The organism is Agrococcus versicolor (assembly GCF_039531815.1).
In the GTDB taxonomy this organism is placed as follows: domain Bacteria; phylum Actinomycetota; class Actinomycetes; order Actinomycetales; family Microbacteriaceae; genus Agrococcus; species Agrococcus versicolor.
This window is the reverse complement of record NZ_BAAAQT010000006.1, coordinates 479,521-593,512: the sequence shown is the minus strand read 5'-3', so window position 1 is coordinate 593,512 and position 113,992 is coordinate 479,521. Positions and strand designations below refer to the sequence as shown.

Here is a 113,992-nt window from a genome sequence, read left to right as displayed (position 1 = left end):
GTCGCGGCGACGACGATGAACTCGCTCGCCTCGTCGAGCATCCCGTCGCCCTCGAGCGTCGACAGGTATGCGATGAACGCGTTCGTCACCTCGCCGAGCGCGATCTCGGTCACGTCGAGCCTGCGGTTGCCGATGAGCGTCAGCAGCAGGTCGAACGGGCCGTCGAAGTGCTCCTGATGGATGCGGAAGCCGGCCTCGACCTGCTCGGTCGCGACGTCGACGGCCGCTGGGGCCTGCTCGACCGACTCGGCCGACGCGGTCGGCTCGGTCCGATGCTCCGACACGACGTCGATCAGGCGACGGCGCCGCGCGCGATGAGCTCGCGTGCGACCTGGCGGTACGCCTCCGACGCGGAGTGGTCGGGTGCGTACTGCGTGATGGGCGTGCCCGCGACCGATGCGTCGGGGAACTTCACCGTGCGGCGGATGACGGTCTCGAGCACCGACGGGCCGAACGCCTCGACGACGCGCTGCAGGACCTCGCGCGAGTGCAGGGTGCGCGAGTCGTACATCGTCGCGAGGATGCCGTCGAGGCGCAGCGCCGGGTTCAGGCGGTCCTGCACCTTGTCGATGGTCTCCTTGAGCAGCGCGACGCCGCGCAGCGCGAAGTACTCGCACTCGAGCGGCACGAGCACGCCGTGCGCCGCCGTGAGCGCGTTGACGGTGAGGAGGCCGAGCGAGGGCTGGCAGTCGACGAGGATGAGGTCGTAGTCGTCGGAGACCTGGCGCAGCACGCGGGCGAGGATCTGCTCGCGCGCGACCTCGCTCACGAGGTGCACCTCGGCGGCCGAGAGGTCGATGTTCGCCGGGATGACGTCGAGGCCCTCGACGGTCGAGTGCTGGATGGCCTCGCGCGCATCGCGCTTCGACGACAGCAGGAGGTCGTAGATCGTCGTGGCGTCGTGATTGTCGATGCCGAGGCCGGCGGAGAGCGCGCCCTGCGGGTCGAAGTCGACCGCGAGCACGCGTCGGCCGTACTCGGCGAGCGTCGCGCCGAGGTTGATGGTCGTCGTCGTCTTGCCGACGCCGCCCTTCTGGTTGCACATCGCGATGATGCGCGCGGGGCCGTGCGACGTGAGGGGCGCCGGCACGGGGAACTCGCGCAGGAGGCGGCCCGTCGGACCCATCACGGGTGCGTCGAGGCCCGGCAGCGCTGCCGTCTGCTTCGTCCCACCGCTCATGGATCCGAGTCTAGGTCCGCGCTCGACGCGAGCCCGGCAGGGCGCCGCGGTGTGTATCTCAACCACGACTCGAAGGTTCGCAAGGCCTGGCGGCGGTGGCGCGCATCCGCGATCGTCGCAGCATGACGGACGACGCGGAGCTCGAGCGCACGATGCTGCGCCTCGTCGACGAACGGGCCCCGGATCGCACGATCTGCCCGAGCGACGTCGCGCGCGCCGTCGGCGACGCGGACACGTGGCGCGACCTCATGGATGCGACGCGCGCCGTCGCGGCGCGGCTCGCCGATGCCGGCGAGGTCGAGGTCACGCAGCGCGGCTCGGTCGTCGACGTGCGCACGGCCCGCGGGCCAGTCCGCATCCGCCGCCCCCGCTGACCCGCTCCCCGAGGCCCGTGGCCCGAGCACCCTCGCTCCCCGAGACCCGAGCACCCTCGCTCCCCAAGGTCCGAGCACCCTCGCTCCCCAAGGTCCGAGCACCCTCGCTCCCCAAGGTCCGAGCACCCTCGCTCCCCAAGGTCCGAGCACCCTCGCTACCCGAGGTGCGAGCCACCCCCGCTCCCTGAGGTGCGAGCGAAGCGAGCCTCGAAGGGTCAGCCCCGCCCCGTCAGCCGCAGGAACCCCGACAGCTCCGCACACCCTCGCTCCCTGAGGTGCGAGCCACCCCCGCTCCCTGAGGTGCGAGCGAAGCGAGCCTCGAAGGGTCAGCCCCGCCCCACCAGCCGCGCGAACCCCGACAGCTCCGAGCACCCCCGCTCCCTGAGGTGCGAGCCACCCCCGCTCCCTGAGGTGCGAGCGAAGCGAGCCTCGAAGGGTCAGCCCCGCCCCGTCAGCCGCAGGAACCCCGACAGCTGCGCGAGCCCGTCGGCCCGGTACGGCAGCGCATCGGCGATGCGCGGCGAGTGCACGACGTACGCCGACCACTGCGCGCGCGAGATGGCGACGTTGATGCGATTGCGCTGCAGCACGAACTCGATGCCGCGCGGGGCGTCGTCGGCGCTCGACGCCGTGAGCGACACGATCGCGACGACCGCCTCCTGCCCCTGGAACCGGTCGGCGGTGCCCACGCGGGCGTCGCCGAGCCCGGCCGCGTCGAGCGTGCGCCGCAGCAGGTCGACCTGCGCGTTGTAGGGCGCCACGACGATGACGTCGGCGGCGGTGAGCGGCCGTGGCTCGTCGGAGACCGAGGGATCGAGCCACGCGCGCCCGAGCTGGTCGCGCACGAGGCGGACGACCTCGGCCGCCTCCTGGGGCGACTCCACCGAGGCGCCCTCGTGGTCGACGTGCACCGCGTGCACGCCGGGCGCGCCCGCGAGCATCCTGCGCGCGGCGATGGGCGCCGAGGTGAGCTCGCCCCGGTACGAGAGCGTCGACACCGCCGCGCACAGCACGGGATGCATGCGCCACGACCGCTCGAGGAAGACGCCGAGCTGCGGCGGCAGCACGTCGCTGTCGCGCGAGAGCCAGCCGAGCGCCGACGCGTCGATGGGCTCGGGATGCGTGCCCTGGCTCACCTGCGGCAGCTGCTGCGGATCGCCGAGCAGCAGCAGCCGGTCGGCCGCGACGGCGCACGCGATCGTGTTCGCGAGCGAGAACTGCCCGGCCTCGTCGACGACGAGCAGGTCGAGCGACCGACGCGGCACCTGGTCGGCGTTCGAGAACGTCCACGCCGTGCCGCCGAGGATGCACCCGCCCTCGCGAGCGACGAACGACGCAATGTCGCGCGTGTCGAGCGGCGTGCCCGGCACGGTCGTCGCCCCGCTCCTCGGCCGCTTGCCGACGCGCTCGGTCGGCACGCCGAGGTCGATCGCCTTCTGCAGCAGATGCTCGACGACGTCGTGCGACTGCGCGACGACGCCGATGCGCCAGCCGCGCGCGACGAGCTCGCGCAGCACCGACGCGCCCACGTGCGTCTTGCCGGTGCCGGGCGGGCCCTGCACGGCGAGGTAGGAGCGGTCCATGCCCTCGAGCGCGGCGCGGATGCGCTCGGCGGGCGAGCCGTGCTCTGGCCCGGGCACGCCGCCGCGGATGCGCGGCGGCTCGCGGCGCAGCACGTCGAGCGCGGGATCGGCGATGGGATCGGCGTTCGCGGCGACGCGCTCGCCCCACTCGAGGATCGCCGAGCGCTGCGTCGTCGTCGGGATGGGACGCCCGGGCGCGAGCGCGATGGGCAGCTGCGCCCATCCGTCGCCGGCGACGTCGCGCTCGTCGAGCACGACCGTCCACGTGCCGGCGTCCTCGCTCGCCTCGACGACCCGGACGGCGTCGTGGGCGCGGTAGGTGTCGGCGACGTCGGGATCGCCGATGGGGGCGGGCGTCGCGTAGACGGCGTAGGGCCGGTCGCCGGGGCCGAGCCGCGACCCGGCGGCCATCGCCCCGACGAGCCGCAGCGTCCTGCGCGGCTGCCTCGCACGCGCAGGCGTGTGCCACGGCTGAACGACCTCGATCGCGACGTCGACGGGCACGAGGACGTCGCGCTGCTCCTGCCAGAGGTCGACGTGGCCGCCGAGCCGCGCGAAGTGCTCGACCCAGTGGGCGGTGTCCTCGCGCCGGTGGTACTCGACCGCGGCCGCCGCGAGCGCGACGGCGAGCTGCTCGTCGGTGCGCTCGTCGGCGGGCACGCCCGCGATGCGCGCACGCAGCCTGGCGTCGACGGCCTCCTCGCGGGCCTCGAGCCGCGCCGAGGCGTCCGGCGGCACCTCGACGGCGCGACGCCTCCCGATGCCCTCGGCGTCGGCGAGGCCGACGAGCCAGTCGCGCAGCCCGAGCGTCGCCGCGCAGTCGTACCGGTTGTAGTCGGCGATCTCGGCGAGCAGCGACTCGGCGGCCGCGACGTCGCCGTCGCCGCGCAGCCGTCCGACCTCCTGGTAGGCGACGATCGAGGCGCCGCCGTCCTTGACGGCGCTGTCGCGCAGCCGCTCGCCCATGAAGAGCGGCTCGAGCCGCTTGAGCGAGTACGACGACTCGGAGATGCGCACCGCGCCGCGCACGATCGGGTAGAGGTCGACGAGCACGTCGGCGGCGAGGAGGTCGGCGACCTCGTCCTCGCGGACGCCGTGCCGCGCGGCGATCGCCGCGAGATGCGTGCGCTCGTAGGGCGCGTAGTGGTAGACGTGCAGGCTCGGCCAGCGGGCGCGACGCGCGGCGAGCCAGTCGAGGAAGGCCGCGAGCGCGACGCCCTCCGCCGTGAAGTCGTGCGCCCAGAACGGCGTGAAGACCTCGCCGCCCTCGTCGTACGTCGTCGCGCCGAAGAGGTAGTCGATGCCCCAGTGCTCGCCGTCCCACCAGAGCGGATCGCCCTCGAAGTCGAAGAAGACGTCGCCGGGGCTCGGCTCGGGGAGCCGCCCGAGCGGCGCGCGGTCGAAGACCTCGTGCAGCACGCCCGATGCGGGGGCGGCGAGCTGCAGCCTCGCCTGCGTGCGCAGCGAGGCGAGGGTGGCGTCGCCGATGCCGACGATGCCGCCGGTGGATGCCGCGAGCGCGTCGATCGTCGCGACGCCGGCGGCGCGCATGCGGTCTCGCTGCGTGCGGCGCAGCCCGGCGACGAGCAGGACGTCGCGCGTGCGCTCGACCTCCACCGCGCACGTGGCGCAGCGGCCGCACTGCCGGATGCCCGGGGTGTCCCACGCGATCGGGGCGTCGTCGGCGCGCCGCTCGGCGAGCAGCCCGCGCATGCGGCCCATCGCGCGCTCGAACACGGGCACGACGTCGGCGAGCAGATGGTCGGTGTGGACGCCGGTGCCGAGGATGAGGTGCACGGTCTCGTCGACCGGGATGCCCTCGCGCCGCAGCTCGAGCGCGTAGGCGGCGAGCTGCAGCAGCGCCGTGGTCTTCGCGCTGCGCGCGAGCTTCGCGTCGTACACGGCGTACGCGGGCGCCGCGGCTGCGCCGTCGACGCGCACGAGGAAGTCGGCGAAGCCCATGAAGCCCGTCGACTCGTCGAGGAAGGTCGCCTGGAACACGACGTCGGCGCCGTCGCGCATCGCGGCGAGCGACGCCTCGCGCGCGTCGCGCAGCCCGTCGAGCGTCATGGGCGACGGCCGGGCGATCTCGACGACGCGGTAGCCGGGCTCGCGCGCCGCGCGGTCGCGGTAGGCCTGGAGGATGCGCTCCTCGTGCGCGTCGCCCAGGCGACCGGCGCGCTGCAGCATCGGGTCGTCGGGCTCGTCGACCGCGGCGAGGCGGCCGAGCCGCGCGTCGAGCGCGCGCAGCATCGCGAACTCGCAGTCGCTCGCGGCCCGCAGGTCGCTCGCGCTGTGGAGGAGGAGGCCGTCGCGCAGGAACACGACTCCGACGCTAGCGGCGACCACCCACGCGCTCGACGCCGGCCACCGGATGGCGACGCGTCGTCCACCGCCGCGTCACCCCACGCGCGTACCGTGTGCCGCAGGAGGCCCATGGATGCCATCGTCGACGTCGTCGTGCTGCTCGCGGCGTCGCCGTGGGCGCTCGTCGTCGTCGCGGTCCTGTGCCTCGTCGACAGCATCGTCCCCCCGCTGCCGAGCGAGGCCGTGGTCGTCGCGCTCGTGACGCTCGGCGCGACGGGCCATGCGCCGCATCCGCTCGCCATCGGCGCGACGATCGCGCTCGCCGCGACCGCGGGCGACACCCTCGCCTACCTGCTGGGTCGCGCGATCCCGAGCCGCCGCCTGCTGCGTGCCCGTCGCGTCCGGCCCCTCGCCCGCAGGGCCGCTGCGCTGCTGCGCGCGCGAGGCGCGTCCACCGTCGTCGCCGCCCGCTTCGTCCCCGGGCTGCGCATCGCGGTGAACGCGACCGCCGGCGCGCTGCGCATGCCCGTCGGGCGCTTCGTGGCGCTCGTCGCGACGGGCGCGACGCTGTGGGCGACCCTCACGGTGGCCATAGGGGTCTCTGCTGCGCGGCTGCTGGGCGACGCTCCGCTGCTCTCCGCCGCCGTGGGCGCCCTCGCCGGCCTCGCCGTCGGGCTGTGCATCGACGCCGTCCTGCGACGCCGAGGCGCCGTCCGATCCCCTCGCGCCTGAGTCCGTCTCGCCGTCGGAGCGCCCGCGCCCCGTCAGCGCCGCGCGCGCGGATGCGCCGTCGTGTACATGTCGCGCAGGGTGTCCGCCGTCACGCGCGTGTAGATCTGCGTCGTCGCGACGCTCGCATGCCCGAGCAGCTCCTGCACGACGCGCACGTCGGCGCCGCCCTCGAGCAGGTGCGTCGCGAACGAGTGCCGGAAGGTGTGGGGCGAGACGTGCTCGACCTCCGCCTCCTCGGCGACGCGCTGGATGATCGACCACGCCGTCTGGCGCGAGAGCCTGCCGCCGCGCGCGCCGAGCAGCAGCGCGGGCCCTCCCCTGCCGCGCACGGCGAGCAGCGGCCGCGCCCGCACGAGGTAGGCGTCGAGCGCGTCGCGCGCGTACGACCCCACGGGCACGAGCCGCTGCTTGCCGCCCTTGCCCGTGAGCCGCAGCAGCTCCTCGTGCGCGTCGTCGACGTCGAGGTCGCACACCTCCGAGATGCGCGCGCCCGTGGCGTACAGCAGCTCGAGCAGCGCCCGATCGCGCAGCCCGGCGGGGTCGTCGCCGCCGGCGTGGTCGAGGATGCGCTGCATCTGCGCGATCGTCACGGCCTTCGGCAGCGGCATGGCCTGCTTCGGCGGCCGGTGGTCGTGGGCGACGTCGCGATCGACGAGCCCCTCGTCGACGAGGAATCGGTGCAGCCCGCGCACCGCGGACAGCTGCCTGGCGACGCTCGACGGCGCGAGGCCGCGATCGGCGAGCGCGGCGTGGAAGGCCTGCACGTCCGCCGCCTCGATGGTCGCGACGGCGTCGCGACCGCGCTCGGCGAGCACGGCGAGGTAGCCGTCGAGGTCGCGGCGGTAGGCGGCGAGCGTGTGCCGTGAGAGGCCGCGCTCGATCGTCAGCTGCCGCAGATGGCGCGCGACGGCATCCGCGGGTCGCACGCGCGGCTCAGCGCTCGGGGCGCGGCGGCCGGTGCCAGTCGAACGGCACGTCGGCGGGCTGCGCCTCGCCGCCGCGCGCTCGGATCGCCTCGTACGCCAGCACGGCCGTGAGCATCGTCGCGTTGTGCAGGCGCATCGACAGCGCGGCCTCGACGACCTCGGCGCGCGGCACCCAGCGCGCCTCCATGCCCGCCTCCTCGTCGGTGCGCGCGAAGACCTCCGCGGCGTCCGACACGTCGGTCGCGAGGTAGATGCGCAGCATCTCGGTCGAGCCGCCGCCGGAGGTCGAGATGTCGCACAGCACGCCCCACGTGGCCGCGACCGTGTCGGTCTCCTCGGCGAGCTCGCGCTGCGCGCCGACGAGCGGATCCTCGCCCTCGACGTCGAGCAGGCCCGCGGGCAGCTCCCACATCGTCGCGCCCACGGGATGCCGGTACTGGTGCACGAGCAGCACCTCGTCGCGCTCGTTCACCGCGAGGACCGCGACGGCGCCCGGGTGGTCGAGCAGGTCGCGCACGATCGTGCCCGTCTCGAGCTCGACCGTGTGGCGCTCGACGTCCCACACCTTGCCGTGGAAGACCGTCTCGCGATGCGCGACGGGGAGGCTGCCGAGCGTGTCCTCGATCATGCGCTCGCCGCGTCCCGCTGGTCGTCGGAGTCGACGTCGAAGAGCTTCGACGCGCGCTGCCGCTCGAGCGACGCCTCGACGAGGCCGCGGAAGAGGGGATGCGCGTGGTTCGGACGGCTGCGCAGCTCGGGGTGCGCCTGCGTGGCGATGTAGTACGGGTGGCCCGGCACCTCGACGTACTCGACGAGGTGGCCGTCGGGCGACGTGCCCGAGAACGCGAGGCCCGCGGCCGACAGCGCGTCGCGGTAGCGGTTGTTGACCTCGTAGCGGTGGCGGTGGCGCTCGTGCGACACGGGTGCGCCGTAGACGCGCTCGGCGAGCGAGCCGGGTGCGAGCGCGGCCTCGTAGAGGCCCAGGCGCATCGTGCCGCCGAGGTTGCCGCCGTGGATGTGCTCCTGCTGCTCGGCCATCGTCGCGATCACGGGGTTCGGCGTGTCCTCGTCGAACTCGCTCGACGACGCGCCCTCGATGCCCGCGACGTTGCGCGCGTACTCGATGACCATGCACTGCAGGCCGAGGCACAGCCCGAGCGTGGGGATGTCGTTCTCGCGGGCGAAGCGCAGCGCGCCGAGCTTGCCCTCGATGCCGCGCACGCCGAAGCCGCCGGGCACGCAGATGCCGTCGACGTCCGACAGCTGCTGCGCCGCACCCTCGGGGGTCTCGCACAGGTCGGAGGCCACCCAGCGGATCGTCACGGCCGTCTGGTTCGCGAAGCCGCCCGCCTTGAGCGCCTCGGTGACCGAGAGATACGCGTCGGGCAGGTCGATGTACTTGCCGACGAGCCCGATCGTCACCGCGTGGCGCGGGTGGTGCACGGCGTCGAGCACGGGCTGCCAGCGGCGCCAGTCGACCTCGCCGGCGTCGAGGCCCAGCTGCTCGATGATGTAGCCGTCGAGACCCTGCTCGGTGAGCATCGTCGGGATGTCGTAGATGGAGGCCGCGTCGGTCGCGTTGACGACCGCGCGCTCCTCGACGTCGCACATGAGCGCGATCTTCGTGCGGTTCGACTCGCTCACGGGGCGGTCGGAGCGCAGCACGAGCGCGTCGGGCTGGATGCCGATCGAGCGCAGCGTGGCGACGGAGTGCTGCGTGGGCTTCGTCTTCTGCTCGCCGGACGCGCCGAGGTAGGGCACGAGCGACACGTGGACGAAGAACACGTTCTTGCGGCCGAGCTCGTGGCGCACCTGCCGCGCGGCCTCGATGAACGGCTGGGATTCGATGTCGCCGACGGTGCCGCCGATCTCGGTGATGATGACGTCCGGCTGCGGGTCGTCCTCCGACTGCAGCCGCATGCGGCGCTTGATCTCGTCCGAGATGTGCGGGATGACCTGCACGGTGTCGCCGAGGTACTCGCCGCGCCGCTCGCGCTCGATGACGCGCGAGTAGATCTGCCCCGTCGTCACGTTCGCGGCCTGCGACAGCTCGATGTCGAGGAATCGCTCGTAGTGGCCGATGTCGAGGTCCGTCTCCGCGCCGTCGTCGGTCACGAAGACCTCGCCGTGCTGGAACGGGTTCATCGTCCCCGGATCGACGTTGAGGTACGGATCCAGCTTCTGCATGACGACGTGGAGCCCACGCGCCGTCAGCAGGTTGCCGAGCGAAGCGGCCGTGAGGCCCTTGCCCAGGGACGAGACGACGCCGCCCGTCACGAAGATCTGCTTGGTCACACGGGTTTCGTTCGCCACGGACTCCTACGCTATCCGACGCGGGGCCCGCTGCGGTCAGCGGCCTCGCTGCGGCGTGGCGTGGGCGTCGGCGAGCAGCTCGGCGGCATGCGCGAGCGCCGTCTCCGAGGCGGTGCCGGCGAGCATGCGCGCGAGCTCCTCGACGCGGGCGTCGTCGCGCACCGTGTGCACGCTCGACGCCGTCACGGAGCCGTCGGTGGCCTTCACGACCGTGATGTGGCGGTCTGCGAACGCCGCGACCTGGGCCAGGTGGGTGACGACGATGACCTGCGCGTGCTGCGCGAGCGCCGCGAGGCGCCTGCCGATCTCGATCGCCGAGGCACCGCCGACGCCGGCGTCGACCTCGTCGAACACGAACGTCGGCACGTCGTCGGCGGCGAGGGCGACCTCGAGCGCGAGCATGACGCGCGAGAGCTCGCCGCCCGACGCCGCCTTGGCGACGGGTCGGGGCTCGGCGCCCGGATGCGGTGCGAGCAGGATCGCGACGTCGTCGCGCCCGTGGTCGTGGTGCTCGTCGCCGGGGGTGACGGCGATGCGGAGGCGGGCGTCGGGCATCGCGAGCGCACGCAGCTCGGCCTGCACGCGCAGCTCGAGGTCGGCGGCGGCGGCGGTGCGCAGCGTCGTCAGCCGCTCGGCGAGCGCGTCGGCGCCTGCGCGTCCCTCGGCGATGCGCGCCTCGAGCTCGACGGTGCGCTCGTCGTCGGCGTCGAGCTCGACGAGCCGCAGCGCCCCGAGCCGGCCGTGCTCGAGCGCGGCCTCGATGCCGCCGAAGCGCCGCACGATGGGTGCGAGCGCGGCGCGCCGCTCCTGGATCTCGTCGATGGGGCGCTCGGGCGCCTCGAGCGTGTCGGCGTAGCGCGAGAGCTCGGTCGCGGCCTCCTGCACGGCTGCCTCGGCGTCGGCGAGCAGCGCGAGCGTCGGCGCGAGCGCCGCGTCGTCGCGCTCCCCGCGCTCGACGAGCCGACGGGCGGCGCCCACGAGCGTCGAGGCGTCGACGCCGTCGTCGCCCGTGAGGGCCGTGTGCGCCTCGGCGACGAGGGCGCGCAGCGACTCGACGTGCTCGAGGCGATGCGCGAGGGCGTCGAGCTCGGCGTCCTCCCCCGGCTGCGGATCGATGGCCTCGAGCGCCTCGAGGTCGGCCCGCAGCTCCTCGGCCTCGCGGCGACGAGCGTCGCGCTCGGTGACGATCTCGTCGAGCTCGCGCTCCGCCTCGCGCCAGGTGCGCAGCTGCGCGCGGTACTGCGCGAGGAGCGCGACGAGCTCGTCGCCCGCGGCGCGGTCGAGCGCCGTGAGCTGCGCGTGCATGCCGCGCAGCCGCTGCTGGTCGGACTGCCCGTGGACGGCGACGAGCGCGTCGGAGAGCGCCTGCAGCGACGCCGCGGGCACGTTCGCCCCGCCGATCTGCGCGCGGCTGCGCCCCTCGCGGGACACGGAGCGCGCGACGAGCAGCTCGCCCTCCTCGACGACGCCGCCCGCGTCGTCGACGAGCTCGCGGTCGGTCGCGTCGTCGAGCATCCACACGCCCTGCACCGCGGCGCGGTCGTCGCCGGCGCGGATGAGGCCGGCGTCGGCGCGCTGGCCGCGCAGGAGCGCGAGCGCCTGCACGACCATCGTCTTGCCTGCGCCCGTCTCGCCCGTGATGGCCGTGAACCCGGGGGCGAGCTCGAGCACGGCGTCCTCGATGACGCCGAGGCTGCGGATCGAGAGCTCCTCGAGTCGCGTGCGCGTCACGAGCCGTTCCTCGCGGCGTCGCGCCAGCCCTGCACGGGCAGCTCGAACTTCGCGACGAGCCGGTCGGCGAACGGTGCGGGGCTGAGGCGCGCGAGCCGCAGCGGCGTCTCGGAGCGGCGCGCCTCGACGCGCGCGCCCTGCGGCAGCTCGACCGAGCGGCGCGAGTCGCACCACAGCACGGCCTCGCTGCGCGAGTAGGGCGAGATCGTCACGGCCATCGTCGACTCGGGCGCGACGACGAGGGGCCGCGTGAAGAGCGCGTGGGCGCCGAGGGGCACCATGAGCATCGCCTGCGCCGTCGGCCACACGATGGGGCCGCCGGCCGAGAAGGAGTAGGCCGTCGAGCCCGTGGGGGTCGCGAGCAGCACGGCATCGGTGCCGAAGGACGAGATGGGCCGGTCGTCGACCTCCAGCAGCACCTCGATCATGCGGCCGGCGCCGTGCTTCTCGATCGCCGCCTCGTTGACCGCCCACGTGCGCGCGACCTCCGCGCCCTCGATGAGCACGCGCACGTCGAGCGTCAGCCGCGACTCGACGTCGTAGTCGCCGGCGACGGCGCGGTCGACGACGGCCTGCACGTCGGCGACCTCCGCCTCGGCGAGGAAGCCCACGTGGCCCATGTTGATGCCGAGCAGCGGTGCTCCGGTCGTGCGCTGCAGCTCGGCGGCGCGCAGGATCGTGCCGTCGCCGCCGAAGGTGACGACGAGCTCGATGTCGTCGGACGATGCCGGGTCGTGCTCGCGCACGACGTCGGCCTCGGGAGCGTGGGCGATGAGCGCGGCGCGCTCGGCGGGCAGCACGACGGGCGTGACGCCGGCCTCGACGAGCCGCCTGCACACGCTGGACGCCGTCCGCAGCGTCTCCTCGCGATCGGGGTGGAACACGACGAGGAACCTGCGCTCGCCCATGTGCCCTCCGTCCGCTGCAGCCTGCATCGCCATTCTGTCGGATGCGCCGGTCATGCGTCGCCGGTTGCGCTGCGAGCGAGGATGCGCGCCTCGTGGGCGAGGTGTGCGGGATCGGGTGCGCCCGCCCGCAGGTGCGCGAGGAACTCGCGGTTGCCGTGCGTGCCGACGACGGGGCTCGCCGCGATGCCGGCCGTCCCGAGCCCGAGGCTCCATGCGGCGGCGAGGACCTGGTCGATGGCATCGGCGCGCGCCTCCGCGTCGTCGACGATCCCGCCGCGCACGCGTCCGCGGCCGACCTCGAACTGCGGCTTCACGAGCACGAGCCAGTCGGCGTCGTCGGTCGCGACGGCCCGCACGGGCGGGAGGACGTGCACGAGGGAGATGAACGAGACGTCGGCGACGATGAGCGACGGCATCGGATGCAGCGGGGGCGTCAGGTCGCGCACGTTGACGCCCTCGAGCAGCGTGATGCGGTCGTCGAGCGGCACGCGGAACTGGCCGTGGCCGACGTCGAGGGCGGTGACGTGTCGCGCGCCGCGGGCGAGCAGCACCTGGGTGAAGCCGCCCGTCGAGGCGCCGACGTCGAGCGCGTCGCGCCCGGCCGGATCGACGCCGAAGGCGTCGAGCGCAGCGAGCAGCTTGCCCGCCGCGCGCGAGACCCAGCCGTCGTCGTCGACCTCGAGGAGCGCCTCCGCCTCGACGGCCGCGGACGGCTTCGTGGCGACGCGGCCGTCGACGCGCACGGCGCCGGCGGCGACGAGCCGCTGCGCGTGCGTGCGGCTGCGTGCGAGGCCTCGCGCGGCGAGGGCCTGGTCGAGCCGGTCGCTCACGAGCCCGACAGCGCCGCCTCGAGCCGATCGTGCAGCGCGGCGAAGGCCGCCGCACGACGCTCGAGCGGCTGCTCCTCGATGAGCTCGAGCTCGTCGAGGAGGTCGGCGCTGGTGTCGTCGGTCACGGCTCGAGCGTATCGGCGCGGCAGCGCCCGGCGCGGGAGGACCGCGCCGGCGTCGCCCGGGTCGGTCGAGCTCGCGGAACCCGGGCATCGTCGTCCCCCCACCCGCTCCCTGAGGAGGCAGCGAGCGCAGCGAGCCGCCGTCTCGAAGGGCGCTCGGCCTCACGCGCAAGTGGGGCACCCTTCGAGGCTCGCTGCGCTCGCACCTCAGGGAGCGGGAGGAGAGGCTCGCTGCGCTCGCACCTCAGGGAGCGGGAGGAGAGGCTCGCTGCGCTCGCACCTCAGGGAGCGGGAGGAGAAGCGACCCCAAGCCTTCGAGGCTCGCTCCGCGGAACCTGACGGAGCGGAGTCCGGACATCGTCGTCCCCCCACCCGCTCCCTGAGGAGGCAGCGAGCGCAGCGAGCCGCCGTCTCGAAGGGTGCCCGGCACACGCGGGTGGCGGCACCTTCGAGGCTCGCTGCGCTCGCACCTCAGGGAGCGGGAGGAGAGGCTCGCTGCGCTCGCACCTCAGGGAGCGGGAGAGAGGCTCGCTGCGCTCGCACCTCAGGGAGCGGGGGGAGAGGGTCCCTCCGCTCGCACCTCGGAGAGCGGGAAGAGAGGCTCGCTCCGCGCTGGCTCCCCTGCGTCAGTTGAGCTCGCGGAACCCGGGCAGGTCGCCGTGCGCGAGCGCCGTCTCGGCGAGCTCCTGCAGCGCGGTGAGCGCGACGCGCTGCGAGATGGGTCCGAACGAGACGCGTGCGACGCCGAGCTCCTGCAGCTCGTCGAACGACGGCGTGCCGGGCAGGGCGATCGTCGTGAGCCGCTGCGGGCCGAACGCGTCGACGAGCGTGCGCACCTCGTCGCTCGTGAGCGGTCCGGGCACGAACACGACGGGAGCGCCGGCGTCGAGGTAGGCGCGCCCGCGCTCGAGCGCGTCGGCGATGACGACGTCGCGGTCGCGGCCTCCGCCGACGGGGAAGGCGTCGGTGCGCGCGTTGAGCACGAAGTCCGGCACGCCGGCCTCGCGGGCGACGCGCATGATCGCCTCGACCTGGGCAGCAGCCTCGTCGAGGGGCTTCAGCTGGTCCTCGACGTTCGCGCCGACGACGCCGATCTCGATCGCCCTGCGCACCGTCTCGGCAGCGTCGCCGTAGCCGCCCTCGAGGTCCGCCGAGACGGGGAGGTCGGTGACGGCGACGATGCGTCGCACCATGTCGAGCATCTCGTCGACCGGGATGCGCTCGCCGTCCTCGTAGCCGAGGGTCGCGGCGATCGAGTGGCTCGCGGTCGCGAGCGCGACGGTGCCCGTCGCGCCGGCGACCGCGGAGGTCGAGATCGGGTCCCACACGTTGACGACCTTGAGCAGCGCGGGCTCGCGGTGGAGGCGCAGCAGCTCGGAGGCGCGGGCGGCGGTGTCGGTCATGGTGACTCCTGTCGATCGGACGCGTCGGATGCGTCGCGGGGCGTTCGTGCGGGATCGGTCGATCGGATGGGTTCGGTCGCGTCCGCGAGGGTGGGGGCCTCGGCGCGTCCACGTGCGATCGCGGCGAGCACCGCGACCTCGTCGGCGCGGGCGATGCCGTTCGCGCGTGCGCGGTCGAGGCCGCGGTCGCGCTCGTCGGCGACGACGTCGCGCACGGTCTCGGCCGTCGGTCGCAGACGGATGCCGTCGGCGAGCAGCGCCGCGTTCGAGCGCGCACCGTGGCCCTCGTGGCCGACGGGCAGCCACAGCGCGAGCGCCCGCGGGCCTCCCCACGGCTGCACGTCGTGCTGCGCGAGCTCGTCGTCGCTGGCGAGCACGATCGGCCCGGCATGCGCGGCTGCGGCACGCACCTCGTCGACGAGGGCGTGGAGCGTCGTCACGGTGCCGACGGCGTCGCGCACGCCGATGACGCCGCGCGTGCCGAGGGCCACGATGGCGTCGACGAGGTCGCGCACGTCGACGACCTGCGCGGCGACGTCGCGCTCGGGCACGAGCAGCGGCTCGTCCCCGGCGAGCGCGGCGCGGGCCGCCCACGAGCCGAAGCGGTCGCTGGGATCGCCGGGGCCGACGATGAGGCCGGGGCGCAGCACGAGCAGGCGGTCGCCGAGCGCGGCGTGCATGGTCTGCTCGACGTGCACCTTGGCGCGGCCGTAGTCGTCGGGGTCGGCGGACGGCTCGAGCAGCGCGGCCCGCTCGTCCGCGCCCGGCCGGTCGACGTCGGCGTAGACGGACACGGTCGACACGAGCGTCCAGTGCCGCGCCCGGCCCGCGAGGGCCTGCGCCGCGGCGGTCGCGTGCGCGGGGATGCGCGTCACGTCCACGACCTCGTCCCACTCCCCCGCGAGCGTCGGATCCGAGGCGAGGGCGTCTGCGCCGTCGTCGCGGTCGAGGCGCACGAGCGTCGCGCCGGCGGGCACGTCGGTGCCGCGTGCGACGCACGTCACGTCGTTGCCGGCGGCGACGTGGGCTGCCGCGACCGCGTGCCCGAGCCAGGCCGTGCCGCCGAGGACGAGGATGCGCATGGTGCGAGCATGGCACCGGCGAGCGCGGGCGCGCACGGGCTTCGCGCCAGGCGAACGTGCCTGCACGGGCATCGCCGCGCGGCCGCTACCGTCGCAGCATGCCTCTCGCGAGCGCTCCCCCGCCCGGCACGCCTGTTCCGGGCTCCGTGCGCGTCCTCGCCGACGGCCGGCCGACACGGCTGCTGTGGCGCAATGAGCGCGGCGGCCTCACGGTCGCGATCGACGGCGACGCGCCCGTCGTGGCGAAGTGGAGCCCGCCGGGCGGCCCCGATCTTCGCGCCGAGGCGTCGCGCCTGCGCTGGCTCGCCGAGCGGCATCCCGCACCGCGCGTGCGCGCCTGGCGGGCCGTCGCCGACGGTGAGCTGCTCGTCATGGACGCGCTGTCCGGCGAGAGCGCCGTCGCGCAGCGGTGGCGCGAGGCGCCGGAGGTCGCGGTGCGCGCCATCGCCGAGGGGCTTCGGCGACTGCACGCGCTGCCGATCGACGACTGCCCCTGGTCGTGGCTGCCCGCCGATCGCATCCGCGCTGCTCGCGCGCTCGGGGTGGCCGTGCCGAGCGGCCTCGAGGCGGCGGCGGACGTCGACCACCTGGTCGTGGGCCACGGCGACGCGTGCGCGCCGAACACCATGGTCGACGCGGACGGCCGCTTCCTCGCGACGGTCGACGTGGGCAGGCTCGGGCTCGCCGACCGCTGGTCGGATCTCGCGGTCGCCTCGATGTCGCTGGCCTGGAACCACGGCGAGGGGTTCGAGCCCCTCTTCTGGGACGCCTACGGCATCGAGCCCGACGCGGAGCGCATCGCGCGGTACCGCACGCTGTGGGACGCGGTCGACTGAGGCGTCCGCCGCCGCGCGTCAGCCCAGGAGGGCGGGATCGATGCGCAGCGCCGAGGCGCCGCGGTCGGCCGTGAACACCGCATGCGCCGCCGCGCGCAGGGTGTCGGCACCCTCGCCCGCTCGCACGAGGGTCACGTCGGCGCCGAGCCTGCGCACGGCTGCGCGGCCCACCTCCGCGTACGTCGCACCCGTGGAGCGCTCGAACGTCTCGCGCGTCTCGGGGTAGTCGGCGTGCAGCTCGCGCAGGTCGGCGATGATGTGCGTCGGCCGGTCCTCGGGGATCGCGAGGAGGACGGTGCGCGCCTGGTCGATGCCCGTGAGCACGAGCACGCTCGGGATGCCGGCGCGGTTCGCGCCGCGGATGTCGGTGTCGAGGCGATCGCCGACCATGATCGCCGAGCTCGCTCCGACGCGTTCGATCGCGGCGGCGAAGATCGGCGTCTCGGGCTTGCCCGCCACCTCCGGCATCCGCCCGACCGCGGTGTGCACGGCCGAGACGAGCGTGCCGTTGCCAGGCGCGATGCCCCCGGCCTGCGGGATGGTCCAGTCCATGTTCGTCGCGATCCACGGGATGCCGCGGTGCAGCGCGAAGGCCGCCTCGGCGAGATCCTTCCACCCGACGTGCGGGGCGAACCCCTGCACGACGGCGACCGGATCCTCGGCGGCCGTCCGCACGACGCGGTAGCCGCGCGCCTCGAGCTCGACGGTGATGCCGTCGCCGCCGACGACGAGGATCGCGTCGCCGGCCGTCGCGTGGCGCGCGAGCAGCGGCATCGCCGCCTGCGGGCTCGTGACGACCTGCTCGGCGGTGGTCTCGAGCCCGAGCTCGGACAGGTGGCTCGCCACCTGCGCGTCGGTCCGCGAGGCGTTGTTCGTCAGGTACAGGACGGGCTGCGCGATCGCTCGGATCGCCTCGACGGCGTGCGGCACCGCCGTCGGCCCCGCGTACACGACGCCGTCGAGGTCGAAGAGCACGGCGTCCACGCCGTCGAGCAGCGTCATGCGCGCGGCTCGCCGCTCGTGTCGCCCGATGCCTCCGCCTCAGGTGCGGGCGCGTCGGCCTCGTGGTCCGGCGCATCCGGCTCGTGGTCCGTCGCATCCGCCTCGTGCGCGGGGGCGTCCGGCATCGGCACCGCCTCGGCGGCGGGCTCGGCGGCGACGCGCGCCGGCTCCCCCGCGTCCTCGGGGTCGATCGCGAAGAGCGCGACGTCGGCCTCCGCGGCAGGTGCGGACGTCGCAGCCGGGGTCGACTCGACGTCCGACTCCGTGGCGTCGGCGGGCTCCTCCTCGCGGAGCAGCTCCTCGACCTCGGCCTCGATCGCCTCGACCGAGGTGTCGACGGTCTCCTCCGCGGTGCCCGCCTCGGACTCGGCGGCCTGCGCTGCGCCGTCGTCGCTCGGGTCGGCGTCGGGAGCGTCGGTCGCGGCATCCGCGTCAGCGTCAGCCGCATCGGCGTCCACGTCGGCCACATCCGCGTCCACGTCCGCGTCAGCCACATCGGCGTCCACGTCAACGTTCGCCCTGTCAGCGTCAGCCACGTCAGCGCCAGCCACGTCAGCGCCAGCCATGTCAGCGTCGGCCACGTGCTCCGACGCAGCGTCCACCGGCTCGTCCTCGAGGGCGTCGTCGGCGCGGTCGTCGGCGTCCTCGTCCGTCACGTCGTCAGCCGAGCGCTCGCGCGTCTCGTCGACGTCGTGGTGGTAGGCCTCGCCCTCGATGTCGATCCACTCCTCCGCGACCTGCACGGTCTCGGTCTCGCCGGGATCGGCGGCCGCCTCGAGCGCGTCGATGGCGCGATCGGCGAGGGCGTGCCATTCGGCTGCCTCGTCGGCCTTCCCGAGATCCTCGAGCACGTTCGCGTATGCGGCGAACAGCGCGGGGCTGTACGAGTGGGCGACGTCGCGCTGCAGCTCGGGGATGCGCAGCTCGTCGAGGGCCGACTGCGTCTGGCCGAGGTCGAGGCGTGCACCCGAGCGGGCGATCGCGAGCTCGACGCGTACGGGCGTCGGCAGCGTCGAGGCGTCGACGCTGCGCGACAGCTCGAGGGCCTTCTCGGGCCGGCCGAGGCCGCGCTCGCAGTCGACCATGAGGGGCAGCTGCTCGTCGCTGCCCGTGATGCGTCGGAACGTGCGGAGCTCGCGCAGCGCGAGCCCGAAGTCCTCGAGCTGGTAGGCGGTGATCGCGAGCGTCTCGCGCACGACGCCGATGCGTCCGGCGCGACGGGACGCGGCGAGCGCGTGCTCGTGCGCGGCCTTGGGGTCGTCGTCGATGAGGCGGGCGACCATCGCGAGGTGGCGCGCGACGTCGTCGGCGTTGTCCTTCGCGAGGGTCTTCAGCTGCATGCGTGCCTCGCCGGCGAGGTCGCTCGCCTGCACGTCGGCCGGGATCGCCGGCGCGTCGAAGTCGTCGCGCACCTGCTGGAAGCTCTCCCCCGTGCCGATGCCGCGGTAGCCGTGCTCCTCGCGTCCCGGACGCGCTGCCTCGCGCGGCGGGCGCCGGTCGTCGTCGCGGCGCGGGCCACGGTCGTCACGCTGCTGGAACGGACGCGACCCGCCGTCACGCTGCGGGAAGGGACGCGACCCGCCGTCACGCTGCGCGCCTCGGTCGTCACGCTGCTGGAACGGACGCGACCCGCCGTCACGCTGGGGACCGCGGTCGTCACGCTGCTGGAACGGACGACGCTCGCCATCGCGCGGCGGACGACGATCGTCGTCACGCCGGGGGCCACGGTCGTCGCGCTGCTGGTAGGGACGCGAGCCGCCGTCGCGCTGCGGGCCGCGGTCGTCGCGCTGCTGGTACGGACGACGCTCACCGTCACGCGGGGGACGACGATCGTCGTCACGTCGCGGACCTCGGTCGTCGCGCTGCTGGTAGGGACGCGAGCCCCCGTCACGCTGCGGGCCGCGGTCGTCCCGCTGCTGGTACGGACGACGCTCGCCATCACGCGGCGGACGACGATCGTCGTCACGACGCGGAGCACGGTCATCACGCTGCTGGTACGGACGCGAGCCCCCGTCGCGCTGCTGGTATGGACGCGAGCCGCCGTCACGCTGGGGACCGCGGTCGTCGCGCTGCTGGTAGGGACGACGCTCGCCATCGCGCGGCGGACGACGATCGTCGTCGCGTCGCGGAGCTCGGTCGTCACGCTGCTGGTACGGACGCGAGCCGCCGTCGCGCTGCTGGTACGGACGCGAGCCGCCGTCACGCTGGGGACCGCGATCGTCGCGCTGCTGGAAGGGACGACGCTCACCATCGCGCGGCGGACGACGATCGTCGTCCCGTCGCGGAGCTCGGTCGTCACGCTGCTGGTACGGACGCGAGCCACCGTCGCGCTGCGGGCCACGGTCGTCGCGCTGCTGGAACGGACGACGCTCACCATCACGCGGCGGACGACGATCGTCGTCACGACGCGGAGCACGGTCGTCGCGCTGCTGGAACGGACGACGCTCACCGTCACGCTGCTGGAAGGGACGCGAGCCCCCGTCACGCTGCGGGCCACGGTCGTCACGCTGCTGGAACGGACGACGCTCACCATCACGCGGCGGACGACGATCGTCATCACGACGCGGAGCGCGGTCATCACGCTGCTGATACGGACGCGAGCCGCCGTCGCGCTGCTGGAAGGGACGCGAGCCCCCGTCACGCTGCGGGCCACGGTCGTCCCGCTGCTGGTACGGACGACGCTCACCATCACGCGGCGGACGACGATCGTCGTCACGTCGCGGAGCACGGTCGTCGCGCTGCTGGAACGGACGACGCTCGCCGTCACGCGGCGGGCGACGCTCTCCGTCACGCGGTGCGCCACCTCGAGTGCCACCACTCTCCGACGACCAGCGACGGTCGCCGTCGCGGCGCGGGCCGCCGGGGCGATCCTCGCGCTGACGAGGGCTGCTGTCGTCGCGGCGACCTCCAGAGGGCCGGCCTCCAGTCGGCGATCCATCACGTCGACGGTCGCGGTCCGAGCTGTCAGCCACTGCATTCCTCCTGAGAAAGCAAAAAGGGCCCCAGCATCATGGCTGGGGCCCCTTTCGAAAAAGAAGTCCGGCGGTGTCCTACTCTCCCACAGGGTCCCCCCTGCAGTACCATCGGCGCTGTGAGGCTTAGCTTCCGGGTTCGGAATGTAACCGGGCGTTTCCCTCACGCTATGGCCGCCGAAACACTATTGATGTTTCAGTCGAATCCTAGCGGATTCCTGTTCTCGACCGTCCATCGAGAACCACAAAGTGGACGCAAGCATCGCTCATGCGATGAGTTATCAAGTCATCGGCCTATTAGTACCGGTCAGCTCCACGGGTCGTTAGTCCCCGCTTCCACATCCGGCCTATCAACCCAGTCGTCTGGCTGGGGGCCTCTCGCCCGAAGGCATGGAAGTCTCATCTTGAGGCCGGCTTCCCGCTTAGATGCTTTCAGCGGTTATCCATCCCGAACGTAGCTAATCAGCGGTGCTCCTGGCGGAACAACTGACACACCAGAGGTTCGTCCAACCCGGTCCTCTCGTACTAGGGTCAGATCCTCTCAAACTTCCTACGCGCACAGAGGATAGGGACCGAACTGTCTCACGACGTTCTAAACCCAGCTCGCGTGCCGCTTTAATGGGCGAACAGCCCAACCCTTGGGACCTACTCCAGCCCCAGGATGCGACGAGCCGACATCGAGGTGCCAAACCATGCCGTCGATATGGACTCTTGGGCAAGATCAGCCTGTTATCCCCGAGGTACCTTTTATCCGTTGAGCGACAGCGCTTCCACAAGCCACTGCCGGATCACTAGTCCCGACTTTCGTCCCTGCTCCAGTTGTCACTGTCACAGTCAAGCTCCCTTGTGCACTTACACTCGACACCTGATTGCCAACCAGGTTGAGGGAACCTTTGGGCGCCTCCGTTACTTTTTGGGAGGCAACCGCCCCAGTTAAACTACCCACCAGGCACTGTCCCTGAACCGGATCACGGTTCGAAGTTAGATGTCTAGAGTGACCAGAGTGGTATTTCAACGATGACTCCACCTGAACTAGCGTCCAAGCTTCACAGTCTCCCACCTATCCTACACAAGTCACGCCAAACACCAATACCAAGCTGTAGTAAAGGTCACGGGGTCTTTCCGTCCTTCTGCGCGTAACGAGCATCTTTACTCGTAGTGCAATTTCGCCGAGTTCGCGGTTGAGACAGCTGGGAAGTCGTTACGCCATTCGTGCAGGTCGGAACTTACCCGACAAGGAATTTCGCTACCTTAGGATGGTTATAGTTACCACCGCCGTTTACTGGGGCTTAAATTCAGAGCTTCGCTTGCGCTAACCCCTCCTCTTAACCTTCCAGCACCGGGCAGGCGTCAGTCCGTATACATCGTCTTGCGACTTAGCACGGACCTGTGTTTTTAGTAAACAGTCGCTTCCCACTGGTCTCTGCGGCCGTCAAACGCTCAGGAAGCAAGTTCCATCACGCCTCAGGCCCCCCTTCTCCCGAAGTTACGGGGGCATTTTGCCGAGTTCCTTAACCACGATTCTCTCGATCTCCTTAGTATTCTCTACCTGACCACCTGAGTCGGTTTGGGGTACGGGTGACTTGAACCTCGCGTCGATGCTTTTCTAGGCAGCATAGGATCGTCGACTTCCCTCTAGGGTTCGGCATCGGCTCTCGGGGAATGTAGAAGACGGATTTGCCTATCTTCACCCCTACGACCTTGCCCGGACTCAACCATCGGCCCGGTTCGACTACCTTCCTGCGTCACACCTGTTAATACGCTAGCCGCACCAGCATAGGGTCGAGTGCTAGCCCAAGGACTTCACCCCGAAGGGATCGGTTCCGAGGATTCGGACTCTTAGCATCACTGGATTGACTTGGGCGGTTCTTCGCCAGCGCAGGAATATCAACCTGCTGTCCATCGACTACGCCTGTCGGCCTCGCCTTAGGTCCCGGCTTACCCAGGGAAGATTAGCTTGACCCTGGAACCCTTGGTCTTTCGGAGGACATGTTTCTCACATGTCTTTCGCTACTCATGCCTGCATTCTCACTCGTGCAGCATCCACGGCTGGTTTCCACCGCCGCTTCGCTCGCTGCACGACGCTCTCCTACCGATCCGCACGCCTGGACAGCCATCAAGTGGCTGCCGAGCTGTTGCGCGAATCCCATAACTTCGGTGGTGTGCTTGAGCCCCGTTACATTGTCGGCGCCGAATCACTTGACCAGTGAGCTATTACGCACTCTTTCAAGGGTGGCTGCTTCTAAGCCAACCTCCTGGTTGTCTAAGCAACTCGACATCCTTTTCCACTTAGCACACGCTTAGGGACCTTAGTTGATGGTCTGGGTTGTTTCCCTCTCGACTATGAAGCTTATCCCCCACAGTCTCACTGCTGCGCTCTCACTTACCGGCATTCGGAGTTTGGCTGACGTCAGTAACCTTTTAGGGCCCATCGGCCATCCAGTAGCTCTACCTCCGGCAAGAAACACACAACGCTGCACCTAAATGCATTTCGGAGAGAACCAGCTATCACGAAGTTTGATTGGCCTTTCACCCCTATCCACAGCTCATCCCCTCAGTTTTCAACCTAAGTGGGTTCGGTCCTCCACGAGGTCTTACCCTCGCTTCAACCTGGCCATGGATAGATCACTTCGCTTCGGGTCTAGGACATGCGACTGAATCGCCCTATTCAGACTCGCTTTCGCTACGGCTACCCCACTCGGGTTAACCTCGCCACATATCGCTAACTCGCAGGCTCATTCTTCAAAAGGCACGCCGTCACAGCTACTAGGGCTGCTCCGACGGTTTGTAAGCAAACGGTTTCAGGTACTATTTCACTCCCCTCCCGGGGTACTTTTCACCTTTCCCTCACGGTACTTGTCCGCTATCGGTCATCTGGGAGTATTTAGGCTTACCAGGTGGTCCTGGCAGATTCACACGGGATTTCTCGGGCCCCGTGCTACTTGGGATCCCCCTCGCGCCATAACAGCATTTCGACTACAGGACTGTCACCCTCTATGGTGAGCCTTTCCAAGCTCTTCGTCTATACTGCGCTGTAACGCTTGTCGGTCGGCAGACCAACGTGAAGGGTCCCGCAACCCCGACCATGCAACGCCTGCCGGCTATCACACATGATCGGTTTGGCCTCTTCCGCTTTCGCTCGCCACTACTAACGGAATCACGGTTGTTTTCTCTTCCTGTGGGTACTGAGATGTTTCACTTCCCCACGTTCCCTCTACCCGCCCTATATATTCAGGCGGGAGTCACTGGGTCGGCACGCCGCCCAGCGGGGTTTCCCCATTCGGAGATCCTCGGATCAGGGCTCGTTTATCAGCTCCCCGAGGCTTATCGCAGATTACTACGTCCTTCATCGGCTCCAGATGCCAAGGCATCCACCGTTTGCTCTTAAAGACTTGATCACAACATGAGTATTGTTGGTTATCGGAAGCACCTGACAAGCAGGTGCACCTAATAATTGATCAGAACATCTGGGCTAGGCCCAGAGCTCTAAGATGCTCGCGTCCACTGTGTAGTTCTCAACATACGGTCGGTACCGACACTCCCACGATCGATGATCGGTTCATGCCGGTCCGAGGGTCTGTCCGAAGTCGCCGAAGCGACTGCGTCCGGTCCCTCAGGACCCAACAGCGTGCATGCGCTCCCTCTGAGCTGCGCCTCTGTTCCTTTCCGGCAAGCCGGACGTACTGGGAAGCAGCAGCGCTCGAGGAGCGCCAATGTCAATGTTCCACCCTTGAGCAACCACCGGTCGACGTGTGCGACCGAAGTGGCCCTGGATCGATTTCTCGACCAGATGCTCCTTAGAAAGGAGGTGATCCAGCCGCACCTTCCGGTACGGCTACCTTGTTACGACTTAGTCCTAATTACCGATCCCACCTTCGACGGCTCCCTCCACAAGGGTTAGGCCACCGGCTTCGGGTGTTACCGACTTTCATGACTTGACGGGCGGTGTGTACAAGGCCCGGGAACGTATTCACCGCAGCGTTGCTGATCTGCGATTACTAGCGACTCCGACTTCATGAGGTCGAGTTGCAGACCTCAATCCGAACTGAGACCGGCTTTTTGGGATTCGCTCCACCTTACGGTATTGCAGCCCTTTGTACCGGCCATTGTAGCATGCGTGAAGCCCAAGACATAAGGGGCATGATGATTTGACCTCATCCCCACCTTCCTCCGAGTTGACCCCGGCAGTATCCCATGAGTTCCCACCATTACGTGCTGGCAACATAGGACGAGGGTTGCGCTCGTTGCGGGACTTAACCCAACATCTCACGACACGAGCTGACGACAACCATGCACCACCTGTTTACGAGTGTCCAAAGAGTTCACTGTCTCCAGTGCGTTCTCGTATATGTCAAGCCTTGGTAAGGTTCTTCGCGTTGCATCGAATTAATCCGCATGCTCCGCCGCTTGTGCGGGCCCCCGTCAATTCCTTTGAGTTTTAGCCTTGCGGCCGTACTCCCCAGGCGGGGAACTTAATGCGTTAGCTACGACACGGAGACCGTGGAATGGTCCCCACATCTAGTTCCCAACGTTTACGGCGTGGACTACCAGGGTATCTAAGCCTGTTTGCTCCCCACGCTTTCGCTCCTCAGCGTCAGTAATGGCCCAGAGATCTGCCTTCGCCATCGGTGTTCCTCCTGATATCTGCGCATTCCACCGCTACACCAGGAATTCCAATCTCCCCTACCACACTCTAGTCTGCCCGTACCCACTGCAAGCCCGAGGTTGAGCCTCGGGTTTTCACAGCAGACGCGACAGACCGCCTACGAGCTCTTTACGCCCAATAATTCCGGATAACGCTCGCACCCTACGTATTACCGCGGCTGCTGGCACGTAGTTAGCCGGTGCTTTTTCTGCAGGTACCGTCACTTTCGCTTCTTCCCTGCTAAAAGAGGTTTACAACCCGAAGGCCTTCGTCCCTCACGCGGCGTTGCTGCATCAGGCTTTCGCCCATTGTGCAATATTCCCCACTGCTGCCTCCCGTAGGAGTCTGGGCCGTGTCTCAGTCCCAGTGTGGCCGGTCACCCTCTCAGGCCGGCTACCCGTCGTAGGCTTGGTGAGCCGTTACCTCACCAACTACCTGATAGGCCGCGAGCTCATCCCTGACCGAAGTTCTTTCCAGCTGCTGAAGATGCCTTCTCAGCTCGTATCCGGTATTAGACGTCGTTTCCAACGCTTATCCCAGAGTCAGGGGCAGATTGCTCACGTGTTACTCACCCGTTCGCCACTGATCCGGAGGAGCAAGCTCCTCCTTCACCGTTCGACTTGCATGTGTTAAGCACGCCGCCAGCGTTCATCCTGAGCCAGGATCAAACTCTCCGTAAAGAATGTTTGCATGTCACCGGCAAGCCGGCGACAGCGAGTTTGAATCTGACAAATGATTGTCACTGACAATCTTGTTTGTCCAAAGGAATCTCTTCGCATCCGAGGATGCGCCGAGGTTATTTGGCATTTGACATTGTGCACGCTGTTGAGTTCTCAAGGATCGGGCGCTCTCGACCGCACCCTTCCGGGATTGCATCGAGGCCCTGCTGGTTGCCACGCGACTCTCCGCGAGATGACAACCTGTAAAGGTTAGCACCTCGGCTCGGCCGGAGCAAATCCGGCCTGCCGCAGTCCAGCGGGCGATGCCTGCTGTCCGTGCGACTCGCTGGAGGCGAGGTGGCAACTTGTAGAAGCTACCATCTCGGCTTCGTCGGAGCAAATCCGGCGTGTCGCGCTTCTTGCGAAGTGCGCCGCGCTCTCGGCTCGAGATGGCAACTTGAGAAAGTTAGCATCTCGACTCGAGCGGATCAAATCCGGCGTGTCGCGCTCCGTCCCGGGTGTGAACCCGGTAGGGACTGCGACCAGCGTCGAGTGGCTCTCCACTGTACGAGCAGCGGCACCGAAGTGCAAGACCTGCTGGCCGGCTCTGCGTGGAGGTGGTCCCTCTTGAGGGCCTGGGCCCTTCCGGGCCCGGCACCTTTGGGGTGACGAGTTAGAACAATACGTTGCCGACCCCGCCCCTCCCCAAATCGAGCCGATCCCGGGCGTGTCGCAGCGCACTCCCAGGTTCGTGATCCGCGCCATCGCTGGGCAGTCGGGCGGACGACGCCATCTCGGCACGATGCACGAAGGGGGCCCCGCACGATGCGGGGCCCCCTGGAGGCGTCGTGGCGAGACGGCGTCGAGCCGCCGTCGGGCACGGATCAGCCGGCGTCGACGCCGGCGAGCGACTTCTTGCCGCGGCGCAGCACGGCGTACCTGCCATGGAGCAGTCGGCCCTCGAGGGTCGCGGCGTCGTCCTCGATCCGCTGGTTGTTGACCGAGACCCCGCCCTGCTGGATCGCACGGCGTCCCTCCGACAGCGTGTCGACGAGGCCGGACTCCTGCAGGAGCTGGAGCACGGGTGCATCGGGCAGCGCCGTCACCGTCTCGAGCGACGCGATCGCCGCCGCGAGCGTGTCGACCCCAAGCGCGGCGAGGTCCCCGGAGCCGAAGAGGGCCGCCGACGCCTCGGCCGCCTGCCGCGTCGCGTCGATCCCGTGCACGTAGGCGGTCACCTCGGTCGCGAGCACCCGCTGCGCCTCGCGCCGGAAGGGCGCGTCGGCCACCGCGATCGCGAGCTCGTCGATGCGCTCGCGCGTCAGGAACGTGAAGGCCTTCAGCAGCTGCACCACGATGGCGTCGTCCTGGTTGAGCCAGAACTGGTACATCGCGTACGGCGTCGTGAGGTTCGCGTCGAGCCAGATCGCGTTGCCCTCGCTCTTGCCGAACTTGCGCCCGTCGGGCTCGGTGATGAGGGGCGTCCCGATCGCGTGCACGTGCGCACCCTCGGCCTTGCGGATGAGCTCGGTCCCCGCCGTCAGGTTGCCCCACTGGTCGGAGCCGCCCGTCTGCAGCGTGCAGCCGTAGGTGCGGAAGAGCTCGAGGTAGTCCATGCCCTGGAGCACCTGGTAGCTGAACTCGGCGTACGAGATCCCGTCGTCCGACTCGAGGCGCGCGGCGACCGCGTCCTTCCGCAGCATCGTGCCGACGCGGAAGTGCTTGCCCACCTCCCGCAGGAAGTCGACCGTCGACAGCGGCGCCGTCCAGTCGAGGTTGTTGACGAGCCGCACGGGGTTCTCGCCCTCGGCGACGAGGAAGCGCGAGACCTGCCGCTGCAGGTACGACACCCACTCGGCGACGGTCTCGCGCGCGTTGAGCTGCCGCTCGCTCGTGGGCTTCGGGTCGCCGATGAGCCCGGTCGATCCGCCGACGAGGCCGAGGGGGTGGTGGCCGGCGAGCTGCAGCCTGCGCATGACGACCAGCTGCGCGAGGTTGCCGAGGTGCAGGCTCGGCGCCGTCGGGTCGAAGCCGCAGTAGAACGTGATGGGCTCGCCCCCGAGCGCGGCGCGCAGCGCGTCGGCATCGGTCGAGACGTGCACGGACCCCCGATACACGAGCTCGTCCCAGACGGTCTCGAAGGACGGATCGAGCTGCGTGGGCGCCGTGTGCACGTGCTCCAGCGTAGCCATCCGGGCGTCGCTCGCGCCGCGCGACGTCAAGCCTCCAGGCTTGTGTGACCTGAATCAAGCCTCTAGGCTTGATGTACCGAGGACCTGTCCTGGAGCTGGAGGTGCCGCATGGACGTGATCGTTCTCACGATCGACCGCCGCGGGTCACGCACGCACGCCGACGACGTCGACCAGACGCGGTCGGCGCTCTCCGCCCGCTGGTCGAGGAGGCTCCGCTCCCCCATCGCGAGGTTCGCCGGCGACGAGCTGCAGCTGGTGACGACCGACGCCGTCGCGTGCGTCGGCATCGCGCTCGAGCTCACGCGATCCGGCGACTGGAGCGTCGGCATCGGCATCGGCGCGGGCGTCGTCGCCGACGACCCCGCGGCCTCGACCGGCCCGGCGTTCTTCGCCGCCCGACGCGCCGTCGACCGCGCGAAGCACGCGCCCACCCGCGTGGCGATCGAGGTCGACGTCCACGACGAGGCGCGCGCCGACGGCGCCGACGACCTCGAGGCCGTGCTCTGGCTGCTCGTCGCGCTCCGCGATCGCCGCACCCGCCAGGGCTGGGAGGTCGCCGACCTGCTCGGCCGCGTGGCGACGCAGCGCGACGTCGCCGAGGAGCTCGGCATCTCGGCGAGCGCCGTCTCCGCGCGCGCCGTCGCCGCGGGCATCCGCGTCGAGTCGGTGGGCGTCGCTACCGTCGAGGGCATGCTCGCGAGGCTCATGGGAGGCGCGGATGCGTGACAGGACGATCGTGTGGCACGCCGTCGCCGCCGTCGCCGGCGTCCTCGCCGTCGGCGCGCTCGCCGCGATGGGCCTCGCGTGGCGCATCGACGCGGCCTGGCTCCAGGTGCTCGTCGTCGCCGGCATGACCGCAGCCGGCACGGCGCACGGCGCGAGCATCGTGCACGTCGTCTTCCGCCTCGCCGATCCGCCGCGGCTCGCGCAGCTCGACTCCCCCGGGTCCCAGCCCCGCACGAAGCCCGACCTCGCACCGCCGCAGGGCACGATGCGGGGCGGCTCGATGATCGGCGTGCTCGAGCGCGCCTCGTCGATCCTCGCCATCGTGGTCGCCGAGCCGACGATCCTCGCCGCGATCGTCGCGATCAAGGCGGTCGGCCGCTTCGGCGAGCTCTCGGGCGACGGCCTCGGGGCCGCGGCGCGCATGCGCGAGCGATTCCTGGTCGGCTCGCTCGCGAGCCTCACGATCGCGGGCGTCTGGGGCGTCGCCGCCTCGCTGCTCGTGCGCTGAGCGCGCGGCGCGCACCGCGGCCCGCCGCGTCAGCCGAGCGCGGCCAGGCGCTCGTGCAGCGTCGCCAGCTGCGCCGCGACCGCGGAGGGCGCCGTGCCGCCGACGCCCGACCGGCTCGCGATCGCGCCGTCGACGTCGAGCACCGCGCGCACGCCTGCGGTGAGGCGCGGGTCGATCGCGGCGTAGTCCTCGTCGCTCGGCTCATGCAGCTCGATGCCCCGCTCCTCGCAGTGCTGCACGAGGGCGCCGGCGATCTCGTGCGCCTCGCGGAAGGGCACGCGCTCGCGCACGAGCCACTCGGCGACGTCGGTCGCGAGCGCGAAGCCCTCGGGGGCGAGCGAGCGCATGCGGGCCTCGTCGAAGGTCAGCGTCGCGACCAGCCCCGCGAAGGCCGGGAGGACGAGGTCGAGCTGGTCGACGATGTCGAAGATCGGCTCCTTGTCCTCCTGCAGGTCGCGGTTGTACGCGAGCGGCAGCGCCTTGAGCGTCGCGAGGAGGCCGGTGAGGTCGCCGAGGATCCTGCCCGCCTTGCCGCGGGCGAGCTCGGCGACGTCCGGGTTCTTCTTCTGCGGCATGATCGACGAGCCCGTCGAGAACGCGTCGTGCAGCCGGACGAAGCCGAACTCGCGCGTCGACCAGAGGATGATCTCCTCCGCGAGGCGAGACACGTTCGTCGCGACGAGGGTGCCGACGAATGCGAGCTCCACGACGACGTCGCGCGCGCTCGTCGCGTCGAGCGAGTTCTCCGTCGGCCCGGACAGGCCGAGCTCGCGGGCGACGAGCGCGGGGTCGAGCCCCAGCGAGGAGCCGGCGAGGGCGCCGGCGCCGTAGGGCGACGCGCTCGCGCGGACGCGCCACTGCGCGAGCCGCTCGAGGTCGCGCACGAGCGGCCATGCATGCGCGAGGAGGTGGTGGGACAGCAGCACGGGCTGCGCGTGCTGCAGGTGGGTGCGGCCGGGCATCGGCGCGTTCGGATGCGCCTGCGCCTGCTCGACGAGTGCAGCGATCACGGCCTTCGTCCCGCGCTCGATGCGCTCGGAGGCCTCGAGCATCCACAGGCGCACGAGCGTCGCGATCTGGTCGTTGCGGCTGCGGCCGGCGCGGATGCGGCCTCCGAGGTCGGGGCCGGCGATCGCGATGAGCCCGCGCTCGAGCGCACCGTGCACGTCCTCGTCGGTGGGCGCCGCGGCGAACCTGCCGTCGGCGACCTGCGCCGACAGCTCGTCGAGCGCCGCGTGCATGTCGGCGAGCTCTTCGCTCGTCAGGTGACCGGCGTCGTGCAGCGCGGTCGCGTGCGCCCTCGAGCCGCGGATGTCGTGCTGGGCCAGCCGCCAGTCGAAGTGCGTCGATCGCGACAGCGCCACGAGCTCCGGGCTCGGTCCGTCGGCGAACCGCCCACCCCACAGCGATCCCTCACGCGTTCCCATGCCTCGAGGCTATCGGCCCGCCACGGCGCGCGACGACACGTCGCTCGCCGCCCTCGACACCGCCGAGAGCACCCATTCGAGCGGCCCCTTCGGCAGCAGCGCCCGCCAGATCGTGCAGCCGATCGCGACGCCGAGCGAGAGCCGGATCCACGACCACGGGTCGGAGGAGAAGCCGTCGACGAGGAGGAAGACGACCGCGTGCGCCGTGTACGCGGTGAGGCTCATCGAGCCGATCGCCGCGATCGGGAAGAGCACCCACCGCGCCCAGCGCTGCACGAGCAGGCAGAGGGCGATGACCACGAGCGCGACGCCTGCCGAGCCGAGGAGGTCGAAGCTCGAGCCCGCGTGACCCTCGGGGTCGAGCAGGCTCGTCACGTCGGTGCCGAGCGACCCGCGCAGGCCGGCGAGCAGGAAGTCGTCGACGGGGGCGAGCGCGAGCGGCACGAGGTTCGCGACCGCGATCGCGACGATGCCGACGCCGAGGATCGTCAGCTGCACGCGCCATCGCTCGATCGCCACGCGCCCGATCGCCATGCCCGCGAGCGTGTAGCCGAACCAGGTGATCGCGGGATAGAACCCGGTGAGGACGAGCTCGACGATCGCCGTGTCGACCATGTGCGCCGAGCGCAGGCCGTCGAGCAGCAGCACCCGCACCTGCGGCATCACGAGGATCCAGCCCACGCCGAGCGCGGCGAGCCCCCACCACGGCATCCGCAGGAAGGGCAGGCTCATCGCGAAGAGCACCGCGTAGAACTCGATGATGACCACGAGCTCGGTGCCGAGCGCGACGATGATGCCGCCGACGACGAAGATCAGCGCTGCGCGCACGAGGATGCGCATGCGCGCCTGGAGCAGCGGCAGCCCGTCCGGGATGCGGGTGCGGCCCGCGACGATGGCGACCGCGACGCCGGCGAGCACCGCGAACGTCGCGGATGCGTTGCCCCAGGCGAGCTCGCTCCACGTGCCCGGCTCGAGCCACGCGAACGTGCCGGCCACGGCGCCCGTGTGGACGGCGAACATGCCGAGCACCGCCAGCCCGCGGGCGATGTCGAGTCCGACGATGCGGCCGCCGTCGCCGACGAGGTCGAGGAGTCGACGCACGATCCACGGCCGCGGCGCGCCGATGCCGGGAGGCTGCGGGCTCGGCGTCGCCGTGCGCGACGCGTCCGTCCGCCGCGCCTCGACGGGGCCGTGCGCGACCGGGCCGGCCGCGCGCGAGGACGCGGTCGGCGTCGCCGCCCGCGCCTCCACGCTCAGTCCTGCTCGAGCAGCCAGGCGAGCAGCGCCTTCTGCGCGTGGAGGCGGTTCTCCGCCTCGTCCCAGATGACGCTCTGCGGACCGTCGATCACGGCGGCCTCGACCTCGAACCCGCGGTCGGCGGGCAGGCAGTGGAGGAAGATCGCGTCGCCGGCGGCGAGCGCCATGAGCTCCCGCGTCACCTGGTAGCCGCTGAACGCCGCGAGTCGCTCGGCCTTCTGGTCCTCGCGACCCATCGAGACCCACGTGTCGGTGACGACGACGTCGACGCCGTCGACCGCCTCGGCGGGATCCGACAGCAGCGTGATCGAGCCGCCCGTCTGCGCGGCGATGCGGATCGCGTCGTCGACGATCGCGCGCCGCGGACCGTACGCGACGGGGTGCGCGACGCGCAGGTGGATGCCCGCCGTCGCGCACGCCAGGAGGTACGAGTGGACCATGTTGTCGCCGCCGTCGCCGACGAACGCGACGCGCAACCCGGCCAGCTCGCCCTTGTGCTCGCGGATCGTGAGCAGGTCGGCGAGCAGCTGGCACGGGTGGAAGTCGTCGCTCAGCGCGTTGACGACGGGCACCGTCGTGCCCGCGGCCATCTCCTCGAGGCCCGACTGCGCGTAGGTCCGCCATGCGATGGCGGCGACCTGGCGCTCGAGCACGCGGGCCGTGTCGCTCGCGGTCTCCTTGCCCCCGAGCTGGCTCGACGCCGTCGAGATGACGAGCGGGACGCCGCCGAGGTCGGCGATGCCGACCGCGAAGGACACGCGCGTGCGCGTCGACGACTTGTCGAAGATGACGGCGACGGTCTGCGGGCCCGCGAGCGGACGCTCGCCGAAGCGATCGACCTTCATGCGCGCGGCGCGGTCGAGGATCGCGGACTGCTCCGCGGGGCTCAGGTCGTCGTCGCGCAGGAGGTGACGGGTCATGCGATGCCTTCCGTGTTCGCGTGGACCTCGGTGCCGGAGCCCGAGTCGGTGAAGATCTCGAGCAGCACGGCGTGCGGCTCGCGGCCGTCGACGATCGCGGCCTTCGCGACGCCGCCCTCGACGGCGTCGACGCATGCCTGCATCTTCGGGATCATGCCGCTCGCGAGGCCGGGCAGCAGGGTCCGCAGCTCGTCCACGTCGATCGAGGACACGAGCGAGTCGGTGTCGGGCCAGTCGCGGTAGAGGCCCGCGACGTCGGTGAGGACGACGAGCTTCTCGGCGCGCAGCGCGACGGCGAGGGCCGCCGCCGCCGCGTCGGCGTTGACGTTGAGCGACTCGCCGGGGCGGTCGCGGTCGGGTGCGACGGACGACACGACGGGGATCACGCCGTCGTCGAGCAGCCGCTGCACGGCGCGCGGCTCGACCTCCACGATGTCGCCCACGTGACCGAGGTCGATCTCGACGCCGTCCACGACGACGCCGCGACGGACGGCCTGGAAGAGCCCCGCGGACTCGCCCGAGAGGCTCACCGCATGCGGGCCGTGCTCGTTGACGAGCGACACGAGCGTCTGCGAGACCTCGCCCGTGAGCACCATGCGCACGACCTTCATCGCCTCGGCGCTCGTGACGCGGTAGCCGCCGGCGAACTCGCTCTCGATGCCGTGGCGCGCGAGCTCCGCGGAGATCTGCGGGCCGCCCCCGTGCACGACGACGGGCTTGATGCCCACGTGGTGCAGGTAGACGACGTCCTGGGCGAAGGAGCGCTGCAGCTCCTCGTTCACCATGGCGTTGCCGCCGTACTTGATGACCATCGTCGCGCCGCGGAACCGCTGCAGCCACGGCAGCGACTCGACGAGGGTCGCGGCCTTCGCCGCGGGCGTCGCGCTCGGTGCGCTCGATGTCGTCATGCTCGTCCGTCAGCTCGCGTAGGCGGAGTTCTCATGCACGTAGTCGTGCGTGAGGTCGTTCGTGCGGATCGTCGCGGCCGCGTCGCCCACGCGCAGGTCGACGACGATGCGCGTCGTGCGCGGCGCGAGGTCGACCTCCTCGCGCGGACGATCGGGACCGCCGGCCGTGCAGACGCGCACCCCGTTGAAGGACACGTCGACGTCGTAGGGGTCGAAGCGCGCATCCGTCGTGCCGATCGCGGCGAGCACGCGCCCCCAGTTGGGGTCGTTGCCGAAGATCGCCGCCTTGAAGAGGTTGCTGCGAGCGATGGAACGGCCGACGACGACGGCCTCGTCCTCGCTCGCCGCTCCGACCACCTCGATGGCGACGTCATGGCTCGCGCCCTCGGCATCCGCCTGCAGGCGCGCGGCGAGCTCGTCGCTCGCGGCCGTGATCGCGGCGGCGAGCTCGCCGGCGTCGGGTGCGATGCCCGAGGCGCCGGAGGCGAGGAGCACGACCGTGTCGTTCGTCGACATGCAGCCGTCGGAGTCGAGCCGGTCGAACGTCACGCGGGTCGCGGCGCGCAGCGCGGCGTCGAGCACGGCGGCGTCGGCCACCGCGTCCGTCGTGAGCACGACGAGCATCGTCGCGAGCCCGGGCGCGAGCATGCCTGCGCCCTTCGCCATGCCGCCGACGCTCCACCCCTCGCGCACGACGTGCACCTGCTTCGCGACCGAGTCGGTCGTCATGATGGCATGCGCGGCGTCCTCGCCGCCGTCGGCCGAGAGCGCGGCGGCGGCGCCGTCCATCCCGCGCAGCACGCCGTCGCGGAAGGTCTGGTCGCCGACGCCGATGAGGCCCGTCGAGCACACGACGACGTCCTGCGCGTCGATGCCCACGAGCTCGGCGACGCGCTCGGCGGTCGCATGCGTCGTCTGGAAGCCGAACGACCCCGTGAAGCAGTTCGCGCCCCCCGAGTTGAGCGCGACGGCGCGCGCCCGGCCGTCGGCGATGGCCTGCTCGCTCCAGAGCACGGGGTTCGCCTTCGCGCGGTTGGCGGTGAAGACCGCGGCGGCCGCGTCGAGCGGGCCGTCGTTCACGACGAGCGCGACGTCGAGCGCGCCCGAGGACTTGAGCCCCGCCGCGACGCCTGCGGCGCGGAAGCCCGCCGGCGCGGTGACGCTCACGGTGCGAGCCCGTCGGTCGTCAGGCCGAGGTGCTCGTCGAGCCCGAGCGCGATGTTCGCCGACTGGATGGCGGCGCCCGCGGTGCCCTTGCCGAGGTTGTCGATCGCGCAGACCACGACGACGCGGCCGGCCCGCTCGTCGACCGTGACGCCCATGACCGCGGAGTTCGACCCGACGACGTCGCTCACGCGCGGCGTCTCGCCGTGCGGCAGCACGTGCACGAAGCGCTCCTCCGCGTACGCGCTGTGCCACGCGGAGAGCACCTCGTCGACGCTCGTGCCCTCGTGCAGCGGCGCCGTCACGGTCGCGAGGATGCCGCGCGCCATGGGCACGAGCACGGGCGTGAAGGAGATGCGCACCTCGTCGGCGCCTGCCGCGCGGAGGTTCTGCTCGATCTCGGGGATGTGGCGATGCGTGCCGCCGACGGCGTACGCCTGCGCGTTGCCGAGGAGCTCCGAGGCCAGCAGGTGCGTCTTGAGCGCACGACCCGCGCCGCTCGGGCCGACGGCGAGCACGGCCACGACGTCGGTCGCATCGACGAGCCCAGCCTGCACGCCCGGCGCGAGCGCGAGCGTCACGGCCGTGACGTTGCAGCCGGGCACCGCGATGCGCCGCACGCCCCGCAGGTTGCGACGCTGCAGCGCGTCCCCGTCGGGCAGCTCGGGCAGCCCGTAGGGCCAGGCGCCGCCCCAGCCGTCGCCGTAGAAGGCGCGCCAGTCGTCCTCCGAGCGCAGCCGGTGATCGGCGCCGCAGTCGACGACGAGGACGTCGTCCGGCAGCTGCGCGGCGATCGCGGCGCTCTGCCCGTGCGGCAGCGCGAGGAAGACGACGTCGTGGCCCTGCAGCTGCGCGGCCGTCGTCTCGACGAACGAGAGCGCCGCGAGCGATCGCAGGTTCGGGTGGACGGCGAGCAGGGGCTGACCGGCGTTCGAGTGCGCCGTGACGGTCGCGACCTCGAGCTCCGGGTGCTGGGTCAGCAGGCGCAGGAGCTCGCCACCGGCGTAGCCACTCGCACCCGCCACGGCGACGGAGACAGACATGCGCCAAGGCTACTGGGGCCGCGATGCAACCCGATCCACGTCGGCGACCGCCGTCCACGGGCGGCGACCGCCCTCACGCCTCGAAGTCGACCCGCACCTCGCTCGTGACCTCGATGTCGCTGCCCTGGAGCTCGATGGACGTGTCGGCTGCCGCTGCCGCGCGCATCCCCATCGCCTTCGGCTGCGGCGGGAAGCGCGGCGCGTCGTCGAGCCCGGCCTCGCGGATGCTCGCGATGCGCGGCTGCGAGAGGCCGGCCGCGGCCGCGAAGTCTGCAGCCTTCCGCTGGGCGTCGGCGATCGCCTCGGCGCGAGCGCGCGAGCCGAGCGCGTGCGTCGTCTCGTCGGCGAGCGACCACTGGATGCCGCCGACCTGGTGCACGGGGCGCGTCGCGACGCTGCCGATCCACGCGCCGAGCGCCTCGAAGTCGCCGAAGGTGACGTGCACGCTCGCGGCGGCGTCGAAGACGAGCTCGCGTCGCTTGCCGTCGCCGATCCACTGCTCGTGATGGCTGACGACGACGCGATCGGCATGCCACCGCTCGGCCTGTCCGCCATCGACGAAGGCGCGCGCGTCGGCGGCGATGGCGGCGTGCGCCTCGCTCACGACGCGGATGGCCTCCTCCGGGTGCTTCGCGCGGTGCTGCGTCTGCACGACGACCGTCGCGCGCTCCGCGGGTGCTCGCTCGACGCCGATGCCGGACACGGTGATGTGGGTCATGGCCCGGATGCTATCCCCGTCGCCCGTGCGGCCGCCGGGATGGCGTCGCGCCGTCGAGCGCTCCCCGCGACCGGTCGACGACGCATCCCGACCGGTCGCGGTCGACTCAGTCGCGGAGGGCCGCGCCCGTGCGCTCGGTCGCGAGCGCGAGGCCCGCGAGCTTCGCCTCCGTGGCCTGCGCGGCCGTGAGGGTGCGCTCGGGATCGCGGAAGCGCAGCGCGAACGTCAGCGACTTCGCGCCGGACAGGTCGGCGCCGCGGTAGTCGTCGACGAGCGCGACGTGCTCGAGCAGCGCGCCGGCACCCTCGCGGACGGCCGCGAGCACGTCGCCCGCGGGCACCGACGCGTCGACGACGACCGAGAGGTCCTGCGTCGCAGCCGGGGTCGCGCCGATCGTGGCGGTGTCGAGGCTCACGCGAGCGAGGCCGACGAGCACGTCGAGGTCGAGCTCGACGACCGCCACCTGCCTCGGCAGGTCGGCGTCCGTCGCGATCGACGGCAGCAGCTCGCCGGCGACGCCGACGACGTGCTCGCCGACGAGCACCTCGGCGGTGCGGCCGGGGTGCAGCCAGTCGCGCTGCGCCTGGCGGACGACGACGTCGAGCCCGAGCGTGCGCGCGACGCGGCGCGCGACGTCGACGGCGTCGGCGACGCCGTACGGCTCGCGCGGCTGACCCGGCTGCTTCGCGAGGCGCGCGCCCAGCAGCAGCGCGCCCACGTGACGCGGCTGCGTCGGCAGCGCGTCGAGCGTCGCGAGGGTGTCGTCGTCGGGGCGCACGGCCCCCGCGGGCACCGCGTCGGTGCCGTGCTCGCCCTCGATTCGGAAGACAGCACCGACCTCGAACAGCGCGAGGTCGGTGAGCCCCCGGCCGACGTTGCGCTGCGCCGTCTCGACGAGGCCCGGCACGAGCGCGGTGCGCAGGAACGGACGGCGCTCGTCGAGCGGGTTCGTGAGCCGCACGGGCTCGTGCCCGACGCGTCGCGCATCCGCCTCGGCCTGGAACGGGGCGACGAGCACCTCGGTGAGGCCGCTCGCGGCCAGCGCGTTCGACACGTTCCGGCGCAGGCGCTGCGGACGCGTGAGGCCGCGGCCCGACGGCGGCGACGGGAGGACGGAGGGGATGCGGTCGTAGCCGACGACGCGGGCCGCCTCCTCGACGAGGTCGACGCGCTCGGCGATGTCGGGCCTCCACGTGGGCGGGGTGACGCGCCACGTGCCGCCGGTGGCGTCGGCGACCGTCGCGCCGATCGCCTCGAGCGCCGCACGCACCTCGTCGTCGCCGTAGACGGCGCCCGTGACGCGGGCGGCGTCCTGCGGCGCGAAGGCGATCGTCGGCGGCGTCGGCACCTGGCCGACGGATGCTCCGAGCTCGTCGACGGTGCCGCCCGCGAGCTCGACGAGCAGGTCGACGACGCGCTGCGCCGCGGCGTCCTGCAGCGCGGGGTCGACCCCGCGCTCGAAGCGCCTCGACGCCTCGCTCCACAGGCGGTGCCGGCGCGCGGTGCGCGCGACCGAGATGCCGTGGAACCACGCCGACTCGACGAGCACGTCGGTCGTCGCGGCCGACATCTCGGTGCGGGCACCGCCCATGACGCCCGCGAGCCCGACGGGACCCTCGTCGTCGCAGATGAGGAGGTCCTCGGCGTCGAGCGTGCGCGTGACGTCGTCGAGCGTGACGAGGGTCTCCCCCGCCGTCGCGCGACGCACCGTGATGCCGCCGCGCAGCAGATCGAGGTCGTACCCGTGGATCGGCTGGCCGAGCTCGAGCATGACGTAGTTCGTGACGTCGACGGCGAGCGAGATGGGTCGCATGCCCGCGAGCGTCAGCCGCTGCTGCATCCAGCGGGGCGTCGCGCGCGTCGCGTCGATGCCGCGCACGACGCGCGCGACGAGGCGGCCGCAGCCCACGACGCCGCGGATCGGGGCGTCGTCGGCGATCGAGACGCGGAAGCCGTCGCCCGATCCCGTCGTCACGTCGGCGGGATCGCGGAACGACCAGCCGGTGGAGAGCGCGAGCTCGCGGGCCATGCCGCGGATCGACAGCACGTAGCCGCGGTCGGGCGTGACGTTGACCTCGATGGCGACGTCGTCGAGGCCGAGGAGCGCGAGCGCGTCGTCCCCGGGCTGCGCGTCGAGGCCCTTGGCGTTCAGGCGGAGGATGCCGTCGTGGTCGTCGCCGAGGCCGAGCTCGCGCTCGGACGCGATCATGCCGTCGGAGACGTGCCCGTAGGTCTTCCGCGCGGAGATCGCGAAGCCGCCGGGCAGCACGGCCCCCGGCAGCGAGACGACGACGAGGTCGTCGACGAGGAAGTTGGCGGCGCCGCACACGATGCCGCGCGGCTCGGCCTCGCCGACGTCGACCTGCACCCAGCGGACCGTCTTGCCGTTCGTGTGCTCCTCGGCGTCGAAGGACAGCACGCGGCCGACGACGAGCGGGCCCGTGACGTCGCCGCCGTGGAGCGCCTCCTCCTCGAGGCCGACGCGGACGAGCGCCGCGTGGACGTCGTCGCCGGTCGTGCCCGCGGGCACCTCGACGAGCTCGCGGAGCCAGGACATGGGAGCGCGCATCAGATCACCATCCCGAACTGCTCGGAGAAGCGCACGTCGCCCTCGATCATGTCGCGCATGTCGTCGAGCTGGTAGCGGAACTGCAGGGTGCGCTCGATGCCCATGCCGAACGCGAAGCCGGAGTAGCGGTCGGGGTCGACGCCCGCCGCGCGCAGCACGTTGGGGTGCACCATGCCGCAGCCGCCCCACTCGACCCAGCGGGGACCTCCGCGCATGCCGGGATGCCAGACGTCCATCTCGGCGCTCGGCTCGGTGAACGGGAAGTGGTTCGGGCGCAGGCGGATCCTCGCCTCCTCGCCGAACATCGCGCGGGCGAGGTGCTCGAGCGTGCCGCGCAGGTGGGCCATCGTGATGCCCTCGTCGACGGCCAGGCCCTCGATCTGCGTGAAGACGGGCAGGTGCGTCGCGTCGATCTCGTCGGTGCGATACGTGCGGCCGGGGGCGACGACGTACACGGGCAGGTCGCGCGTGAGCAGCGACCGGACCTGCACGGGGCTCGTCTGCGTGCGCAGCACGAGGTGCTTCGAGGCGGGCTCGACGTAGAAGGTGTCGGACTCGCCGCGGGCGGGGTGGTCCGGGTCGACGTTCAGCGCGTCGAAGTTGTACCACTCGTGCTCGAGCTCGGGACCCTCCGCGACCTCCCAGCCCATGCCGGTGAAGATGTCGGCCATCTCGTCCATGAGCAGCGTGAGCGGATGCCGCGAGCCGGCGCGCTGCCGCGTCGGCAGCGCCGTGACGTCGACGGCCTCCGCGGCGAGGCGCGCCTGCTCCTCGGCGACGGCAAGCTCGCCCTGACGGGCCTCGATCGCCTGGGAGACCCGACCGCGAGCCTGGCCGATCGCGGCGCCGGCCTCCTTGCGGAGCTCGGGGGCGAGGTCGCGCAGCGAGCCGTTGAGCGAGGCGAGCTCGCTCCCCTGGCCGTTGTGCGCGGACTTGGCGGACTGGAGCTCCGCGACCGTGGTCGCGTTCGCGATGGCCTCGAGCGCCGCCGTCACGGCGGCCTCGAGCCTCGTCGTCAGATCGGGGGTGGACACAGTCGCCCATCGTATCGGCGGCGGGCCGCCGGCCCGGTCACGGGCGCGGCGGCTCCGGCGTCTGCTCGGTCTCGTCGCGCTCGTGCTGCACGCGCAGCGCCTGCGTCGACAGCTGCAGGGGCGCCGTCCTCGTGCCGTCGAGGTTCTTGCCGCCCTTGCGGGGCTTCGACACCTGCCGGGAGACGAACCGGGCGACCCAGGACAGCGTGAGGTTCAGCGCGAGGTAGATCGCGAGCATGACGAAGAACATCGACAGCGCGTACTGGCCCGCGCCGAAGAAGTTGGCCAGGCGGCGGCCGATCGTGATGAGGTCGGCGGAGGAGACGATGTAGCCGAGCGCCGTGTCCTTCAACAGCACGACGAGCTGGGCGATGATGATCGGCAGCATGGTGCGGATCGACTGCGGCAGCTCGATGAGGATCGTCGTCTGGAACGAGCCGAGGCCGAGCGCGAGCCCGCTCTCGCGCTGGCCCCGCGGCAGCGCCGCGATGCCCGATCGGATCGCCTCGCCGATGATCGCGCCGTTGTAGATGCCGAGCGCGATGACGACGGCCCAGAAGGCTCCGGTGTTCGCGACGATGAAGACGAACAGGATCATGAGCAGCACGGGCATGCCGCGGAAGAACTCGAGCACGATCGTGGCCGGGATGCGCACGGCCTGCGACTTCGACGCCCGGGCGAGGGCGAAGGCGAACCCGACCACGAGGGCGAGGAGGCTGCCGAGCACGAAGGCGCTCAGCGTGGTCGTGAGCCCCGCGAGGAGGCCGCCGGCCCCCGTCCACGTGCCCGCCTGCAGGAAGATGTCCCAGCGGTCGGCGTAGAAGGCGCCACCGAGCCACAGCTGGTAGACGCCGAAGCCGAGGAGCGCGGCGAAGACGACGGCGAAGACCACCGAGAGCGTTCGCGAGACCCGCCTGGCCTTCGGGCCCGGGGCGTCGTAGAGCACGGTGCCGCTCATCGCTGCACCCTCCACTTCTTCTCGAGGTAGTCGGCGAGCTGGCCGAGCGGCACGGTGATGATGAGGTACGACAGCGCGATCCCGATGAAGATCTGGAGCGCCTGGTTGCCGTAGTCGTTCGACAGCCGCTGCGCGACCGACGTGAGCACGAAGACGAAGAAGCCCATCGCGACCGACGTGTTCTTCGTGAGCGCGATGATCACGTTGATGAGCGGCGGCACGACCGAGCGGATGGCCTGCGGCAGGATCACGAGGGTCATCGTCTGGCCGAAGCCGAGTCCGACCGATCGGGCGGCCTCCGCCTGGCCCACCGCGACGGAGTTGATGCCCGAGCGCACCGCCTCGGCGAAGAACGCGCTGGTGTAGAACGTCAGCGCCGCGACCGCGCCGACGAGGAAGTCGAGCGTGAGGCCGACGCGAGGGAGCACGAAGGCCATGAAGAAGAACACGAGCGTCAGCGGCGTGTTCCTCGCGACCTCGATGTAGATGGTGCTCGCGACGCGGAAGGCCGCGACCGGGGACACGCGCATGCCCGCGAGGACGGCGCCGAACGGGAGGCCGATGAGCGTCGTGATCGCCACGAGCATGAGCGTGCTGCCCATGCCCTGCAACCAGAGGTCGCCGTTCTCGAAGAGTGCTTGCATGTCCCTCGTCCAAGGATGGTTCGTGGGGCCCGGATGTCCCGGGCCCCACGAATGCGGATCAGCGGATCAGTAGCGGTCGACGGCCGGGGGCTCCGGCGTCGGCAGCACCGTGCCGGCGGTCTGCTCCCAGAGGGAGTCCCACGTGCCGTCCTCGTACGAGGCCTCGAGCACGTCGTTGATCCAGTCGCGGAACTCGGTGTCCTCGAGGGACAGGCCGATGCCGTAGGGCTCCTCGGTGAAGGTCTCGCCCTCGTTCACGAGCTCGAACTCGCCGGCGTTCTGGTCGACGAAGCCCGAGAGGATGACGTTGTCCGTCGTGACCGCGACGACCTGGCCGTTGCGCAGCGGGTCGAGGCAGTTCGAGTAGGTGTCCGTCGCCTGGAGGTCGGCGCCGTACTCGTCGACGATGCGCGCCGCGGGCGTCGAGCCCTCGACGGAGCAGACGGGCTGGCCCTCGAGGTCCTCGGGGCCCTCGATGCCCTCGGGGTTGCCGGCGGCGACCATCAGCGCCTGGCCTGCCTCGTAGTACGGGCCTGCGAAGGAGATGACCTCCTTGCGGGCGTCGTTGATCGTGTACGTCGCGACGACGATGTCGACCGTGCCGTTCTGGATGAACGTCTCGCGGTTCGCCGAGACGGTCTCCTCGAACTCGATGTCGCCGAACTCGATGCCGAGCTCCGCCGCGACGAGTGCGCCGATCGCGACGTCGAAGCCGACGGGCGAGCCGTCGGGGCCGACGAGGCCGAAGAGCGGCTGGTCGAACTTCGTGCCGATGGTGATCGAGCCGGCCTCGGCGAGCTCGGCCATGGTCGAGCCCTCGGGGAACTCGGGGTTCTCCGCGACCTCGAGGCCGTAGGGGTTGTCCGCCGACGTCTCGGCGCCGGCGCCCGACTCCTCCGGGTCGCCCTCGGACGTCGAGCCTGCGGGGCCGCCGCACGCCGTGAGGGCGAGCAGCGCGATCCCGGCGATGCCGAGACCCAGCTTCTTGGGGGTGCGCATGGTGATGCCTCCTGGTAGGGGGTGTGCTTCCTCGAGCCTCAGTGCGTGAGGATCTTGGAGAGGAAGTCCTGGGCGCGCGCGCTCTTGGGCGCCGCGAAGAACTCGTGGGGCGTCGTGTCCTCGACGACGGCGCCCTCTGCCATGAAGATCACGCGATCGGCCGCCTTCTTGGCGAAGCCCATCTCGTGGGTCACGACGATCATCGTCATGCCCTCCTTCGCGAGGCCGACCATGACGTCGAGCACCTCGTTGACCATCTCGGGGTCGAGGGCGCTCGTGGGCTCGTCGAAGAGCATGACCTTGGGCTGCATCGCGAGCGAGCGCGCGATCGCGACGCGCTGCTGCTGACCGCCGGAGAGCTGCGCGGGCATCTTGTTCGCCTGGTTGGCGATGCCGACGCGGTCGAGCAGCGCCATGCCGCGCTCCTCGGCCTCCTTGCGCTTCATCTTGCGCACCTGCATCGGGCCGAGCGTGACGTTGTCGAGGATCGACTTGTGCGCGAAGAGGTTGAACGACTGGAAGACCATGCCGACGTCGGCGCGCAGGCGTGCGAGCTCGCGACCCTCGCTGGGCAGCGGCGTGCCGTCGATCTTGATCGAGCCGTCGTCGATCGTCTCGAGGCGGTTGATCGCGCGGCACAGCGTCGACTTGCCCGAGCCCGACGGCCCGAGCACGACGACGACCTGACCCTTGTCGATCGTGGTGGTGATGTCCTTGAGGACATGGAGCTCGCCATAGTGCTTGTTGACGTGCTCGATCTCGACCATCGGCTGCATGCGCTCAGTCAAGCGCACGCCGTGCGGGGCCCTCGGCGCATCCGGGCGATCGTCACCGAAAGGTTATGGCGCTCGCGGCGCGCGTCGTCAGCCCGTCGCGCGCGCGAAGGCCGACTGGTAGAGGCACACCGAGGCGGCGGTCGCGAGGTTCATCGACTCGGCGCGCCCGTAGATCGGCACGCGCACGGCGACGTCGGCGAGCGCGAGCGTCGCGTCGTCGAGGCCGCGCGCCTCGTTGCCGAAGAGCCAGGCCGTGGGCTCCGCGAGACGGTCGCGGACGGCCGGCGCCGTGAGCTCCTCGCCCGAGACGTCGGCGGCGAGCACCTGCAGCCCGGCCTGGCGCGCCGCATGCACGGCGTCCTCGGTCGCGACGCCGACGGCGTGCGGCACGTGCAGGATCGAGCCGGTCGTCGCCCGCACGACCTTGGGGTTGTAGGGGTCGACGCTCGAGCGCGTCACGACGACCGCGTCGGCGCCCGCGGCGTCGGCGACCCGCAGGATCGTGCCGAGGTTGCCCGGGTCCTGGACCTCGTGGAGGATCGCGACGAGCGAGGCGCCCTCGAGCACCTGCTCGAGCGCGCGCGGCTGCTGCCTGCACACCGCGACGACCCCCTGGTCGCGCACGGTGTCGCTCATCGCGGCCAGCGCACGCTCGCCGGCGGGCTCGAGCGCGTCGCCGAGGGCTCGCGCGAGCTCGGGGTGCCGGTCGAGGAACGCCTGGGTGGCGAAGGCCTCGACGACCGCGTCGGCCGCGATGGCCTCGCGCAGGGCGTTCGGGCCCTCCAACAGGAACAGCCCGGTCTCCGACCGGGCTGCTCGCTGCTGGAGCCTCGACGCCGCACGCACCCGCTGGTGGCGTGGGCTCTCGATCACGCTGTCGCTACTCGGCGCTCTTGGGGGCCGAGGTGTCGGCCGGGAGCGCTGCCTTCGCCGTCGCGACGAGCGAGGCGAAGGTCGCCGGCTCGTGCACGGCGAGCTCGGCGAGGATGCGACGGTCGACCTCGACGCCGGCCAGGTTCAGACCCTGGATGAGGCGGTTGTACGTGAGGCCGTTCTGACGCGACGCGGCGTTGATGCGCTGGATCCAGAGGCGACGGAACTCGCCCTTCTTGGCGCGACGGTCGCGGTATGCGTAGGTGAGGGAGTGGGTGACCTGCTCCTTCGCCTTGCGGTAGAGGCGCGACCGCTGGCCGCGGTAGCCCTCTGCGCGCTCGAGGATGACCCGGCGCTTCTTGTGGGCGTTGACTGCCCGCTTGACACGTGCCATAGCTGTTCTCCTATGTGATCCGGCTCAGCGACCGAGCAGCTTCTTGATGACCTTGGCGTCCGCGGGCGCCAGGACCTTGTCCTTGTTGAGGCGACGCGTCTGGACCGACGACTTCACCTCGAGGTTGTGGCGCATGCCGGCTCCCTGCTTGCGGATCTTGCCGCTGCCGGTGACCTTGAAGCGCTTCTTCGCACCGGAGTGCGTCTTCTGCTTGGGCATGGATGCTCCTACTTCGATGCGGGCTTGGCGGCGGGTGCCGGCTTGGCCGCGGGCTTGACGGCAGCAGTTGCTGCCGGCTTCGCCGCGGGCACTGCGGGCTTCGCAGCGGATGCGGCTGGCTTGGATGCCGATGCGGGCTTCGCAGCGGCGGGCTCGGAGGACTCGGCGGGCTTCGCCGCCGGCTTCGCGCCGGCGATGCGCGCGGCGGCGGACGCCGCGGCGGCCGCACCGGGACGCGCGGCGGGTGCCGGCGTGACGGGCGGTGCCGAGCTCTGACGCGGCGGACGCGCCTCGCGGGACTCCGTGCGCTCGGTGCGCGGCTCGCGCTCCTCGCGATCGCGGCGCGGCGGACGGTCGTCGCGGTCGCGGTCGCGGCCGCCTCGCGACGGACGCGTGGACGCCTGCTGGTTCGCGATGCGCGCGGCGCGCGTCTCGCGGACGGGCTCGACGACGCGCGCGGGACGCGACGCCTCGATGGCGGCCTGACGCGCAGCCTGCTCCTCGGCGGCGATGCGGCGCTTCTCCTGCTCCGACTCGCGGAGCTGCTGGCGCGCGGCGTTCTGCTCCGCCTTCGCGTCGCTCTTCGAGCGCACCGGTCCGACGATCATCGTCATGTTGCGACCGTCCTGCGTGGGACGGTTCTCGACCGAGCCCCACTCGGCGACGTCCTCGGCGAAGCGCTGGAGCAGGCGCACGCCCATCTCCGGGCGCGACTGCTCGCGGCCGCGGAACAGGATCATGGCCTTGACCTTGTCGCCGTCCTGCAGGAAGCCCTCGGCGCGCTTGCGCTTGGTCTCGTAGTCGTGCTCATCGATCTTCAGACGGAAGCGGACCTCCTTGAGGACCGTGTTCGCCTGGTTGCGACGGGCCTCCTTGGCCTTCTGCGCCTGCTCGTACTTGAACTTGCCGAAGTCCATGATCTTCGCGACGGGCGGGCGCGCCTCGGGGGCGACCTCGACGAGATCGAGGTCCGCCTCGCGGGCGAGACGGAGCGCGGCGTCCACGCCGACGATGCCGACCTGCTCGCCGGCGGGGCCGACGAGACGGACTTCGGGGACTCGGATGCGCTCGTTGATGCGGGGATCGCTGATGTGATGCTCCTGGTGCTTCGAGATCGATGGCACGGAGGAGGAGCCTTCGGATCGCGATGCACGATCCGGCTACGGCACCCACGGCCGTCACCGGCGGGGCGCCTGGACCCGGTAGCCTCGAGAGCGGCTGCGGGTGGGAGAGACTCCACTTCCATGAGCCTGGGCGAACCCAGACCAACCCACACCATACCAGACGCCCGGCACGCCGGGCCAGCGCTCACGAGGGAGAACCACCGGTGCAGGACGACGACCTGACGCGCGACATCGCCGAGGTGCCGGCGGTCGAGCTCATCAACACGGTGGCGATCCACCTGCTCAGCGCGGCGGCGGTGAAGCTCGGGCTCGGCGACGGCCCCGACTCCGCGACCGAGGTCGACCTCGACGAGGCGCGCAAGCTCATCAACGCCCTCGCGGGCCTCGTCACGGCGGCCGCACCCGAGATCGGCGGCATCCACGCCACTCCCCTGCGCGACGGGCTGCGCTCGGTGCAGCTCGCCTTCCGCGAGGCGTCGACGATCGCCGACGCGCCCGGCAAGGGCCCCGGCGAGCGCTTCACCGGCCCCGTCACCTGATCGGCGCGGGCGCGGGTCAGCGCGCGCGGTAGACGACGACGTGCTCGCCCGAGGCGATGCGCGTCGGCTGCGCGAGCCACACGATCTCGATCGCGACGTCGACGACGGCGTCCTGCCATGCCTCGCGCCGCGTGCCGATGCCCTGCACCGTCCTCTCGAACGCCGCCTGCGCAGCCGCACGATCGACGCCGGGCGACGCGATCGCACGCACCTCGAGCTCGCGGCCGAGCAGGCGCGCGGTCGGATCGCCGTCGGCGAGCGCCACCGCCTCGACGCCGTCGATCGCGAGCAGCGGTGCCACGAGCTCGGCCTGCACGGTCGGATGCCGGTGCGGCGGGGACCACGGCGAGCCCGTGAGGAGCGCGACGAGGGCGCTGCGACGCAGGACGACCTCGGTCGGCGTGCCCGGGTCGACGACGACGCGACCCGCGTCCTCGAGCGCCGCGGCCGCGCAGCGCTCGATCGAGGCGGGCACGGGGCGCGCATCGGGCCGCCACGCGCGCATGGCGTCGGCGCTGGAGGCCATCGGCAGGATGGGCGCGCCGTCGGGGCCGGCGACGGCCACGATCGACAGCTCCTGGCTCGTGTCGACGGCGCGGCCGCCCACCGTGGTCATCTCGCCCGCCTCGGCGACGAGAGGCACGAGGAGCCGCGCGCCGCGCAGGGAGTCGACGACGGCAGCGAGGTCGCCGTCGCCGGCTCGCAGCGCCGTCGCCGCCGTGACGAAGGCGGGCGGCGCGCTGCCGTCGTCGCCCGCGTAGGCCGTCTCGTGGTGCTGGAAGGTGCGGCCCGCCCAGGGCCGGCCGGCCGAGTCGCCCGGGGTGGTCACTTCCCGGCGACGTCGAGGGCCGCGGCGAGCGTGAAGGCCCCCGCGTAGAGCGCCTTGCCGACGATGGCGCCCTCGACGCCGATCGGCACGAGCTCGCGGAGCGCGGCGATGTCGTCGAGGCTCGAGACGCCGCCCGAGGCCACGATCGGCCGGTCGGTGCGCTCGGCGAGCTGCTCGAGCAGCTCGATGTTCGGCCCCTTCAGCGTGCCGTCCTTCGTGACGTCGGTCACGACGTACCGGCTGCATCCGGCGTCCTCGAGTCGCTCGAGGACCTCCCACAGGTCGCCGGAGTCCTGCGTCCAGCCGCGGGCGGCGAGCGTCGTGCCGCGCACGTCGAGGCCGACGGCGATCTGGTCGCCGTACTCGGCGATCACGTGCGCCGTCCACTCCGGGTTCTCGAGCGCCGCCGTGCCGAGGTTGATGCGCTTCGCGCCCGTCTCGAGCGCCGCCTCGAGCGTGCGGTCGTCGCGGATGCCGCCCGAGAGCTCGATCTGCGCGTCGCCGCGCACGGCCTTGATCACCTTCTTGACGAGGCCGCGGTTCTCGCCGCGACCGAACGCCGCGTCGAGGTCGACGAGGTGGATCCACTCCGCGCCCTGGCGCACCCAGTCGAGGGCCGCGTCGACGGGGCTGCCGAACGACTGCTCGGTGCCCGCCCTGCCCTGCGTCAGGCGGACGGCCTTGCCGCCGGCGACGTCGACGGCGGGGAGCAGCGTCAGATGGGGTGCCTGGGAGAAGTCGGTCATGGCTCGCTTTCGTGTCTCGTGCCGCGGAGGATGCTACTCGCTGCCGAGCGTGCCGACCCAGTTCGTCAACAGGCGGGCGCCTGCCGCCCCCGACTTCTCGGGGTGGAACTGCGTCGCGCAGAGGGGACCGTTCTCGACGGCGGCGAGGAACCGCTCGCCGTGCTCGGCCCACGTCGTGATGGGCTGCCGGATGCGCGGATGCGGATCGATGAGCCACTCGGTCGCCGCGTAGGAGTGCACGAAGTAGAAGCGCTCGTCCTCGATGCCGGCGAAGAGCCGCGACCCCTCCCCCGCCTCGACGGTGTTCCAGCCCATGTGCGGCAGGACGTCGGCCTGCAGGCGTCGCACGGTGCCCGGCCACTCGCCGAGCGCCGTCGTCTCCTCGCGGCCCTCGAGCCCCGTCTCGAACAGCACCTGCATGCCGACGCAGATGCCGAGCACGGGGCGGCCGCCTGCGAGGCGGCGGCCGATGAGCTCGCCCCCGCGCACGGCCTCGATGCCGGCGACGCACGACGCGATCGAGCCGACGCCGGGCACCACGAGGCCGTCGGCCTCCATGATCGTCGCGCGGTCGGCCGTGAGCGTCACGTGCGCGCCCGCCGCCTCGAGCGCCTTCGCCGCCGAGTGCACGTTGCCCATGCCGTAGTCGAGCAGGGCCACCGAGGGGTTCAGAGCGCGCCCTTCGTCGACGGGATGCCCGTGACGCGGGGGTCGGGCTCGACGGCGACGCGCAGCGCGCGCGCGAGCGCCTTGAACTCGGCCTCGGCGACGTGGTGGGGGTCGCGACCTGCCAGCGCCTCGACGTGGAGCGTCATGCGCGCGTTGAAGGCGATGGCCTCGAGGACGTGGCGCACGAGGGATCCCGTGAAGTGCCCGCCGATGCGGTGCAGCTCGAAGCCCGCGGGCTCGCCCGAGTGGACGAGGTACGGCCGGCCGGAGAGGTCGACGACGGCACGCGCGAGCGCCTCGTCGAGCGGCACGGTCGCGTCGCCGTAGCGACGGATGCCCGCCTTGTCGCCCAGGGCCTCGCCGAGCGCGAGGCCGAGGCAGATGGCGGTGTCCTCGACGGTGTGGTGGGCGTCGATGTCGACGTCGCCCGTCGCCCGCACGCGCAGGTCGATGAGCGAGTGCTTCGACAGGGCGGTGAGCAGGTGGTCGTAGAACGGCACGGTGGTCGAGATCTCGCTCGTGCCGGTGCCGTCGAGGTCGAGCTCGAGCTCGATGGAGGACTCGCTCGTCGTGCGGGCGATGCGTGCGGTGCGCATGGATCCGATCCTACGGTCGTGGGGAGGGCGCGAGGCGCGCCACGGAGGCGAGGAAGGCGTCGGTCTCCTCGGGCGTGCCCGCCGTGACGCGCAGCGTGCCGGGGATGCCGACGTCGCGCACGAGCACGCCGTCGGCGAGCATGCCCTCGAAGGCGGCGTGCGGATCGGCGACGCCGCCGAAGAGGACGAAGTTCGCGTCGGACGGAAAGGGCGAGAAGCCCATCCGCCCGAGCTCGGCGACGATGCGGTCGCGCTGCGCCCGCAGCTCGTCGACGCGCGCGAGCATCGTCGGCGCGTGCCGCAGCGCCGCGAGGGCCGCCGCCTGCGTGAGCGCGGACAGGTGGTACGGCAGGCGGACGAGCCGCAGGGCGTCGATGACGGCCGGATCCGCGGCGAGGTAGCCGACGCGCACGCCCGCGTAGGCGAACGCCTTGCTCATCGTGCGCGAGACGAGCAGCCGCTCGTGCCGACCCAGGAGGGAGAGCGCCGTCTGCGACCGGTCGTGTGCGAACTCGGCGTAGGCCTCGTCGACGAGCACCATGCCTCGAGCGGCGTCGCACGCGGCCTCGACGACGTCGAGGCCCATCGCGGTGCCGGTCGGGTTGTTGGGCGCGCAGAGGAAGACGACGTCGGGGTCGTGCTCCTCGATCGCCGCCGTGACGGTCGCCGCGTCGAGCGTGTGGTCCGCGGCGCGCGGTGCGGCGACGTACGCCGAGCCGACGCCCTGCGCGAGCAGCGGGTACATCGAGTAGGTCGGCGAGAACGACAGCAGGGTGCGGCCGGGACCGCCGAACGCCTGCAGGACGTGCTGCAGCACCTCGTTCGAGCCGTTCGCCGCCCAGATGGACGACGCGTCGAGCCCGTGGCCGAGGTAGCCGGCGAACGCCTCGCGCAGCTCGGTGAACTCGCGGTCCGGGTAGCGGTGCACGCCCGCGATCGCCTCGCGGACCGCCGCGACGACGTCGTCGGCGACGACGTCCGCGATGGGGAACGCGTTCTCGTTCACGTTGAGCCGGACGGGGACGTCGAGCTGCGGAGCCCCGTAGGGGGTGCGCCCGACGAGGTCGGCGCGGAGCGGAAGATCGTCGAGCGAGGCCACCCGACAAGCCTAGGCGCGGGCACGACGGCCCGCCGCACCACGACGGAGCGCGGCGCGGCTCAGCGCGTGTACTCGGCGGGGATCGCGAGCTGCTGACCCGGCTGGATCGCGCCGCCCACCCCGTTGATGCGCTGGATGTCGGCGATGACCTCGCGCGGGTCGACGTCGGGAGCCACGACCTCGGCGATCGACCAGAGCGTCTCGCCCGGCTGGACGACGACGGTCTCGTACGAGACGTCGGCCGCCTGCTGGCCGGCGAGGGCCGTCGTCGCCTGCAGCGCACCGAGGGCGCCCAGGGCGAGGATCGGCGCTGCGACGAACGCGGCGAGCGCACGGCGGCCTCGCGGCGTCATGCGCAGCTGGGGTGCCTGGATGGCGATCGCGGTCATGCTGGGCTCCTCTCGGAATCGGATCACGGGTGCGGCGCTCGGCCGGGAGCACCGCACCCGCGCTCCGTCCATTCGAACGTACCTTCGGATCGTCTGTTCGTCAAGGGACCGAATTGCCCCTGATCCTGGACGACACGCTCGAACATGCGTGCCCCTCGGAGGACTCCGTCGGATACGCTTTCGAACGATGCAAGTCAATCGGCGACCACCGACACGGTCGCTCGAGGAGGACGACGGCGATGACCCAGCGGCAGCTCACCGAGAAGCAGGCGTCGATCCTGCAGTGCATCCAGGACTCCGTCCGCCGGCGCGGCTACCCGCCGAGCTACCGCGAGATCGGCGACGCCGTCGGCCTCTCGTCGCTCTCGAGCGTGACGCACCAGCTGGGCCAGCTCGAGCTCGCCGGCGCCATCCGTCGTGACCCGGCGCGTCCGCGCGCGATCGAGGTGCTCGTCGAGGCCGACGACCCCGCGGACGCCGCGAACACCGACGCAGCCGCCTACGTGCCGCTCGTGGGCCGCATCGCGGCCGGCATCCCCATCACGGCCGAGCAGCAGGTCGACGAGGTCTTCCCGCTCCCCCGCTCGCTCGTGGGCAGCGGCGACGACCTCTTCATGCTCAAGGTCGTCGGCGACTCGATGATCGACGCCGCCATCTGCGACGGCGACTGGGTCGTGGTGAAGCAGCAGGCCACGGCCGAGAACGGCGACATCGTGGCCGCGATGCTCGACGAGGAGGCGACGGTCAAGGTCTTCCGGCAGCGCGACGGCCACACGTGGCTCCTGCCGCGCAACACGGCGTTCGAGCCCATCCTCGGCGACGCCGCCGTGGTGCTCGGTCGCGTCGTCGCGGTGCTGCGCTCGCTCTGACGCCCGACGCGCGAAGGCCGGCCCGGGACGCCCGGGCCGGCCTTCGTGCGTGCGTCGCCTGCGGCGCGCCTCATCGGCGGGTGCGGAACTCCTCGAGCCCGTCGACGGCGTCCGAGGTCACGAGCACGTCGAGCCGCGTGCCCTCCTCCTCGTAGGTCTCGCGCTCGACCGTGAAGCGCTCGTGGATGCGCGAGACGACCTCGCCGCGGTCGAAGGGCACGAGCAGCGACATCGGCACGGTCGGTCGCGGCAGCAGCTCGGCGATGCGATCCCGCAGCTCGTCGATGCCCGCACCCGTGCGGGCCGACACCATGACGGCCGTCGGCACGAGGCCGCGCAGCACGAGCAGCTCGTCGGGTGCGACGAGGTCGGCCTTGTTGAACGCGACGATCTCGGGGATCTCGCGCGCGCCCGTCTGCCCGATGACCTCGCGGACCGTCGCGAGCTGCGCCGCGGGATCCGGGTGGCTCGCGTCGACGACGTGGACGATGACGTCGGACTCCGCGACCTCCTCGAGCGTCGAGCGGAAGGCCTCGACGAGCTGGTGCGGGAGGTTGCGCACGAAGCCCACGGTGTCGGCGAGGGTGAAGAGCCGCCCGTCCGGCGTCTCCGTGCGACGCACGGTCGCGTCGAGGGTCGCGAACAGCGAGTTCTCGACGAGCACGCCCGCGTTCGTGAGCCGGTTGAGGAGGCTCGACTTGCCCGCGTTCGTGTAGCCGGCGATCGCGACCGACGGCACCTCGTTGCGGTCGCGATTCGCGCGCTTCGCCTTCCTGGCGGGGGCGAACTCGGTGATCTGCCTGCGGAGCCTCGCCATGCGCGTGCGGATGCGACGGCGGTCGAGCTCGATCTTCGTCTCGCCGGGTCCGCGCGATCCCATGCCCGCACCCTGGCCGCCGACCTGCCCGCCTGCCTGTCGGGACATCGACTCGCCCCAGCCGCGCAGGCGCGGCAGGAGGTACTCGAGCTGCGCGAGCTCGACCTGCGCCTTGCCCTCGCGGCTCTTCGCGTGCTGGCTGAAGATGTCGAGGATCACGGCGGTGCGGTCGATGACCTTGACCTTCACGACGTCCTCAAGCGCGCGGCGCTGGCTCGGCGTCAGCTCGGTGTCGGCGACGACGGTGTCGGCGCCCGTCTCCTGCACGAGCGCGGCGAGCTCGGCCGCCTTGCCCTTGCCGACGTACGTCGCGGCGTCCGGATGGGGCCTGCGCTGCAGCACGCCGTCGAGCACCGTCGCGCCCGCGGTCTCGGCGAGCGCGGCGAGCTCCTGGAGCGAGTGCTCCGCGTCGACGACCGAGCCCGCGTGCACGCCCACGAGCACGACGTTCTCGAGTCGCAGCTCGCGGTACTCGACCTCCGTGACGTCCTCGAGCTCGGTGCGCAGCCCCGCGACGCGACGCAGCGCCGCGCGATCGGCGCGATCGAGCTGGTCGCCGTCGAAGTCGCCGTCGCCGCCGTCCTGCTGCAGCGCCTGCGCCGAGCGCGCGAGGGGTCGCTCGTCGTCCGAGTCGGCCCACTCGAGGATGCGGTCCACGCGCGAGGTGCCCTCAGCCATGCTGTCTCCTCCACTACGGTCGGTGGGTGACCGACCACTACTTCTCCGCCGCCGAGGGCGACGCTCCCACGCGCGAGGTGCACGTGACCCTCGCCGGGGAGGAGCGCTCGCTGCTCACGGCGCCCGGGGTGTTCTCGGGCGACGGCCTCGACGTCGGGACGAGCGTCCTGCTCGACGAGACCCCTGAGCCGCCGCAGACCGGCGATCTGCTCGACCTCGGCGCAGGATGGGGCCCGATCGCCCTCTCGCTCGCGCTCCGTGCCCCTGAGGCGCGGGTGTGGGCGGTGGATGTGAATCCGAGGGCGGTGGACCTCGTCCGGCGCAATGCCGAGCGTGTCAGCGTAGCAAACGTGCTGCCGTCGCTGCCCGGGGTTGCAGCCGACGTTCGCTTCCAGGGGATCTGGTCGAACCCCCCGATCCGCATCGGCAAGCCCGCGCTCCACGCGCTGCTGCTCGAGTGGCTCCCACGCCTCGAGGTCGGGTGCACCGCGTGGCTCGTCGTGCAGAAGCACCTCGGCGCCGACTCGCTGCTGCGCTGGCTCGACGAGCAGGACGGCCTCTCGGCCGAGCGGCACACGTCGAAGCGGACGTTCCGCGTCCTGCGCGTCGATCGCGTGGCGGCGGCCGGCTAGAGGATCGCCGTCTGGCCCCGGAAGACGATCTCCGCCGGGCCCGTGAGCCATGCGTGCTCGCCGTCGGTGCGCTGCTCGACGTCGACGTGCACGACGCCACCGGGCACCTCGACCCGCCAGCGGTCGGGTGCGCCGCCCGCCCAGTGGCGCGTGGCGAACGCCGCCGCGACGGCACCCGTGCCGCACGAGAGCGTCTCCCCCGAGCCGCGCTCGTGGACGCGCATGCGGATGCTGCCCTCCCCGCCGGCGATGCCCTGCGGCACGACGAGCTCGACGTTGACGCCGCCGACGACCGGCGGCTCGACCTCGGGTGCCGCGTGGAGGTCGAGCGCCGCGAGCTCGTCGTCGTCGGCGAGCGCGACGACGACGTGCGGGTTGCCGACGTCGACGTGCTGCCCCGGCCGCGCCACCGCGAGGCCGCCGGCGCGCACGAGCGGCTCGCCCGGACCGAGCCGCACGGCCCCGAGGTCGGCGGAGAACCCGCCGTCGACGGCGCGCACGTGGCGGATGCCCGCCCGCGTGCCCACGACGAGCTCGCGCACGTCGGCGAGCCCCTCCTCCTCGAGGAGGCGCGCGAAGACGCGGATGCCGTTGCCGCACATCTCGGCGATGCTGCCGTCCGCGTTGCGGTAGTCCATGAACCACTCGGCGCCGCCGCCGAGCGCACGCTCGTGCTCGGGCATCGCCGCCGTGCGCGTCGCGACGATGAGCCCGTCGGCACCGATGCCGAAGCGGCGATCGCACAGCGCCGCGACCTGCTCGGGCGTCGGCGAGACCTCGCCCGCGGGGTCGACGAGCAGCACGAAGTCGTTGCCCGTGCCCTGGCCCTTCGCGAACGCCACCATGCCGTCGAGCCTAGGCGCTCGACCATCGGGCGTCAGCGCGCGGCGAGGACGTGCCGTGCGATGGCGTCGGCGCCGACGGGACCGTCGACGTCGATCGCCGGGTATCGCTGGAACCACGACACCTGCCTGCGCGCGTAGCGGCGCGTGAGGCGCTGCGTCTCGGCGATCGCCTCCGGCGTGCCGATGCGGCCGTGGAGCTCGTCGAGCGCCTGCCGGTACCCGATCGCGGCCGTCGCGGTCGAGCCGCGCTCGAGCCCGTCCTCGACGAGGCCGCGGACCTCGTCGAGCATCCCGTGCGCCCACATGCGCTCGACGCGTGCGTCGAGCGCGCGCACGAGCTCGTCCCGCGCTCGGCGCACGTGGACGATCGTCGTGCCGGGCAGCACGTCGGGCAGGCCGACGGGGAAGGGCCGCCCCGTGGTCGTCACGACCTCGAGCGCTCGCACGAGCCTGCGTCCGTTGTGCGGCCCGATCGCCGCGGCCGCCCGCTCGTCGACCTCGGCGAGCCGCGCATGCATCGCCGCGGCGCCGTCGCGCTCGAGATCGGCCTCGAGCGCGGCGCGCAGCGGCTCGTCGGTGCCGGGGAAGTCGAGCGGGCCGAGGACGCTCGAGGCGTAGAGGCCGCTGCCGCCCACGAGGATCGGCACGGCCGACCGTGCCTCGATCGCCGCGACGGCGGCGCGCGCACGGGGCTGGTACCAGGCGACGCTCGCCTCGTCGGTGACGTCGAGGACGTCCATCAGATGGTGCGGCACGCCGCGGCGCTCCGCGAGCGCGAGCTTCGCCGTGCCGACGTCCATGCCGCGATAGAGCTGCATCGCGTCGGCGTTGACGACCTCCGCGGGCACGTCGTGCTCGGCGAGGGCGCCCGCGACGTCGAGGGCGAGCTGCGACTTGCCGGTGCCCGTCGCGCCGACGATCGCGAGCATCACACGCGCAGCGTCGGCATGCCGAGCCGCACGGGCACGGCCTCGCGCGGGGTGCCGGGGCTCACGGGGACGCCGCACGAGTCGGCCTGCGCGAGGTCCCACGCGTCGCCGGCGCGCGTGCGCCGCACGGCGACGGGGCCGGCATCGGCCTCGAGGTGGAAGGTCGACGCGCGCGTGATCTCGACGGTCGCGACGTCGCCGGGTCGCAGCACGTGCTCGCCGGGCACGAGGTGCACGAGGCGATGGTCGGGGGCGCGACCCGAGACGCGATGCGTCTCGGCGTCCCTCCGTCCCTCCGCGCTGCCGACGAGCACCTCGACGGTGCGCCCCACCTGCAGCTCGTTCTCCTCGCGCGTGATGCGGTCCTGCAGCGCGGCGAGCCGCTCGAACCGCTCCTGCACGATCGCCTTCGGCACCTGGTCGGGCATGGTCGCCGCGGGCGTGCCCGGTCGGATCGAGTACTGGAACGTGAACGCGGAGGCGAATCGCGACCGCTCGACGACCCGCAGGGTGTCCTCGAAGTCCTCGTCGGTCTCCCCAGGGAACCCGACGATGACGTCCGTCGTGATCGCGGCGTCGGGGATGCGGTCGCGCACGCGGTCGAGGATGCCGAGGAAGCGCGCCGAGCGGTACGAGCGGCGCATGGCCTTGAGGATGCGGTCGGAGCCCGACTGCAGCGGCATGTGCAGCTGCGGCATGACGGCGGGCGTCTCCGCCATCGCGTCGATGACGTCGTCGGTGAACGCGGCCGGGTGGGGGCTCGTGAAGCGGATGCGCTCGAGGCCCTCGATCTCGCCCGCGGCGCGCAGCAGCTTGCCGAACGCGAGACGATCGCCGAACTCGACGCCGTAGGAGTTCACGTTCTGGCCCAGCAGCGTCACCTCCATGACGCCCTCGGCGGCGAGCGCCTCAAGCTCGGCGAGGATCTCGCCGGGCCGACGGTCGCGCTCCTTGCCGCGCAGCGCCGGCACGATGCAGAACGTGCAGGTGTTGTTGCAGCCGACCGAGATCGACACCCAGCCGGAGTACGTGGACTCCCGCTTGGCCGGCAGGGTCGACGGGAACGTCTCGAGCGACTCGAGGATCTCGACCTGCGCCTCGTCGTTGTGGCGCGCGCGCTCGAGCAGCGTCGGGAGCGAGCCGAGGTTGTGGGTGCCGAAGACGACGTCGACCCATGGCGCCCGGTCGAGGATCGTGCCGCGGTCCTTCTGCGCGAGGCAGCCGCCGACGGCGATCTGGAAGCCGCCGCGCTCGCGCTTGGTCTTCGCGAGCTGGCCGAGCGTGCCGTAGAGGCGCGAGTCGGCGTTCTCGCGCACGGCGCACGTGTTGATGACGATGAGGTCGGGCTCGTCGTCGCTCGCCTCGGCGTAGCCGGCCTCGAGCAGCGAGCCGCGGAGGCGCTCGGAGTCATGGACGTTCATCTGGCAGCCGAAGGTGCGCACCTCGAACGTCCTGGTCATGTCCTCCAGCGTACGACGACGGGGACGGCCATCCGGCCGTCCCCGTCGTGCGCGCGCATGGCGCCGAGCCTCAGCCCTGCGTGAAGCTGGCCGTGTAGCCGGAGGTGCCGACGCCGTCGGTGCCCGTGAGGTCGATGGTCGTGCCGGGCGCGAAGGCACCCGTGAGGTCGATGTACTCGATCTCCTGGATCTGCGAGAGCGTGATGAGGAGCGTGCCGTCCTCGACCGCCCACGTGTCGCTCGGCGAGTCGAAGGGCGTGCCCTCCTCGCCGCTCCACGACGTGATGTAGAGCGTGCCGTCCTCCTCGAAGGTGAACTGCAGGTCGATGCCCACCTCGGGGCCGTTCACGGCACCCGACCACTGCGTGTCGACGAGCTCGGCGCCCTCCTCGGCGGCCGGCTCCGACGGCGGAGCCACCGGCTCGCTCGTCGCGGGCTGCGTCGGGGTCGGCGCCGTCGTGGTGGGTGCCTGGGGCGAGGGGAGCTGGATGCAGCCGGCGAGCGTGAGGATCGCTGCCGCGCCGAGCGCTGCGGAGCCTGCGATGCGAGGGATGTTCATGCCACGAGCCTAGGGCCGGTGGCACCCACCCTCCTGAATGCCGTGTGGGTGTCGCCTGGACCTCCGGTGGACGGGCCGGACGCGACGAGGGGCGGCAGGCTCGCGCCTGCCGCCCCTCGTGCCTCGATGCGGTCGATCAGCCCTCGGTGATCGACAGCGAGTAGGACTCGCCGTCCTCGCCGGTGCCGGAGAGCGACATGCTGCCGGTCGTGGCCTGGCCGGAGTAGGTGATGTCCGTGCCGCTGCCGTCGGCCGACGTCGGCACGCCCGAGATCGTGATCTCGACGTTCGAGCCGTCCATCGACCACGTGTCGGTGGGGACGTCGTACGTCTGCGTGTTGAAGTCCGAGAAGTCGATCGTGCCGTCGTCGGCGAAGGTGAACGTCATCTCGTTGCCGATCGAGTCCGTGCCGGACCAGGTCGTGCCTGCGAGATCCACGGCCGCCTCGCCGCCGCCGCCGCCACCATCGGTGGGAGCGGTCGACGTGCCGGGGTTCGTGGTGGGGGCGCCGGGCAGCTGGAAGCAGCCGGTCATGGTCAGCAGCGCAGCGCCGGCGATGGCCGGGAGCGCGAGGAGGCGCGAGGTCTTCATGCCGTCACCATAGCCCGGCGAGGCCGGACGTTCCTTGGATGCGCGCTGAGTCTGCACTCCGGGTGACCTGGACCGCTACGACCGCGCCTTGACGTCGGCGATCGCTCGACGCGCGATGGTCGACGAGAAGCCGCGGCGGGCGAGCATGCCGGCGACGCGTCGCTCGGCGACGTCGTCGATCGGACCTCGCCTCAGGCGTTGCTCGGCGAGCTGCACGGCGCGCTCGAGCTCGTCGTCCTCCGACGGCTCCTCGACCCGGTCCTCCTGCGCGATGCCTCGGCGTGCGAGCTCCTGCGCCACGACGCGGGCGCCGGCCCTGCGGCGGCTCCGCACGCGTTCGGCGACCGTCTCGGCGAGGGCGCGATCGTCGATCGCGCCCTCCGCCTCGAGCCGGTCGAGCGCCGCATCGCGGTCCTCGGGCTCGACGCCCTGCTCGTCGAGGCGCTTCGCGACCTCGGAGCGGCTGAGGGCACGACGGCCGAGCATGCGGCGCGCGGCGTCGAGCGCCTCCTCCGAGGCGCGCTCCTTCGCGGCGCGCACCTCGGCGAGGTCGACGACCCTCATGCGCCCACGCGCTCCGCACGGCGGTCGGAGAGCGACTCGACGGGCGCTGCCGCTGCAGCCGCCGCGGCGGCCTTGCCGACGCCGAGCTTCGTGAGGATCTTCGTCTCGATCTCGGCGGCCATGTCGGGGTTGGTGCGCAGGAACTCGCGCGCCTTCTCCTTGCCCTGGCCGAGCTGGTCGCCGTCGTAGGTGTACCAGGCGCCGGACTTCTTGACGATGCCGTGGTCGACGCCGAAGTCGATGAGGCTGCCCTCGCGCGAGATGCCGATGCCGTAGAGGATGTCGAACTCGGCCTGCTTGAAGGGCGGGGCCATCTTGTTCTTCACGACCTTGACGCGCGTGCGGTTGCCCACGGCCTCCGTGCCGTCCTTCAGGGTCTCGATGCGACGGATGTCGAGGCGGACCGACGCGTAGAACTTCAGCGCCTTGCCGCCCGCGGTCGTCTCGGGGCTGCCGAAGAACACGCCGATCTTCTCGCGCAGCTGGTTGATGAAGATCATCGTCGTCTGCGTCTGGTTCAGCCCACCCGTGAGCTTGCGCAGCGCCTGCGACATGAGACGGGCCTGGAGGCCGACGTGGCTGTCGCCCATCTCGCCCTCGATCTCGGCGCGCGGCACGAGCGCCGCGACGGAGTCGATGACGACGAGGTCGATCGAGCCGGAGCGCACGAGCATGTCGGCGATCTCGAGCGCCTGCTCGCCCGTGTCGGGCTGGGAGACGAGGAGGGCGTCGATGTCGACGCCGAGCTTCTTCGCGTACTCGGGGTCGAGCGCGTGCTCGGCGTCGATGAACGCGGCGATGCCGCCGTTGCGCTGCGCGTTGGCGATGGCGTGGAGCGTCAGCGTCGTCTTGCCCGAGGACTCCGGGCCGTAGATCTCGATGATGCGGCCGCGCGGGAGCCCGCCGATGCCGAGCGCGACGTCGAGCGCGATCGAGCCGGTCTGGATGACCTCGACGGGTGCACGATCGTCGCTGCCGAGGCGCATGACCGTGCCCTTGCCGAACTGCTTGTCGATCTGGGCGAGCGCCGCCTCCAGCGACTTCTCGCGATCTGCTTGCGTTGGCATCGTCCTACCTCTCGTTCGTTGTCCGCTCGCCCACAGGCAGCCATGTCTGGCCGGGCGCAGCCACCGGGTGACCGGCGGCGTCCTCGACCCGGCTCACGCTAGGCGGGACCGCCGACACGAGGTCGAGGAGGCCTCCTCCTGTGCAGGGCGCCGGGATGTGGAACGCTGCGAGATCAGCGTACGACTCGTTCGAACGAATCTTCGAACACGATCTCGGCGTGTCGCGTCGCGTCGTCAGCGCGTGGCGGCGCGACGACCGGCACCGTGGCGACGCGCCTCGGGCACGTCCTGCGCGTCGCAGAGCGCGAGCCAGACCGTGCGCGGCGCGACGCCGTCGGCGAGCGCCTCGTCGCCCGTGCGGCCGTCGAGGCCGGGGAGCACCTGGTCCGCGAGCAGCACGGCGCCGAGCCGGCCGAACTCGTCGTCGACCGCTCGCTGGAGCTCGCTCGTGCGCATGGTCCCCCACGATATGCGAGAGGGGCCGCGCATGCACGCAGCCCCTCTCGACACGGTCCGGTCGGTCGCCCGTCAGCGTGCGATCGACGACATCTCTCGGACGAGCTCGTCGGGCACCGCGTCCGGGATGCGGTGCAGGACCGGCACGTCGATGCCCTCGAGCACGGCGAGACGCTCCCCCGCCTCTCGCAGGATGCTCGACAGCGGCACGTCGAGCGCCTCCGCCACGGCGGCGAGGATCTCGCTCGACGCCTCCTTCTGCCCGCGCTCCACCTCGGAGAGGTAGCCGAGCGCGACCGAAGCGCGCGACGCGACCTGGCGCAGCGTGCGCCCCTGCTGGAGGCGAACGTCGCGCAGCACGTCGCCCAGCTCCTGTCTCAGCAACACCATGGGATCCCCCTTCACCCTCGGTGGGTCACCAGCCTAGCGCTGGACGTCCACCGAGATCTGACAACGTCAGCATCACATCTCGTATTCCTGTTCGGACCCGGTGGCGTCTGTGGATGGCCTGTGGATGCCGTCGAGCTCGACGAGGAGCTCGGCGAGCGCCGCCTCGACCGTCGCGGCGCGGATGGCGGCGCGGTCGCCCGCGAGCGCGCGCTCCACCGATCGGGTGCCGCGAGTCGTCGCGATGCCGACGTGCACCTCGCCGACCGCATGCCCGCCCTGCTGCTCGGGCCCCGCGACGCCCGTCGTCGACACGCCGATCGTCGCGGGTCCGGCGACGTCGGCGAGCGCCCGCACGCCCGCCGCCATCTGCGCCGCGACGCCGGCGTCGACGGGGCCGCGCTCGGCGAGCATCCCGGCGTCGACGCCGAGCACCGAGGCCTTCATCGCCGTGTCGTACGCGACGACGCCCAGGCGCAGCACGGCCGAGGCGCCCGGCACGTCGACGATGGCGCTCGCGAGCGCACCGCCCGTGAGGGACTCCGCCACCGCGATCGTCGCGCCGAGCGACCGCGCTCGGCGCACGACCTCCTCGGCGACGGTCATCGGCGTCCGGGCCGCACGTGCCAGAGGTACTCGAGCCCCGAGGCGATCGTCAGGAGGATCGCCACGACCATCGTCGTGACGTGGATCACGGCGGCCGGCGTCTCGCCGATCCACGCGGCGAGCGGGAGGAGCGCCGCGGAGAGGGCGACCGCCTGCGCCCAGGTCTTCGCCTTGCCCGGCCACGACGCGGGGATGACGACGTCGTTCGCGATCGCGAGGCGATGCACCGTGATGCCGATCTCGCGCACGAGGACGAGGATCGTGATCCACCACGGCAGCTCGCCGAGGATCGAGAGCACGACGAAGGCCGCACCCGTGATCGCCTTGTCGGCGATGGGGTCGAAGAGCTTGCCGAAGTCGGTGACGAGGTTGCGGCTGCGCGCGATCCAGCCGTCGACGAAGTCGGTGGCGATGAGGACGACGAACAGCACCGCGGCGACGAGCCGCAGCGATCCGAGCTCGCCGTCGTCGGCGAGCACGAGCCAGACGAACACCGGCGTGAGCACGACCCGCACGACCGAGATGACGTTCGGCACGCTCGCGACGGATGCCGGCGTCTCGCCGCGAGCCCAGACGCGGCCCCGCCAGGGGCTCAGGATGCTCATGGGCCCAGGCTACCGGGCGGCCGTGCGGGTCAGTCGCGGCCCGTCAGGCCCCAGGCGTCCTCGGACTCGTCGGCGTCGACGACCTCGAGGCCGCGCTGCTCGCGCTCGGTCGCCTCGGCGACGAGGTCGCGCTGCGGCTGAGGCGCGGCGGCCGGCGCCGTCCCGCGCAGCGTCGCGAGCACGGCCGCGAGCCCGTCCGGCGGCACGAGGACGTCGCGCGCCTTCGACCCCTCCGACGGGCCGACGATCTCGCGGCTCTCCATGAGGTCCATGAGCCTGCCCGCCTTCGCGAACCCGACGCGCAGCTTGCGCTGCAGCATCGACGTCGAGCCGAACTGCGTCGTGATGACGAGCTCCGCCGCGGCGCACAGGTCCTCGAGGTCGTCGCCGATGTCGGCGTCGATCTCCTTGCGCGCGGCGACCTCCTCGACGTCGGCGCGGTAGTCGGGCTGCGCCTGGCCCGTGACGTGCTGCACGACGCGGGCGATCTCGGCCTCGTCGACCCACGCGCCCTGGACGCGCATCGCCTTCGACGACCCCATGGGCAGGAAGAGGCCGTCGCCCTGGCCGATGAGCTTGTCGGCGCCCGGCTGGTCGAGGATGACGCGCGAGTCGGTCACCGACGACACCGCGAACGCGAACCGCGACGGCACGTTGGCCTTGATGAGGCCCGTCACGACGTCGACCGAGGGTCGCTGCGTCGCCAGGACGAGGTGGATGCCCGCAGCGCGCGCGAGCTGCGTGATGCGCACGATGGAGTCCTCGACGTCGCGCGGCGCGACCATCATGAGGTCGGCGAGCTCGTCGACGACCACGAGCAGGTACGGGTACGGCTTGAGCGTGCGCTCGCTGCCGGGGGGCAGCGCGAGCGTGCCCTCGCGCACGGCGGTGTTGAAGTCGTCGATGTGGCGGAAGCCGAACGACGCGAGGTCGTCGTACCGCATGTCCATCTCCTTCACGACCCACTGCAGCGCCTCGGCCGCCTTCTTCGGGTTCGTGATGATGGGCGTGATGAGGTGCGGCACGCCCTGGTAGGCCGTGAGCTCGACGCGCTTGGGGTCGACGAGCACCATGCGGACCTCGGAGGGCTTCGCGCGCATGAGGATGCTCGTGATCATCGCGTTGACGAAGGACGACTTGCCCGAGCCCGTCGAGCCGGCGACGAGCAGGTGGGGCATCTTCGCGAGGTTCGCGACGACGAAGCCGCCCTCGACGTCCTTGCCGATGCCGATCGTCATGGGGTGCGTCGACGTCGTCGCGCGCTTCGAGCGCAGGACGTCGCCGAGCTTGACCGTCTCGCGATCGGGGTTCGGGATCTCGACGCCGATCGCGCTCTTGCCGGGGATGGGCGCGAGGATGCGGACCTCGTTCGAGGCGACGGCGTAGGCGAGGTTGTTCGACAGCGCCGTGACGCGCTCGACCTTGACGCCCTGGCCGACCTCGATCTCGTAGCGCGTGACGGTCGGGCCGCGGGAGAAGCCCGTGACGCGGGCGTCGACCTTGAAGTTGTCGAGCACGCTCGTGATGGCGGCGACCATGTCGTCGTTCGCCTGCGAGCGCGCCTTGCCGGGAGGTCCCTGCGTGAGCGAGTGGATGCTCGGCAGCCGGTACGGGCGGTCGGTCGGCGGGCCGGCGAGCGGCTGGAGGCCCTCGGTCGCCGGCTCCTCCTCGGCGAGCGCGGGCGCCTCGCCCGTGACGCGGCGCACGGCCTCCTCCGCGTGCTCGAGGTGGCCGAGGACCTCGGTCTCGTAGGCATCCTGCTCGGCCCACTGCTCGAGGACGCTCGTCGCGTCGTCGGAGGCGGCGAGCGGCTCGGGCTCGGCGAGCGCGGGGACGGGCTCGTCGATCGGCTCGTGCTCGACGAGCACGGGGGTGTCGTAGGCCGGGTCGACCTCGCGGCCCGTCGCGTTGCGGCGCCAGAAGGGCAGGCTCTCGTCGCCCTCGGCCTCCTGCTCCGCGTCGCGCTCCGCACGCGCCGCGGCGCGATCGGCACGACGACGCTCGCGCTCCTCCTCCGTCTCCGGGTCGAGCCCGAAGAGGTAGCGGTAGAGGTCGGCGACGCGCGCGCCGATGCGGGTCGGCGGCGTGGCGGTGAGCACGAGGATCGCGACGACGACGAGGAGCCCGGCGACGATGCCGGCGCCGACGGGCGTGATGAGCGCCGACAGCGGGGCGCCGAGCACCCAGCCGAGGATGCCGCCGGCGGTCGCGACGGCGGGCAGGCCCTCGGACGCCGCGGGACGCCCGAGCATGACGTGGCACAGCGCCGCGACCGACACGAGCAGCATGACGAGCCCGACCCCGATGCGACCGTTGTCGGCCACCGACGCGGGATGACGGAACATCCACAGCGCGAGGAGGGCGAGCACGACGGGCAGCGCGATGGCGACCTGGCCGACGAGCCCGCCGAACGTCACGTCGCTCAGCACACGGCTCACGGGGCTCGCGGGGAGGATCCACTCGACGACGGCACCCGCGATCGCGAGGAGCGTCAGCAGGAAGGGCACGCCGTCGCGGCGCTCCTCCTTCGCGAGCGACTCCCGGCCGAACACGCGAGCGGCGCCGCCCGTGAGGTGGGCGAGCGCCATCCAGGCGCGCACGACGGCACCCGGCCGGTCCTGCTCGACGGGCAGGACCTTCGTCTGCGCGCGCGTCGCGGTGGGCTTCGAGGGTGCGCGCCTCGCGGCAGGCTTGCGCGCCGGCTTCGTGGTGGCCATGGCGTCACGGTAGTCGGGACCGCCGCGCGCGGCCGTGAGGCGCACCGCGCCGCGGCGCGACACGCCGAGCGCCTCAGAAGCGGATGGCGTCGATGACCTTCGACCGCACGGCGACGAGCGCGGGGATGATGCCGGCGATCGCCCCGACGGCGGTCGCGACGCACAGGCCGACGACGGCCGCCGCGACGGGGAACGGCGGCAGGTCGGCCGTCACGCCGATCGGGACGACCCGGTCGACGAGCAGCAGCCGGTACGCCAGGACGACGAGCATGATGCCCACGACGCCCGCGACGACGGTGCCGACGACCGACTCGAGCATGACGCCGACGAACACGCGCGACAGGCTCGCGCCGAACGCGCGTCGGATGCCGAGCTCGCGCACGCGATGCCGCACGGTGATGACGGCGATGTTCACGAGGCTCAGCGCCCCGAGCAGCAGCACGACGCCCGAGATGCCCAGCAGGACCTGCTGCATGAGGGCCGTCGGGTCGTTCGCCGGGTCGAAGTACGCGGCGTAGTCCTGCCGGTACGCGTCGACCTGCGTGCCGACGAACGCGCCCCGCAGGTCGCGGGCGACCATCGCCTCGACCGCGGCGGCCGACTCCTCGGGCACCCACATCTCGATCGTCGGGGACGCGAAGGCCCCCGCCTCGTCGCCGACGATCGTGAGCGCGGTGGCCGGCAGGCCGAAGACGTACGGGTATCCCTCGTACATCGCACCCTCGACGACGCCGACGACGACGGCGGTGCTGCCGTCCGGCAGCGTGATCGTCGGATGCTGGTCGACGCTCGCGACGCCGAGGAGATCCATGACCGTGCGGTTGACGACGACGACGGGCGCGAGCCGCTCCGCGTCGGAGTCGACGAGCCAGCGCCCCTCGGCGAGCGCGAGCCGATGCATCGCCTGGTAGTCGGCGCCGACGCCCATCACCTGCGCGTCCGTGCGCGCGCCCGCGAGGTCCACGGCGCCGCCGAGCCACATGACGGGGCTCATGTACCGGATGTCGTAGCGCTCGGCGATCGCCTCGGCCTCGACGACGAGCTCGTCGGTCGAGGGCGACTCCCCCGTCGTCGAGTACACGGTGAAGCCGAAGGTCGCAGGCCGGCCGGACGACTGCTCCATGGACTCGACCGAGACCTGTCGCACGACGTCGCCCATGGCGACCGACGCCGTGAGCGCCGCCACCGCCACGGCCACGCCCACGAGGCTGAGCAGCACGCGGACGCGGTGGATGCGCAGCTGCGCGAGCGCCTCGACGAGCGTCGCCGCGACGACCCTCACGCCGCGACCTCCGCGACCTGCTGCGCGGGCGACAGCACGCCGGCCTCGAGCCGGTGCATCCGCTCGGCGCGCGCCGCGACCGCGACGTCGTGCGTGATGGTGACGAGCGCCGCGTGCGAGTCGCGCGCGACGGACTCGAGCAGGTCCATGATCGTCGCGCCCGTCTCGAGGTCGAGCGCGCCCGTGGGCTCGTCGGCGAGGATGAGCCTCGGCGCGCGCACGAGGGCGCGCGCGATGGCGACGCGCTGCTGCTCGCCGCCGGAGAGCGTCGTGACGGGCGCGTCGGCGCGGTGGCCGAGCGCGACGCGGTCGAGCATGTCGCGCGCGAGCCGGTCGCGTCGCCAGAAGTGCGCGCCCGAGCCGTACAGCAGCGGCATCTGCACGTTCTCGAGCGCCGTGAGGCCCTCGATGAGGTGGAACTGCTGGAACACGAACCCGACCGCGAGCGCCCGCAGCCGATCGCGCCGACGAGCGGACAGCAGCAGCACGGGCTCGTCGTCGAAGCGCATCCTGCCGGTCGTGGGCTGGTCGAGCAGGCCGAGGATGTTGAGGAGCGTCGACTTGCCCGATCCCGAGCGGCCCACGATCGACACGCGGTCGCCCGCCTCGACGACGAGGTCGATGCCGCGCAGGATCTCGAGCGGCGGTCGGTCGGGCAGCGCGACGTGGCGCGTGACGCCCTCGAGCGACAGCAGCGTCACGGCATGACCTCGCCGCACAGCATCGGATCGGCCGTCGCGGGGTCGGCGCACGGGTCGACGGGCTCGCCGCCGGGCACGAACTGCAGGACCTCCTCGCCCTCGGCGAGGCCGCCTCGGATCTCGATCTGCTGGCCGTCGGTGAGCCCGAGCTGCACCTGCACCTCCTCCTGCGAGCCGTCGGCGGCGATGCGCACGACGGTGCCGGCGTCGGCGCTGCCGAGCACCGCGGTCGTCGGCAGCGTCAGCACCCCCTCGGCGACGCCGCCGGCGATCGTGACGTCGGCGGCGAGCCCCGCGAAGACCCGCACGTCGCCGGGCACCTGGCAGCGGGCGGTCGCCGTCGAGACCCCCGTGTCCTCGCCGGGCGTCGCGCCCGCGGCAGGGGTCGGCTGCAGCACGACGAGGCCCGTGCAGGCGAAGGGCGCGGGGCCGCCGGGGATCTGCACCTGCGCCTCGGTGGGCTGCGTCGTGAGACGGTACTGCTCCTGCGCCGTCAGGGGTGCGTCGACGTGGAACGTCGCCGGCTGCACCGCCCCGGTCTCGGTGCCGACCTCCACCTGCTGGTTCGGCAGCAGCGCGAAGCCCGTGAGGACGCCGGCGGCGGGCGAGGCGATCGTGAAGGAGCGCACGGTCGGCGGCGGGAGCGTGCCGTCCTCGCCCGGCTGCGTCGCGGGGGTCTCGACGCGCACGACGTAGAGCTCGGCGCCGGCGGCGACGCCCTGCCCGTCGGCGACGAGGATGCGCGAGACCGTGCCGGTCTGCGTCGAGCGGATCGCGACCGTCGCATCCGGCATGACCTGGCCGGTGAGCGCGAGGTCGTTGCGCACGGTGCCGACCGTCGCGGGCACGAGCGGCTCCTCCATCGCCGCGGTGGGCGGCAGGGCGCCGCCAGCCTCCGACGCCGCGGCGTCGGGGAAGAACGCGAGCTTCACGAGGGCGACGGCGATGACGGCGACGACGAGCAGCCGCAGCGCCGGCCAGACGATCGTCCGCCATGGGCCGGGCCCGCGCGCCTGCCGCTGCGCCCGCCGGGCCGCCGAGCGCTCGGCGGCCTCGAGCCGGCTGCGCGCCCCCGCGGCACGCCGCTCGTCCCTCGCGCTCGCGACGTGCCGCGCATGCCCGGGAGCCGTCTCGGGCGCCGTGCGCGTGCCATCGGCGCCGGGCGCGAGCGCGCCGTCCTCCGCGTCGATCCGACCGTCGTCCGCGCGCATCCCTGCCCCATCCGAGCCGCTCGTGGTGAGGACTCGGGTGCGAGGCTACGGCCGTCGCCTGGAGGAGCGCCTCATCCCTGCGGACGAGACCGTGTCACGCGTCGATCACGCCTCGATGACGACGGGCACGATCATCGGCCGACGCCGGATGCGCGTGCCGACCCAGCGACCGACGGTGCGACGCACGGCCTGCGAGTACTGGTGCGGGTCGCGCACGCCCTGCTCGGCCGCGTCGGCGAGGGCCTGCACGATCCTCGGCCGGATCTCGTCGAAGATCGAGTCGTCCTCGGCGAAGCCGCGCGCGTGGATCTCGGGGCCGACGACGCACTTCCCGGTCTGCGCCTCGATCGCGATGAAGATCGAGATGAAGCCCTCCTCGGCGAGGATGCGTCGGTCCTTGAGGTCGGCGTCGTCGAGGCGTCCGACCGACGAGCCGTCGACGTAGACGAAGCCGATCTCGAGCTGGCCGGCGACCTGGATCTCGCCGTCGCGCAGATCCCAGACCGTGCCGTTCTCGCCGACGAACGCGCGGTCGTGCGCGATGCCGGTCTGGCGCGCGAGCGACGCCGCGGCGTGCAGGTGGCGGAACTCGCCGTGCACGGGGATGACGTTGCGCGGGCCGAGGATGTTGTAGCAGTAGAGCAGCTCGCCCGCCGAGGCGTGGCCCGAGACGTGCACCTTCGCGTTGCCCTTGTGCACGACGTTGGCGCCGAGCTTCATGAGGCCGTTGATGACGCGGTAGACGGCGTTCTCGTTGCCCGGGATGAGGCTCGAGGCGAGGATGACGGTGTCGCGCTCGCCGACGACGATCTGGTGCTCGCCGTTCGCGATGCGCGACAGCACCGCCATCGGCTCGCCCTGCGACCCCGTCGACATGAACACGATGCGCGACTCGGGCAGGTCGTGCGCCTTCTTCGCGTCGATGAGGACGCCCTCGGGCACCGTGAGGTAGCCGAGGTCCGCTGCGATCCCCATGTTGCGCACCATCGAGCGCCCCATGAAGGCGACGCGGCGGCCGTGGGCGTGCGCGGCGTCGAGCACCTGCTGCACGCGGTGCACGTGGCTCGAGAACGAGGCGACGACGACCTTGCCCTCGGTCGTCGCGATGACCTGCTCGAGCACGGGGCCGATGCCGCGCTCGGGCGCGGTGAACCCGGGCACGTCGGCGTTCGTCGAGTCGACGAGGAACGCGTCGACGCCCTCCTCGCCGAGGCGTGCGAACGCGCGCAGGTCGGTGATGCGGCCGTCGAGCGGCAGCTGGTCCATCTTGAAGTCGCCGGTCGCGAGCACGAGGCCCGCGCTCGTGCGGATCGCGACGGCCAGCGCGTCGGGGATCGAGTGGTTCACGGCGACGAACTCGAGGCCGAACGGTCCGAGCTGCTCGGTGCCGCCCTCGCGCACGGTGTGCGTGAAGGGGGCGATCCGGTGCTCCTTGAGCTTCGCCTCCACGAGCGCGAGCGTCAGCTGCGAGCCGATGAGCGGGATGTCCTTGCGGAGGCGCAGCAGGTACGGCACGGCGCCGATGTGGTCCTCGTGCCCGTGCGTGAGCACGACGGCCTCGATGTCGTCGAGGCGATCCCGGATCGGTCCGAAGTCGGGCAGGATCAGGTCGACGCCCGGCTGGTGCTCCTCGGGGAAGAGCACGCCGCAGTCGACGACGAGCAGCCGACCGTCGAGCTCGAAGACCGTCATGTTGCGGCCGACCTCGCCGAGGCCGCCGAGCGGGATGATGCGAAGGGTGCCCGGCTCGAGCGGAGCCGGCTGCGCGATGGACGTCATCGGGCCTCCTGGAGATCAGCGCGTCGTGCCGTGGACCTTCGGCAGCGCTCCGCCCGCCGCCGCGTTCCGATCGGGCCGGAAGCGGGTGAGGTCGAGGCCGTCGATGTCGCGCACGAGCGCGATCTCGTCCTCGATGAGCGCCGCCTCGGAGTCCTCGGGACCGACGAGCGGCAGACGCACGCGCGGGCTGGAGATGCGGCCGAGCGCGTGCAGGATGTACTTGGTCGCGACCGTGCCCGGCACGTGCGTCATCGTCGCCCGCACGAGCGGCTCGAGCGCCTGGTGCTGCGCCTGCGCCGTGCGCAGGTCGCCGGCGTTCACGGCGTCGACGATCGTGCGGTACGGGCCGGGGGCGATGTTCGCCGTCACGCCGATGAGCCCGACGGCGCCGACCGACAGGTGCGGCAGCACCATGGCGTCGTCGCCGGAGAAGTAGAGCAGGTCGGTCTGGTTCAGCACGCGGCTCACCTCGGCCAGGTCGCCCTTGGCGTCCTTCACGGCGAGGATGTTCGGGTGCTTCGCGGCGCGCAGGATCGTCTCGTAGCGGATCTCGACGCCCGAGCGACCGGGGATGTCGTAGAGGATCACCGGCAGGTCGGTCGCGTCGGCGATCATGCGGAAGTGCGTGAGCAGGCCGGCCTGCGTCGGCTTGTTGTAGTACGGCGTGACGATCATGACGCCGTCGGCGCCTGCGCGCTCCGCCTGGCGGTAGAGGTCGATCGCGTGGGCCGTCTCGTTCGAGCCGCCGCCCTGGATGACCTTGGCGCGGTCGCCCGCGACGTCCTTCGCGACCTCGACGAGCCGGATCTTCTCGGGGTCGGTGAGCGTCGAGGTCTCGCCGGTCGTGCCGGAGACGACGATGCCGTCGGCTCCCTGCGTCACGACGTCGTCGATGAGTCGCTCGACGTCCGCCCAGTCGACCTCGCCATCGGCCTGGAAGGGCGTCACGAGGGCGACCAGGACCTGGCCGAAGGGGTTCTGGGTCACGAGGGGAGGATATCGCGGCACGCGTGCCGACCGGACGCGCGCACGTCGAGGTCCCTGCCTCAGGCGACGCGCACGAGCGTGCGGAAGCGGTAGCGGAGCCCGTCTGCCGACTCGTGCCAGCCGTCCTCCGGATCGAGCAGCGACGTCGCCCACTCCGGTCCGAGCTCCGGCGCGGTGGTGTCGCCGTCGAGGTCCGCGTCGATCTCGGTGCGCTCGATCGCGTCGGCCGACGCGAGCGCCTGCCGGTACACCTCGCCGCCGCCGATGATCCAGATCGTCTCGGCGGCGTCCTCCTCCGCGACGATGCGCGCGACGTCGATCGCGGTCTCGAGCGACGCGACGACCGTCGCGCCCTCCGCGACGTAGGCGGCGTCGCGCGTGACGACGACGTTGGTGCGGCCGGGCAGCGCGCGCGGCGGCGTGCCGAACGACTCCCACGTGCGCCGTCCCATGACGACGGGCGAGCCGAGCGTGATGCGGCGGAATCGCCGCATGTCCTCCGGCAGGCGCCAGGGCATGCCGCCCGCCGCCCCGATGACGTGGTCGCGGGCCTCGGCCCAGATGAGCCCGATGCGCTGCGTCACGTCAGACCGCGACGGGGGCCTTGATGCCCGGGTGGTGCTCGTAGCCGACGACCTCGATGTCGTCGAGCTCGTAGTCGAGGATGTCGTCGGGACGCCGCAGCAGGCGGAGGGTCGGCAGGGCGAAGGGCTCGCGCGACAGCTGCCGCTCGACCTGCTCGACGTGGTTGTCGTAGATGTGGCAGTCGCCGCCCGTCCACACGAGGTCGCCGACCTCGAGGCCCGTCTGCTGCGCGAGCATGTGCGTCAGCAGCGCGTACGACGCGATGTTGAAGGGCACGCCGAGGAACATGTCGGCCGAGCGCTGGTAGATCTGCAGCGACAGGCGCCCGTCGGCGACGAAGACCTGGAAGAACGCGTGGCACGGCGCGAGCGCCATGTCGGGGATGTCGGCCGGGTTCCACGCCGACACGATGAGCCTGCGCGAGTCGGGATTCGAGCGGATCTGCTCGACGAGCTGCGAGAGCTGGTCGATCGACTCGCCCGACGGCGTCGGCCACGAGCGCCACTGCACGCCGTACACGGGGCCGAGGTCGCCGTCGGCGTCGGCCCACTCGTCCCAGATCGTGACGCCGCGCTCCTGCAGCCATCGCACGTTCGAGTCGCCGCGCAGGAACCACAGCAGCTCGAGCGCGATCGAGCGGAAGTGGACCCGCTTCGTCGTCACGAGCGGGAAGCCCTCGGAGAGGTCGTAGCGGAGCTGCCGGCCGAACACGCTGCGCGTGCCCGTGCCGGTGCGATCGCCCTTCGCGACGCCGTTCGCGAGGACGTCGGCGAGCAGGGTCTCGTACGGCTGGCTCATGATGGCTCCCAGTGTGGCATCGGCTCGGCGGCGGGTGGCGGCTAGGCGGTGGCGCGGCGCAGACGCAGCGCCTCGCGCGCGGCGCGGCGGGCGCGTCGGCGGTCGCGCGCGGCGTCGTACGCCATCGACAGGCGCAGCCACGACTCCCACGACTCGGGATGCGCCTCGACGTCGGCCTTCGCGACGGGGAAGGCGTCGTCGGCGGCGTCCTTGTCGGCGCGCCCGCTCGGCGCCTTGGGCAGCGGCGTCGGCATGCCGCCCGCCGCACCCAGCGCGCGCACGGCCCGGTCGAGCCGCACGCCGAAGACGAGCTCGGTCACGAGCGCCCACGCACCGATCGCCGCGAGCACGACGAGGGCGATGCCGAGGCCGATGCCGAGGGGCTCGCCGCTCGCGACGAGCTGCACCGCCCACGAGCCCGCGAGCCCGATGTACAGCGCGAGCACGATGCCCATGACCCAGGCGAACGCGCGGCTCATGCGAGGCCCAGGAGGTCGTCGAGGCCGACGACGACGCCGGTCGGGCGATCGGCGCGCAGCGCGAGGAGGATGCCGGCGGCGTACGCGTCGTGGCCGAGCGCGTCGTGCCGGATGGTCAGGGTCTCGCCCGTGCCGCCGAGGACGACCTCCTGGCGCGCGCTCGCGCCGGGCAGCCGCAGCGCGTGCACGGGGATGCCGGCCACGAGCGTGCCGCGCCCGGGCGCATCGGGCGTCGGGGCGTCGACGGCGCGCACGGCCGCGATGGCCTCGGCGGTGCGCACGGCGGTGCCGCTCGGCGCGTCGACCTTGCCCGCGTGGTGCGTCTCGACGATCTCGACCGCACCGAGATGGCGTGCCGCGATGGTCGCGAGGTGCGTGCCGACGACGGAGCCGATCGAGAAGTTCGGCACGATGCGCACGCCCGTCGCGCCGCGGTCGCGCAGCGCGGCGACGCGCGCCGCGCTCCATCCGCTCGTGCCGACGACGATCGCGACGCCCTGGGCGACGGCCGCGTCGACGATGCGCTCGGACGCGGCGAGGATCGTCGCGTCGAGGACGACGTCGACGCCCGAGAGGTCGAGGTCGCCGCGCGCATCGAGGGGCACGGCCTCGAGGTCGTCGGCCTCGGCGATCGCGGCGACGGCGGCGGCGCCGAGCCGTCCGCTCGCGCCCAGCACGCCCACTCGCTGCATGTGCCGAGCCTATCGGCGCGCGGTGGCCCGGCCGGACGCCGCTAGCGTGGCTGCGTGCTGACGCTCCACGACGCATCCCCCGACGATCCCGACGCCCGTGCGCTGCTCGACGCCTACGTCGCCGACCGCGTCGCCACCTGGAGCGATCCCAGCAGGCCGTACCTGCCGAGGACGGCCCCCGCGGAGCAGCTCACCGCCCCGAACGGCGCGCTGCTCGTCGCGAGGCTCGACGGGGCGGCCGTCGGCGTCGGCGGCGTGCGCCGCATCCCGTCCGACGAGGGGACGTGGTTCGAGGTCAAGCACCTCTTCGCGACCCTCGCCGCGCGCGGGCACGGCGTGGGCAGGGCGCTGCTCGCCGCGCTCGAGGAGCGGGCGATCGCGCTCGGCGCGACCGACGTCGTGCTCGACACGAACAGCTCGCTCGCGGCGGCCGGCGGCCTCTACGCCGCCGCGGGCTTCGCGTCGGTCGAGCCATTCAACGACAACCCCAACGCGAACGCCTGGTACCGCAAGCGCGTCGAGCGCTGACGCCGCCGCCCTAGACGGGCAGCTGCGTCGGCATGCCCGTGCGCAGCTCGACGGGCAGGTGCCCGAGGTCGTTGTGGCAGATGAGCTGCGCGGGCCTGCCGGGCCGCATGTGGATGACCGTGAGGCCCGCATTCGCCTGGTTGAGGCTCATCCACTTCCAGTCCGGAGCCTCGAGCACGTGGCGCACGAACCATCCGATGACGAAGTTGTGCGTCACGAGCAGCACGTCGCTGCGCTCGCCTCGGGGCGTGAGCCACTGGTCGACGGCGTCGGCCATCTGCGCCCTGCCCGCCTCGACCTCGGCGTCGGAGACCCCGGTGAAGAACGAGCGGTACGCATGCGGCGGCTCGGCCTCGAGGCCCGAGGGGATGCAGTCCATGAGCAGCGCATGCGGCGCGAACGGCGTCGCGGGCAGCCGCTCGCGCATGACGCGCGCCGTGTCCTCGCCGCGCGCGAGCGGCGAGTGGTACGCCTCGGTGAAGGCCACGCCGCTCAGTCGCTGCGCGATGAGGTGCGCCTGGCGCACGCCGCGCGCCGACAGCGGGCCGTCGTCGACGCCGTGCTCGGCATCCTGCTGCTCGCCGTGTCGGACGAGGTACAGATGGTGCGGCACGGCGGCCCCTTCCCTCATGGCGCGCGCGTCGTCGCGCGAGTGGCCGGGGCCACCCTACCGAGCGCACCTCGGGGTCGTCCGAGGGTTGTGCATGCATCCGCGAGGGAGCATGGGGCACGACCCCGGCGTCGACGCCGAGCGGCCGGAGGCTCGGCTCAGACCAGGCCGGAGAACGCCGCGGTGCGCACGGGCCCGACGGCCGCGATCGACCGGCGGCCGCCCGCGAGCTCGGCCGCGATCGCCTGCACGTCCTCGGCCGTGACGCGATCGACGGCCGCGAGCACCGTGTCGAGGTCGGAGAACTCGCCCATCGTGAGCTCGGAGCGCCCGAGCCGCGACATGCGGGAGTCGGAGTCCTCGAGCGCGAGGGCGCTCGCGCCGGCGATCTGCCCCTTGGCGCGCACGACCTCCTCGTCGGTGACGCCGTCGGCGGCGAGGCGGTCGAGCTCGCCGAGCATGATGCGCGCGACCTCGGCCGACTTCGCCGGCGTGCAGCCCGCGTACATGCCGAACGAGCCGGCGTCCGAGTACAGCGACGAGTACGAGTACACCGAGTACGCGAGGCCGCGGCGCTCGCGCACCTCCTGGAAGAGCCGCGACGACATGCCCGCGCCGAGGATCGTGTTCATGACCGACATGTGCGTGCGGCGCCGATCGGAGGCGAGCAGTCCCGGCATGCCGATCATGAGGTTGACCTGCTCGAGCGGGCGGTCGAGCGCCTCGACGGCGCCGCCGGCGATCGTCGCGGCCTCCGTCAGGCGTCGCGGCCTCGGCGCCGACGGCGCATCGTCCCAGCCGCAGTCGGCGAGGGCGCGCTGCACGAGCGCGACGAGCTCGTCGTGGTCGACCGCGCCCGCGACCGTCACGACGAGGTCGCGTGCGCGGTAGTGCGCCCGGTAGTGCGCGGCGACGTCGTCGCGCGAGACGGCGCGGATCGTCTCCTTCGTGCCGCCGATGGGCCGGCCGAGCGGGTGGTCGCCGTACACGAGCCGCGCGAGCAGCTCGCCCGCGACGTCGCCCGGGTCGTCGTCCGCCATCGCGAGCTCCTCGAGGATCACGCCTCGCTCGCTCTCGAACTCGTCGGCGTCGAGGAGCGACGACGTGACCATGTCGGCGATGACGTCGACCGCCATGGGCAGGTCGCGGTCGCGCACCTTCGCGTAGTAGCAGGTGTGCTCCTTCGCGGTGAGCGCGTTGTGCTCGCCCCCGACCGCGTCGAACGCGACCGCGATGTCGAAGGCCGTGCGACGTTGCGTGCCCTTGAAGAGCAGGTGCTCGAGGAAGTGCGTCGAGCCGAACGTCACGGGCTGCTCGTCGCGCGACCCGACCGGCACCCAGAAGCCCACGGTGACCGACGAGGCGCCCGGCACGTGCTCGCTCAGCACCCGCAGGCCCGTCGGCAGCACCGTGCGGCGCACGAGCGCGCCGCCGGAGGCGGCGATGGTGGTGTCCGGGGACTCGAGCGGCAACGGCACGGGCGCAGACATGCCTGCCAGCCTAGCCGCGCGACGTGCCCGGCCCGACCGCACGGCGCGTCAGGCGAGGAAGGCGTCGACCTCGTCGCGCGTGGGGATCGACGCGGTCGCGCCGATGCGCGTCACCGAGATCGCGGCCGCGGCCATCGCGCGCCGCGCGGCGTCGTCGAGCGAGGCGTCGTCGCCGAGTGCTGCCGCGAGGTAGCCGGAGAACGTGTCGCCCGCCGCCGTCGAGTCGATCGCGTCGACGACGTGGCCGGGCAGCGAGCGCGCGCCCGCGGCGTCGACGAGCACGGCGCCCGCCTTGCCGAGCGTGACGATCGCCGCCTCGACGCCGCGCTCGAGGAACCACGCGGCAGCGAGCTCGGCCGACGCGGCATCCGTGACCTCGACGCCCGTGAGGAGCGCCGCCTCGTGCTCGTTGGGCTTCACGAGCGACACCCACCGCCAGATCGACTCGGGCAGCGCGGCGGCGGGCGCGGGGTCGAGCACGACGCGCAGGCCGCGTGCATGCGCGCGCTCGGCGGCCGCGAGCACGACCTCCTGCGCGACCTCGAGCTGCAGCAGCAGCACCGACGCATCGGTCGCGTCGATCGCCGCGACGGCCTGCTCGACCGAGAGCGACGCGTTCGCGAGCGGCACGACGACGATCGAGTTGTCGCCGCCAGCCACGCGGATGTGCGCGATGCCCGTGCCGCCGTCGACCGCGCGCACGCCGTCGACGTCGACGCCCGCGTCGCGCAGCCCGGCCAGCGCGACGTCGGCGAACGCATCCGAGCCGACGCAGCCGACCATCGCGGTGCGCGCGCCCGCGCGCGCGGCCGCGGCGGCCTGGTTCGCGCCCTTGCCGCCCAACCCCGTCTCGAGGGCGGAGCCCGTGATGGTCTCCCCCGCGCCCGCCATGCGGTCGGCGACGACCGTGACGTCCACGTTGATGCTGCCGACGACGATGACGCTCATGCCTCGACCCTAGAGGCCCTTCGAGGCTCGCTCCGCTCGCACCTCAGGGAGCGGGGAGATCCGACGGCAGGATCCGGCGGAGCGGGTCGAGCGGGGAGATCTGGCGGAGCGGGTCGAGCGTGGAGATCCGGCGGAGCGGGTCGAGCGGGCGGAGCGGGCGGCAGGATCCGGCGGTGGGGGCGGATCCGACGGCAGGATCCGACGGAGCGCTCCGCGGGCGCTCCGGCGGTGCGGAGACGACGAAGGGGGTGCGCCGTGGCGCACCCCCTCCGTCTCGACCGGACTACTCCGCGGCGGGAGCGGCCTCGGCCGGTGCTGCCGACTCGTCCTCGACGAGCTCGAGCGAGAGCTTGCCGCGCTCGTCGACCTTCGTGATCGTGACCTGGAGCTTCTGCCCCACCGACACGACGTCCTCGACGGCCTCGATGCGCTTGCCGTCGTTCAGCGGGCGCATCGCGGTCACGTGGAGCAGGCCGTCGCGGCCCGGCATGAGCGAGACGAACGCGCCGAACGACGCGATCTTCACGACCGTGCCGAGGAAGCGCTCGCCGACCTCGGGGTTCGACGGGTTCGCGATCGCGTTGATCGCGGCGCGCGCGGCCTCCGCGCTCGGTCCGTCGACGGCGCCGATGTAGACGGTGCCGTTGTCCTCGATCGAGATCTGGGCGCCCGTGTCGTCCTGGATCTGGTTGATGACCTTGCCCTTGGGCCCGATCACCTCGCCGATCTTGTCGACCGGGATGTTCACGCTGATGACGCGCGGCGCGGTGGGCGCCATCTCGTCGGGCGAGTCGATGGCCTGGTCGAGCACGCCGAGGATCTTCGTGCGCGCCTCCTTCGCCTGCGTCAGCGCCGAGGCGAGGACGGAGGCGGGGATGCCGTCGAGCTTCGTGTCGAGCTGGATCGCCGTGATGAACTCCGGCGTGCCGGCGACCTTGAAGTCCATGTCGCCGAGCGCGTCCTCGGCACCGAGGATGTCGGTGAGGGCCGCGTAGCGCGTCTCGCCGTCGACGGTGTCGGAGATGAGGCCCATCGCGATGCCCGCGACGGGAGCGCGCAGCGGCACGCCCGCGTTGAGCAGCGAGAGCGTCGAGGCGCACACCGAGCCCATCGACGTCGAGCCGTTGGAGCCGAGCGCCTCGGACACCTGACGGATCGCGTAGGGGAACTCCTCGCGGCTCGGCAGCACGGGCACGAGCGCACGCTCGGCCAGGGCGCCGTGACCGATCTCGCGGCGCTTCGGGCTGCCGACGCGGCCCGTCTCGCCCGTCGAGTACGGCGGGAAGTTGTAGTTGTGCATGTAGCGCTTCGACGTCACCGGGCTCAGCGAGTCGATCTGCTGCTCGAGCTTCAGCATGTTCAGCGTCGTGATGCCCATGATCTGGGTCTCGCCGCGCTGGAAGATCGCCGAGCCGTGCACGCGCGGCACGACCGCGACCTCGGCGTCGAGCGCGCGGATGTCCGCGAGCCCACGACCGTCGATGCGCACGCCGTCCTTCAGGACGCGGGCACGCATGGCCCGCTTCGAGACGGCCTTGTACGCCGCGGAGACCTGCGAGGCGATGGAGGCGTCGACGGTGCCGGCCTCGATCTGCTCGTTGATCTGCTGCTTGACGCGCTCCTTGAGGGCGTCGTCGGCGTCCTGGCGCTCGATCTTGTCGGCGATCTGGTAGACCGCCGAGACCTCCGCCTCGGCGACGGCCGAGACGGCCTCGAGTGCCTCGGGGCTGTACGGCGGGAACAGCGGGTAGTCGCGCGTCGGCTTCGCGGCGGTCTTCGCGACCTCCTGCTGCGCCTCGACGAGCTGCTTGATGAACGGCTTCGAGGCGTCGAGGCCCGCGGCCACGACCTCCTCCGTGGGAGCCTGCTGGCCGCCCTGGATGAGGTGCCACGACTCGTCGGTCGCCTCGGCCTCGACCATCATGATCGCGACGTCGCCGTCGTCGGTCACGCGGCCTGCGACGACCATGTTGAACACGGCGGTCTCGAGCTGCGAGTGCTTCGGGAACGCGACCCACTGGCCGTCGATGAGCGCGACGCGCACGCCGCCGACCGGGCCCGAGAAGGGCAGGCCGGAGAGCTGCGTCGACAGCGACGCCGCATTGATCGCGAGCACGTCGTAGAGCTCGTCGGGCTCGATCGCGAGCACGGTGATGACGACCTGCACCTCGTTGCGGAGGCCCTCGACGAACGTCGGCCGCAGCGGACGGTCGATGAGGCGGCACGTGAGGATCGCGTCGGTCGACGGACGACCCTCGCGACGGAAGAACGAGCCGGGGATGCGGCCCGCGGCGTACATCCGCTCCTCGACGTCGATCGTGAGCGGGAAGAAGTCGAAGTTGTCCTTCGGGTGCTTGCTGACGCTCGTCGCGCTCAGCAGCATGGTCTCGCCGTCGATGTACGCGGCGGCCGATCCCTGCGCCTGCTGCGCGAGGCGGCCGGTCTCGAAGCGGATGGTGCGGGTGCCGAACCTGCCGTTGTCGATGACGGCTTCGGCGAATGTGATCTCAGGACCTTCCAAGGTCTCTCTCCTTCTGTGCCCGATGCGCGGGCACGACAGACATGCCGCACGGCGACGCCCGTCGGAGTGGTCATCAGTGGTGGAGGTCGAGGCCCATGCCTCGGCATCCGCCACCAACGACCAGCCTTCCGGCCGCGGCGCGCACGACGGCTGCAAGCCTGCAGCCGGACCTCAGCCTACCAGGCGGCCCCTCGCGGGCCCCGGAGACGACGCGAGGCCCCGCATCCGAACCGGATGCGGGGCCTCGCTGCAGATACGGTGTCCTGCCGTGGGTCGCTAGCGACGCAGGCCGAGGCGCTCGATCAGCGCACGGTAGCGCGCGATGTCGATGTCCTGGAGGTAGCCCAGGAGACGACGGCGCTGTCCGACGAGGAGCAGGAGGCCACGACGCGAGTGGTGGTCGTGCTTGTGCTCCTTGAGGTGCTCGGTCAGGTCCTTGATGCGGCGCGACATCAGCGCGACCTGCACCTCGGGGCTGCCCGTGTCGCCCTCATGGGTGGCGTACTCGGCGATGATCGCCTGCTTGACCTCAGAGGCAAGGCTCATTCGGTCTCCTCTCTCCTGTCGCAGCGCGGCGCCCAGCGCAGGATGCGCGAGCTCTCTGGTTCCGCGGCCGGTCGACGGCAACCTGTCGAGTGTAGCAGCGCGGCGTGCGTCGTGCCGCGCGTCACCAGCCCTGGCGGTCGCCCTGCTGCTGCGGGCGCTGCTGCGGCGCCGGCTGCTGCGGCGCGGCCTGCTGCGGTGCGCCCTGCTGCGGGCGCCCCTGCCCCTGGCTCGAGGCCATCGCGTACTGCCAGCCCTGCTGCCACGGCTGCGTGGGGGCGCCGGGTGCGGGCGCGAAGCGCTGCGACTGCGGCGTCGACCCCTGCGCGGGCTCGGGCAGCCGCTGGCCGGCTCCCACCTGGACGGGCGCGCCGGCACCCACCGACGCCATGTACGAGCGCAGGGTCGACACGTCGCCGAGCAGGCGCGCCTCGTCGGCGACCGGCCGCAGCTTCTCGCGGCCGATGATCGCCCGCTGACGGTTGGCCGCGAGGCGCGTCGTGATGCGGATGTACGCCTGCATGGCCCGACCGAGCCCGCGTGCGCGCGCCCACTGGGCGAGGCTCAGCCGACCGTCCGACGACGCGAGCAGTCGCGACTCGTCGTGGGAGAACCATCCGGCCTCCGCGTACTCGTCGAGCCGCAGGCGCGTCAGGCGCGCCTCGAAGCGGCGCAGCAGCACGACGAGCAGCAGCGCGCCGATGCAGATCGGCACCTGCACGACGCCGTAGTAGATGAAGAAGCCGAGCATGCCGTTCGGCACCCAGAACGACGCGCTGTTCCACAGCCCGTGCAGGAACATCGACAGCCCGAGGCCGACGGGCAGCGCGACGAGGATCCACAGGCGCGACGAGCGCCGCGCGGCGAAGCCCATCGCGAGGCCGACGCCGACCGCCGTGAAGATGACGTGCGCGAACGGGCTCATGATGCCGCGGAGGAAGAACACGAACGACGCGTCGCCCGCCGCCATGAGCTCGCGACCGAAGTAGAGGATGTTCTCGGTGTAGGCGAAGCCCGCCGCCGAGAAGCCGGCGATGACGAAGCCGTCGATCGGGCCGTCGAAGTGCCTGCGCACGAAGAGGAACATCACGACCACCGGGATCGACTTCCACAGCTCCTCGGTGAACGGCGCCTGGATGACGGGACCGTAGAACTGGAAGAGCGCCTCGCCCGTCGACGCGCCGTTCACGTCGACGAGGTCGCGCAGGGCGGGGAAGGCGGGCGCGAGCACGCCGTAGATGGCGTCGGCGATCACCGGCGTCGACAGGATCGGGATCGCGACGAGCGGCTGCAGCACGAACTCGTTGAGCAGCAGCGTCAGGAGCACCGCCATGATGCCGCCCCACAGCACCGACAGCCACAGCGCGATGCGCGGCTCCGGCTCCCAGCGGTCGAGGCCCAGCAGACCCCACACGACGAACGCGAGCGGGAACAGGCCGAGCAGGCCCGCGATCGGCACGATCGGCGACAGGCCGAACTGCAGCATGAAGAAGAGGAAGACGAACACGCTCGCGAGAGCGAGCAGCGCGATGCCGACGATGCCGAGCACGAGGCCCGACGACGACGGCTTCGACAGCTGCGGCATCGGGGGCACGGACCGCTGCTGGCCCGGATGGGGACCGGGCTGCTGGGGCATGTGCGGCGGCTGGGCGAGCGTCATGCGGCCCATGCTAGGGCCACGACGCCGCCCGTTCGCCGCACGTCGGTCGCGAGCGCGCCGAGGGTCAGCCGCGCTCGTGCTGCGCGAGCATCTCCGGCGTGATGATCGGCATCGCCTGCGTCGCGGGATGCAGCCCGGACAGGCGCGCGGGCTCGAGCAGCTTCGCGACGCGCTCGCGGTCCATGAGGCCCGCCTCGACCACGAGGTCGGCGATCGACTTGTGCGACACGAGCGCCTCGTGCGCGAGCGACGCCGACGCCGTGTAGCCGATGTACGGCGTGAGGGCGGTGACGACGCCGACCGACGAGCCGACCATGGCGTCGAGCCGCTCGCGGTTGGGCTCGATGCCGTCGATGCAGTTGATGCGCAGCGTGAGGCACGCCTGGGTCATCCAGTGCAGGCTCTGCAGGATCGAGTGCGCGATGACCGGCTCGAAGGCGTTCAGCTGCAGCTGCCCGGCCTCCGACGCCGCCGTGACGGTCGCGTCGGAGCCGATGACGGCGAACGCCACCTGGTTGACGACCTCGGGGATGACGGGGTTGACCTTGCCGGGCATGATCGACGAGCCCGCCTGCTTCGGCGGCAGCAGGATCTCGCCGAAGCCGGCCTGCGGACCCGACGACAGCAGGCGCAGGTCGTTGCAGATCTTCGAGAGCTTCACGGCGCAGCGCTTGAGCGCCGCCGAGACGGACATGAACACGCCCGTGTCGCTCGTGGCCTCGATGAGGTCGGGTGCCGTGACGATCGGGAGTCCGGTGAGATCGGCGAGATGGGCGCACGCGGCGGCGGCGTAGCTGGGGTCGGCCGTGATGCCCGTGCCGATCGCCGTCGCGCCGAGGTTGACCTCGGACAGGAAGCGGATGGTCTCCTCGAGGCGCTCGTGGTCCTCGCCGAGCGTCACGGCGAAGCCGCGGAACTCCTGGCCGAGCGTCATGGGCACGGCGTCCTGCAGCTGCGTCCTGCCCACCTTCAGCACGTCCTGGAACTCGACGCCCTTCGCGTCGAACGCGTCGATGAGCAGGCGGAGCTCGGCGAGCATGCGCCGGAGCGTGAACGACATCGCGACCTTGATCGACGTCGGGTACGTGTCGTTCGTCGACTGCGAGCGGTTGACGTCGTCAATCGGGTGGAGGTGCTGGTAGTCGCCCTTCGCGTGGCCCATCTCGACGAGGCACGCGTTCGCGATCACCTCGTTGGTGTTCATGTTCGTCGACGTGCCCGCGCCGCCCTGGATGACGCCGACCTTGAACTGGTCGTGCAGCTCGCCCGCGCGGATGCGGTCGCACACGCGGTCGATGAGGTCGGCCTTCTCGTGGCTGAGGACGCCGATCTCGCGATTGGCGCGCGCCGCCGCCTGCTTCACGACCGCGAGCGCGTCCACGAGGTCGGAGTAGACCGAGATCGACCTGCCCGTGATGGGGAAGTTCTCGAGCGCCCGCTCGGTGTGGATGCCCCAGTACGCGTCGATCGGCACGGCCTTCTCGCCGAGCGAGTCGCGCTCGATGCGGACGGGACCGTCGACGACGTGCTCTCCCTTCGGTGCGGGGTCGAGCTTGTAGGCGGGCGTGTCGGTCATCGTCTCCAGCGTTCCTCGATCGGCGCCGCGGAGCGCGCCATCGCGCCCGCGGGACGCCACGAGCCTACCCTCGGGCCCTGCGCCCGCCTCGTATGCTCGCTTCCATGCGTCACCCCCTCCTCGTCCCCCTCGCGCTCGTGGCCGCTGCCGTCCTCGCGGGCTGCGCCGACGACGGCGACGGTGCCGACGACCCGCAGGCGAGCACGTCGCCCGCCCCCTCGTCGACCACGGGTCCCGTGGGCCCGGACGCCTCCGCGGCACCCCTCGCCCCCGACGCAGGCGGCGTCCCCTCCCCCATCGCGCAGGACGACCTGCCCGGGTGCGAGGCGGTCGACGCGGTGCTGCTCGCGGCGCTGCCCGCGGGCGCGCTCGGCGACGCGGCGGGGCAGAGCTTCGACGACCCGTCGGTCGAGGTCGAGCGCTCGTGCGGCTACCGCGCCGGCGACGCGCTCGTGCAGGTCACCCTCTCGGCGATCCCCTTCACCGACGCGGAGATGGCCGCGCTGTCGCAGGGCCCGACGGTTCGCGCCAGCGCGTCCGCCGACGCCGCGGGCCTCGTCGTCATCACGAGCGACGAGATGGGCGAGGACGCCGAGTGGCTCAACGGCTCGGTCCTCGCGTTCGACGGCTCGCTGAGCGTCAGCATCACGGCGCGCGACTCGAGCGGCGAGCGCACGGACGTGCCCGAGGCGCTCGCGATCGGCTCCGCGACCGACGCGGCCGTGCAGGTCCACGAGCTGGTCGGCTGACATGACGCAGGCGGTGGCGGTCCTCCACGACCTCGGCCGCTTCTGCGCCGACCTGCTCGTCTCCGCGCGCCGCGTGCTCGCCCGCGGCCTCCCCGAGGTGCTCGCGATCGAGCTCGCCGCGCGCATCGCAGGAACGCTGCTCGTCGCGCTCGCCGGCGGCGTCGGGGCGACGAGCGCCGTCGGCGGCCTCGCCCTCACGGCGCTCACGGCGCTCACGCGCATGGTCGCGATGATCCTGCAGATCCTCGTGCTCGTGCGGGCGATGCGCTCGACGCCGCCGCCGCCGGCAGGCGCGGCTCGCGTGCAGTCGGCGCTGTCGGGGCTCGCCGCCTCGGTGCTGCCGGCGTTCCTGCTGCTCACGGCCTGGGGGCTCTTCGCCGACGACCTGCGCGAGTACGCGCTCACGGCCCTGTCGTCGATCGACTGGTTCGAGGCGGACGCGGGCGTCGGCACCGTCGTCGACGTGCCCGTCGACGTGCTGACGATCGGCCTGCTCGTCGCGTGTCTCGTGCTGCGCGGCGTGCTGCGACGCTTCGAGCGCCGCGGCAGCCGGCGCGGCGTCTCGGTCGCGACCCTCGTGCTCGAGGGGCTCTGGACCTTCCTCGCCGTCTCGGTGCTCGGCCGGCTCATCGGCATGGCGGGCGAGTGGTTCGCGACGACGCGGCTCGCGAGCGGCATCGACGGCGTGCGCGCGGCCCTCGACGGCGTCGTCGGCGGCTGGCTCCTCGCCGGATGGGAGGCGGCCGGATCGCTCTGGCACACGCTCTCGCTGCCGCTCGTGTGGCTCACGCTCGTCGGCATCGTCCTGCTGGGAGCGCGACCCGAGCTCGCCCCGGAGCCCGCAGCACCCTGGCGGGCCGCACGATGGTGGACGCGCGTGCTCGAGGCCCTGCCGTCGCCGCTCGACGACGTCCTGCAGGAGGCGACCGACGACCTCCACGACCGCTGGGTGCCCGTCGTCGCGACCATGCGCCAGGTGTGGGGCGCGGGCCTCGTGCCGCTCGTGGCCGCCGTCGTGGCCTGGTACGTCGTGCGCGTCGCCGCCGGCTGGCTCACCGTCGCCCTCACGCACGCGCTCGGTCCGCAGCCCATCGAGCTCGCGGAGGCCGTCGCGAACGTCGGCGGCGCGCTCGGCGACTCGATCGTCGCCGTGCTCGGCCTCGTCGCGTCGGTCGCCGCGCTCGACGCGCTGCGGCTCGGTGCCGCGCGCGACGGCGGCGCGCCCGCTCACAGCGGCAGCGGCACCCCGAGCCAGAGCGCCTCGCCGCCGACGAGCAGCCGCGCGTCGACGACCTCGCCCGCGGGCACGACGAAGCCGATCGGTCCCGCGAGCGACCCGGTCTCGTCGTAGCAGCCGACCACCTCGCTCGCCCCGCCGTCGGAGAGCCACTGCGCGCGCTCGCCGCCGACCGTCGCCTCCAGCCGGAACGTGCACCACGCCGAGACGTCCGTCGCGCCGTCGATCGCGACGTCGACGAGCACGACCTGCGTGCCGTCGGGCGCGTCGGCGTAGCCCGCGCCGCCGCTGCCCGCCGCCGCGATGCGCGCGCCCTCGACCGTGACGACGGGTCCGCCGACGGCGTGCGGCGTGCCGACGGCGCCCGTCACGACGACGACGGGCTCGCGCTCGAGCCACGACGTCAGCGACGACTGCGCCACGAGCACCGTCAGCACGAGGGCGAGCGGGCCGATCGCGAGGAGGGCGAGGATGCGGGCGCGGGTCATCGCGACAGCACCGCGATCTCGACGACGTCCTGCGCGTCGCCCGCGACGTCGGTGCGCACGACGACCTGCGGCTGCAGGTCGCCCGCCGCGTCGAACCCCGGCGCGAGGTGCAGCTCGACGCTCGTGCCGCCCGCGAGCAGCGCCGCGTCGACCTCGAACACCAGGTCGCCGCGCACGGGGAGCCCCGGCGCGGGATGGCTCTCCTGGTACAGCGAGGGACCCTTCGTCGACGACTCGTAGACGCGGCCGTCGACGACGAGGTCGCGGTCGATGAGGTCGAGCTCCTCGCTCGATGCGATCGTCACGTCGAGCACGACGAACGCGCCGGTGGTCTCGCGTCGCTCGCCGTCGACGACGACCGCGTCGGCGACCGTCGCGCCGTGCACCACGACCGACAGCGGCCCCGACGAGGCCTCCCCCGTGCCGACCCCCGCGAAGGGCGCCCATCGCAGCGTCGGCCCGGGCACGAGCGACTCGAGCCCGACGGCGACGATCGCGAGCGCGACGACGACGACCGCGACCCAGGCGCGTCGCAGCGCCCGCGTGCGCCGGGTGCCCGTCGCGACGCTCACGGCAGGGCCACGATCGCGACGGCGTGCTCGTCGTACATGTTGGCGCCCAGCCCGAAGGCCGTCTCGTCGCGCGGCGTCCACGTCGCGTCGACGAGCACGATGCGCACGTCGTCGGCTGCGGGACGGTCGGGCTCGTAGACGATCGTGAAGGTGTCGGCGACGCCCGGATGCGCGACGAACGCCGACACGTCGCCCGCGGAGACCTGGCCGAAGCGCGCGAGCTCGCCGTCGTCGTCGACGATCGACAGCAGGTCGTCGATCTGCAGCCCGACCGGCAGCGCGTTCGTGACCGTGAGCGTGACGACGAGCTCGCCCGCGCCCGTGCGCTCGAAGCCCTCGACCACGATGTCGGCACGCGAGGTCTCCAGCTGCTCGCCGATCGCGAGCGGACGCGCCCTGGCGTCCTCCCGCTCGCCCAGCGCCCCGGTCGCCACGAGCGCGACGGCGAGCGCCGCGGCCGCGCCGACCGTGACGATGCCGGTGCGCACGCGAGCGGTCATCACGGCGCCAGGGTAGCCGTCGCACCCGCATGCGCGCCGGAGGCGGACGAGACGACAGGTCGCAGCGCTATCGTCGCCGCATGCCCTCGACGACCGGCACCGCCGCCGACCGCCTCTCCCGCGTGCTCCAGGTGCCGACGGCCGCCGACGACGGCGTGCCCGACGCGGCGGGCCTCACCGCGCTGCGCGCGCTGCTCGCCGAGCTCTACCCGCACGCGTTGGCCGCGCTCGAGGTCGAGCTCGTCGCCGAGCACACGATCCTCGCCCGCTGGCCCGGCGCCTCCGCGCACGCGCCCGCGCTGCTCATGGCGCATCAGGACGTCGTGCCGCCGGGCGACGGCTGGACCCACGAGCCCTTCGCGGGCACCATCCGCGACGGCGTCGTCTGGGGCCGGGGCGCCATCGACGACAAGGGGTCCCTCGTGGCGATGCTCGAGGCGCTCGACGCCCTCGCGGCCGACGGGCACGCGCCCGCCCGCGACGTCTGGCTCGTGCTCGGCCATGACGAGGAGACCTTCGGGGATGGCGCGCAGACCGCGATCGCGATGCTCGCCGAGCGTGGCGTGCGTCCGGCCTTCGCGCTCGACGAGGGCGGAGCGGTCGTCGACCCGCCCGTGCCGGGCGTCGCGGTGCCCGCCGCCCTCGTGGGCGTGAGCGAGAAGGGCATGCTCGTGCTGCGCCTCGCGGTCGACGAGGCCGGCGGCCACTCCTCGACGCCTCCGCGCACGCCCGCGACGGCCGTGCTCGCCCGCGCGGTGCTCCGGACGACGGGAGCGCGCTTCCCCGAGCGCATCACGCCCACGACCGTGCGGATGCTCGAGACCCTCGGCGCGCACGCGCGCGAGCCCTACCGCGCCCTGCTCACCCGGGCGGGCGCGCTCTCCCCCGTGCTGCGCCGCGTGCTCGCCGCGGACGACGAGACGCGCGCGACCATCACGACGAGCGCGACCGTGACGGGCCTGCAGGCCGGCACCGCCGCGAACGCGATCGCCGAGCGCGCCGAGGCGATCGTGAGCGTCCGCCTCGCGCAGGGCACCTCGATCGCCGCCGCCGTCGACGTCCTGCGCCGCGCGATCCGCGACGACCGCGTCGCGATCGACGTCGTGCGCGGGCACGAGGCCTCCCCGACCTCGCCGACCGACGGCGCGGGCTGGGACGCCATCGCCGCCGCGACCGCCGCCGAGTTCCCGGATGCGGTGCTCTCGCCCTACGACATGCTCGGCGGCACCGACTCCCGCCACGCCTACCGCGTGACCGATCGCGTCTTCCGGTTCACGCCGTTCCTGCTCACGAGCGACCTGCGCGCCCGCCTGCACGCGCGCGACGAGCGGCTGCCCGTCGTCGAGCTCGAGCGGGGCGTCCGCTGGTACCGGCGGCTGCTCGAGTCCTGCTGACGGCGCCCGCGGCGAGCGCCGGCGGGGGTGCCGGTCAGTAGCCGCCCTGCGCCGCGTCGCCCTCGACGATCGCGCGCGTCGCCGACAGCCCGAGGCGCGATGCGCCGGCGCGGATCATGGCCTCCGCCGCCTCGCGCGTGCGGATGCCGCCCGACGCCTTGACGCCCAGGCGGTCGCCGACGGTCCGCCGCATGAGGGCGACGGCGTGCTCGGTCGCGCCACCGGCGGGGTGGAAGCCCGTCGAGGTCTTCACGAAGTCGGCGCCTGCGGCCTCCGCCGCCTCGCACGCCGCGACGATCTGCGCGTCGTCGAGCGCCGCCGACTCGATGATGACCTTGAGCACGACGCCCGGCGCGGCCTCGCGCACGGCGCGCACGTCGGCCTCGACCGCGTCGAAGCGGCCGTCGATCGCAGCCCCCACGTCGATGACCATGTCGAGCTCGTCGGCGCCCTGCGAGACGGCGAGGCGCGCCTCGGCGGCCTTGACCTCGGCGTGGTGCCTGCCGCTCGGGAACCCGACGACCACGGCGGTCGCGAGGCCCTCGGGCACCTCGACGGGCAGGACCGACGGCGACAGGCACACGCTGAACGCGCCGAGCTCTGCCGCCTCGGCGATGGCCGCCGCCACGTCGGCGGCGGTCGCCTCGGGCTTCAGCAGCGTGTGGTCGGCGATGGATGCGATGGACTCGGTCATGAGGTCTCCTCCTGGGGCGCTCCTGCGCGCCCGTCGTCGGCGCCCAGGATCTCGCGCACGCGGACGACGTCGGCGTGCATCTGGGCGATGAGCGGCTCGATGCCGTCGAAGCGCCACATGTCGCGGACGTGGTCGACGAGCTCGAGCTCGATGGGTCGGTGGTACAGGTCGAGGTCGACGTCGAGCAGGTACGCCTCGACCGTCGTGCGCAGGCCGTCGAACGTCGGGTTGTCGCCGATCGAGACGGCGGACGGGAAGCGGCCGGCGTCGACGGTGGCCCAGGCGGCGTAGACGCCGTGCGCGGGCACGAACCCCTCGATGTCGGGGCCGAGGTTCGCCGTCGGGAAGCCGAGCTCGCGGCCGCGCTGATGCCCACGGACGACGGTGCCGCGCAGCCGCGGGTGACGGCCGAGCTGCTCGCTCGCGGCGGCGACGTCGCCGGCGGCGAGCGCCGAGCGGATGTCGGTGGACGAGATGCGCGCGCCGTGGTCGTCGACGACGTCGTCGACGACGTGCACCTCGACGCCGCGCGCGGACGCGAGGCGCTGCAGCAGCGCGGGGTCGCCCGCGCCGCCGCGCCCGAAGCGGAAGTCGCTGCCGACGACGACGAAGCGTGCGCCGAGGCCGTCGAGCAGCACGCGCTCGACGAACTCGGAGGGATCCATCGAGGCGGTCTCGGCGTCGAACGGGATCGTCACGACCTCGCAGCCGAGCGCCTCGAGCGCCTCGCGCTGCTGCTGCGGCGACAGGATGAGGCGCGGCGCCCGGTCGGGGCGCAGCGTGGCGAGCGGATGCCGGTCGAACGTCACGACGATGGGCGTGAGCCCGCGCTCGCGCGCCATGCCGAGCGCGTCCTCGAGGATCTCGCGATGCCCGAGGTGGACGCCGTCGAACTTGCCGATCGTCACGGCGGAGGGACGGGCGACGAGGTCGTCGATCCAGCTCACGCCGTCACCGCCTGCCGCTCGGTGCGGCGGATCCACCACAGCCCCACGATCGGCAGCACCGCCGGGATGAACAGGTAGCCGGCGCCGAACCAGCTCCAGACGCTCGCGTGGGCGAAGAGCTCGGGATGCGTGAGCGACAGCACGCCGACGACGACGACGCCGACGAGCTCGAACGCGATCGTCGCGACCGCGACCCGCGTCCATCCCGCGCCCCGTGCCGCGAGCGCGATGGTCGCGACGACATAGACGACCGCGGCGACGGCGCTGAGCGAGTACGCGACAGGAGCCTCCTGGAAGTCGCTCAGGATCTGGTAGACCGACCGGCCCGTCGCGGCGATGGCGAGCACCGCGTACACCGCGATGAGCACGCGACCGAAGCCGGATCGACGGGGAGTGGGCACCGAACGATCCTACGCCCGGGGGCGTGCGGCCTCAGGCCACCTGCACGAACCAGATCTGGTGCATCCGGTAGACCATGACGGCGACGGCGAGGAGGCCGACGCCGACGACGAGCACGCCCCAGCGGCCCTTGTCGGCGAACGCCCACACCGTCGCGGCGGGCGGGATGAGCAGCGCGGACACCAGGTAGACCCAGTACTCGAGGAGGTCGCCCGTGGGGCCCGCGCCGGCGAGCGGCGCGACGATCGAGGCGACCACCTGCACCACGAGGGTCACGAGCGTCAGCGCCGACGCCGCGAGGACGAGGTCGTTCATGCGGACGCGCGCGAGGCCCGCGATCGAGACGGCACCGCCGAGCACCGCCACGACGATCGCCTGCGTGAGCATGAGCCACGAGATCATGCGCCCACCTCCCGCGCCGCGGCGTCGGCCGCGGCGACCCCGAGGTTCGCGACGGGATGCAGCCTGCCGCCCTCGCCCCGCGCGATGCCGACGAGCTCGCCCGCGTGGACGGCCGCGACGACGCCCTCGGCGTCCGTGCGCGGCCGGCGGCCGTGCGCGAGCAGCCGCGCGTCCTCGTCGTCGAGCTCGACGACCGGCAGCACGCGCGCGGCGACGTCGACGGGACGCAGGAGCACGCCGGGCGCGATGTCGTCGACGACCACCGCGTCCGCGAGGTCGAAGGGCCCGACGCGCGTGCGGCGCAGCGCCGAGAGGTGGCCGCCGACGCCGAGGTCGTCGCCCAGGTCGCGTGCGAGCGCTCGCACGTACGTGCCGGAGGTGCAGTCGACGACGTCGGCGACGATCGCGACGACGCCGGGGCGCAGCGGGCCGAGGTCGAAGCGCGACACCGTGACGGGACGCGCCGCGAGCGCGACGTCCTCCCCCGCGCGCACCCGCGCGTACGACCGCCTGCCGTCGACCTTGATGGCGGAGACGGCGCTCGGCACCTGCTCGATGTCGCCGGTGAGGCGCGCGGCGGCCGCGACGACCGCCTCGTGCGCGAGCGCCGACGCGTCGGCCGTCGCGAGGACGTCGCCCTCGGCGTCGTCGGTCACGGTCGTCGCGCCGAGCGCGATCGTCGCCTCGTACGTCTTGTCGAGGCCGACGAGGAACGTCAGCAGGCGCGTCGCCGGCCCGACGCCGAGCACGAGGAGGCCCGTCGCCATGGGGTCGAGGGTGCCGGCGTGGCCGATCTTGCGCGTGCCGAGCAGGCGCCGCGCCATGGCGACGACCGTGTGGCTCGTCACGCCCTGGGGCTTGTCGACGAGCAGCACGCCGTTGGGAGCAGTCATCGTGCATCGAGCGTAGTCGTAGCCTGGAGCCATGCGGATCGCGGTCGTCGGTGCGGGGGCCATCGGCGGCTGCCTCGCGGCGCTGCTCGACGCCGCCGGCCACGACGTCGTCGTCGTCGCCCGCTCGAGCGCCGCGGTGCTGCGCGCCGAGGGCATCCGGCTCGAGGGCGCCTTCGGTGCGCACAATGCGCGTCCGGACGTCGTCGACGCGCTCGCCTCGCCGCCCGACGTCGCGATCCTCGCCACGAAGACCATCGACTCCGCCGCCGCCCTCGCGCCGTCCGCCGCCGCGCTCGCCGACGTCCCCGTGCTCGCGATGCAGAACGGCCTCGACGCGCACGGACGCGTCGCCGGCATCCTCGGCCACCGCCGCGTCGCCGCCGCGCTCGGCACGTGGGCGGCGAACGCCCTCGAGCCGGGCGTCGTGCGCATCACCGCGGCGGGCGAGACCGTCGTCGGCGGCCCCGAGGGCGAGCGGTTCGCCGCGCTCCTCGCCGCGGCGCTGCCGACCGTGCGGCTCGCGCGCAGCATCGAGGGCGCGCAGTGGGCGAAGCTGTGCGTCAACGCCGCGAACGCCGTGCCCGCCGCGGTCGGCTGGAGCATGCAGGCGTGCGCCGCCGACCCCGGGCTGCTGCGCGTGACGGCCGCCGCCATGCACGAGGCCGCACGGGCGGCCCTCGCCTCCGGCGTGGCGCTCGAGGCCGTCGGCGCCGTGACGCCCGAGACGCTCGCGATCCTCGCGACCTCCGCCGAGGCCGCGCAGGTCGTCCCCGTCGCGATGGCCGCCGGCTTCGGCGACGTGCCGAACCTCGGCTCGACGCAGCAGAGCATCCGCAAGGGGCAGCGCACCGAGATCGACGACCTCGCGGGGGCGATCGTCGTCGCGTCGACGCGGCTCGGCCTCGCGGCGCCCGTCAACGCGGCGCTCGTCGATCTCGTGCACGAGGTCGAGCGCACGGGCGCGTTCGTCGCACGCGATCGCGTCGCGGCGCTCGCCTAGCCCGCGCTCAGCAGCGGTCCTGGAAGACCTGCCTCGGCGCGCGCCAGTCGGTCGTGTCGACGACCATGTCGGCGACCCGTGCGGGGTCGGCGAGCCGCTCGTAGTGCTCGTGCGCCAGCCGGTAGCGGTCGTGCGACGGGTCGGAGACGAGCGGATGCGCGCCGTCGCGCCGCTGCAGGCGGGCGCCGCGCTCGGCGTCCGACGCCTCGAGGCGCAGCACGAAGCTCCAGCGACCCCGCAGCGCGGGCCGCAGCAGGAAGACGCCGTCGACGATCAGCACGGCGTCGGGCCCCGCCGTGCGCCAGTCCATCTCGACCGTCCGGTCGGTCTCGAGGTCGAAGGCGCGCGTCATGAAGCCCGTCGACCCGCCCATGCGGAACGGCTGCAGCAGCACGCGATCGACGAGCTCGAGGTCGAAGGCGTCCTCGTAGTAGCCCTTCCACGAGTCGCGTCCCTGTCGGTACCTGCGCTCGCGTGGCTGGTGGAAGTCGTCGAGGCTCGCCCGGGACGACTGCACGCCCGCGCGCGCGAAGGCGACGTGGAGGGCGTCGGCCATGTGCGTCTTCCCCGCGACGTCGCGCCCGTCGACCGCGACGATGCGGCGCCCACGCGGGCTGCGCGCGACGACGACGCGCGCGACCTCCGTGTAGAGCGCCTTCTGCTCGGGCGTCCACGACGCCGCCTGCATGAGGAGCTGCTGATCGGCCATCCATCCAGGCTAGCCGCGTGCGGCCGGCGCGAGGCCGTCGCTCGCCGAGGGCGCAGCAGCCTCCTGTCGTGCCACGCCCATGGGCTGCGCGCGCGCGTCGCGCGGGTACGCGAGCCGGCGCAGCAGCGTCTCGGCGGGACCGCGCCTGCCCGCGGCGTCGAGCGCGAGCGCGACCGCGACCGTCACGAGCCACACGCCCACGGCGTAGAGGGCGCCCTGCCACTCGGTCAGCACGCCGCCGAGGCCGAGGCCCCACGCCGACAGCACCGGCGCGAAGAGCACCGACTGCAGCAGGTAGCTCGAGAGCGACCGCTTCCCGACCGCCGTGAACGCACGCGCGCCGAGGCGCAGCGGCCGGCGTGCCAGGCGCGCGGCGACGAGGCCGAAGAGCGCCGCGTAGCCGACGCCGGCGGGCAGGCCCGTCGCTGCGTGGAGGAGCGAGAACGTCCACGAGGGCAGCGGGTCGAACGCACCGAGGAGCTCGGCGTAGGCGAGCGCCCCGCCTGCCCAGCCGATCGCGATGCCCCACGCCGCGACCCGCACGAGCAGGGCGCGGTGGCGCTCGGGCTCCTCGAGGATGCCGCGACGCGCGGCGAGGATCGCGAGCAGGATGCCGATCGGCACGACGAGCCCGAGGATGCCCTGCCCCGGCGTGATGAGCAGCCACATGCCGAGACGGACGGCGATCGACTGCGGATACGACTCGACGGCGGCCATCGAGGGGATCGCGGCGGCGTCGCCGCCCTCGAGGTCGAACGGCGTCTCGAGCGCACCGAGCACCGCGCCCATCGCGGCCGTCGCGAGCGCCCCGAGCACGAGCAGGCCCGCGAGCACCGACGCCCAGGTCGCGATCGTGCGATCGCGTCGCTCCAGGAACCACCACGCCACGAGGAGGCCGACGAGGCCGTAGGCGCCGACGATGTCGCCCGCCCACAGCAGCGCCGCGTGCACGGCGCCGAACGCGAGCATCCACCAGTGCCGCCTGCGCAGCAGGCGCCGAGCCTCGCGCGACGTCGCACCCGCCGCGAGCTGCCTGCGGTACAGCTGCCACATGCCGTAGCCGAACAGCAGCGCGAAGAGCGGGTAGCTGCGGCCGTCGATCGCCACGACGGCGATCGCCTGCCAGATGCGGTCGCCGAGCGATGCGTCGACGTGATGCATCGAGGTCGTCGCCGTCTCGCGTCCGAACAGGTGCCACGGCATGTTCGCGAGCGCGATGAGCAGGAGCATGAGGCCGCGGGCGAGGTCGGGGGCGATGGCGCGGACGCGGGAGGCGTGCACGCCGGGGTCGGGGGCGGGCGAGGGTCCGGTGGCGGCTGGGATCGTCACGTGCTCGACGCTACGGACGGCCCGGATCGCGCGCATCCGTCGAAGGACGGAGCCGGATGTCGATGCATCCCTCGCCGGGCATCCGCGGCGCCTGCGCGGTCGTAGCCTGGTGCGATGGACGCGGACCTGCTGCACGCGCGGCTCGCGCCCTGGTACGCCGAGCATCGACGCGACCTGCCGTGGCGCGAGCCGGGCTTCACGGCATGGGGCACGCTCGTGAGCGAGATCATGCTGCAGCAGACGCAGGTGGCCCGCGTGCGCACGGCGATCGTCGAGTGGCTGGGCCGATGGCCGACGCCGGCCGCGCTCGCCGACGCGCCGACGCACGAGGTGCTGCGCGCGTGGGGCACGCTCGGCTACCCCCGCCGCGCGCTGCGGCTGCAGGACGCCGCGCGCGCGATCGTCGAGCGCCACGACGGCGTCGTCCCGAGCGACGTGCCGACGCTCCTCGCCCTCCCCGGCATCGGCGACTACACCGCGCGCGCCGTCGCGGTCTTCCACTTCCGCCAGCGCCACCCCGTCGTCGACACGAACGTGCGACGCGTCGTCGCGCGCGCCGTCGTCGGCCAGGGCGACGCGGGTCCGGCCGCGCGCGCCGACCTCGCGCGCGTCGAGGCGCTGCTGCCCGCGGACGACGACGAGGCGGGCACCGTCTCCATCGCCCTCATGGAGCTCGGTGCGCTCGTGTGCACCGCGCGCACGCCCCGCTGCGACGCATGCCCGCTGCTGGCGGACTGCGCGTGGGTCGCCGCCGGGCGACCCGCGTACGAGGGTAGGCGGGCGCCGCGCCAGGCGGCCTTCGCCGGCAGCGACCGGCAGGTTCGCGGCACGGTGCTGCGCGCGCTGCGCGCCGTCGACGTGCCCCTGCCGCGCGCCGAGCTCGCCGGGCTGTGGCCGGATGCCGGGCAGCTCGATCGCGCCGTGGCGTCGCTGGCGGCCGACGGCCTCGTCGTCGTCGAGGGCGACGCCGTGCGCCTCCCCCACTGATCCCTCGCTCGCATCGCTAGGGTCGTCCCGTGCCCTTGCGACAGCAGCGCCTCCGCGCCGATGCACCCGAGCTCACCGCCGCGCTCGCCGCCATCCGCGACGACCTGGGCGCCGACGCCGCCTTCCCGGCCTCGGTCGAGGCCGAGGCGGCCCGCTCGGCGACGCGCCCGCTCGAGGGCGTCGACCGCACGGACGTGCCGTTCGTCACGATCGATCCCGAGGGGTCGACCGACCTCGACCAGGCTCTCGCGATCGAGGCCGACGGCGACGGCCACGTCGTGCGCTATGCCATCGCCGACGTGCCCGCCTTCGTCGAGCCCGGCGGCGCCGTCGACGCCGAGGCCCGGCTGCGCGGCCAGACGCTCTACGCCCCCGACGCCCGCGTGCCGCTGCACCCGCCGGTCCTCAGCGAGGACGCCGCGAGCCTGCTGCCGGACGTCGAGCGCCAGGCGCTCGTGTGGACGTTCGCGCTCGACGCGACGGGGGCCGTGCGGTCGACGACGCTCGAGCGCGCGCGGATCCGCAGCCGCGAGCAGCTCGCCTACCCCGAGGCGCAGCGCCGCATCGACGCGGGCGACGCCGCGCTCGGCCTCCTGCGCATCGTCGGCGAGCGTCGCATCGCGCTCGAGGTCGCCCGCGAGGGCGCGAGCCTCGACGCGCCCGACGAGGAGGTCGTGCACGACGAGGACGGCTGGCGCATCGAGCGCCGTGCGCCGCTGCCCGTCGAGCAGTGGAACGCGCAGCTGTCGCTCATGACGGGCATGGAGGCCGCGCGCCTGCAGCTCGAGGCGGGCGCCGGCATCCTGCGCACCATGCCGCGCCCCACCTCGGCGGCCATCGAGGAGTTCCGGGCCGCGACCGCCGCGCTCGACGTGCCCTGGCTCCCCGGCGAGCACTACGGCGCGTTCCTCCGCAGGCTCGATCGCGAGGAGCCGACGACCGTCGCCATCCTCGCGGCGGCCCGCCGCCTGTTCCGCGGCGCCGACTACCGGGTGCTCGACGGCCCCGTCGCGGCCGACGACGTCGTGCAGGCCGCGATCGGCGCCCCGTACGCGCACGCCACGGCGCCCCTGCGGCGCCTCGTCGACCGCATCGTGCTCGCGCACTGCGAGGCCATCGCGAACGGGCGCGAGGTGCCGGCATGGGCGCGGGAGGCCGCGCCCGGCGTGCCGGAGGCCATGCGCGCGTCGGCGTCGCGCGCCTCGCAGCTCGAGCGCGAGTCGCTGCAGGCCGTCGCCGCCTGGGTCCTCGCGGCGCGCATCGGCGACGAGCTCGACGCGCTCGTCGTCGAGCGACGCGACGACGAGGCGGTCGTGCAGCTCGTCGATCCGCCCGTCGAGGCGCGGGTCGTCACGGCGGCAGCGCCCGCGACGCGCATCCGCGTGCGGGTGCGGGCGGCGAGCGTCGCCGATCGGACGATCGAGCTCGACGAGGTCTGAGCCCTCGTCGAGCCCGGGAGGGTCAGTCCTCCTCGTCGTCCTCGCGCGGCTTGCGGTACGGGTCGGCGTCGCCGGCGTACGAGGCCGACGACTGCTCCTGCTGCATCGCCGCGTCGCGCGAGCGCGCCTCGTCGAGCAGGTGGTCGATCGACGCCGCGTTGTCGGGCAGCGCGTCGAGGAAGAACTCGACCGACGGCGTGAGGCGCAGCGAGAGGCCCTTGCCGATCTCGCGCCGCACGACGCCCTTCGCCGACTGCAGGGCGGCCGCGGAGTCCGCGCGCTCCTCGTCGGTGCCGTACACGGTGTAGAAGATCGACGCGTGCTGCAGGTCGCCCGTCACCCGGACGTCGGTGATGGTCACGAATCCGAGCCGAGGATCGCGGATCTCGCGCTCGATCGTCTTCGCGGTGATCTCCTGGATGCGGTCCGCGATCTTGCGGGCCCTGGGGTTCTCGCCCACGACTGCTCCCTCTCTCGGCACGGTGCCCTGACGGCACCGAGGCTAGGTGATCGGGGCCGCACCGCGTACGCGGGCGACCCCGGATGCGCGGATGGGGCGGCCGCAGCCACCCCATCCGCACGTGTCTCGACTCAGACGCGAGGCTTCTCGACCATCTCGATGGTCTCGATCTCGTCGCCCTCCTGGAGGTCGTTGAACCGGCCGAGGCCGATGCCGCACTCGAAGTCGGTCTTGACCTCGGTCACGTCGTCCTTGAAGCGGCGCAGCGACTCGATGGTCAGACCATCGGCCAGCACGACGCCGTCGCGGATGACGCGAGCCTTCGCGTTGCGGGTGATCGTCCCCGAGCGCACGATGACGCCGGCGATGTTGCCCCACTTCGACGAGCGGAACACCTCCCGGATCTCCGCGACGCCCGACTGGACCTCCTCGTACTCCGGCTTGAGCATGCCCTTGAGCGAGCTCTCGATGTCGTCGATCGCACCGTAGATGACGTTGTAGAAGCGCACGTCCACGCCCTCGCGGGCTGCACGCTCGCGCGCCTTCGTGTCGGGGCGGACGTTGAAGCCCACGATGACGGCCGAGTCGACCGTCGCGAGGTTCACGTCCGACTCGGTGATGGCGCCCACGCCGCGGTGGATGATCCGCAGGTCGACGGAGTCGTCGATCTCGATCTTGAGCAGCGACTCCTCGAGCGCCTCGACGGCACCCGAGACGTCGCCCTTGATGATGAGGTTGAGCGTCTCGACCTTGCCCTGGTCGAGGGCGGCCTTGAAGTCCTCGAGCGAGATGCGCTTGCGGCTCTTGGCCAGCAGCGCGTTGCGCTCGACGGCCTCGCGCTTCTCGGCGATCTGACGCGCGGTGCGGTCCTCCTCGGTGACGAGGAAGGTGTCGCCTGCGCGCGGGACCGACGAGAGGCCCTGCACCTGGACGGGCATGGAGGGCCATGCCTCCTCGACGGGGGTGCCGTCGTCCATCGTCATCGCACGCACGCGGCCGTAGGCCGTGCCCGCGACGATCGCGTCGCCGACGCGCAGCGTGCCCGACTGGATGAGGACGGTCGTGACCGCGCCGCGACCCTTGTCGAGGCGAGCCTCGATCGCGACGCCGCGTGCCTCCTTGTTGGGGTTGGCACGAAGGTCGAGCCCCGCGTCCGCCGTGAGCAGCACGGCCTCGAGCAGCGCCTCGACGCCCACGCCCGAGAGCGCGGAGACGTCGACGAACATGACGTCGCCGCCGTACTCCTCGGCCACGAGGTTGTACTCGGTGAGCTGCTGACGCACCTTGGCGGGGTTCGCGCCCTCCTTGTCGATCTTGTTGACCGCGACCACGATCGGCACGCCTGCGGCCTGCGCGTGGTTCAGCGCCTCGACCGTCTGGGGCATGATGCCGTCGTCGGCCGCGACCACGAGGATCGCGAGGTCGGTGACGCGCGCACCACGGGCACGCATGGCCGTGAAGGCCTCGTGACCGGGGGTGTCGATGAACGTGATCGCCCGGTCGATGCCCTCGTGCTCGCGGTACACCTGGTACGCGCCGATGTGCTGCGTGATGCCGCCGGCCTCGCCTGCGATGACGTTGGCGCTGCGGATCGCGTCGAGCAGACGCGTCTTGCCGTGGTCGACGTGACCCATGACCGTCACGACGGGCGCGCGGAACTCCAGGTCGTCCTCGTCCTCGTCCTCGAGCTCCTGCGCGAGGTCGAGGCCGAAGCCCTCGAGGAGCTCCTTGTCCTCGTCCTCGGGGCTGACGATCTGGATGCGGTAGCCGAGCTCCTCGCCGAGGATCTCGAACGTCGACTCGTCGAGCGACTCGGTCGCCGTGGCCATCTCGCCGAGGTGGAACAGCACCTGCACGAGGTCGCCGGGGCTGACGTCGATCTTCTCGGCGAAGTCGGAGATCGAGGCGCCACGACGCATGCGGACGATCGCACCGTCGCCGCGACGGACGCGCACGCCGCCGAGCGACGGCGCCTCGCGCATCTCGAACTCGAGCCGCTTCGTGCGCTTCGACTTGCGCGACTTGGCCTTGCCGCCGCCCTTGCCGAACGCACCGGCGGTGCCACCGGGGCCGCGACCGCGACGACCGGCGAACGCGGGACCGCCACGACCGGGAGCGCCACGACCGGGCTGGCCGGCGCCGGGGCGCTGGAAGCCGAGGCCGCCGCCGCCACCGGCACCGCCCTGGCCGCCGCGCGGCGCGCCCGGACGGGGCGAGCCGGGACGCGGGGCGCCGGGGCGGGGTGCGCCCGGACGCGGAGCGCCGGGACGCGGGCTGTCGCGCGTGGGACGCGCGGTGAAGGGGTTGTTGCCGCCGCGCGGACGACCCATGCCCTGCGACGAGGCGAAGGGGTTGTTGCCGGGTCGGGGCGCGCCGGGACGCGCCATCGGGCGCGGGATGGCGTTCGGGGTCGGCGCGTCGGACGCGGGCGCGGCCGGAGCCGCGGGCGTCGCGGACGACTCCGTGGACTCGGCTGCGGGCTTCGCCTCCTGCGGGGCTGCGGGCTGCGCAGCAGCCGCCTGCGGCGCCGCGGGAGCGGCTGCGGGCTTCGCGGCGGGCGCGGGCGCCTCGACGGGAGCGGCTGCGGGCTTCGCAGCGGCGGGCTTCGCAGCCGTCGGGCGACCGGCGGGCTTCGCCGCCGCGGGCTTCGTCTCGGCCGCGGCCGCGGGCGCGGCCTCGGTCTTCGCGACGCCGGCCTCGGCGAGGGCGGCCTTGAGCTTGCGGGCGACCGGCGGGGCGACGGCGGATGCGGGGCCCTTGACGAACTCCCCCATCTCCTTCAGCTTCGCGAGCGCGACCTTGCTCTCGACGCCGAGCTCGGCGGCGATCTCATGCACACGTGGGTTTGCCACTTGTTCTCCTGTTCGGGGTCCGACCCCCAAGCAGGGACGGACGATCTAGCTGACGGGTCTCATCTCGAGCCGCTCATCAGTTGTCCATGGTGGTTTCTGTCTTCCTGTCGTGACCGTCGCCGGCCAGTCGTGCCGCCCAGTCCTCGACGGGCGTGGCGTCGAGGTGCCTCGAGCGCAGCGCGTGGGAGAGCGATCTGGTCGCCCGCTCGACGCATGCGGCATCCCGATGCACCCATGCGCCCCTGCCAGGCAGGCGCCGACTCTCGTCGACGACCACCGCGCCGTCCGCCGCAGCGAGACGCACCAGGGCGTCCTGCTCGCAGCGCACGCGGCAGCCGAGGCACATGCGGATGGGCATCAGTCTATCGCAACGTCGACGTCGGGGTTCCGATTCCCTAGTCGTCCATGACGGAGTCGGGCTGGATGTCGATCTTCGAGCCCGTGAGCTTCGCGGCGAGGCGGGCGTTCTGGCCCTCCTTGCCGATCGCGAGCGAGAGCTGGAAGTCGGGCACGAGCGCGCGCACGGCCTTGAGCTTCGCGTCGAGGACGAAGGCCTCCGTGACCCGCGCGGGGCTCAGGGCGTTCGCGACGAACGTCGCGAGGTCGTCGGAGTAGTCGACGATGTCGATCTTCTCGTCGCCGAGCTCGGCCTGGACGGCGCGGACGCGCGAGCCCATCTCGCCGATCGCGGCGCCCTTGGCGTTGATGCCCGGCGTCTTCGCGATCACGGCGATCTTCGAGCGGTGTCCCGCCTCGCGCGCGATCGCGACGATCTCGACCTGCCCGCTGGCGATCTCCGGCACCTCGTGCGCGAAGAGCCTGCGGACGAGCGCGGGGTGCGTGCGCGACACGGTGACCTGCGGGCCCGTGCGGCCGCGCTCGACCTTCGTGATGAGGACGCGCAGGCGCTGGCCGTGCTTGTAGTCGGCGCCGGGGACGCGCTCCTCGGGCGGGAGGATCGCCTCGACCTCGCCGAGCTGGACGTAGACCATGCGCGGGTTCGGGCCCTGCTGCACGACGCCGGCGACGATCTCGCCCTCGCGCGACTTGAAGTCGCCGAGGATCGACTCGTCGGAGTGCGCGCGGAGGCGCTCGAAGATGACCTGCTTCGCGGCCGAGGCGGCGATGCGACCGAAGTCCTCCTGCGCGACCGGCGACTCGCCGATGACGTTGCCGTCCTCGTCGGTCTCGGTCTCGAAGAGCTGCACGAGCCCCGACCGGCGGTCGATCGTCGCACGGACGCGGGGCGCGTCGGCACCGCGCTGCTCCTGCGATCGCATGTACGCCTGCAGGATCGCCTGCTCGGTGATGCGGACGAGCTCGTCGAACGGGACCTCGCGCTCCCGCTCGAGCGTGCGCAGCACGCTGAGATCGATCTCCATGGCGCCTCCTGGTATGCAGTTGTGGGTCGGGCAGACCTTCGACCCTACCGGAACTCGCGGGCCTCAGTCGGCCTGCAGGCGCGCGACGACCTCGTCGAGGCGCACCTCGGCGCGCTCCCCCGTCGCCCGATCCCACAGCTCGCCGAGGCCGTCGGCGGCGCCGCGACCGACGACGACGACGCGCGGCACGCCGATGAGCTCGGCGTCGCCGAACTTCACGCCCGGGCTCACCTTCGGGCGGTCGTCGAAGAGCACCTCGAGGCCCGTCGCCTCGATGTCGGCCACGACGCGCTCGGCGACCTCGAAGATCGCCGCGTCGCGACCGGTCGCGACGACGTGGACGTCGAACGGCGCGATCTCCCGCGGCCACACGATGCCCTTCTCGTCGTGGTGCGCCTCGACGATCGCGGCGAGGTTGCGGGTGACGCCGATGCCGTAGGAGCCCATCGTGACCGTCTGGAGGCGACCGGACTCGTCGAGCACCTTGAGGTCGAGCGCCTCGGCGTACTTCCGGCCGAGCTGGAAGACGTGGCCGATCTCCATGCCGCGCTCGATCGTCACGGGGCCCGAGCCGTCGGGGGCGGGGTCGCCGTCGCGCACCGACGCGACCTCGACGAGGCCGTCGCCGACGAAGTCGCGACCGGCGACGAGGCCGAAGACGTGCCTGCCCTCCTCGTTCGCGCCCGTGAGCCACGCGGTGCCGTCGACGACCCGCGGGTCGAGGAGGTAGCGGATGCCCGTCGTGGACGTCTCGCCGAGGACGGGACCGGCGGGCGACCACGGGCCGATGTAGCCCTTCACCAGCCCGGGGTTCGCGGCGAGGTCGGCCTCCGTGGCGGCCTCGACCGTCGCGGGCTGGAACGCGACCTCGGCGCGCTTCTCGTCGACCTCGCGGTCGCCGGGCAGCCCGACGACGACGAGCTCGCGCGAGCCGTCGAGGTGCGTCAGGCGCAGCACGACGTTCTTGAGCGTGTCCGCCGCCGTCCAGGGCGTCGCACGGGCGACGTGCGCGTTGGCGTGGTCGACGAGCGTCTGGATCGTGGGCGTCGCGGGGGTGTCGCGGACCTCGGCGGCCGGGGCGTCGTCGAACGGCACCGCCTCGGGCACGAGCGTCGTGAACGCCTCGACGTTCGCGGCGTAGCCGCCCGCCGAGCGCACGAACGCGTCCTCGCCGATGGGCGTGGGGTTCAGGAACTCCTCGGAGCGCGAGCCGCCCATCGCGCCGGCGTCGGCGGCGACGATCACGTACTCGAGGCCCAGACGGGCGAAGATGCGCTCGTACGCGTCGCGCTGCGCCTGGTAGCTCGCTGCGAGGCCCGCGTCGTCGACGTCGAACGAGTACGCGTCCTTCATCGAGAACTCGCGTGCGCGCAGCAGCCCCGCGCGCGGCCGCGTCTCGTCGCGGTACTTGTCCTGGATCTGGTAGATCGTCAGCGGCAGCTGCTTGTACGACGACACGACGTCCTGCACGAGCAGCGTGAAGACCTCCTCGTGCGTCGGCGCGAGCAGGTGGTCGGCGCCCTTGCGGTCCTGCAGGCGGAAGATGCCGTCGCCGTACTCGGTCCACCTGCCGGTGCGCTCGTACGGCTCACGGGGCAGCAGGCCCGGGAAGAGCACCTCCTGCGCGCCCGCGCGCGTCATCTCCTGGCGGATGATCTCCTCGATGCGCCGCCGGACCCGCAGGCCGAGCGGCAGCCACGAGAACAGGCCCGAGCCCGCGCGACGGATGTAGCCCGCACGCAGGAGGAGCCGGTGGCTGGCGGCATCCGCCTCGGCCGGGTCGTCGCGGAGGGTCGTGAGGAAGAGCTGGGAGAGCCGGATCACCCCCCGATCCTACGAGCCGCCGGACCCCGCGGCGCACGCGGCTCGGCCGCGCCGCCCGCACGCGCGGGTCACCAGGGCTGCTCGACCCCGCCGCCGCCGCCGGGCTCCTCGCCGCCCTGCTGGTTGTACTCGTCCTGCTGCTGCTGCTGCTCCTGGGCGTCCTGGTTCTGCTCCTCGAGCTGCTCCTGCTGCGTCGGCGGCTGCTCGGGATCCTCCTCCGGCTCGCCCTCGGACTCCTCGGGCTCGCCCTCGCCGCCCCCGCCGGACTCGTCCTCGATCTTCTCCTCGATGCGGGGCACCGACTGCTCGAGCTGCTCGCCGGTGTCGGCCTGGATGGGCGTCGGATCGGCGTAGCAGCCCTCCGGGGCGGCCTCGATGATGCCGAGCGCCTCCTGGTAGAGGCCGTTGGCCGTCTGCGTGTCGTCGGCCTCGCGGGCGACGTCGCCCTGCTTCTCGACCACGTAGACGATCGACGTGAGGATGATGCAGTGCTCGTTCGAGCCGTCCTCGCCGTGCAGGGCGAGCGACTCCTCGAGCAGCGTGCGCGCCTCCTCCAGCTCGCCGCGCATGCCGAGGGCGACGCCGACGTCGTACGGGGCCTTCCACGGCTCGAGGACGTTCCACCACTGCAGGCCGCGCGCCTGCACCTCCGCCTCCTGGTACGCACGCCGCTCGTAGGCGTTCTGCGACGCGTCGGCGAAGGCGTTGACGCTCACGAGCTTGCCGGCGAGGACGAGCCCCGCGATCGTGATGGGCGCGAGGACGAGCATGAGGATGAGCCGCATCCTGCGGCGCGCGTCGTCGGTCATGCGGGACCTGGCCATCATCGCCTCCCGGCGCCGGAGCGCAGCCGCAGCGCCGACGCGAACACGAACAGCTCCCACGCGAGGAGCAGGAACAGCGGCACGGCGAGCACCCAGTACAGGTCGAGCCGCGCCTCCTCGTACTCGGACAGGTCGACCTCGCCCTGCTGCGACGTCATCGCCTCGAGCGACGGCGCGAGCGCGACGTCGGCCGAGCGGTGCAGGTAGCTGACGCCCAGCTGCGACGCGATGTCCTCCAGGGCGCCCTCGTCGATCCGGCTGACGGCGTCGCCGCCCGCGGGATCCTGCACGTAGACCGGCTCGGTCGGCTGCTCGAAGGACGACTCCTGCATGCGGCCTCCCTGCTCGGTGCCGTAGCCGAGCACGAACCCGGCGTCGACGAGCGGCGCGACGGTGTCGAACGACTGCGGCGGCGCCTCGGCCGTCTGCTCGCCGTCGCCCATGTAGAACACCAGGGTCGGCGAGCCGGGGTTCGCAGCCTCGGCGCGCTCGATCTCCTGCTGCAGCGTGTCGCGCGCGGCCGAGATCGACGAGCCCTGCGAGAAGAAGCCGATCTCGGGGCGCAGCGCGTTCACGAGCTCGATGACGGCCGAGCCGTCGTCGGTGAGCGGCACGCGCAGCTCGGGCTCCGAGTCGAACGTGATGACGGAGATGTTCGAGCCGGCGAACGCGTACGCGACGTCGCGCACGTCGTCGCGGATGCCCTCGATGCGCGGCTCGCCCTGGCCCCAGTCCTCCGCGGCGATCGACTGCGACGTGTCGATGACGAGGAAGATGTCGACGTCGATGGAGCCGGTGGGCACCTCGCCGCCGGGCACGCCCGGCCGCGCGACCATCGCGACGATCAGCACGGCCATGAGGGTGCGGCGGATCCAGTGGATGCGCCTGCCGCGCTCGGCGACGAGCCGCCAGGCGCACAGGCCGACGAGGGCGATGCCGACGATCGCGAGGACGGCGACGGGGATGTCGGGCAGGAAGGTCACAGTCGCACCCTCCACGCCACGACGCACACGCCGATGACGAGCATCATGAGCAACGGCAGCAGCGGCCCGGGCCGATCGACGATCTGCACCTCCGGCGGCGTCTCGATGTAGCCGGCCTCGATCGCGCCGATGCGATCGACGATGCTCGAGACGGTGTCGGCGAAGTCGAGCGCGAAGTACGCCCCGCCCGTCGTCTCGGAGACGGTCTGCAGCTGCGCCGACACGGGGTCGCCGCCCCAGTCGAACGGGTTGATCGCGTAGACGCGCACCTCGTTGTCGATCGCGAGCTGCCCCGCCTGCTCGAGCGAGAAGATCTGCTGGCCGTTCACCTGGTTGTCGGTCGCGAGGATGATCGACCGCGGCCGGTCGTTGTCGTCCGTGTCGGCGAAGTCGAGCGCGCACGAGGCGAGGCCGTCGCCCACGAGCGAGGCGCCGTTGCCGTTCGACGTGCCCGCGGCGTAGCTGAACTGCTCGTCGGGGCCGAGCGTGCCGAGGAAGGCCCGCTGGTATCGCCCCAGCTGGTCGATGATGTAGTCGTAGTCGCTCGTGAGCGGGAAGGCCATGACGCTCGAGGCGTCGAAGATGCGCATGCCGATGCGCTCGCCGTCGAGGCCGGCGGCGATCTCCTGGAAGACGCCGAGGATGTCGGCGTCGACGTCGATCATCGAGCCCGACACGTCGAGGCACAGCAGGATGTCGCGCTTGTAGTCGTCGTTCTGGTTCGCGTTCACCGCCGCGGGTCGTGCGGCGACGAACGCCGTGCCGACGCTGGTGAGGACGAGCAGCACGAGGCCGAGCGCCGTCCAGGCGCGGTAGCGCGCGATGGCCCTTCGGTACCGCGGGAGGGCCGTGAGGCGATCCATGTGCGCGACGGGCTTGCCGCGATCCGCCCTGCGCCTGCGCACGACGGCGAGGACGACGGCGGCGGCGCCGACGAGCAGCAGGAGCGGCAGCATCCACCACCACAGCAGCAGGCCTACATCCATGTCGACACGACCTTCCTGGCGATGTCGATCGCGGCGTCGGGGTCGTGCCTCGCCGTGCGGCGGAACGACGACGGGTAGTACTCGGCGACGGCGCCGTGCACCGTCGGCAGGTCGGCGTCGGCGAGGTCCTCGAGGGTCATGACCTCGGCGACGACGCCGGTCGACTCGTGCGCGAAGAAGCGCAGCACGAGGCTCAGGCGCTGCGAGAGCCTGCGCGCGTCGAGCTCGCCGTCCGCGTGCTCCGCGGCCACCTCGTCGATCATCGCGAGGTACTTCTGCTTGAGCGAGCGCACGTCGACCTTGCGCGGCGGCGGAGGCGGCGGCACGAGGATGCCGCGCGGACGCGTGAGCAGCCACACGACGTAGTACGCCATGCCGAGCGCGACGACGAGCAGCACGCCGAGCACCCACCACGGCTGGTACTGGAACGGGCCGTAGAGGTCGGGCGCGTCAACGGCGTGCACGGCGATGCCTCTCGAGCAGGCGGAAGAGCGCCGGGATGACCTCGGTCGACGACGGGATGCGCTCGGCGGCGACGCCGAGCGACAGCAGCTCCTGCTGCAGCGTGCGCCTGCGCGTCGCGACGCCCTCGTCGAACGCCTTCGCGAGCGCGCGGTCGCGGCGGATGTAGTCGGGCAGGGGCGCGTCGCCCGCGACGCCGAAGATCGCCGGCGCCTTCGCGTCGCGCGCCATGAGGTCGGCGTCGCCGATCGAGATCCACAGCACCTCGTGCCGCACGTGCAGACGCCCGAGCACCTGGTCGAGCTCGCGCGTGTAGGCGAGGTCGTCGGCGACGATGACGACGAGCGAGCGCCTCCGCACGCGCCGGGCGACCTGCTCGAGCACGTGCTGCAGGTCGCTGCCGGGCGCGTCGAGCGAGATCTGCTCGTCGAGCATGCGCAGCATCCGCTCGAGGTGCGCCTCCGAGCCGCCCTCGGGCGTGAACCCGACGTGCTCCGCGTTGCCCGCGTACATCGCGACGCGATCGCCGTGCTTGATCGCGAGGTACGAGAGGACGCCGATCGTCTGGATCGCGACGTCCTCCTTCGACTCGCCGCTCTCGGCCGTCGCCGCCATGTTGCGACCCGTGTCGACCACGACGATGACGTTGTGCTGCCGCGAGGCGATGTAGCGCTTCACGAGCGGCGTCGTCGACCTGGCCGTCGCCTTCCAGTCGATGTCCTTGACCTCGTCGCCCGGCGCGTACTCGCGCAGGTCGTCGAAGTCGTGGCTGCGGCCGTGATGGATCGACTGGTAGTTGCCGTCGAGCAGCTCGAAGGTCCGACGATGGGCGTGGATCGCCATCTTCGTCTTCACCTTCTGGAGCCTGCGCTGCATGGTGCGCCTACGGGGTGCGGACGGCGTCGAAGATGGCGTCGACGACCTGCTCGCTCGTCACGCCGTCCGCCTCCGCCTCGTACCCGAGGATGAGGCGGTGGCGCAGGATCGAGTGCCTCAGGGTCTTGATGTCCTCGGGGATCACGTAGTCGCGGCCCCGCACGAGCGCGAGGGCGCGCGACGCCTGCGTGAAGGCGATCGAGCCGCGCGGGCTCGCGCCGTACTCGATGTAGCCGGCGAGCTGCGCGCCGATGTAGTCGCTCGCGTGCCGCGTGACGTACATGAGCTGCACGACGTAGTTCACGATCGCCTGGTCGACGTAGACGCGCTTCGTGAGCTCCTGGAGCATGAGGACGTCCTCGACCGAGGCGACGGGCGTCGCATCCGTCTCGAACACGCCCGACTCGATGCGGCGCACGATCTCCGCCTCCTCCGTCGGGGTCGGGTACGTGAGGATCTCCTTGAGCAGGAAGCGGTCGAGCTGCGCCTCGGGCAGCGTGTACGTGCCCTCCTGCTCGATCGGGTTCTGCGTCGCGAGCACGAGGAACGGCTTCGGCAGCGGGTGCGACTCGCCGCCGATCGACGTCTGGCGCTCCTGCATGGCCTCGAGCATCGCCGACTGCGTCTTCGCGCTCGAGCGGTTGATCTCGTCGAGCAGCACGAAGTTCGCGTGCACCGGACCGAGCTGCGTGCGGAACGAGCCGTCGTGCTGGTCGTAGATCTGCGTGCCGACGATGTCGGACGGCAGCAGGTCGGGCGTGCACTGGATGCGGTGGAACGTCGCGTCCATGCCGCGGGCGAGCGTCGCCGCCGCCGTCGTCTTCGCGAGGCCCGGCACCGACTCCATGAGCACGTGGCCGTTGGCGAGCACCGCCACGAGCAGCGACTGCAGGAGGTCGGCCTGGCCGACGACCTTCGACGCGAACGACTGCTGCACGGCCCGGATCACCTGGCTGCCTCTGGCGAGCTCGTCCTTCGTGATGGGCGCGCGGCCCGGCACTGCGTTCACGTCTGGTCCTTCCGCGGTGGGCGTGGTGCGTCATCGACGGTAGTGGCAACGTGCAGCGGTCCGCTGGGCGGACCCTGCACGCCGCCTGACCTCGCCCGGGGCTCGTCGAGGTGGGGGCGGGCGCGCGCCGCGCGCGTCGCGGCGATCGCGGCGACGCAGCCGGCGACGACGAACGCGGCCATGGCGAGCGACAGGCCCGCGTAGCCGGCCAGTCCCAGGATCGGGCCGGCGACGGCACCCGCCGTCGCGCCCGAGAGCCCCTGCACGAGGTCCGAGCGGCCCTGGATGCGCGGACGCACCGACTCCGGCGCCGACTCGGTCACGAGCGCCGATCCCGCGACCGTCGCGGCGCTCCAGCCGAGGCCGAGCAGCGCGAGCGCGAGCGGCGCGAAGGGGGTCGGCAGCACGACGTTCACGGCGATCGCGGCGACGAGCAGCGCCTGCCCGAGCAGCACCGTCGGCAGCCGGCCGACGCGATCGGACAGGATGCCGAAGACCGGCGACAGGGCGTACATGCCCGCCGTGTGCGCGCTCATGACGATCGCGATGCCGGACAGCCCCTGGCCGGCGTGCTCGAGATGCACCGGCGTGAGCGCCATGATGCCCACCATCGTCGCGTGGGCGCTCGCCACCACGACGATCGCGAGCAGCGCGCGCGGGTGGTCGAGCAGGCGCGCGGACGCCGCGACGGGTGCGGACGTCGGCGACCCGTGCGCGCGCATCGCCTGCGCCTCGAGCAGCGGATCCGGTCGCAGGCCGATCGCGAGCGCGAGGCCCGTCGCGGCCTGCATCGCCCCGACGATCACGTAGGCGCCGACGAGGTGGGGCAGCCCGAGCGCGAGGCCGATCGCATCCCCGGGCGGCACGAGCTGCGGGCCGACGACGACGCCGATCGTCGTCATCCACACGACGAGCGACAGGTCGCGGCCGCGATGCGCGCGGCTCGACAGGTCGGTCGCGGCGAAGCGCGACTGCAGGTTGACGGCCATCGACGCGCCGAGGGCGAGGAAGCCGGCGAGCGCGACGGGCCACGCGGGCAGCGTGCCGCCGACGACGATCGTCGCCGTGCCTGCGAGGCCGATGAGCGAACCCGTCGTGAGGGCGGCGCGGCGGCCGCGGGCGGCGGCGAGGCGTGCGAGGGGCACGGCGAGGATCGCGCCGCCGAGCGTCAGCAGCGTCGCGGCGAGCCCGGCGAAGGCCGCGTCGCCCGTCACCTGCTCGACGAGCAGGCTGCCGACGCCGACGGCGACGCCGTTGCCGACCCCGCCGAGCGCCTGCGCGATCGAGAGCACCGCGAGCGTTCGCCGCTGCGCGGGATGCTCGACGACGCGGATGCGCGTCACGCCGTCACGCCGTCGACCCGGAGGTGACGACGGTCGGCGATCCCGACGGCAGGTCGGGGCGCTCGTCGGCGATGCGGCGCGCCTCCTCGATGAGGGTCGCGACGATCTCCTCCTCGGGCACGCTCTTGATGACCTCGCCCTGCACGAAGATCTGCCCCTTGCCGTTGCCGGACGCGACGCCGAGGTCGGCCTCGCGCGCCTCCCCCGGGCCGTTCACGACGCAGCCCATCACGGCGACCCGCAGCGGCACCGTGACGTCCTTGAGCCCCTCCGTCACGGCGTCGGCGAGCGCGTACACGTCGACCTGCGCCCGCCCGCACGACGGGCACGACACGATCTCGAGCCGACGCTCGCGCAGGCCGAGCGACTGCAGGATCTGCATCCCGACCTTGATCTCCTCGACCGGCGGGGCCGACAGCGAGACGCGGATGGTGTCGCCGATGCCCTCGGCGAGCAGGATGCCGAAGGCCGTCGCCGACTTGATCGTGCCCTGGAAGGCGGGACCCGCCTCCGTGACGCCCAGGTGCAGCGGCCAGTCGCCGCGCTCGGCGAGCAGGCGGTACGCCTGCACCATCGTCACGGGGTCGTTGTGCTTGACCGAGATCTTGAAGTCGTGGAAGTCGTGCTCCTCGAAGAGGCTCGCCTCCCACACGGCCGACTCGACGAGCGCCTCGGGCGTCGCACGTCCGTGCTTCTGCAGCAGGCTCGGCTCGAGGCTGCCGGCGTTGACGCCGATGCGCAGGCTCACGCCCGCCGCCTGAGCGGCCTTGGCGATCGCGCCGACCTGGTCGTCGAAGCGGCGGATGTTGCCCGGGTTGACGCGGACGGCGGCGCAGCCGGCGTCGATGGCCTGGAAGACGTACCGCGGCTGGAAGTGGATGTCGGCGATCACGGGGATCTGCGACTTGCGCGCGATGACGTGCAGCACGTCGGCGTCGTCCTGCGTCGGCACCGCGACGCGCACGATCTCGCAGCCCGACGCCGTGAGCTCGGCGATCTGCTGCAGCGTCGCGTCGATGCTCGTCGTCGGCGTCGTCGTCATCGACTGCACCGACACCGGGGCGTCGCCGCCGACGAGGACCTTGCCGACGCGGATCTGCCTGCTCCTGCGGCGCGGGGCGAGCGTGCGCGGGCCCGGCGTGCCGAGGTTGATGGCTGCCATGGCCCCAGCCTACGTGCGCCCCCGGGTCCCGGCCGGTCACGCTCGCACCACGACTGGTCACCGTCGCACCCCGACTGGTCACGCTCGCACCCGGACTGGTCACGTTTATACCTCGACTGGTCACCGTCGCACCCCGACTGGTCACGCTTGCACCTCGACTGGTCACCGTCGCACCCCGACTGGTCGCCGTTGCACCTCGGAAGGCCGCTTCGAGGTGCAACCCTGACCAGTCATGCGCTCGCGGGCGGCCGCGACGTCCCGAACCGCACGGCCGCATCCACAGCCGCCGATCCGAGCCGTCGCGCGAGCGCCGTCCTCGCGATCCTCCGCGGATGAGCCATCTCCTCCCTCCCGCCCCCGAGGTCCGTGCGTTCGCCGTCGCGGACGCCCTCGCCGAGGGGCGCACCCGGCGCCAGCTCGCCGGCGATGCGTACCTCGCCCCGCTCGTCGGCACCCGCGTCCCGCGTGCCGGTGGCGAGACCGTGACGCGAGCGCAGTTCCTCGACGCCGTCCGCTCGGTCGCGCGCGACGACCAGTTCCTCTCCCACATCACGGCAGCGCTCGCGCACGGGATGCCGATCCCGCTCGCGCTGCAACGCGGCCCCGTGCACCTCGCGTCGCCGACGATCGGGCATCGGATGCGTCGGCCGGGCGTCGTCGGGCATCGTCTCAAGGCGGAGGTCGTCGAGGTCGACGGCATCCGCGTCGAGCATCCGCACGACGCGTTCGTGCATCTCGCGACGCTCCTGCCGCTGCATCCGCTCGTGGCGGTCGCCGATTGGCTGCTGCAGGCGCGGAACCCCTGCTCGACCTCGAAGCAGGCGCTCGTCGAGCGCCTCGACGGCTTCCGCGGCGCCCGCGGCCTCCCGCTGCTGCGCATGGCGATCGCGATGGCGCGCGTGGGCGTCGAGTCGCCGCGGGAGACGGAGCTGCGGCTGCTCGTCATGGCTGCTGGCCATCCCGAGCCGGTGTGCAACGTCGACGTGCGCGACTCGGTCGGACGGTTCCTCGCGCGCGTCGACCTCGCGTGGCCGTCGCTGCGGGTCGCGCTCGAGTACGACGGCGAGCAGCACCGGCTCGACGATCGTCAGTTCGCGCGCGACATCGAGCGGGGCGAGGCCCTCGAGCGTGCGGGGTGGATCGTCGTGCGCGTGACGAAGGAGCACATGGCCGACCCGCGGGCACGGGTGCTGCCGCGGCTCGCGGCCGCGTTCGCCCGTCGCCGCGCCGCATGACTGGTCACGGTTGCACCCGATTCGGGCCCTCCAAGGTGCAACGGTGACCAGTCAGGGTGCGACGGTGACCCGTCGAGGTGCAACGGTGACCAGTCAGGGTGCGACGGTGACCGGTCGGGGTGCGATCGTGACCAGTGGGGGCGCAGGGGCGACCTGGCCTCGGGTCAGGGCAGGATCGAGATCGGGTTGATGATGTCGGCGTAGATGAGCAGGGCGCTCATGAGGCCGAGGACGACCGTGACGGCGAGGGTGACGGGCACCCAGCGCGCGGTGTCGATCGGGCCGGGATCGGGCTTGCCCCGCATCCGGGCGATGCCGCGGCGGATGGCCTCGAGCACGGCGCCGAGCACGTGCCCGCCGTCGAGCGGCATGAGCGGCACGAGGTTGAAGACGAAGAGCGCGACGTTGAGGCTCGCGAGGATGCCGAGCATCGACGACGCGCGCTCGGCGATCGGCACCTGGTCGAGCGAGGCGATCTCGCCGGCGATGCGGCCCACGCCCACGACCGAGATGGGGCCCTCCGGGTCGCGCTCGCCACCGCCGAACGCCGCCTGCGCCACCTCGACGAGCCGCACGGGCAGCGTCGCGATCACCTGCACGACGCGCACGACGTTTTCGGCGACCGCGACGGGGACCTCGGCGATCGACTGCTGCACGACCTCGTACTGCGGCCCGATGCCGATGAAGCCGACGGTCTCGACCTGCGGCTCGCCGTCGACCTCGACGATCTGGCCGTCGTCGTCCGTGACGTAGCGCTCGGAGGCGAGGGGCGTGACGGCGAGGTCGCGGCGCTCGCCGTCGCGCTCGACCGTGAAGGTGAGCTCCTGCCCGGCGTCGTCGCGGATGCCGGCCTGCACGTCCGCCCAGCCGTCGACCGGGGCGCCGTCGATCGCGACGATGACGTCGCCCGGCTCGATGCCCGCCGCCACCGCGGGCGCCGCGGGGTCGTCGGCGGTGCAGTCGGTGCGCTCCTGGCTCGCCGGGATCACGCACTCCGACAGCGACGCGATCGTCGTGCCCGGCTGCGCGACGCCGAAGCCGCACAGCACGATGCCGTAGAGGACGACGGCGAGCAGGAGGTTCATCGCCGGCCCGCCGAGCATGATGACGATGCGCTTCCACACCGGCAGGCGGTAGAAGGTGCGCTCCTCCCCCGCGTCGCCAATCGACTCGGCCGACACGTCGCGCGCATCCTGCACGAGCGTGTCGAAGAAGCCCGTGGATGCCGCGCGCGACGCCTCGCCCGGACGGCGGGGCGGGAACATGCCCGCCATCGAGATGTAGCCGCCGAGCGGGATGGCCTTCAGGCCGTACTCCGTCTCGCCGCGACGACGCGACAGCAGCGTCGGGCCGAAGCCGATCATGTACTGGCCGACCCGCACGCCGAACCGCTTGGCGGGCACGAGATGCCCCACCTCGTGGAGCGCGATGGAGACCGCGAGGCCGATCACGAGGATGACGACGCCGAGGACGTAGAGCAGGACCGAATCCATCGTCTGCAGATGCTACGCGTGGATGCTGTGGGTCTCGGCACGCTCGGGACATGGCCCGCCCATGGGCGACCCGCCTACCCTGGGCCGGTGCCCACCACCGCCACGTCCCGCCGCGCGCCCGCGCGACGACGTCCGGGCGCCGCGCGCTCGGCCGCGGCCCGGGCGCGACGGGCGGCGCACGACCGCAGGCGCGTCGCCGTCGCC

General features: G+C 72.5%; 105 protein-coding genes, 3 rRNA genes and 1 pseudogene (1 of these 109 cut by a window edge). 16 read left to right on the top strand and 93 right to left on the bottom strand.

Translation table 11 applies throughout. The annotated features are described in order from the left end of the window. Positions 1–284, bottom strand: partial view of a segregation and condensation protein A gene (locus tag ABD249_RS11160; protein ID WP_425546322.1) — the 5' end (the start) only. It extends 586 nt beyond the left edge of the window; 284 of the gene's 870 nt are visible here — the first part of the coding sequence; its start codon is at positions 282–284; its stop codon lies beyond the left edge, outside the window. Positions 285–292: 8 nt separating this feature from the next. Continuing rightward, complete coding sequence (locus ABD249_RS11155; RefSeq protein WP_344343527.1) at positions 293–1,180, bottom strand: ParA family protein; 888 nt, start codon at positions 1,178–1,180, stop codon at positions 293–295. 122 nt (positions 1,181–1,302) lie between these two features. Here ABD249_RS11155 and ABD249_RS11150 point away from each other — a divergent pair, with 122 nt between their 5' ends. Next, a complete protein-coding gene (locus tag ABD249_RS11150; protein ID WP_344343525.1) occupies positions 1,303–1,554 on the top strand; it encodes a DUF3253 domain-containing protein in 252 nt (83 codons plus the stop codon). A gap of 437 nt (positions 1,555–1,991) precedes the next feature. Here ABD249_RS11150 and ABD249_RS11145 read toward each other — a convergent pair whose 3' ends face one another. Next, the gene (locus ABD249_RS11145) at positions 1,992–5,462 is read right to left on the bottom strand and encodes a TM0106 family RecB-like putative nuclease (RefSeq protein WP_344343523.1); all 3,471 of its coding nucleotides are present in this window, start codon (positions 5,460–5,462) and stop codon (positions 1,992–1,994) included. Between the two features lie 111 nt (positions 5,463–5,573). Between ABD249_RS11145 and ABD249_RS11140 the strand changes: the two genes are divergently transcribed. After that, positions 5,574–6,176, top strand: coding sequence for a DedA family protein (locus ABD249_RS11140; RefSeq protein ID WP_344343521.1), 603 nt, complete (start codon positions 5,574–5,576; stop codon positions 6,174–6,176). Positions 6,177–6,208: 32 nt separating this feature from the next. Here ABD249_RS11140 and xerD read toward each other — a convergent pair whose 3' ends face one another. From xerD to ABD249_RS11095, 9 genes are all read right to left on the bottom strand, one after another. Continuing rightward, entirely contained in the window at positions 6,209–7,102 is an 894-nt protein-coding gene (gene xerD / locus ABD249_RS11135; RefSeq protein ID WP_344343519.1) for a site-specific tyrosine recombinase XerD, read from the bottom strand. A 7-nt stretch (positions 7,103–7,109) separates the two neighbouring features. Further along, entirely contained in the window at positions 7,110–7,730 is a 621-nt protein-coding gene (locus ABD249_RS11130) for an NUDIX domain-containing protein (protein WP_344343517.1), read from the bottom strand. Next, a complete protein-coding gene (gene pyrG / locus ABD249_RS11125) occupies positions 7,727–9,397 on the bottom strand; it encodes a CTP synthase (RefSeq protein WP_344343515.1) in 1,671 nt (556 codons plus the stop codon). The genes ABD249_RS11130 and pyrG overlap by 4 nt, the downstream gene beginning before the upstream one ends. Positions 9,398–9,451: 54 nt before the next feature. Next, positions 9,452–11,146 (bottom strand): DNA repair protein RecN, encoded by a 1,695-nt coding sequence (gene recN / locus ABD249_RS11120; RefSeq protein WP_344343513.1) that lies wholly within the window; start codon positions 11,144–11,146, stop codon positions 9,452–9,454. After that, on the bottom strand, positions 11,143–12,054 hold the full coding sequence (locus ABD249_RS11115; RefSeq protein WP_344343511.1) for an NAD kinase: 912 nt from the start codon (positions 12,052–12,054) through the stop codon (positions 11,143–11,145). Before ABD249_RS11115 ends, recN begins: the two co-directional genes overlap by 4 nt. Positions 12,055–12,104: 50 nt before the next feature. Beyond that, positions 12,105–12,884 (bottom strand): TlyA family RNA methyltransferase, encoded by a 780-nt coding sequence (locus ABD249_RS11110; protein WP_344343509.1) that lies wholly within the window; start codon positions 12,882–12,884, stop codon positions 12,105–12,107. Next, positions 12,881–13,009: a hypothetical protein gene (locus ABD249_RS11105; RefSeq protein WP_344343507.1), complete on the bottom strand. Its 129-nt coding sequence runs from the start codon at positions 13,007–13,009 to the stop codon at positions 12,881–12,883. Before ABD249_RS11105 ends, ABD249_RS11110 begins: the two co-directional genes overlap by 4 nt. Before the next feature lie 623 nt (positions 13,010–13,632). Continuing rightward, positions 13,633–14,409: an isocitrate lyase/PEP mutase family protein gene (locus ABD249_RS11100; RefSeq protein WP_344343505.1), complete on the bottom strand. Its 777-nt coding sequence runs from the start codon at positions 14,407–14,409 to the stop codon at positions 13,633–13,635. Continuing rightward, positions 14,406–15,491, bottom strand: a complete 1,086-nt coding sequence (locus ABD249_RS11095) for an NAD-dependent epimerase/dehydratase family protein (protein WP_344343503.1) — start codon at positions 15,489–15,491, stop codon at positions 14,406–14,408. Before ABD249_RS11095 ends, ABD249_RS11100 begins: the two co-directional genes overlap by 4 nt. Before the next feature lie 98 nt (positions 15,492–15,589). On the opposite strand from ABD249_RS11095, the gene ABD249_RS11090 reads away from it, so the two are divergent. Beyond that, complete coding sequence (locus tag ABD249_RS11090; RefSeq protein WP_344343502.1) at positions 15,590–16,327, top strand: phosphotransferase; 738 nt, start codon at positions 15,590–15,592, stop codon at positions 16,325–16,327. A gap of 18 nt (positions 16,328–16,345) precedes the next feature. On the opposite strand, the gene ABD249_RS11085 is transcribed toward ABD249_RS11090, so the two are convergent. From ABD249_RS11085 to tyrS, 6 genes are all read right to left on the bottom strand, one after another. Next, entirely contained in the window at positions 16,346–17,329 is a 984-nt protein-coding gene (locus tag ABD249_RS11085) for an HAD-IIA family hydrolase (protein ID WP_344343500.1), read from the bottom strand. Further along, a complete protein-coding gene (locus tag ABD249_RS11080) occupies positions 17,326–18,741 on the bottom strand; it encodes a hypothetical protein (RefSeq protein WP_344343498.1) in 1,416 nt (471 codons plus the stop codon). Before ABD249_RS11080 ends, ABD249_RS11085 begins: the two co-directional genes overlap by 4 nt. Before the next feature lie 1,625 nt (positions 18,742–20,366). Further along, positions 20,367–20,483, bottom strand: a 5S ribosomal RNA gene (rrf, locus tag ABD249_RS11075). Positions 20,484–20,578: 95 nt separating this feature from the next. Then, positions 20,579–23,699 (bottom strand): 23S ribosomal RNA (locus ABD249_RS11070). A gap of 403 nt (positions 23,700–24,102) precedes the next feature. Beyond that, positions 24,103–25,626 (bottom strand): 16S ribosomal RNA (locus ABD249_RS11065). The 16S, 23S and 5S rRNA genes sit together here, the layout of an rRNA operon. An 863-nt stretch (positions 25,627–26,489) precedes the next feature. Beyond that, the gene (tyrS, locus tag ABD249_RS11060; RefSeq protein ID WP_425546321.1) at positions 26,490–27,779 is read right to left on the bottom strand and encodes a tyrosine--tRNA ligase; all 1,290 of its coding nucleotides are present in this window, start codon (positions 27,777–27,779) and stop codon (positions 26,490–26,492) included. Between the two features lie 126 nt (positions 27,780–27,905). Between tyrS and ABD249_RS11055 the strand changes: the two genes are divergently transcribed. After that, a complete protein-coding gene (locus tag ABD249_RS11055) occupies positions 27,906–28,523 on the top strand; it encodes a DNA-binding protein (protein WP_344343494.1) in 618 nt (205 codons plus the stop codon). Next, on the top strand, positions 28,516–29,031 hold the full coding sequence (locus ABD249_RS11050; protein WP_344343492.1) for a hypothetical protein: 516 nt from the start codon (positions 28,516–28,518) through the stop codon (positions 29,029–29,031). Before ABD249_RS11055 ends, ABD249_RS11050 begins: the two co-directional genes overlap by 8 nt. Positions 29,032–29,060: 29 nt before the next feature. Here the strand turns inward: ABD249_RS11050 and argH are convergent, their stop codons facing one another. The 17 genes from argH to infC all read right to left on the bottom strand — a co-directional run bounded on the left by argH (position 29,061) and on the right by infC (position 46,058). Continuing rightward, the gene (gene argH / locus ABD249_RS11045) at positions 29,061–30,458 is read right to left on the bottom strand and encodes an argininosuccinate lyase (RefSeq protein ID WP_344343490.1); all 1,398 of its coding nucleotides are present in this window, start codon (positions 30,456–30,458) and stop codon (positions 29,061–29,063) included. Positions 30,459–30,467: 9 nt separating this feature from the next. Then, complete coding sequence (locus ABD249_RS11040) at positions 30,468–31,709, bottom strand: heparan-alpha-glucosaminide N-acetyltransferase domain-containing protein (protein WP_344343488.1); 1,242 nt, start codon at positions 31,707–31,709, stop codon at positions 30,468–30,470. 2 nt (positions 31,710–31,711) lie between these two features. Further along, positions 31,712–32,635 carry an ornithine carbamoyltransferase gene (gene argF / locus ABD249_RS11035; protein ID WP_344343486.1) on the bottom strand — a complete coding sequence of 308 codons (924 nt, stop codon included), beginning with the start codon at positions 32,633–32,635 and terminating at the stop codon, positions 31,712–31,714. Beyond that, positions 32,632–33,543 (bottom strand): acetylglutamate kinase, encoded by a 912-nt coding sequence (gene argB / locus ABD249_RS11030; protein WP_344343484.1) that lies wholly within the window; start codon positions 33,541–33,543, stop codon positions 32,632–32,634. The genes argF and argB overlap by 4 nt, the downstream gene beginning before the upstream one ends. A 9-nt stretch (positions 33,544–33,552) precedes the next feature. Next, positions 33,553–34,710 (bottom strand): bifunctional glutamate N-acetyltransferase/amino-acid acetyltransferase ArgJ, encoded by a 1,158-nt coding sequence (gene argJ / locus ABD249_RS11025; protein ID WP_344343482.1) that lies wholly within the window; start codon positions 34,708–34,710, stop codon positions 33,553–33,555. Next, positions 34,707–35,750 carry an N-acetyl-gamma-glutamyl-phosphate reductase gene (gene argC / locus ABD249_RS11020; protein ID WP_344343480.1) on the bottom strand — a complete coding sequence of 348 codons (1,044 nt, stop codon included), beginning with the start codon at positions 35,748–35,750 and terminating at the stop codon, positions 34,707–34,709. The genes argJ and argC overlap by 4 nt, the downstream gene beginning before the upstream one ends. Positions 35,751–35,823: 73 nt before the next feature. Next, positions 35,824–36,468 (bottom strand): SIMPL domain-containing protein, encoded by a 645-nt coding sequence (locus tag ABD249_RS11015; protein ID WP_344343478.1) that lies wholly within the window; start codon positions 36,466–36,468, stop codon positions 35,824–35,826. Between the two features lie 106 nt (positions 36,469–36,574). Beyond that, on the bottom strand, positions 36,575–39,037 hold the full coding sequence (gene pheT / locus ABD249_RS11010) for a phenylalanine--tRNA ligase subunit beta (RefSeq protein WP_344343476.1): 2,463 nt from the start codon (positions 39,035–39,037) through the stop codon (positions 36,575–36,577). Then, the gene (pheS, locus tag ABD249_RS11005; RefSeq protein ID WP_344343474.1) at positions 39,037–40,071 is read right to left on the bottom strand and encodes a phenylalanine--tRNA ligase subunit alpha; all 1,035 of its coding nucleotides are present in this window, start codon (positions 40,069–40,071) and stop codon (positions 39,037–39,039) included. The genes pheT and pheS overlap by 1 nt, the downstream gene beginning before the upstream one ends. Positions 40,072–40,108: 37 nt before the next feature. Continuing rightward, entirely contained in the window at positions 40,109–41,029 is a 921-nt protein-coding gene (locus ABD249_RS11000; RefSeq protein WP_344343472.1) for an amino acid ABC transporter permease, read from the bottom strand. Further along, positions 41,026–41,673, bottom strand: coding sequence for an amino acid ABC transporter permease (locus ABD249_RS10995; RefSeq protein ID WP_344343470.1), 648 nt, complete (start codon positions 41,671–41,673; stop codon positions 41,026–41,028). Before ABD249_RS10995 ends, ABD249_RS11000 begins: the two co-directional genes overlap by 4 nt. A 66-nt stretch (positions 41,674–41,739) precedes the next feature. Next, the gene (locus ABD249_RS10990) at positions 41,740–42,672 is read right to left on the bottom strand and encodes a glutamate ABC transporter substrate-binding protein (protein WP_344343468.1); all 933 of its coding nucleotides are present in this window, start codon (positions 42,670–42,672) and stop codon (positions 41,740–41,742) included. A gap of 38 nt (positions 42,673–42,710) precedes the next feature. Further along, entirely contained in the window at positions 42,711–43,439 is a 729-nt protein-coding gene (locus ABD249_RS10985) for an amino acid ABC transporter ATP-binding protein (protein ID WP_344343936.1), read from the bottom strand. Between the two features lie 96 nt (positions 43,440–43,535). Further along, positions 43,536–44,321 (bottom strand): TrmH family RNA methyltransferase, encoded by a 786-nt coding sequence (locus ABD249_RS10980; RefSeq protein ID WP_344343466.1) that lies wholly within the window; start codon positions 44,319–44,321, stop codon positions 43,536–43,538. Positions 44,322–44,328: 7 nt separating this feature from the next. Then, positions 44,329–44,715, bottom strand: coding sequence for a 50S ribosomal protein L20 (gene rplT / locus ABD249_RS10975; protein WP_344343464.1), 387 nt, complete (start codon positions 44,713–44,715; stop codon positions 44,329–44,331). A 24-nt stretch (positions 44,716–44,739) separates the two neighbouring features. Beyond that, complete coding sequence (gene rpmI / locus ABD249_RS10970) at positions 44,740–44,934, bottom strand: 50S ribosomal protein L35 (protein WP_344343463.1); 195 nt, start codon at positions 44,932–44,934, stop codon at positions 44,740–44,742. Between the two features lie 8 nt (positions 44,935–44,942). Next, positions 44,943–46,058, bottom strand: a complete 1,116-nt coding sequence (infC, locus tag ABD249_RS10965) for a translation initiation factor IF-3 (RefSeq protein WP_344343461.1) — start codon at positions 46,056–46,058, stop codon at positions 44,943–44,945. 203 nt (positions 46,059–46,261) lie between these two features. On the opposite strand from infC, the gene ABD249_RS10960 reads away from it, so the two are divergent. Beyond that, on the top strand, positions 46,262–46,597 hold the full coding sequence (locus ABD249_RS10960) for a DUF1844 domain-containing protein (RefSeq protein WP_344343460.1): 336 nt from the start codon (positions 46,262–46,264) through the stop codon (positions 46,595–46,597). Between the two features lie 16 nt (positions 46,598–46,613). On the opposite strand, the gene ABD249_RS10955 is transcribed toward ABD249_RS10960, so the two are convergent. From ABD249_RS10955 to ABD249_RS10930, 6 genes are read right to left on the bottom strand one after another with little or no spacing between them, the layout of a single operon-like run. Then, positions 46,614–47,426, bottom strand: a complete 813-nt coding sequence (locus ABD249_RS10955; RefSeq protein WP_344343459.1) for an SseB family protein — start codon at positions 47,424–47,426, stop codon at positions 46,614–46,616. Then, positions 47,423–48,172, bottom strand: a complete 750-nt coding sequence (priA, locus tag ABD249_RS10950; protein ID WP_344343457.1) for a bifunctional 1-(5-phosphoribosyl)-5-((5-phosphoribosylamino)methylideneamino)imidazole-4-carboxamide isomerase/phosphoribosylanthranilate isomerase PriA — start codon at positions 48,170–48,172, stop codon at positions 47,423–47,425. The genes ABD249_RS10955 and priA overlap by 4 nt, the downstream gene beginning before the upstream one ends. 33 nt (positions 48,173–48,205) lie before the next feature. Next, positions 48,206–48,832, bottom strand: coding sequence for an imidazole glycerol phosphate synthase subunit HisH (gene hisH, locus ABD249_RS10945; RefSeq protein WP_344343455.1), 627 nt, complete (start codon positions 48,830–48,832; stop codon positions 48,206–48,208). A gap of 8 nt (positions 48,833–48,840) precedes the next feature. Continuing rightward, positions 48,841–49,437, bottom strand: coding sequence for an imidazoleglycerol-phosphate dehydratase HisB (gene hisB / locus ABD249_RS10940; protein WP_344343453.1), 597 nt, complete (start codon positions 49,435–49,437; stop codon positions 48,841–48,843). 10 nt (positions 49,438–49,447) lie between these two features. Continuing rightward, positions 49,448–50,536 (bottom strand): histidinol-phosphate transaminase, encoded by a 1,089-nt coding sequence (locus ABD249_RS10935; RefSeq protein ID WP_344343451.1) that lies wholly within the window; start codon positions 50,534–50,536, stop codon positions 49,448–49,450. 59 nt (positions 50,537–50,595) lie between these two features. After that, on the bottom strand, positions 50,596–50,925 hold the full coding sequence (locus tag ABD249_RS10930) for a LysM peptidoglycan-binding domain-containing protein (RefSeq protein ID WP_344343449.1): 330 nt from the start codon (positions 50,923–50,925) through the stop codon (positions 50,596–50,598). Between the two features lie 144 nt (positions 50,926–51,069). Between ABD249_RS10930 and lexA the strand changes: the two are divergent. Beyond that, positions 51,070–51,794: pseudogene (gene lexA, locus ABD249_RS10925) on the top strand (transcriptional repressor LexA). A 70-nt stretch (positions 51,795–51,864) separates the two neighbouring features. Here lexA and hflX read toward each other — a convergent pair. Then, entirely contained in the window at positions 51,865–53,349 is a 1,485-nt protein-coding gene (hflX, locus tag ABD249_RS10920) for a GTPase HflX (protein WP_344343445.1), read from the bottom strand. Between the two features lie 26 nt (positions 53,350–53,375). On the opposite strand from hflX, the gene ABD249_RS10915 reads away from it, so the two are divergent. Next, positions 53,376–53,981 carry a class I SAM-dependent methyltransferase gene (locus ABD249_RS10915; protein WP_344343443.1) on the top strand — a complete coding sequence of 202 codons (606 nt, stop codon included), beginning with the start codon at positions 53,376–53,378 and terminating at the stop codon, positions 53,979–53,981. On the opposite strand, the gene dapF is transcribed toward ABD249_RS10915, so the two are convergent. From dapF to dapB, 21 genes are all read right to left on the bottom strand, one after another. After that, a complete protein-coding gene (gene dapF, locus ABD249_RS10910) occupies positions 53,978–54,826 on the bottom strand; it encodes a diaminopimelate epimerase (protein WP_344343441.1) in 849 nt (282 codons plus the stop codon). The two genes, ABD249_RS10915 and dapF, sit on opposite strands and share 4 nt — an antisense overlap. Before the next feature lie 32 nt (positions 54,827–54,858). Beyond that, positions 54,859–55,755: a tRNA (adenosine(37)-N6)-dimethylallyltransferase MiaA gene (miaA, locus tag ABD249_RS10905; RefSeq protein ID WP_344343934.1), complete on the bottom strand. Its 897-nt coding sequence runs from the start codon at positions 55,753–55,755 to the stop codon at positions 54,859–54,861. Further along, on the bottom strand, positions 55,755–57,215 hold the full coding sequence (gene miaB / locus ABD249_RS10900; protein WP_344343439.1) for a tRNA (N6-isopentenyl adenosine(37)-C2)-methylthiotransferase MiaB: 1,461 nt from the start codon (positions 57,213–57,215) through the stop codon (positions 55,755–55,757). The genes miaA and miaB overlap by 1 nt, the downstream gene beginning before the upstream one ends. Before the next feature lie 70 nt (positions 57,216–57,285). After that, positions 57,286–57,774, bottom strand: coding sequence for a hypothetical protein (locus tag ABD249_RS10895; protein ID WP_344343437.1), 489 nt, complete (start codon positions 57,772–57,774; stop codon positions 57,286–57,288). A 136-nt stretch (positions 57,775–57,910) separates the two neighbouring features. Continuing rightward, entirely contained in the window at positions 57,911–58,366 is a 456-nt protein-coding gene (locus ABD249_RS10890) for a hypothetical protein (protein ID WP_344343435.1), read from the bottom strand. 75 nt (positions 58,367–58,441) lie between these two features. Then, on the bottom strand, positions 58,442–58,930 hold the full coding sequence (locus tag ABD249_RS10885; RefSeq protein ID WP_344343433.1) for a regulatory protein RecX: 489 nt from the start codon (positions 58,928–58,930) through the stop codon (positions 58,442–58,444). Then, complete coding sequence (gene recA / locus ABD249_RS10880; RefSeq protein ID WP_344343431.1) at positions 58,927–59,997, bottom strand: recombinase RecA; 1,071 nt, start codon at positions 59,995–59,997, stop codon at positions 58,927–58,929. Before recA ends, ABD249_RS10885 begins: the two co-directional genes overlap by 4 nt. A gap of 234 nt (positions 59,998–60,231) precedes the next feature. Then, a complete protein-coding gene (locus ABD249_RS10875; protein ID WP_344343429.1) occupies positions 60,232–60,453 on the bottom strand; it encodes a DUF3046 domain-containing protein in 222 nt (73 codons plus the stop codon). Between the two features lie 72 nt (positions 60,454–60,525). Further along, positions 60,526–60,843, bottom strand: a complete 318-nt coding sequence (locus ABD249_RS10870) for a helix-turn-helix domain-containing protein (protein WP_344343426.1) — start codon at positions 60,841–60,843, stop codon at positions 60,526–60,528. A gap of 72 nt (positions 60,844–60,915) precedes the next feature. Next, positions 60,916–61,446 (bottom strand): CinA family protein, encoded by a 531-nt coding sequence (locus tag ABD249_RS10865; protein ID WP_344343424.1) that lies wholly within the window; start codon positions 61,444–61,446, stop codon positions 60,916–60,918. After that, positions 61,443–62,051: a CDP-diacylglycerol--glycerol-3-phosphate 3-phosphatidyltransferase gene (pgsA, locus tag ABD249_RS10860; RefSeq protein ID WP_344343421.1), complete on the bottom strand. Its 609-nt coding sequence runs from the start codon at positions 62,049–62,051 to the stop codon at positions 61,443–61,445. Before pgsA ends, ABD249_RS10865 begins: the two co-directional genes overlap by 4 nt. Positions 62,052–62,080: 29 nt before the next feature. Then, entirely contained in the window at positions 62,081–64,768 is a 2,688-nt protein-coding gene (locus tag ABD249_RS10855; RefSeq protein WP_425546320.1) for a DNA translocase FtsK, read from the bottom strand. Positions 64,769–64,841: 73 nt separating this feature from the next. Then, the gene (locus tag ABD249_RS10850) at positions 64,842–66,050 is read right to left on the bottom strand and encodes an ABC transporter permease (RefSeq protein ID WP_344343419.1); all 1,209 of its coding nucleotides are present in this window, start codon (positions 66,048–66,050) and stop codon (positions 64,842–64,844) included. Beyond that, a complete protein-coding gene (locus ABD249_RS10845) occupies positions 66,047–66,751 on the bottom strand; it encodes an ABC transporter ATP-binding protein (protein WP_344343417.1) in 705 nt (234 codons plus the stop codon). Before ABD249_RS10845 ends, ABD249_RS10850 begins: the two co-directional genes overlap by 4 nt. Then, on the bottom strand, positions 66,748–67,962 hold the full coding sequence (locus tag ABD249_RS10840; RefSeq protein ID WP_344343415.1) for an efflux RND transporter periplasmic adaptor subunit: 1,215 nt from the start codon (positions 67,960–67,962) through the stop codon (positions 66,748–66,750). Before ABD249_RS10840 ends, ABD249_RS10845 begins: the two co-directional genes overlap by 4 nt. Before the next feature lie 105 nt (positions 67,963–68,067). After that, positions 68,068–69,741, bottom strand: coding sequence for a ribonuclease J (locus tag ABD249_RS10835; protein WP_344343413.1), 1,674 nt, complete (start codon positions 69,739–69,741; stop codon positions 68,068–68,070). 15 nt (positions 69,742–69,756) lie between these two features. Beyond that, positions 69,757–70,728: a 4-hydroxy-tetrahydrodipicolinate synthase gene (gene dapA / locus ABD249_RS10830; RefSeq protein WP_344343411.1), complete on the bottom strand. Its 972-nt coding sequence runs from the start codon at positions 70,726–70,728 to the stop codon at positions 69,757–69,759. Between the two features lie 59 nt (positions 70,729–70,787). Continuing rightward, the gene (locus tag ABD249_RS10825) at positions 70,788–71,312 is read right to left on the bottom strand and encodes a dihydrofolate reductase (RefSeq protein ID WP_344343410.1); all 525 of its coding nucleotides are present in this window, start codon (positions 71,310–71,312) and stop codon (positions 70,788–70,790) included. A gap of 1 nt (position 71,313) precedes the next feature. Then, positions 71,314–72,111, bottom strand: a complete 798-nt coding sequence (locus ABD249_RS10820) for a thymidylate synthase (protein WP_344343408.1) — start codon at positions 72,109–72,111, stop codon at positions 71,314–71,316. Positions 72,112–72,152: 41 nt separating this feature from the next. Next, a complete protein-coding gene (locus ABD249_RS10815; protein ID WP_344343406.1) occupies positions 72,153–72,590 on the bottom strand; it encodes a hypothetical protein in 438 nt (145 codons plus the stop codon). Continuing rightward, positions 72,587–73,282: a 4-hydroxy-tetrahydrodipicolinate reductase gene (dapB, locus tag ABD249_RS10810; RefSeq protein WP_344343404.1), complete on the bottom strand. Its 696-nt coding sequence runs from the start codon at positions 73,280–73,282 to the stop codon at positions 72,587–72,589. The genes ABD249_RS10815 and dapB overlap by 4 nt, the downstream gene beginning before the upstream one ends. Positions 73,283–73,336: 54 nt before the next feature. Between dapB and ABD249_RS10805 the strand changes: the two genes are divergently transcribed. Then, entirely contained in the window at positions 73,337–73,810 is a 474-nt protein-coding gene (locus ABD249_RS10805) for a GNAT family N-acetyltransferase (protein WP_344343402.1), read from the top strand. 10 nt (positions 73,811–73,820) lie between these two features. On the opposite strand, the gene ABD249_RS10800 is transcribed toward ABD249_RS10805, so the two are convergent. The 7 genes from ABD249_RS10800 to ABD249_RS10770 form a co-directional block, all read right to left on the bottom strand. Beyond that, positions 73,821–74,423, bottom strand: coding sequence for a histidine phosphatase family protein (locus tag ABD249_RS10800; protein WP_344343400.1), 603 nt, complete (start codon positions 74,421–74,423; stop codon positions 73,821–73,823). Between the two features lie 155 nt (positions 74,424–74,578). Then, positions 74,579–75,910 carry a M16 family metallopeptidase gene (locus ABD249_RS10795; RefSeq protein ID WP_344343398.1) on the bottom strand — a complete coding sequence of 444 codons (1,332 nt, stop codon included), beginning with the start codon at positions 75,908–75,910 and terminating at the stop codon, positions 74,579–74,581. A 48-nt stretch (positions 75,911–75,958) separates the two neighbouring features. Then, a complete protein-coding gene (locus tag ABD249_RS10790) occupies positions 75,959–76,858 on the bottom strand; it encodes a ribokinase (RefSeq protein WP_344343396.1) in 900 nt (299 codons plus the stop codon). A 283-nt stretch (positions 76,859–77,141) separates the two neighbouring features. Beyond that, positions 77,142–79,379, bottom strand: coding sequence for a polyribonucleotide nucleotidyltransferase (locus tag ABD249_RS10785; RefSeq protein ID WP_344343394.1), 2,238 nt, complete (start codon positions 79,377–79,379; stop codon positions 77,142–77,144). Between the two features lie 276 nt (positions 79,380–79,655). Then, entirely contained in the window at positions 79,656–79,925 is a 270-nt protein-coding gene (rpsO, locus tag ABD249_RS10780) for a 30S ribosomal protein S15 (RefSeq protein WP_344343392.1), read from the bottom strand. Between the two features lie 121 nt (positions 79,926–80,046). Next, positions 80,047–81,582 carry a PrsW family intramembrane metalloprotease gene (locus ABD249_RS10775; RefSeq protein WP_344343390.1) on the bottom strand — a complete coding sequence of 512 codons (1,536 nt, stop codon included), beginning with the start codon at positions 81,580–81,582 and terminating at the stop codon, positions 80,047–80,049. A gap of 64 nt (positions 81,583–81,646) precedes the next feature. Beyond that, a complete protein-coding gene (locus tag ABD249_RS10770) occupies positions 81,647–83,158 on the bottom strand; it encodes an aspartate ammonia-lyase (RefSeq protein ID WP_344343388.1) in 1,512 nt (503 codons plus the stop codon). Between the two features lie 104 nt (positions 83,159–83,262). On the opposite strand from ABD249_RS10770, the gene ABD249_RS10765 reads away from it, so the two are divergent. Together ABD249_RS10765 and ABD249_RS10760 are read left to right on the top strand one after the other, a co-directional pair. After that, complete coding sequence (locus ABD249_RS10765) at positions 83,263–83,907, top strand: hypothetical protein (RefSeq protein ID WP_344343386.1); 645 nt, start codon at positions 83,263–83,265, stop codon at positions 83,905–83,907. A 1-nt stretch (position 83,908) separates the two neighbouring features. Continuing rightward, on the top strand, positions 83,909–85,258 hold the full coding sequence (locus tag ABD249_RS10760; protein WP_344343385.1) for a hypothetical protein: 1,350 nt from the start codon (positions 83,909–83,911) through the stop codon (positions 85,256–85,258). Between the two features lie 370 nt (positions 85,259–85,628). On the opposite strand, the gene ABD249_RS10755 is transcribed toward ABD249_RS10760, so the two are convergent. Next, a complete protein-coding gene (locus ABD249_RS10755; RefSeq protein WP_344343384.1) occupies positions 85,629–86,204 on the bottom strand; it encodes a DUF4352 domain-containing protein in 576 nt (191 codons plus the stop codon). Then, positions 86,201–86,707, bottom strand: coding sequence for a hypothetical protein (locus ABD249_RS10750; RefSeq protein ID WP_344343382.1), 507 nt, complete (start codon positions 86,705–86,707; stop codon positions 86,201–86,203). The genes ABD249_RS10755 and ABD249_RS10750 overlap by 4 nt, the downstream gene beginning before the upstream one ends. A gap of 77 nt (positions 86,708–86,784) precedes the next feature. Between ABD249_RS10750 and ABD249_RS10745 the strand changes: the two genes are divergently transcribed. Then, positions 86,785–88,098 (top strand): M20/M25/M40 family metallo-hydrolase, encoded by a 1,314-nt coding sequence (locus tag ABD249_RS10745; RefSeq protein WP_344343380.1) that lies wholly within the window; start codon positions 86,785–86,787, stop codon positions 88,096–88,098. Between the two features lie 34 nt (positions 88,099–88,132). Here ABD249_RS10745 and deoC read toward each other — a convergent pair whose 3' ends face one another. Genes deoC through truB form a run of 5 tightly spaced genes read right to left on the bottom strand, consistent with a single transcriptional unit; the run spans position 88,133 to position 91,433 of the window. Beyond that, positions 88,133–88,792 (bottom strand): deoxyribose-phosphate aldolase, encoded by a 660-nt coding sequence (deoC, locus tag ABD249_RS10740; RefSeq protein ID WP_344343378.1) that lies wholly within the window; start codon positions 88,790–88,792, stop codon positions 88,133–88,135. After that, positions 88,789–89,739, bottom strand: coding sequence for a bifunctional riboflavin kinase/FAD synthetase (locus ABD249_RS10735; protein WP_344343376.1), 951 nt, complete (start codon positions 89,737–89,739; stop codon positions 88,789–88,791). Before ABD249_RS10735 ends, deoC begins: the two co-directional genes overlap by 4 nt. After that, complete coding sequence (locus ABD249_RS10730) at positions 89,736–90,140, bottom strand: hypothetical protein (protein ID WP_344343374.1); 405 nt, start codon at positions 90,138–90,140, stop codon at positions 89,736–89,738. The genes ABD249_RS10735 and ABD249_RS10730 overlap by 4 nt, the downstream gene beginning before the upstream one ends. 31 nt (positions 90,141–90,171) lie before the next feature. Then, positions 90,172–90,540: a hypothetical protein gene (locus ABD249_RS10725; RefSeq protein WP_344343372.1), complete on the bottom strand. Its 369-nt coding sequence runs from the start codon at positions 90,538–90,540 to the stop codon at positions 90,172–90,174. Continuing rightward, positions 90,537–91,433, bottom strand: a complete 897-nt coding sequence (gene truB, locus ABD249_RS10720) for a tRNA pseudouridine(55) synthase TruB (protein ID WP_344343370.1) — start codon at positions 91,431–91,433, stop codon at positions 90,537–90,539. The genes ABD249_RS10725 and truB overlap by 4 nt, the downstream gene beginning before the upstream one ends. A 31-nt stretch (positions 91,434–91,464) precedes the next feature. On the opposite strand from truB, the gene ABD249_RS10715 reads away from it, so the two are divergent. Continuing rightward, positions 91,465–92,433, top strand: a complete 969-nt coding sequence (locus tag ABD249_RS10715; protein ID WP_344343368.1) for a ketopantoate reductase family protein — start codon at positions 91,465–91,467, stop codon at positions 92,431–92,433. A gap of 7 nt (positions 92,434–92,440) precedes the next feature. On the opposite strand, the gene ABD249_RS10710 is transcribed toward ABD249_RS10715, so the two are convergent. Further along, complete coding sequence (locus ABD249_RS10710; RefSeq protein WP_344343366.1) at positions 92,441–93,142, bottom strand: nucleoside/nucleotide kinase family protein; 702 nt, start codon at positions 93,140–93,142, stop codon at positions 92,441–92,443. Positions 93,143–93,151: 9 nt separating this feature from the next. Then, on the bottom strand, positions 93,152–94,471 hold the full coding sequence (locus ABD249_RS10705; RefSeq protein WP_344343364.1) for a DUF418 domain-containing protein: 1,320 nt from the start codon (positions 94,469–94,471) through the stop codon (positions 93,152–93,154). A 114-nt stretch (positions 94,472–94,585) separates the two neighbouring features. Between ABD249_RS10705 and ABD249_RS10700 the strand changes: the two genes are divergently transcribed. Together ABD249_RS10700 and ABD249_RS10695 are read left to right on the top strand one after the other, a co-directional pair. Then, positions 94,586–95,458 carry an HhH-GPD family protein gene (locus tag ABD249_RS10700; protein ID WP_344343362.1) on the top strand — a complete coding sequence of 291 codons (873 nt, stop codon included), beginning with the start codon at positions 94,586–94,588 and terminating at the stop codon, positions 95,456–95,458. 29 nt (positions 95,459–95,487) lie between these two features. Then, positions 95,488–96,897, top strand: a complete 1,410-nt coding sequence (locus ABD249_RS10695) for an RNB domain-containing ribonuclease (RefSeq protein WP_344343360.1) — start codon at positions 95,488–95,490, stop codon at positions 96,895–96,897. A 22-nt stretch (positions 96,898–96,919) separates the two neighbouring features. Here the strand turns inward: ABD249_RS10695 and rbfA are convergent, their stop codons facing one another. From rbfA to ispG, 13 genes are all read right to left on the bottom strand, one after another. Next, entirely contained in the window at positions 96,920–97,357 is a 438-nt protein-coding gene (gene rbfA, locus ABD249_RS10690; RefSeq protein WP_344343358.1) for a 30S ribosome-binding factor RbfA, read from the bottom strand. Between the two features lie 131 nt (positions 97,358–97,488). After that, a complete protein-coding gene (infB, locus tag ABD249_RS10685) occupies positions 97,489–100,209 on the bottom strand; it encodes a translation initiation factor IF-2 (protein WP_344343356.1) in 2,721 nt (906 codons plus the stop codon). Positions 100,210–100,285: 76 nt separating this feature from the next. Continuing rightward, positions 100,286–100,555 (bottom strand): YlxR family protein, encoded by a 270-nt coding sequence (locus ABD249_RS16135; RefSeq protein ID WP_425546328.1) that lies wholly within the window; start codon positions 100,553–100,555, stop codon positions 100,286–100,288. Between the two features lie 49 nt (positions 100,556–100,604). Continuing rightward, positions 100,605–101,591, bottom strand: coding sequence for a transcription termination factor NusA (gene nusA / locus ABD249_RS10680; RefSeq protein ID WP_344343354.1), 987 nt, complete (start codon positions 101,589–101,591; stop codon positions 100,605–100,607). 63 nt (positions 101,592–101,654) lie between these two features. Further along, positions 101,655–103,415, bottom strand: a complete 1,761-nt coding sequence (locus ABD249_RS10675; protein WP_344343352.1) for a proline--tRNA ligase — start codon at positions 103,413–103,415, stop codon at positions 101,655–101,657. A 68-nt stretch (positions 103,416–103,483) separates the two neighbouring features. Continuing rightward, positions 103,484–104,224 carry a tetratricopeptide repeat protein gene (locus ABD249_RS10670; protein ID WP_344343349.1) on the bottom strand — a complete coding sequence of 247 codons (741 nt, stop codon included), beginning with the start codon at positions 104,222–104,224 and terminating at the stop codon, positions 103,484–103,486. A gap of 14 nt (positions 104,225–104,238) precedes the next feature. After that, complete coding sequence (locus ABD249_RS10665) at positions 104,239–105,222, bottom strand: vWA domain-containing protein (protein WP_344343347.1); 984 nt, start codon at positions 105,220–105,222, stop codon at positions 104,239–104,241. Next, positions 105,219–106,208 (bottom strand): vWA domain-containing protein, encoded by a 990-nt coding sequence (locus ABD249_RS10660; protein WP_344343346.1) that lies wholly within the window; start codon positions 106,206–106,208, stop codon positions 105,219–105,221. The genes ABD249_RS10665 and ABD249_RS10660 overlap by 4 nt, the downstream gene beginning before the upstream one ends. Next, the gene (locus ABD249_RS10655) at positions 106,199–106,672 is read right to left on the bottom strand and encodes a hypothetical protein (RefSeq protein WP_344343345.1); all 474 of its coding nucleotides are present in this window, start codon (positions 106,670–106,672) and stop codon (positions 106,199–106,201) included. Before ABD249_RS10655 ends, ABD249_RS10660 begins: the two co-directional genes overlap by 10 nt. Next, complete coding sequence (locus ABD249_RS10650) at positions 106,659–107,546, bottom strand: DUF58 domain-containing protein (protein ID WP_344343343.1); 888 nt, start codon at positions 107,544–107,546, stop codon at positions 106,659–106,661. The genes ABD249_RS10655 and ABD249_RS10650 overlap by 14 nt, the downstream gene beginning before the upstream one ends. Positions 107,547–107,553: 7 nt before the next feature. Beyond that, positions 107,554–108,555 carry an AAA family ATPase gene (locus tag ABD249_RS10645; protein WP_344343341.1) on the bottom strand — a complete coding sequence of 334 codons (1,002 nt, stop codon included), beginning with the start codon at positions 108,553–108,555 and terminating at the stop codon, positions 107,554–107,556. Then, positions 108,552–109,898, bottom strand: coding sequence for an MFS transporter (locus ABD249_RS10640; RefSeq protein ID WP_344343339.1), 1,347 nt, complete (start codon positions 109,896–109,898; stop codon positions 108,552–108,554). The genes ABD249_RS10645 and ABD249_RS10640 overlap by 4 nt, the downstream gene beginning before the upstream one ends. 4 nt (positions 109,899–109,902) lie before the next feature. Further along, complete coding sequence (ispG, locus tag ABD249_RS10635; protein ID WP_344343337.1) at positions 109,903–111,060, bottom strand: flavodoxin-dependent (E)-4-hydroxy-3-methylbut-2-enyl-diphosphate synthase; 1,158 nt, start codon at positions 111,058–111,060, stop codon at positions 109,903–109,905. Positions 111,061–111,392: 332 nt separating this feature from the next. Here ispG and ABD249_RS10630 point away from each other — a divergent pair, with 332 nt between their 5' ends. Further along, positions 111,393–112,295: an endonuclease domain-containing protein gene (locus ABD249_RS10630; RefSeq protein WP_344343335.1), complete on the top strand. Its 903-nt coding sequence runs from the start codon at positions 111,393–111,395 to the stop codon at positions 112,293–112,295. A gap of 164 nt (positions 112,296–112,459) precedes the next feature. Here ABD249_RS10630 and ABD249_RS10625 read toward each other — a convergent pair whose 3' ends face one another. Next, positions 112,460–113,788: a M50 family metallopeptidase gene (locus ABD249_RS10625; protein WP_344343333.1), complete on the bottom strand. Its 1,329-nt coding sequence runs from the start codon at positions 113,786–113,788 to the stop codon at positions 112,460–112,462. Positions 113,789–113,992 lie beyond the last annotated feature (204 nt).

Bases quoted from the DNA above. Each gene is read 5' to 3' on its own strand.
- nusA (WP_344343354.1), bottom strand. From the start codon at position 101,591: ATGGAGATCGATCTCAGCGTGCTGCGCACGCTCGAGCGGGAGCGCGAG.
- ABD249_RS10770 (WP_344343388.1), bottom strand. From the start codon at position 83,158: ATGACCGACACGCCCGCCTACAAGCTCGACCCCGCACCGAAGGGAGAG.
- pheT (WP_344343476.1), bottom strand. From the start codon at position 39,037: ATGCGCGCTCCCATGTCCTGGCTCCGCGAGCTCGTCGAGGTGCCCGCG.
- pgsA (WP_344343421.1), bottom strand. From the start codon at position 62,051: ATGAGCATCCTGAGCCCCTGGCGGGGCCGCGTCTGGGCTCGCGGCGAG.
- ABD249_RS10990 (WP_344343468.1), bottom strand. From the start codon at position 42,672: ATGCGCACCCCCAAGAAGCTGGGTCTCGGCATCGCCGGGATCGCGCTG.
- ABD249_RS11090 (WP_344343502.1), top strand. From the start codon at position 15,590: ATGCCTCTCGCGAGCGCTCCCCCGCCCGGCACGCCTGTTCCGGGCTCC.
- ABD249_RS11100 (WP_344343505.1), bottom strand. From the start codon at position 14,409: ATGACCGACACCGCCGCCCGCGCCTCCGAGCTGCTGCGCCTCCACCGC.
- ABD249_RS10795 (WP_344343398.1), bottom strand. From the start codon at position 75,910: ATGTCTGCGCCCGTGCCGTTGCCGCTCGAGTCCCCGGACACCACCATC.
- ABD249_RS10855 (WP_425546320.1), bottom strand. From the start codon at position 64,768: ATGGCCACCACGAAGCCGGCGCGCAAGCCTGCCGCGAGGCGCGCACCC.
- argH (WP_344343490.1), bottom strand. From the start codon at position 30,458: ATGGGAACGCGTGAGGGATCGCTGTGGGGTGGGCGGTTCGCCGACGGA.
- ABD249_RS10930 (WP_344343449.1), bottom strand. From the start codon at position 50,925: ATGACCGCGATCGCCATCCAGGCACCCCAGCTGCGCATGACGCCGCGA.
- ABD249_RS10790 (WP_344343396.1), bottom strand. From the start codon at position 76,858: ATGAGCGTCATCGTCGTCGGCAGCATCAACGTGGACGTCACGGTCGTC.
- ABD249_RS10895 (WP_344343437.1), bottom strand. From the start codon at position 57,774: ATGAACATCCCTCGCATCGCAGGCTCCGCAGCGCTCGGCGCGGCAGCG.
- rpmI (WP_344343463.1), bottom strand. From the start codon at position 44,934: ATGCCCAAGCAGAAGACGCACTCCGGTGCGAAGAAGCGCTTCAAGGTC.
- ABD249_RS10865 (WP_344343424.1), bottom strand. From the start codon at position 61,446: ATGACCGTCGCCGAGGAGGTCGTGCGCCGAGCGCGGTCGCTCGGCGCG.
- ABD249_RS10885 (WP_344343433.1), bottom strand. From the start codon at position 58,930: ATGAGGGTCGTCGACCTCGCCGAGGTGCGCGCCGCGAAGGAGCGCGCC.
- hisB (WP_344343453.1), bottom strand. From the start codon at position 49,437: ATGCGCACCGCACGCATCGCCCGCACGACGAGCGAGTCCTCCATCGAG.
- ABD249_RS10875 (WP_344343429.1), bottom strand. From the start codon at position 60,453: ATGCGCACGAGCGAGCTCCAGCGAGCGGTCGACGACGAGTTCGGCCGG.
- ABD249_RS10650 (WP_344343343.1), bottom strand. From the start codon at position 107,546: ATGCAGCGCAGGCTCCAGAAGGTGAAGACGAAGATGGCGATCCACGCC.
- ABD249_RS10835 (WP_344343413.1), bottom strand. From the start codon at position 69,741: ATGACGTCCATCGCGCAGCCGGCTCCGCTCGAGCCGGGCACCCTTCGC.
- ABD249_RS10820 (WP_344343408.1), bottom strand. From the start codon at position 72,111: ATGAGCCAGCCGTACGAGACCCTGCTCGCCGACGTCCTCGCGAACGGC.
- miaB (WP_344343439.1), bottom strand. From the start codon at position 57,215: ATGACCAGGACGTTCGAGGTGCGCACCTTCGGCTGCCAGATGAACGTC.
- ABD249_RS10890 (WP_344343435.1), bottom strand. From the start codon at position 58,366: ATGAAGACCTCGCGCCTCCTCGCGCTCCCGGCCATCGCCGGCGCTGCG.
- ABD249_RS11115 (WP_344343511.1), bottom strand. From the start codon at position 12,054: ATGGGCGAGCGCAGGTTCCTCGTCGTGTTCCACCCCGATCGCGAGGAG.
- argC (WP_344343480.1), bottom strand. From the start codon at position 35,750: ATGTCTGTCTCCGTCGCCGTGGCGGGTGCGAGTGGCTACGCCGGTGGC.
- ABD249_RS11085 (WP_344343500.1), bottom strand. From the start codon at position 17,329: ATGACGCTGCTCGACGGCGTGGACGCCGTGCTCTTCGACCTCGACGGC.
- ABD249_RS11140 (WP_344343521.1), top strand. From the start codon at position 5,574: ATGGATGCCATCGTCGACGTCGTCGTGCTGCTCGCGGCGTCGCCGTGG.
- ABD249_RS10725 (WP_344343372.1), bottom strand. From the start codon at position 90,540: ATGATCTCGTGGCTCATGCTCACGCAGGCGATCGTCGTGGCGGTGCTC.
- ABD249_RS10840 (WP_344343415.1), bottom strand. From the start codon at position 67,962: ATGCGCGCGGACGACGGTCGGATCGACGCGGAGGACGGCGCGCTCGCG.
- ispG (WP_344343337.1), bottom strand. From the start codon at position 111,060: ATGGCAGCCATCAACCTCGGCACGCCGGGCCCGCGCACGCTCGCCCCG.
- ABD249_RS16135 (WP_425546328.1), bottom strand. From the start codon at position 100,555: ATGTGCCTCGGCTGCCGCGTGCGCTGCGAGCAGGACGCCCTGGTGCGT.
- dapF (WP_344343441.1), bottom strand. From the start codon at position 54,826: ATGGTGGCGTTCGCGAAGGGCCAGGGCACGGGCAACGACTTCGTGCTG.
- ABD249_RS10815 (WP_344343406.1), bottom strand. From the start codon at position 72,590: ATGAGCCGCGCGTTCGCCTGGGTCATGGGCATCGTGCTCGCGCTGTAC.
- ABD249_RS10870 (WP_344343426.1), bottom strand. From the start codon at position 60,843: ATGGTGTTGCTGAGACAGGAGCTGGGCGACGTGCTGCGCGACGTTCGC.
- ABD249_RS10630 (WP_344343335.1), top strand. From the start codon at position 111,393: ATGAGCCATCTCCTCCCTCCCGCCCCCGAGGTCCGTGCGTTCGCCGTC.
- ABD249_RS11015 (WP_344343478.1), bottom strand. From the start codon at position 36,468: ATGACCCACATCACCGTGTCCGGCATCGGCGTCGAGCGAGCACCCGCG.
- dapB (WP_344343404.1), bottom strand. From the start codon at position 73,282: ATGCAGCGAGTGGGCGTGCTGGGCGCGAGCGGACGGCTCGGCGCCGCC.
- ABD249_RS10995 (WP_344343470.1), bottom strand. From the start codon at position 41,673: ATGCAAGCACTCTTCGAGAACGGCGACCTCTGGTTGCAGGGCATGGGC.
- recA (WP_344343431.1), bottom strand. From the start codon at position 59,997: ATGCCAACGCAAGCAGATCGCGAGAAGTCGCTGGAGGCGGCGCTCGCC.
- ABD249_RS10765 (WP_344343386.1), top strand. From the start codon at position 83,263: ATGCGTCACCCCCTCCTCGTCCCCCTCGCGCTCGTGGCCGCTGCCGTC.
- ABD249_RS10715 (WP_344343368.1), top strand. From the start codon at position 91,465: ATGCGGATCGCGGTCGTCGGTGCGGGGGCCATCGGCGGCTGCCTCGCG.
- ABD249_RS10670 (WP_344343349.1), bottom strand. From the start codon at position 104,224: ATGACCGACGACGCGCGCCGCAGGATGCGGCTCATCCTCATGCTCGTC.
- ABD249_RS10710 (WP_344343366.1), bottom strand. From the start codon at position 93,142: ATGGCCGATCAGCAGCTCCTCATGCAGGCGGCGTCGTGGACGCCCGAG.
- miaA (WP_344343934.1), bottom strand. From the start codon at position 55,755: ATGCTCGCGATCGTCGGCGCGACGGGCACCGGCAAGTCGCAGCTCGCC.
- ABD249_RS10775 (WP_344343390.1), bottom strand. From the start codon at position 81,582: ATGACGCTCGCCCAGCCGCCGCACATGCCCCAGCAGCCCGGTCCCCAT.
- rpsO (WP_344343392.1), bottom strand. From the start codon at position 79,925: ATGAGCCTTGCCTCTGAGGTCAAGCAGGCGATCATCGCCGAGTACGCC.
- ABD249_RS11055 (WP_344343494.1), top strand. From the start codon at position 27,906: ATGGACGTGATCGTTCTCACGATCGACCGCCGCGGGTCACGCACGCAC.
- ABD249_RS10760 (WP_344343385.1), top strand. From the start codon at position 83,909: ATGACGCAGGCGGTGGCGGTCCTCCACGACCTCGGCCGCTTCTGCGCC.
- ABD249_RS10985 (WP_344343936.1), bottom strand. From the start codon at position 43,439: ATGGTCGAGATCGAGCACGTCAACAAGCACTATGGCGAGCTCCATGTC.
- priA (WP_344343457.1), bottom strand. From the start codon at position 48,172: ATGACCGACTTCTCCCAGGCACCCCATCTGACGCTGCTCCCCGCCGTC.
- hflX (WP_344343445.1), bottom strand. From the start codon at position 53,349: ATGGCTGAGGGCACCTCGCGCGTGGACCGCATCCTCGAGTGGGCCGAC.
- rplT (WP_344343464.1), bottom strand. From the start codon at position 44,715: ATGGCACGTGTCAAGCGGGCAGTCAACGCCCACAAGAAGCGCCGGGTC.
- ABD249_RS10745 (WP_344343380.1), top strand. From the start codon at position 86,785: ATGCCCTCGACGACCGGCACCGCCGCCGACCGCCTCTCCCGCGTGCTC.
- ABD249_RS10660 (WP_344343346.1), bottom strand. From the start codon at position 106,208: ATGGATGTAGGCCTGCTGCTGTGGTGGTGGATGCTGCCGCTCCTGCTG.
- ABD249_RS11150 (WP_344343525.1), top strand. From the start codon at position 1,303: ATGACGGACGACGCGGAGCTCGAGCGCACGATGCTGCGCCTCGTCGAC.
- deoC (WP_344343378.1), bottom strand. From the start codon at position 88,792: ATGACCGAGTCCATCGCATCCATCGCCGACCACACGCTGCTGAAGCCC.
- ABD249_RS11130 (WP_344343517.1), bottom strand. From the start codon at position 7,730: ATGATCGAGGACACGCTCGGCAGCCTCCCCGTCGCGCATCGCGAGACG.
- ABD249_RS11095 (WP_344343503.1), bottom strand. From the start codon at position 15,491: ATGCGCATCCTCGTCCTCGGCGGCACGGCCTGGCTCGGGCACGCGGTC.
- truB (WP_344343370.1), bottom strand. From the start codon at position 91,433: ATGACTGCTCCCAACGGCGTGCTGCTCGTCGACAAGCCCCAGGGCGTG.
- argB (WP_344343484.1), bottom strand. From the start codon at position 33,543: ATGACGACATCGAGCGCACCGAGCGCGACGCCCGCGGCGAAGGCCGCG.
- ABD249_RS11155 (WP_344343527.1), bottom strand. From the start codon at position 1,180: ATGAGCGGTGGGACGAAGCAGACGGCAGCGCTGCCGGGCCTCGACGCA.
- ABD249_RS10700 (WP_344343362.1), top strand. From the start codon at position 94,586: ATGGACGCGGACCTGCTGCACGCGCGGCTCGCGCCCTGGTACGCCGAG.
- ABD249_RS11000 (WP_344343472.1), bottom strand. From the start codon at position 41,029: ATGAGCGGCACCGTGCTCTACGACGCCCCGGGCCCGAAGGCCAGGCGG.
- ABD249_RS11050 (WP_344343492.1), top strand. From the start codon at position 28,516: ATGCGTGACAGGACGATCGTGTGGCACGCCGTCGCCGCCGTCGCCGGC.
- ABD249_RS10625 (WP_344343333.1), bottom strand. From the start codon at position 113,788: ATGGATTCGGTCCTGCTCTACGTCCTCGGCGTCGTCATCCTCGTGATC.
- argF (WP_344343486.1), bottom strand. From the start codon at position 32,635: ATGACCCGTCACCTCCTGCGCGACGACGACCTGAGCCCCGCGGAGCAG.